This window comes from Hymenobacter saemangeumensis, from assembly GCF_039541835.1.
Taxonomy (GTDB): domain Bacteria; phylum Bacteroidota; class Bacteroidia; order Cytophagales; family Hymenobacteraceae; genus Hymenobacter; species Hymenobacter saemangeumensis.
The window spans coordinates 57,672-159,119 of record NZ_BAABGZ010000020.1; the positions used below are offsets into that span (position 1 = coordinate 57,672).

Consider the following 101,448-nt stretch of genomic DNA (forward strand, 5'->3'; position numbering starts at 1 on the left):
CGGATGAGCTTCTCGAACTCAGCAATGGCCTCGTCGAGGCGACCCACGCAGGCCAGGGCCTCCACGTACCAGAAGGAGCAGATGAGGAAGGTGGTTTCGGGCGTGCCGAAGTCGTCGGGGTGGCGGTAGCGGTAGAACAGGCCTTCGGGTGTCTTCAGCTCCTTTTCCAGGGCCACGAGGTGGGTGCGGGCCAGCTCCGAGTCGGGGTCGAGGTAGCCCATGAGGATGAGCTGCAGGGTGCTGGCGTCAAGGTGGTGCGAGCCGATGGCGTTGGTGTACACGCCGCGCTGCTGGTCGAGGCAGAGCTCGATGCGGCGGCTGGCTTCTTCCACCAGGGCGGCGGCTTCGGCGGCCATGTCGCCGTTGCCGAGGTAGCGGGCCACGCGCTGGGCGGCGTGGCTGCCGGCCCAGTGAAACAGGTAGGTGTAGCAGTGGTACTGGGCAATGTTGCGGAACTCCCAGAGGCCAGCGTCGGGCATGTCCATGGTGTGGCGAATCAGGCGCAGGGCCTCATACACCAGCTTTTCGGGGTTGGGCCGGTCGGGGTCGACGAAGCGCTGGTCGACGTAGAGCGGCATCAGGGCCACCAGCACCTGCCCGTACACGTCGTTCTGGATGTGGGTGTAGGCGTCGTTGCCGATGCGCACGGGCTGGTTGCCGAGGTAGCCCTCGAGGTGGTCGAGCTCCTGCTCAATAAGGTCCGACGAGCCGCTGATGCTGTACAGGGGCTGGTACTTGTCGCGCACCTTGGTGGAGATGTCGGCGATGTAGTGGAAGTAGCGCTCCATCTCCTCGAAGTGGCCGATGTTGTTGAAGGCCGTCAGGATGTAGTAGGTGTCGCGCATCCAGCAGAAGCGGTAGTCCCAGTTGCGGGTGCTGCCGGGCGCTTCGGGCAGGCTGGTGGTGCTGGCCGCGATGATGGCGCCGGTGTCTTCGTACTGGTGAATCTTGAGGGCCAGGGCCGAGCGCACCACCTGCTTCTGGTAGAAGCTGCCGATGCTGGTGCTTTTCACCCACTTGCGCCAATACTCTACGGTGGCGCGCAGAAACTGCTCAGCGGTGCTTTCCAGCGGTGCTTCCAGCGGGGCGCCGTAGGTGAGCACCAGGTACTTGGTTTCGTTCAGGGCAAAGTCTTCGCTGTCGAGGATGTAAGTCAGCGGGATGTTGGTGGTGAGGCGAATTTCCTCGTCGCCGCCCAGAAAGGCAATGTGGTTGGAGCTGCGCCGCCGGTTCAGGGGCTGGCGGCCGTAGTCGCCCACCGGCTCGCACTCCACCCGGATGCGGGGTGCGCCCGCCAGCGGCTCCAGCTTGCGCACCAGCATCAGGGGCTTGTAGTACCGCTCGTACTGCGGGAAGCGCGGGGCGAAGTCCGTCACGCGGTACTGCCCGTCGGCTGTCGTAATCTCGGTACACAGCACGTTGGTGTTTTCCTGGTAGTACTGGTGGGAGTCGAAGGGCCCGGCGGCGGGCAGAATGCTGAAGTCGCCGCCCTTGTTGCGGTCGAGCAAAGAGCCGAATACAAAGCTGCTGTCGAAGCGCGGCCAGCACAGCCAGGCCACGGACGTGTCTTTGCGGATAAGCGCCAGGAAGGCGCAGTTGCCAATCAGGCCGAGGTCGTAGGTGTGTTTGGTCATGAGTCAGGAAGCGGCATTGCGGAGGGCAAGCCCAGCCTTATCCCACGTTCTAGGCGTTCAGAAGGTTACAGCGGACGGGTATCGGCTGCCAAGCCGTGTTCCCCGGCTGGGGCCAGGGCAGACTAAAAAAACAGCCCTGCCAACACCGGACAGGGCGTTGGCAGGGCTGCTGCGCATCGGCTTTGCCTTGGGCAAAACCCGGCTAGTCGTTGTTGCCGGTGCCGCCTTCGTTGGTGAAGTTCTGGTCGTCGCCGGGCTTGGGCTTGGTGCTGCGGGCTACCTCGTTGGTGAGGGCTACGTCTACATCGGCCGTGGCGCCGCCCCCGGCGCTGGCGCCGCTTTCGTCGGCGGTGGTGCCGGCCTGGGTACCAGCCCCGGTCCTGCTACCGCTGCCGGCATCCTCGTCGGTTGAGCTGCCCGCCGCACCGCCGCTGAGGCCTTTGAACGGCCAGCCACCCGTGAGGCCTACCACTGCGCCGGCGGCAAGCGCCGCCAGGCCCACCCCGAGCCAGGCCTTACGGTTTTTCCCTTTGGTTTTCTTTTCGGCCTTACTTTTTGCTGCCTTGTTCTTCATAGCGTCATGGTAATGGTTGAAGAAAAAGGTACGGCAACAGGCAGGGCGGGTTGAGAAACTAACGGGATTTTTTACCAGCTCAACGGTAGCAGGAAGGAGCAGCTGCCGGCCCAAAGCGCTTACTGAGCCGGCAGCACCAGCACGGGCACGGCACTGCGCAGCAGCACTTCGGCCGTCACGCTGCGATGAAACAGCTCACTCCAGAAGCTGCGCGGCCGGGCAATCAGCGCCACCATGTCGAATTTGCCCGAGGCAACACTGTCCAGAATGGCCTCGGCCGGGCTGTCGTGCGTCACCAGGCGGGTATGCACCCGCTGCAGGTCAACGGTAAGGCCGGTGCTGAGCACCGAGTCCAGGGCGCGCTGCTCAGTGCTGTCGTCGGCGGGCACCGGGCTTACGTGCAGCACGGTAAGCTCGGCGCCCAGGTCGGCCAGCAGGTGGCGCACCGCGCCGCTGTGCTCGCCCAGGCTGAAGGCCTCGCCGTCGGCAGCCAGCAGTATGCGGCGCGGCCGGGTGGCGCTGCTCATCGTGTGCGGCACCACCAGCATGGGATGGGGCGCCGTGCGCAGAATGTCGAGCGCCGTGGTTTGCACCAGCTCGTCGGGGGTGGCGGAGTAGTCGGGGCGGCCCAGCACCACCAGGGCGGGGCGGTGGCGGCTCACGGCGTCGGCCACGGCGTAGGCCACGCGGCCGTGCCCCACCTCGGCCACCACCGGCACCGGCAGCTTGCCCGATACGCTGCGCAGGGCCGTGGCAATGGCTTCCTGGCTTAGGTTGCTGAGCGTGCCGGTAAACAGCTCCGGGTCGAGGATGGAGTCGCGGCGCACGTGCAGCAGCACCAGGCGGGCATCGAGTGGGGCGGCCAGGTTGGTGGCATAGTTCAGGGCACAGTGGGAGGCCTGGAAGAAGTCGGTGAGGATAAGCAGCGAGGCGGGCATGACGGTGGCAGGCTAGGGGTGAAAACGATGCAAAACTCCGCGCTGCTCCCGGCTGCCCACCTGCCAAATATTAGCCCAGGGGTATGATTTATATCATGTTTGCGGGTCGGGTATGCATGGAACCTTGCGGCGCAATTCAACCCGTTGTCTTTATGAACGTTATGCTTCGCTTTCTGGCAATGGCGGGGGCTATGCTAGGTTTCCTGAGCTGCCTTGGGGCTGGCTTGCTGGGTCTGAGGGGTTGCGTGCCCATTGCCGGGCAGCAGGTAGCAGTCGATACGCTGGCTCTGCCAGCGGTGCCGTCGGCCCCGGTTGCCCCGGTCTTGGCTCGCTTGGTAAGGCAGCGGCTGGAAGAGCTGGGCAACAGGGCAGAAAGCACAGGGTTGGATGCCTGGCCCCGGGCCGCTCTGCTCGCTTTCTACCGGGATGACTATGCCCCTGTCTGGGGCGAAGCCGGGGGCCTCAATGCCGACGCCCTGGCGGCCCTGGCCCTGCTGGCCCGCGCCCGTGACTACGGGCTGCAGCCCGAGTATTATCGGCTGCTGCGCCTGCAGCAGCTGCGCGACTCCCTGGCCAGTGCCCCACCGGCCCGGCAGGCACTACTACAGGCCGAGCTGGAGCTGGGCCTTAGTGCCGCCGTGCTGCGCTTTATGAGTGACATAAGCCAGAGCCGATTGCGCAGCTATGCCGCTTTCACTGGTGCAGAAGCGCGGGCCCGGGCGCTGCGCCAGGCCCTGAGCCAGCACACTGTGCCGCAAGCCCTGCTGGCCGGGCAGCCCACCCACCGCGCCTACCGGCAGCTGCAGCAGGCCCTGGCCCGGTGGCTGGCCCACCCCGCTTCGGCCGACTCCCTGGCGGGCCGGCAGCGGGGCTTCGAGCAGGCCGCCCTCAACCTGGAGCGCTGGCGCTGGAGCCCCATTGCCGACTCCGAGTACGTGCTGATAAACATTCCAGCCTACGAGCTGCAGGTGGTGGCCCCCGCCGGCATGCAGCGCTTCCACGTCATCGTGGGCAAGCCGGAGTCGCCCACGCCCACGCTGAGCAGCTCCATCACGCACTTCACCCTGGCGCCCGACTGGCACGTGCCGCACTCCATTGCCACGCGCGAGATGCTGCCGCGCCTGAAAAAAGACTCGGGCTACCTGCTGCTCGAAGACCTGCAGCTCTACGACCGCGGCGGGCAGCTGGTCGACCCCTTTCAAGTGAACTGGGCCGCGGTGACGGCGCAAAGCTTCCCCTACACCATTCGCCAGGCGGCGGGCTGCGAAAACGCGCTGGGCAACATCGTGTTTCGGTTTGCCAACCCCTATGGGGTGTACGTGCACGATACGCCCACCCGCCTGTTTTTCAACCAGCCCCGGCGGGCGCTCAGCCACGGCTGTGTGCGCCTGGAAAACCCGCTGCAGCTGGCCGCTTACCTGCTGCGCCGCGGTGGGCAGCCCGTGGAGCTGCCCAGCGACGAAGCGTGCAGCCGCCAGCCCCGCCCCCGCGATGTAAGGCTTCGCCGGCCCATGCCCCTGCACCTGCGCTACGCTACCTGCCTGGGCCAGGGCGGCCAGCTGCGCTTTCTGCCCGACATCTACGGCCTGGATGAGCCCCTGTGGCGCGGCTTGTTTGGAGTGGTCACCGCGCCGCTGAAGTAAATGACGAACGTCAGGATTTAAGGCAATACGCATCAGTGCACCGCCCCAGTGGCAGCGCGAGCTTTGGGGTGAACATCACCTTTTATCGCCGGCTGCGGCCGTGCCCTGCCATGAGCCATTCTCTGTTGGTGCTTGCTGATTTGTCGGAGCCGGCCCGGCAGGCCGCCCGCTATACCGCCGTGCTGGGCGCGGCGTTGCCGGCCCAGCTGGCCCTGCTGCACTGCTACCACAGCCCGCTGCTGTTTCCCGAGCTGGTAACGGTAACGACCCGGGGCAGCATTCGTAGCCAAGTGGAAACGGCGGATGCCCTCCGCGACTTTGCCCAGCAGCTGGCCCTGCCCACTGAAATCAGCGTGTCGGTTAAGCCGGCGGCGGAGGCCGTGCGCGGGGCTATCCGCCGCCACCAGCCCCTGCTGCTGGCCATGGGCCTGAGCCCGGAGCAGGACCTGCTCGACCAGCTGCTGCACAACCAGCTGCTGCCGGTGCTGCGCGCTACTCACTACCCCGTGCTGCTGGTGCCCGCCGCCGGTGCCGCGCCCCGCGCTCCGCGCCGGGTGCTGTGGGCCGTCGATGCCGGGCCTTTCGTGCCCAACGCGGCGGCGCGCCGCCTGGCTCCGCTGCTGGCCAGCTGGGAGGCGGCCCACACCATTACCCACAGCGTAACGGGCCCCGCCTATCCGGCCTCCGTCGGCCAGCTGGCTATGGACCAGCTGCGCCACAGCCGGCTGCTGCCCTTCAGCACGCAATACGAGCTGTACACCCGTCACCACGACGTGGCCGCCAAAGGCATCCTCGAAGCTATGGAGGACGTGCAGCCCGACTTGCTGGTGCTCATTGCCCGCCCGCGCAGCTTCCTGGGCCAGCTGTTTCACCGCAGCGTAACGGCCCAGGTGCTGCGTCACTGCCGCGTGCCGGTGCTGCTGGTGCCGGCCGAAGCACCCGAGCAGCCCGACTGGATGCCCTGCCTGTGTTAGTACAGTTTAGGGTTTCTGGTTTCTGGTTTTCGTTTGAACGACATCAGCCAGCAATCAATAACCGGAAACAAGCAGCAAGCAACAAGAAACTATAAACTGGAAATAAGAAACCTGCCCCATGCCGCTGACCCTGATTGCCCTCGCCGGCTTTTATGCCCCCGACCGGGCCGCCGTGCGCTACGCCGACGCCCTGGCCCAGGCCCTGCATGCCAACCTGGTGCTGCTGCACGTAAACCGCGCCGCGCTGGTCGACCCCTACGAGCTGCTGGATGAAAGCTACCGCCGCGACGAGCTGGTGCTGCAGGCCGATACGGTCAGCGCCCTGCGCCGGGTGGCCGGCAGGCTGCGAACCCCCGCTACCGTGGAGCTAAGCACCGACCTGCTGCCGGCCGTGGCACAGGACCTGGCCGAGCGCTACGGCCCGGCGCTGTTTGTGCTGGGGCAGCCGGCCGAAGAGGCGGCGGCCAGCATCGTGCCGGCCTGCGTGGAGCTGCTGCGGGCCGGGCAGTACCCGCTGCTGCTGGTGCCGGCTGCTGCGCCGGCCGCCGTACCGCAGTGCTTCCTGGTGGCCGCCGATGCCGAGCCATTTGCCCTCTCCAACGAGGCGCAGGCCTGGCGGCCCTTGCTTAGCCGGCTGGGGGCCGAAGTGCTGGTAGCGCATGTATCGGCTGAGGGCGAGGACAGCGCCGCCTGCGCAGCGGCTCTCCGGGCCGTGCAGGCCAGCGGCCTGCTGCAGGGCCTGCCTGCGCCGGAGCTGCGCGGCTACAGCCAGCCCCAGGCCAGCTGCGGCATTCTGGCGGCCGTACAGGAAACCCAGGCCGACGTGCTGATTCTGCTGGCGCGGGAGCGCAGCTACCTCAGCGAGCTGTTTCACCGCAGTGTGACGGCCCAGGTGCTGAAGCACACGCCGGTGCCCGTCCTGCTGCTGCCCGTGGAATAAGGCCAGTGTGCCTGGCGCGGGACTTTCTCACGCCAGATGCGGGTTCTAGTCCTTGCAGCAGTTTTCGGGCCGGTATACGCTTTTAGAGCGGTTTCATCGTCAGTGTACGCAGCATCGTAGCGCGGACTTTTAGTCCGCGAGTTCACCAACTCGGGCGCACTCGCGGGCTAAGAGTCCGCGCTGCCTACAGTAGCCCAAAACGTTGTTAACTCAGTACAGGAAGCTAAAACCTGCTGTAATCATGCTTTGGGTGCACGCCTTCGGGAAATGCTGGAGAGGGGCACACGGGCCCGCCGCTGGCTTACTCCGCTACTACCACCGGCTGCACCTTGCTCAGCAGCAGGGGCACAATGGCCTCGCCTTCGGGCAGGCCCTGCTGCCGCCAGAGCTCCACGCCGCGGCGCACCAGCACAAAGGCGGGCAGCTCGGTAGCCTGAAAGCTGCTTACCACGGCCGGGTGGCTGGCTTCGTCAATCTTGAGCACGCGGATGCTGGCGCCCAGCTGCCGCTGCAGCGCCTTCAGCGCAGCCATGGTGGCAGCCTGGGCGGCGCGGCTGCTGCCCAGGGCCGGGGGCAGCAGCACCAGCAGCACGGCTGCATCGGTGGGCTGAGCAGGAGCAGGGAGGGGCGCGGGCATGGCTACTAGGGCTAGGATGACAGCGTAAAATTACCCCCGCTCCCAAGCAGCCAGCATGATGGCCGTCAGGCCGGGGAATGACATTTATCAGCCTTCCCCCATGCGGCGCATCCACCCTGTCCGGCCGTAACTTTCGGCCACAAATGGCCATCTGCCAGCCAGGGCCAGCCACCAACTTTATGCCAACTACGCCTTCTTCCCGCCTCCTGCTGGAGCTGCTGTACTCCCAGGCCGAGGAGTTTATCGGCCTGTATGATTTAAGCGAGCGGCGGTTCACGCAGGTAAACCCGGCCGGGGTGCAGCTGCTGGGCTATGCCTCCGAAGAGGCGCTGCTGGCCGGCAGTGGCCGCGCCCTGTCGGTGCCGGCCTGGTCTGGCGCCGACTGGCTTGGTCTCTGCGAGCAGGTGCGCCGGGAAGGCCGCCGGGCGGTGGAAGCCCAGGTGCAGCGCCAGGACGGCGGCTCGTTCTGGGGACGCATGGAGCTGACGTACTTCGAGGCCGAGGGCCACCCCAGCCTGCTCCTGCGCCTGAGCGAGCAAAACCGCCTGCAGCAGGCCGAGCGCGAGCTGGCCCACAGCGTGCGCCGCTTCGAGGCCGTGTTTACCAATGCCACCATCGGCATCATCGTGTGCGACCGGCCGGGCACCATCGTGTCGGCCAACCAGCACGCCATGCAGCTGTTCGGCTACCAGCCGCAGGAGCTGATTGGGCAGCGCATTGAAGTGCTGGTGCCCCGCTCCCTGAGCCGCGAGCGCCACGAGAAGCTGCGCGAGTCGTTCAATGCCCAGCCCGCCGTGCGCAACATGGGCCACAACCGCGACCTGCTGGCCCAGCGCCGCGACGGGTCGGAGTTTCCGGTGGAAATCAGCCTGAGTTACTTCCACATCGACGACGAGCTGTACGTGGTGTCCTACATCCTCGACATCACCTTCAAGAAAGAAGCGGAAAGGGAGCTGATTGACCAGCGCCAGCGCGTGGAACGCCTCAACGCAGAGCTGGAGCAGAAAGTGGCCGACCGCACCCACGCCCTGATGAACACCCTGGAGCAGCTGGAGCAGCGCAGCCACGAGCTCACCCAGGCCCTGGCCGCGGAGCAGGAGCTGGGCGAGCTCAAGTCGCGCTTCGTGAGCATGGCCTCCCACGAGTTTCGCACCCCCCTCACGGCCGTGCTCACCTCGGCCACGCTGATTGAGAAGTACCCCGGCGCCGAGCAGCAGGACAAGCGCCTCAAGCACCTGCAGCGCATTCGCGCCTCGGTCAACCACCTCAACGACATCCTGGAGGAATTCCTATCCGTGGGTCGCATCGAGGAAGGCAAAATCGAAGCCCGCCCCAGCAGCCTCGACCTGGGCACCCTGCTCGACGAAACCGTAGCCGACGTGCAGGGCATGCTCAAGGCCGGGCAACGCATCGAGCGGCAGCTGGCCTGCCCCGGCCCGGTGCGCCTCGACCCCTCGCTGCTGCGCAAAATCCTGGTCAACCTGCTCTCCAACGCCATCAAGTACTCGGGCGAAAACGCGGTGGTGCGCGTGCAGGCCGACTGCGCGGGCGGCCGGCTGACGCTGCTGGTGCAGGACCAGGGCGTGGGCATCTCTCGGGAAGACCAGGAGCACCTGTTCGAGCGGTTCTTCCGGGCCCGCAACGTCACCAACGTGCCCGGCACCGGCCTGGGCCTCTACATCATTGCCAAGTACCTGGAGCTGATGGACGGCAGCATTGCCCTGCACAGCGAGCTAAACCAGGGCACCACCGTCACCATTACCATCCCGTATGAAAACCATTCTGCTGATTGAGGACAACGAGCTGATTCGCGAAAACACCGCCGAGATTCTCGAGCTGGCCGGCTACGATGTGCGCACGGCCGAGAACGGCAAGCTCGGCGTGGAGCAGGCCCTGGCCAAAAAGCCGGACCTGGTGGTGTGCGACATCATGATGCCGGTGCTGGACGGCTACGGCGTGCTCCAGATTTTCAACCAGAACCCCCAGCTCGCGGGCGTGCCCTTTATCTTCCTTACGGCCAAAACCGAGCGCGCCGACCTGCGCCGCGGCATGGAGCTGGGCGCCGACGACTACCTCACCAAGCCCTTTGACGAAGCCGAGCTGCTGAGCGCCATTACCGGCCGCTTCAACCGCTTCCGCTCCTTGAGGTCGGACTACGACCTGCAGGCCGAGGGCCTGCACGAGTTTTTCGACGACGCCCGCGCCGTGGGCAACCTGGCCAGCCTCTCGGCCGACCGCAAGGTGTACCAGGTGCGCAAAAAGCAGGACATCTACCTCGAAGGCGACGAGCCCAACCGGGTGTACTTCCTGAAAAGCGGCCGCGTGAAAACCGTGAAAACCACCGACGCCGGCAAGGAGCTGATTACCGGCCTCTACGGCCCCGGCGAGTTTTTTGGCTACCTGCCCCTGCTCGAAAGCACCGCCCACAGCGACTCGGCCGTGGCCGTGGACGACGCCGAGCTGGTGTACATTCCCAAGGACGACTTCACCCAGCTGCTGATGCGCAACCTCGACGTGGGGCAGCAGTTTATTCGCCTGCTGGCCGGCCGCGTAAGCGAGCGGGAAGAGCAGCTGCTGGGCATGGCCTACAGCTCCATCCGCCGCCGCGTGGCCGATACCCTGCTGCGCCTGTACGAGCAGGCCCCGGAAGGCACGATTCAGCTTTCCCGCGAAGACATGGCCGCCATGGTCGGCACCGCCTCCGAATCCCTGATTCGCACCCTCAGCGAGTTCAAGCAGGACGGGCTCATTGAGCTGACGCCGAAAAACATCCGCGTGCTGCAGCCCGAAAAGCTGCGCCGCGCCCACTGGTAACCCGTACCGCAGACTCGGCGAGTCCGCGCGTCTGGACGTTAGCACGCGCGGACTCGCAGAGTCCGCGGTACAGTACCTGCTGCATCTCAGCTGCAAAGCTGAGTTTTGACATGCAGGCCGCCGGGGATACGCCCGTGCTTTGAGCCATCAAATGCATTAATTCCCCTGTTATGTTTCCACCCCTGAAAAGCGGCAGCCTGCTGGGCGGCCAGCACAGCCCTGCCGGCGAGCAGAAAGCCTTAGTGCTGCTCGATAAAAGCGGCCAGAAGGGTATCTACAAAACCTTCCGGGCCGGCGAGGTAATGGTCACCCACACCGCGCCCGTCGATGTGTTCGTGACCGTGCTGGCCGGTCGCCTCACCATCACCCAGGAAGACGTAGCCACCGAAGTAACGGCCGGCGACTACGTCATTATTCCCCAGGGGGCGCCCCACGCGCTGAGCTGCCACGAGGCGGCGCGGATTCTGATTTACCGGTAGCCCTACCCCCGGCCCACGCCGCTTGATGCGCGGAATCCTGCGGGGGAGGGGAGCTTTTTACGGTGGCTACTCATTTTCAGTTAAAAGTTAAAAGGGAAGAGTTAAAAGATAGAACGTCTTTTAACTCTTCCCTTTTATCTCAATCGTCAAGCTCCCCTCCCCCGTAGGGGAGGGGCCGGGGGTGGGGCTAATGCACCTGCAGCGGCCCGCGCTGCCGCAACCGGTACTCGAACATGTTGGCAATGTTGAGGGCCCGCAGCTTGGCTTCCTCGGCTTTGGGGCCGGCGTACAGCTCATCCACGGTGGTCAGAAACAGTTCCAGCCAGCGCTTGAAATGCGTGGCATCGATGGGCAGGGGCAGGTGCTTGGGAAAGGGCCGCCCGTGGTAGCGGGCGCTGCCCAGCAGGATGCTGCTCCAGAAGTCGTACATGATGGGCAGGTGGCTTTCCCAGTTCACCTGGGCGAAGCCGTTGAAGATGGGGGCCAGCAGGGCGTCGTGGTTGACTTTGCCATAGAAGGTGTCGACCATGAGCCGGATGTCGGCTTCGGTGCTGATGTCGGGCAGGGTATCGGGCATGGGGAGGGCAGAAAAGTAGTTGAAGTTATGCCCTCACCTGCGAGAGGCGGGGCAGGGCAAAGCCGGTGCCGGCGTTCCGCAGCATCCAGCGGAACGCCCAGCTGCCGGTGAGCAGCAAGGTCAGCAGCTTCACTACCTCCAGGGCAATGTAGGTAGTGTGCAGGGAGCTGGGTGGAGCGGGGCGGCCGGCCAGCAACGCCAGCGCCCGCACATCCAGGGCCGGCAGCAGCCAGAACGTTTGCAGCAGCAGAATAGCTCCGAGCAGGCACAGGGTAGCCGCCACGTGGCCGGGCACCCGCAGCCGCCAGGCGCTGAGCACGGCTACGGTGGCCAGCACCAGCTCCACCTTGTTCAGGGCCTGAAACACGATGCGCCCAATGCCCAGGCCCAGCGGCACGGTAATATGCGGGGCCGTAAACTTGAGCGGTGCTTCGAGAAAGGAGATGCCGGAAATCAGGCCGGCCCACCCGAACAGGGAGGCCAGCAGCAGGAGCGAGGTGGTAGGGTGAGGGCGCATAGTAGGATGGTATAAACCCCTCCCCAACCCCTCCCCAAAAGGGAGGGGAGCCAGTCACGTTGGTCTGCTTTTTAATTAAAAGAGAAACGGCAAAAGGTAGTTCTGCTTTTAACGCTCCTCACCTTTCAAAAGTCAGGCTCCCCTCCCTTTTGGGGAGGGGCCGGGGGTGGGGTTAGGTGTAGCGCAAAGGTCCGACATCCCCGCCACCTCCTCACCTGCGCTAAATCACCCCGCCGGCCTGACGTTCATCAGCTTTTCCGCCTGGCCCGGGCCGGAGCTTTGTGGCTGCCATCCGCCTACCTGCCCGTGCCTACTCTCCTCGCTCCGCCTGCCCCCGCAACCACGCCCCTCCTTGCCTGCTCGCACTGCGGCGACACCTGCCCCGACGAGCCCATTCGGCTGCCGGCCGAACCGGCGCTGCACTTCTGCTGCCAGGGCTGCAAGGCCGTGTACGAGCTGCTGGCGGCCAGCAACCTCTGCACCTACTACCGCCTCGACGAAAAGCCCGGCCAGAAAGTGAAGGAAGTGGAGCTGCCCGGCCGCTTCGACTACCTCGACTCGGAAGCCGTGCAAGGCCAGCTGCTGGCCTTCCGCTCGCCCACCCTGGCGCGGCTCACCTTCAGCATTCCGCAGATGCACTGCGCGTCCTGCATCTGGCTGCTCGAAAACCTGTTCAAGCTCAACCCGGGCATTAGCTCCTCGCGGGTCAACTTCCTGCGCAGGGAAGTTGCCGTCAGCTACCAGCCGGCCGTCACCAGCCTTAAGGAAGTGGTGAAGCTGCTGGCCGCCGTGGGCTACGAGCCCCGGATTACCCTGGCCGAGCTGGGGGCCCAGCCCCACCACGCCAGCCGCACGCTCTACTACCAGCTTGGGCTGGCCGCCTTCGCCTTCGGCAACGTGATGCTGATGGCCTTCCCCGACTACTTCTCCTTTACCGAGGCGCTACAGCAGGGCTTCGGTCAGTTCTTCGGCTGGCTGAGCATGGCCCTCTCCTTGCCCGTGCTGCTGGTGAGCGCGCGCGGCTTCTACCAGTCGGCCTGGCAGGGGCTGAGGCAGCGCTACATCAACCTCGACTTCCCCATCAGCCTGGGCCTTACGGCCCTGTTCGTGACCAGCGTGTTTGAGGTGGCTACCGGCCGCGGCCCGGGCTACTTCGACTCCTTTACCGGCCTGGTGTTTTTCATGCTCATTGGCAAATGGGTGCAGCAGCGCAGCTACGACGCCCTGCGCTTCGACCGCGACTTTACTTCCTACTTCCCCGTGGCCGTGACGCTGCTTGGCCAGGACGGCGAGAAGTCGATATCCGTAAAGGAGTTGAAAGCCGGCCAGCGCATCCGCGTGCGCAACCAGGAAATCATTCCCGCCGACGCCGTGCTGCTGCGCGGGACGGGGCAGATTGACTACAGCTTCGTATCGGGCGAAAGCGTGCCCGTGCCCAAGGTGGCCGGCGAAATCGTGTACGCCGGCGGCCGGCAGGTAGGGGAGGCGCTGGAGCTGGAAGTGGTGCGCGAAGTGTCGCAGGGCTACCTCACCCAGCTCTGGAACAACCCCGCCTTCCAGAAAGAGGAAAAAGTCAGCCTCGAAACCTACGCCAACAAGGTGGGCCGCTACTTCGTGGCCCTTACGCTGGTGCTGGCTCTGGGCTCCATCCCGTACTGGTACCCCCGCGACCCGCAGATGGCCCTGCGCGCCTTCACCTCGGTGCTGGTCATTGCCTGCCCCTGCGCGCTGTCGCTGGCCACGCCCTTCGCCCTGGGCGCCGCCCTGCGCGTGCAGGGCCGCCGCCAGCTCTACCTCAAGAACGCCGCCGTGGTCGAAACCCTGGGCCGCGCCGATACCATCGTTTTCGACAAAACCGGCACCCTCACGGACGTGAAACGCTCGGAAGTAGAGTACCAGGGCCGCCCGCTTACCGGGCCGGAACGGCAGGCGGTAGCGGCCCTGGTCGCGCAGTCGACCCACCCCCTCAGCCAGCGCCTGGCCACCGAGCTGCAGGCCAGCGCCTGGCCCGTGCAGGGCCTGCGTGAAGTGCCCGGCCAGGGCCTGCGCGGCACGGTAGCCGGCCTCGAGGTGAAAGCAGGCTCAGCCGCCTTCGTGGGCCTGGCCCCGGCAGCTGAGGCTTCGGCTTCTACCACCGACAGCCTGCAGTCGCGCGTCCACATCAGCCTAGCCGGCGAAGTAGCGGGCTGCTACCTCTTCCGCAACGTGTACCGCGACGACCTGCGCTCGGTGCTCAACGGCCTGGGCCGCCGCTACCGCCTAGCCGTGCTCTCCGGCGACAACGACACCGAGCAGGACCGCCTGCGCCAGCTCTTCGGCCCCGAGGCCGAGCTGCGCTTCCGCCAGACGCCTCAGGACAAGCTCGACTACATCGCCGGCCTCCGACAGCAGGGCCGCACCGTCGTCATGGTAGGCGACGGCCTCAACGACGCCGGCGCCTTGCAGCAGGCCGACGCCGGCATAGCTCTCACCGATACCCTCTCGAACTTTTCGCCTGCCTGCGACGCCATCCTCGACGCCGGCAGCTTCGGCCGCCTCAGCACCTTCCTCAACTTCTCGAAAGACTGCCTGCAAGTCGTGCTGGCCACCTTCGTGCTGTCCTTCTGCTACAACGGCATCGGCCTGGGCCTGGCCGTGCAGGGCAGGTTCACGCCCATCGTGTCGGCCATCCTCATGCCCATCAGCTCGCTCAGCGTGATGGTGTTTGCCACGCTGCTGGTGCGCCTGGCGGCGCGGATGAACCGGCTGTAGCCCCACCCCCCGCCCCCTCCCCTGCGGGGGAGGGGGAGCCTGATGCTTCCTTTCGGACTTGCTTTCACCTTAAAGTTGTCTTGCGATGACCATCATCTTCCTCCTCATCGGCATCAGCCTGCTCGTGGCCCTCACCTTCCTGGCTTCCTTTTTCTGGGCCGTACGCTCGGGGCAGTACGAAGACGACTACACGCCCTCGGTGCGCATCCTGTTTGAGGACGAGGCGGAGTAGCCTGGGCATGGAATAGTTTATTTTGGCCTGAAGCAATAGCGTCTGTCAAGATATGGAAGGCTTCACCTGCTCCCGCTGCGGGGAGTTTCACAATGAGATGCCCATGTGCTTCGGGGCTGAGTTTCCGGATTATTATTTCAGCGTTCCGCCGGATGAGCGTGAGCAAAGGGTGGAATTTACCGAAAGCCTATGCGTAGTAGATGAAGCCCATTTCTTCATTCGCGGGCGTATCGAAATTCCGGTTATCGGCAGGGAAGAAATTTTCTGCTGGAATGTCTGGGCTAGTCTGAGCGAGGAGAATTTCTACCGCGTGAATGAGGTATGGAACGACCCGGAAAGAGTGGATGAGCCGGCTTATTTCGGCTGGCTACAAACCCAGCTTCCCGGGTACTCAGATACCCTGAATATCAAGACTTGGGTACATACACAGGAGTTGGGCTCCATACCACTTATCAAGGTGTTCGAAGAAGACCATCAGTTAACCCTGGAGCAACAAAACGGCATTAAATGGCAGCGGGTAATGGAGCTTGTCGAAAGCGCCATGCATGGCTAACTGACGAACGAACCGGGGCAACCGGCACAGGCTCCCCTCCCCCGCAGGGGAGGGGCCGGGGGTGGGGCTGACATCAATCACCCGCCTCACCTGACGTTCGTCATCTTTTCAAAATCGGCCCCGGGGGACCTTTGAAGTAGTAAAATCAACTACTTCTCTGGCTATGCAAGTCGCCACTTTACCCCCGGCCGTCGCGCCTAAGTCGCCCCTGGTTCCCCAGCCACCCGCCCGGGCCGTCGACACGTTTTTCTACGACAACAGGATTGTCCGCGACTTCGGTATTGCCACCGTCGTGTGGGGCATCATCGGCATGCTGGTAGGGGTGCTGGCTGCCTTCCAGCTGGCCAGGCCCGAGGTGAACCTGGGCACGGCCTACACCACCTTCGGCCGCATCCGCCCCCTGCACACCAACGCCGTGATTTTCGCCTTCGTCGGCAACGGCATCTTCATGGGCGTGTACTACTCGCTGCAGCGCCTGTGCAAGACGCGCATGTTCTCGGACGTGCTCAGCAAGCTGCACTTCTGGGGCTGGCAGCTCATCATCGTCTCGGCCGTGGCCACGCTGCCGCTGGGTTTCACCACCAGCAAGGAGTACGCCGAGCTGGAGTGGCCCATCGACATCGCCATCACGCTGGTGTGGGTGGTGTTCGGCTGGAACATGTTCGGCACCATTGCCCGGCGCCGCGAGCGGCACTTGTACGTGGGCATCTGGTTCTACATCGCCACCTTCCTCACCGTGGCCGTGCTGCACATCGTCAACTCGATGGCCATGCCGGTGAGCTTCCTGAAAAGCTACTCTCTGTATGCCGGCGTGCAGGACGCGCTGGTGCAGTGGTGGTACGGCCACAACGCCGTGGCCTTCTTCCTCACCACGCCCTACCTGGGCATGATGTACTACTTCCTGCCCAAGGCCGCCGACCGCCCGGTATACTCCTACCGCCTGTCCATCATTCACTTCTGGTCGCTGATTTTTATCTACATCTGGGCCGGCCCGCACCACCTGCTCTATACTTCCCTGCCCGACTGGGCCCAGAGCCTGGGCGTGGCCTTCTCAGTGATGCTGATTGCGCCGAGCTGGGGCGGCATGATTAACGGCCTGCTCACCCTGCGCGGCGCCTGGGACAAGGTGCGCGAGGAGCCCGTGCTCAAGTTCATGGTGGTGGCCATCACGGCCTACGGCATGGCCACCTTCGAAGGCCCCATGCTTTCACTGAAAAACGTCAACGCCATTGCCCACTTTACCGACTGGATTGTAGCGCACGTGCACGTGGGCGCCCTGGGCTGGAACGGCTTCCTCACCTTCGCCATCCTCTACTGGCTGTGGCCCCGCCTCTACCGCACCGAGCTGTACTCGAAAAAGCTCGCCACCACGCACTTCTGGCTCGGCACCCTGGGCATCCTGTTCTACGCCATTCCCATGTACTGGGCCGGCTTCACCCAGGGCCTGATGTGGAAGCAGTTCAATGCCGAAGGCATGCTGCAGTACCCCAACTTCCTGGAAACCGTGCTCAACCTGGTGCCCATGTACTACCTGCGCGGCATCGGCGGGGTGCTCTACCTGAGCGGCGTGTTTCTGATGATGTACAACCTGGTGAAGACGGCCAAGGCCGGCTCGCTGCTCGCCAACGAGAAAGCCCAGGCCGCGCCCCTGCTGCCCGCCGAGCTGGTGGAAGAGCACCAGGGCGGCCACTGGCACCGCTGGATTGAGCGCCGCCCCGTGCAGCTCAGCATCGGCGCCACCATCGCCATCCTCATCGGCGGCGCCATCGAGATGATTCCCACCTTCCTCATCAAGAGCAACGTGCCCACCATCGCGTCGGTGAAGCCCTATACCTCGCTGGAGCTGCAGGGCCGCGACCTCTACATTAAGGAAGGCTGCTCGAACTGCCACACCCAGATGGTGCGCCCCTTCCGCTCCGAAACCGAGCGCTACGGCGAGTACTCCAAAGCCGGCGAGTTTGTGTACGACCGGCCCTTCCTCTGGGGCAGCAAGCGCACCGGGCCCGACCTGCACCGCCTCGGGGCCAAGTACCCGCACTCCTGGCACTACAACCACATGCTCGACCCCACCAGCATGTCGCCCGGCTCCATCATGCCGCCCTACCCCTGGCTGTTTGAGCAGGACATCGACTACAGCACCCTACCCGAGAAAATCTCGGTGCTGCGCAAGCTGGGCACGCCCTACCCGGCCGGCTACGAGCAGCAGGCCGTGGCCGACGCCAGAAAGCAGGCCGCCGGCATCGTGGCCGAGCTGAAGAAAGAGGAAATCGAGGTGAAGTCCGACCGGGAAATCGTGGCCCTCATCGCCTATCTGCAGCGCCTGGGCACCGACATCAAAGTGAAGCCCGAGCAGGCCGCCGCGGCCGATTAACCCCTCCCCCAGCCCCTCCCCAAAAGGGAGGGGAGCCAGGCGACTCCTTTTATCCCTCCACTATTTAAATCAAAACCCTTCGTCAGGCTCCCCCTCTCTTTTGGGAATGCGCTTCAAGCATTCTTCGGGGGCCGGCCCCGGCGGGGTCCCGTGAGGTTCCCATGTACAAAAACGTCCTTTAGTCGATTGCGGGCATTGAGATATACCCGCTTATCTCCTTCGTCATCTTCTTTCTCTTTTTCCTGGGGCTGCTGGCTTACGTGGCGCTGGCCAATGGCCAGCACATCAAGACCATGAGCCAGCTGCCCCTGCTCAGCGACGAAGAAGCCTTTACCGCCCACCTCGAAACCCAACCCTTATGCTAAGCAAACGCACCCTGCTGATGGCCGCCACCGGCCTGCTCATCGGCTACCTGGCCAAGGCGGAAAGCCCCGCTGCGGCTTCGGCGGATGCTGGCTCCAGCATCCTGTTCTGGCTGCTGACCGGGGCCCTGGGCCTGGTGGGTCTGCTGGTCATTGTCACCGGCGCCTCGGTGGCCTCGGCCACCCGCCACGCCCCGCTGCGGCCGGCCGCCCTAAACCAATCCGAACCCCAAGCCGAGAAAGGGTCCGCCGTATGTTAACCCCCCTGAAAAACCGCCCCTGGCCCCTGGCCTTGGCCGCCCTGCTGCTGAGCGGCAGCGCAGTCATGGCCCAAGAAGCCCCCGCCGCCACCGCCAAAACCGGCGGCTTCGACACGCAGCTGCTGCTTTTCTGGTTCCTGCTCAGCACCCTGGTGCTGGTACTGCTGGTGTTTGTGCTCGTCATCGCCTTGCTGGTGGTGAAGATGAAGCCCCTGCTGCGCAAGGTGTACGAGCTGCCCACGGTGCACAACACCTGGAGCGGGCAGGTGCTGGGCCTGCTCATCGGCGACGCCCGTCTGGTACGCGGCGAGGTGAAAGACGAGCTGCTCGACCACGACTACGACGGCATCCACGAGTTCGACAACGACCTGCCGCCCTGGTGGAAGTACGGCTTCTACCTCACCATCGTGTTTGCCCTGGTGTATGTGGGCTACTACCACGTGCTGCAAAGCGGCCCGCTGCAGGGCGCCGAGTACGAGTACGAGATGGCCCAGGCCGCCCTCATGGTGTCGCCCGATGCCGACGACCCCAACAAGCTCACCACTTACCAGGTGCTCACCACCCCGGCCGACCTGAGCAGCGGCAAAACCCTCTACGCCACCAACTGCGCCCCTTGTCACGGCGGCGCCGCCGAAGGCAAAGTAGGGCCCAACCTCACCGACGAGTACTGGCTGCACGGCGGCGAAGTCAACCACGTGTACAAAACCATCAAGTTCGGCGTGACGAGCAAGGGCATGGTAGCCTGGAAAGGCAAGCTCTCGGGCAAGCAGATTCTGCAGGTAAGCTCCTACATCCTCAGCCTGCAGGGCAGCAAGCCGGCCAACGCCAAGGAGCCTCAGGGCGAGAAAGAGGCGGCTAAGAGTGTGGCCAGCCGCTAGCCTCACCCCCCGACCCCCTCCCCTGCGGGGGAGGGGGAGCCAGATGAAACCTGCTTCCGAACTGGCTCCCCTCCCCCGCAGGGGAGGGGCCGGGGGTGGGGCTGAACGTCCTTAATTCCTTTCCCATGTCCACCACAAAAACCCAGTCACCCGACACTTTCCGCGACTCCATCGCCACGGTCGACGCGGCGGGCCAGCGGGTGTGGCTCTACCCCAAAAAGCCCAGCGGCCGGCTCTACAACTACCGCAAGTGGCTAAGCTATGGCTTCCTGGCGCTGCTGTTTGCCGGCCCCTGGCTGCGGCTCAACGGCCTGCCGCTGCTCATGCTCAACCTGCCGGCGCGGAAGTTCATCATCCTGGGGCAGATTTTCTGGCCCCAGGACTTCTTTATCCTGCTGCTGGCCATGCTCACCTTTCTGGTGTTCATCATCCTGTTCACGGTGGTGTACGGGCGGGTGTTCTGCGGCTGGGTCTGCCCCCAGACCATCTTCCTGGAAATGGTGTTCCGCCGCATCGAGTACTGGCTGGAAGGCGATGCCCCCCAGCAGAAGGCCCTCGACCGCAGCGAGCTGAGCTGGAACAAGCTCTGGCGCAAAACCACTAAGCACGCACTGTTTCTCCTGATTTCATTTGCCATTGCCAACACCTTCCTGGCTTACATCATCGGCACCGATGAGCTGCTGAAGATTGTGACCGACCCGCCGAGAGAGCACCTGGGCGGCTTGGCCTCCATGACCTTATTTACCGGCGTGTTCTACGCCGTGTTTGCGCGCTTCCGCGAGCAGGTATGCACCATTGCCTGCCCCTACGGCCGCCTGCAGGGCGTGCTGCTCGACAAAGACAGCCTGGTGGTGGCCTACGACTACAAGCGCGGCGAGCCCCGGGAGAAGCTACGCAAGAACATGCTGCGCACCGCCGGCGACTGCATAGCCTGCAACCAATGCGTGCAGGTGTGCCCCACGGGCATCGATATCCGCAATGGCGCCCAGCAGATGGAGTGTACCAACTGCACCGCCTGCATCGACGCCTGCAACGCCATCATGAACCTGGTGAGCCTGCCCGAAGGCCTCATCCGCCACGCCTCGGAGAACGGGATTGAGAACGGCACCAGGTTTAAGATAACCGGGCGCACCAAGGCCTTGTCGGGCGTGCTCGTGCTGCTGCTGGCCATTCTCACCGGCCTGCTGGTGTCGCGCTCCAACGTGCAGGCTACGGTGCTGCGCACGCCCGGTCAGCTGTTCCAGAAAACCACGCACGGCACCATCACCAACCTCTACAACATCTCGGTCATCAACAAAACCAACCGGCCCTATCCCATCACGCTGCGCGTGCTGGAGCCCGCCCAGGGCCAGATTTCGCTGGTGGGCAGCCCCGGCCTCCGGCTGCCAGCCCAGGGCATCACCGAGGGCGTGTTCTTTGCCGAGCTGCCCCGCACCGCCCTGCAGCGAACCAACCAGAAAATCCGCATTGGCGTGTTCAGCAACGGCCAGCTGATTGCGGAGACGAACACCAAGTTTCTGGGCCCGGCGCGGTAGTAGGTTAAAAGTTGAGAGTTAAAAGTTGTTCCGGCTTTTAACTCTCCACTTTTAACTTTTAACTCAAGAATACATGGAACAATAGCCCTTATCCCTGCATCATAGCCACCATGTCGGCTCCTCAAAAACCCACCTCCTTCTGGCCTTACGCCATTATCGCCACCTTCGTCCTGTTCGCCGCCTACATCGGCTACATGGTGCAGCAGGCCATGCGCTCCAGCGTCGACCTGGTGAGTGCCGACTACTACCAGCAGGAGCTGCAGCACCAGCAGCGCATGAGTGCCCTGGCCCGCACTGCCGCCCTGCCCGCCCCGGTAGAAGTAAGCCATAAGGCCGAGGCCAAAGAGCTGGCTCTGCAGCTGCCCGTCACGCTGGCTGCTCAGCTAAGCAGCGGCAAGGTGCAGTTCTTCCGACCTTCCGACAAAGCCCTGGACTTCAGCGTGCCCCTGCAGCCCAATGCCCAGGGCCAGCAGCGACTGAGCACCGCCAGGCTTAAAGCCGGCCTCTGGCGCGTGCGCCTCGACTTTGAGGCTGCCGGACAAGCCTATTTTGTGGAAAAGGAAATCAGTGTTTTGAACTGATTTTTGTCATGTTGGCACCGGGGCTTGCCGGCCAAAATTGCAGCCGGATTTAGCTATTAACGCAATGCTCTGGGCTGGTTTTGTTTTTGGGTTGCTGGGCAGCTTTCACTGCGTGGGCATGTGCGGGGCCATTGCCCTGACACTACCTGGGCGGGCAGATGTTGGCGGTGCTTCGCTGCGCTACGTTGCGGGCCGCCTGCTCTACAACCTGGGCCGCGTCACTACCTACGCCGCGCTGGGCGCGGCCGCCGGTCTGCTGGGCCAGGGCCTGCGCCTGGCCGGTCTGCAGCAAAGCCTGTCTATTGCCTCCGGCCTGCTCATCCTGCTGCTGGTGGCCGTGCCCGAGCCCTACTCTGCCCGGCTGGCCGCCGCGCTGGGCCTGAGCCGCCCCCTGGCCTGGGTCAAAAACACCCTGACCCACCTGTTTCAGAAGGAGGGGGGCTGGGCGCTCTATGCCACCGGCGTGCTCAATGGCCTGCTGCCCTGCGGCCTGGTGTACCTGGCCCTGGCCGGGGCCCTGAGTGCCCCCGGCGTGGCCGGCGCCGCACTCTACATGGCCTGCTTCGGCCTGGGCACCCTGCCCCTCATGTTTGCTCTGTCGCTTACCGGGCAGCTGGTGCCGCTGCGCTGGCGCATGCGCATGCGCCAGGCCGTGCCCTACGTGGCCTCAGTACTAGCCCTGCTCTTCATCGTGCGCGGCCTGGGCCTGGGCATTCCCTACCTCAGCCCCCGGCTCAGCGCCGCCACCATGCAGGCCCCCGCCACCCAACCCCGCACTACTCATTCCTGCCATTAGCTAAGTTTCTAGTTTCTGGTTTCTTGTTTCTGGTTGCAGTTCCAGAGCAAAAACCGGGAACCAGCAACCAAAAGCAAGAAACCAGAAACCACCATGCACACCCTCCTCGTTCCCATCGACCACACGCCCGCTGCCGAGCACACCCTGGCGTATGCCAACAAGCTGGCCGTGCGCTGGCCCGCCGAAGTGGTGCTGCTCTACTGCGTACCCGCTGCTACGCCCGGTGAGCTGCAACGGCAGGAGCAGCGCCTGCGCAGCCTGGCCGAGCGCCTGCGCTACCAGCAGCTCACCCGCCAGGACGGCCGCCGCATCCGCTACCGCTACCGCGTGCTGGCCGGCTGCCTGCACGACCACGTGCAGGCCGAAGCTGCCCGCTGCGCCGCCGACCTGGTGGTGATGGGCCTGGAGCACATCGACTGCGGCCGGCAGGAAGCCCCCGGCAACCACGCCGCGGCCATCACCGCGCTGGTGGCCTGCCCCGTGCTGGTGGTACCGCCCGGCCGCCGCTCCCTGCCTTCCCGCCTGGCGTTTTTAGCCGACTTCGGCAGCCTGCACCTCAACACCCTGCCCCGCCTCTCGGCCCTGGAAGGCGCCTTCCCCGCGCCCCTCGACCTGGTGCAGTTCTACGCCCCGGCCGAGCGCAGCCAGCGCCGCCGCCTCAAGCAGGACCTCAACCGGGCGGCCTCCCACCTCAGCTGGAACGGCGTGACGGCCCACCTGCTCGAAGACGATGCGCCGCTGGAGGGCATCAGCGACTTCTGCGCCCGCCAGGGCGTGCAGCTCCTCGTAGTGGCCCCCGGCACCCCGGCCCAGCTGCTGCGCTACTTCGACGCCTGCTACGCCACCACCCGCGCCTACCACACCCAGATTCCGGTGCTGGTGCTGCGCGGCGCCGAAGCCCTGCCCGCCACCGCCTGCTGCGACCGCTGCGCCGAGCGCCTGGCCCAGGAGGAAAAGCAAGCTAAGCTGCCCGACTACCACGCCGTGCGCTGGGCCTGATGTCAGTTGTCAGTTGTTAGTTGTTAGTTGTTAGTTGTTAGTTGTTAGTTGTTAGTTGTTAGTTGTTAGTTGTTAGTTGTTAGTTGTTAGTTGTTAGTTGTTAAGAATAATTATATAGAACAATCTGACAACTGACAACGAACAACTGACAACTAAAACCCCCATCCCGTCATTATCCCCTAATTAATATGATAACCTCCACCCCTCAAGCAGTAGAAACCTTTGCCCGCACCACCGTGGAAGCGTGGATGCGTCAGTTTCAGGACTGGCTGTGCTACCAGCTCGAATCGGCCGATGGCGGCGGTATTCGTTTCCACGAAGACCCCTGGCAGCACGAGGGCGGGGGTGGGGGCCGCACCCGCGTCATTCAAAACGGCAAGGTGCTGGAAAAAGGCGGGGTGGCTTTCTCGGCCGTGTGGGGCCAGATGAGCGAAAAAGCTGCCCAGCAGCTGCTCATGCCCGACGCGCGCTACTTCGCCACCGGCGTGAGCGTGGTGCAGCACCCGCGCAGCCCCCGCGTGCCCATCTCCCACATGAATGTGCGCTACTTCGAAGCCGGCAACGGCGAAGCCTGGTTCGGGGGCGGCCTGGATTTGACGCCCATCTACGTGGACCTTGCCCAGGCCCGCTGGTTTCACGAGCAGATTGACGAGGTGTGCCAGCGCTACGACGCCAGCTACTACCCGCGCTTCAAGGCCTGGGCCGATGAGTACTTCTACCTGCCCCACCGCCAGGAAACCCGCGGCGTGGGCGGCATCTTCTTCGACCGCCTCACCGTGGGCAAAGACGGCTCGTTTGAGGAGCTGTTTGCCTTTGTGCAGGACGTAGGCGAGGTGTACGGCCGCGCCTACAGCACCCTGATGCGCCAAAACCGCGACCTGCCCTTCACCGGGCGCGAAAAGCAGTGGCAGCTGCTGCGTCGCGGCCGCTACGCCGAGTTCAACCTGGCTATCGACCGCGGCACCCGCTTCGGCCTCGAAACCGGCGGCCGCACCGAGTCCATTCTCATGAGCCTGCCGCCCCAGGTGGAGTGGCACTACAACCAGGCCCCCGAGCCGGGCTCGGCCGAAGCCCAAACCCAGCTCTGGCTGCGCAAAGACATCGACTGGCTGGCGGTATAAAGCCTACAGGGGTGGGGGCAAGATTTTCGCCTAAAGCATTTCCCAACTGCTGGCCTCGCCCAGTCACAGAGAGATGGGTTAAGGTGGCGCGCAGGTAGATTGGGCCTGGGCTCTATGCCGCCCGCCGCGCTTCGGCTGCCGTGTACAGGGCTGCCCCGAGCAGGCTCAGGTCTTTGATGATAAAGCCGCCGGCCCCGCCGGGTACCCACAGCCCGTCGACCAGGGCAAACGAGCCGGGCGTGGTAAAAAGGAAGGATAGCGTAACGACAAACGTGAGCACCGCTCCCAGGCTGCCCAGGTAAGACAGACGCGGAGCCAGCGGCCGCAACGCAATAAGCAGGGCAATAAGAATTTCGGCCGTGCCTACCAGGTTGGATACCGCCTGCACACTGAGCACGTCGTACAGCCAGCTGAACAGCGGGCTGTGGGTAAACAGCGGCTGAATGGCCTTGGCCTCGGTAGGCGTAAACTTGAACAGGCCAAACCACAGCACTATCAGCACTAAGCTGTAGCGCAGTACCAGGGTGCCGGCGCGGTCCAGCACCGAGATTGTTTGCTGGCCAGTGGCGGGAGGAGGGCTGGTCGCTGGTCGGGCCAGGAGCACGGAAGTTTTCATCGAAATAGGAGTTGATTTCCCGGCTGGACGGGCCCGGCGCCCACTCCTTACAGCCCTGCCATGGCATCCCCAATTGCTGGAAAGAGTGGCCAACGAAAAACAGCACAGCCCCAGGCTCGCGGAGGAGGCTAGGGCTGTGCTACCTGATTTTAAGCAGATGTCAATAGCTGCCCGGCTACTGCGGGCTTTCCACGCCGCCCAGCGGCAGCGTGGCCACACCCACAATGTAGCGCGAGGCCTGCTCCTGCACCACTACCACGGCCCGCAGGTTCCGGGCTTTCCACTGCGCATCGAGCTGCAGGGGAACGGTAGCCGCGAAGCTGCCATTGGCGGCCACGGTACCCAGCCGGCGCAAGACCCGTACCACGGCGGCATGCCGCAGCAGGCGGCCCCGGTTTTCGCCCCGGCCCACCTGGCTGGCCAGCTCCGTTTCGGTGAGGGCCAGGAGGACTTCGGCCGGCTGGCTGCCCACCGGCTGGTCGTCTACGGTTACTTGTAGAGTACCTTGGGCCGCTTGGGTGAGGCGCACCGAAGCCCGCGGGGCTTGTGCAGCTTGGAGCACGGCTTCCCGCAGGGCCTGCCGGCGGCTGCCCACCAGCTCATACCGGCCGTTCACCACGGCCTGCGGCGTGTAGGAGCCCTCCCCAAAGCGTTGCGCGTATACCCGCTGCCGCTCCGTGAATTCGCTTGAGGAAAACGAGTCTTTCCAGCCCAGCCGATTCCAGTAATCCACGTGCAGGCCCAGGGCCACCACCTCAATGCCAGGCAGGGACTGGCTGGCCGCCAGCTCCCGCAGGGCCTCATCGGCCGCCGGGCAGCTGGAGCAGCCTTCCGAGGTAAAAAGCTCGACTACCACCGGTATTTTCCCGGCACCACGTACGGACTGGGGTAGGGGGAGGCGGGCGCTGCTAAGCGCTGCGGCGCCTACGGTGAGGAAAAAGGCGGCGATAAATGCGAAGGGTTTCATGGGCATGTAGCTCAAGCGGTGAAGAAGCGGGCGGCTGCCAGGGAATACGTTTACAAGGCCTGCGCCTTACATCCGACAGGTGCCTGGTGAAAAAACGCTGAAGGCAGTAAGGAAGTGCCAGGCTGGGCGTCTGTGCTGCTGGTGCTGCCGGCCTGGCAAAGGTGTTTTCGTCCTTGCCTGCGCAAACAGCCCCCACCCGTGCGCAGGCTCAACGGGGCCCAGCATATTGCCTACACTTCGGTAGTCGTGATGGGGCTGGGCTCGGGGCCGACGGGGCTGACCATTATCAAGCTCACCTAGCCAGCCTGGCTTGCGCCGCTGCTGGGGGCAACGAAGCGGCCCGCCTCCTGCACTTTGCCCTCACCATCTTCTTTTCTTCCATGACCGGCCCGCTACAATCTCCTTCTCCCGTGGCCGAAGAAAGGGCCGGGCTGCAAGCCGCAGCCACACGCTCGCGCCCCTCCTTTCTTATCACCGGCGCCCTGGGCCCGGTCGGGCTACGACTGGCAGACCAGTCTCTAGCCCGGCCCTTGCCTTACAGGCTGTTGAATGCGTAAATTGACTAGCTTGCTCCGGCGCAGCCTTACTTCTTGTCTGCTTTCTTGCCTTCGTTGACAATGTCCCCCGCACTTACTGCCCCGCCGCAGCCGCAGCAATGGCTGGCCCGCTACGGCGACGACCTTTACCGCTATGCGCTGGGCCGGGTGTCGGACGCCTCAACGGCCGAGGAACTGGTGCAGGAAACCCTGCTCAGTGCCCTCAATGCCCTGGACTCGTTCCGGGCGCAGGCCTCGGAGCGCACCTGGCTGTTTGTGATTCTCAAGCGCAAGGTTATCGACTACTACCGGCGGCAGGCCCACTCGCCCTTCGTAGCCCTGGACCTCAGCCCGGAGCAGGCGCCCGAAGCCGAGTTCTTCCATCCGCACGATGGCCACTGGCGCGAAGAGCACTACCCCCAGGAATGGGCTGTGGGGGCCGATGAGGGCCGGGGCGACCTGGCCCTGGAGCGGGCTGAGTTTCACCAGATTCTCCAACGCTGCCAGCAGCGGCTCTCGCCCCAGCACCTGGCCGTGTTCGTGCTGCGCTTCGTAGAAGAGCTTCCCGCCGAAGAAATCTGCCAGGAGCTGAGCATCAGCGCGGCCAACTACTGGGTTATCGTGCACCGGGCCAAGCTGCACCTGCGTCGCTGCCTCGAAAAAAACTGGTTTCAGTCCCCCGCCTGATGCATACTCCCTCTCCCTTGCTGAGCTGCCAAAACGCCACCCTGCTCATCGAGCGCCGGGCCGATGAGGCCTTGCCGGTTGCGGCCCGGGCGCAGCTGTGGGCCCACCTGCGCCTGTGCCCCTACTGCCGGCGCTACGACTTTCAATCCCAGTTCCTGGCTCGCAACGCCCGCGCCGCTGCCGAGGCCCGGGCTACGCCGGAAAGCAGCCTGCCCGCCGCCACCCGCGAGCGCCTGGCGCGGCTGCTGGCCGCAAACGTTCCGCATTTGCCCCCGCCACCGCCAGCCGATGAGGGCACGGCCGGCGGGCCCCAGCCCTAACGTAAAGAGGGCTTGATAAGGGGAAGCAGCCTAGCATGCGCCAACGACCCCAAACGGCGCTTCTGCTAGGCCAGCTTGTACGTGAGCACCGGCGGAAAAACCTGGGTGGCTACCCGCTCGGCAATGCTGCTCTGCAGGTAGCGGCTCAGTCCGGTTCGGCCGTGCGTAGGCACTACCACCAGGTCGGCTTCAATCTGCTCCACAAACTCGGGAATGCCGCGGCTGGCGCTGCCGGCATGAATCAGGGCCGGGTGGGCGTTGCGCAGGCGGTGGCGCTGGGCAAAGGCCCGAATGGCATCGGTGGAGGTGTGCAGCTCGGCCACGGCCACGTGCAGCAGGTAGAGCTGGGCGTCGGGAAACAGGGCCTGCACCTGGCGCAGGCCGGGCACGGCGCGGTCGGCCTCGGCCGTGAAGTCGGACGGAAACACGATGCGCCGCACGTTGAGCTCGCCGGCCGCGTGCTTCACCGCCAGCACCGGGCAGCTGGCCAGGCGCACCAGTCGCTCGGTGTGGGAGCCGTAGAAGAAGTGCTCCAGGGCCGTGTGTCCCTGGGCGCCCACCACCACCAGGTCGATACGGCGCGCTTCAATGCTGCTCAGAATGGCCTCGCCGGTGCGGCCAGTTTCCAGCATATCGTGCACGGCCACGCCGGGTGCCAGCTGCGCGGCTTCGCCCACCAGCTTCAGCATGCGCTGCTTGGTGGCCTGCAGCAGCTTAATCATAAACACCTCGGCCATACTGCCGCTGTTGGGCACTTCCCCGCTGCCGACGGGCCCGCCAAAGGTGCTGAACGATGCCGACTCGGGTACTTCGATAACGTGCAGCAGGGTAAGGCTGCCGCCGCTGCGCTGCGCCAGCTGCAGGGCCAGCTTAAAGGCGTGGTGGGCGGCCGGCGAAAAGTCGGTGGGAACAAGGATATTTTTCATGACGATTGAAAAAAGAGGGCTCATCCCCTGCACCCGGTTCGCACCTGCGGCCGCTGCTGGAGATAAGCAAATGTCCGGTGGGCCAGGCAGGCAGCGCATGACGCACATCAGGTCGAAACCTGACTCTTGTCAGGCCACGCTCAGGTGGTGGGCCGCCTCCTTTTCCAGGTCGAACAGCTCGGTGAGCAGGTCTACCAGGGCGCCGGTTTCGCCGCGCCTGCAGGCTGCCTTCAGCTGCAGTACGGGCTGCTTCAGCACCTTTTGCATCAGTGCCTTGGTCACCTCCTCCAGGCGGGCAGCTTCGGCCGGGCTTACTTTGTTCTGATAGCGCTGCAGCTCTTCCTGGCGCAGCTGCTCCAGGGTGCTTTTCAGCTTCTGAATAGTAGGCGACACGGCCATCTCACGGCTCCACTCGCGCAGAGCTGCCATGCTTTCGGCAATGATGGCCCGCACCTGCGGCACGGCGGCCAGGCGGCGCTGCAGGGTAGCGGAGGTCTGACTCCGGATGGCATCAATGGTGTAGAGCAGCACGCCGGGTACGTCCTCCACCTCAGCTTCAATGCTGCGCGGTACCGACAAGTCGACCAGAAACTTGTGGCTAAGGACGCTCAGCCCCGCCATCAGCTGCCCGGTAATGAGCGGGGTAGCGGCGGCCACCGACGACACCACCACATCGGCTGCCTGCAGGCCCAGGGCCAGGTCGGCGAAGTCCAGCACCGGCAGGCCATGCTGCGCCGCTACGGCCTCGGCCCGGCTTCGGGTGCGGTTGCACACTTTTACCTCCGCAAACCGGCTGCTGCCGGCGAAGTACTTGCAGGCATCGCTGCCAATCTCGCCCAGGCCCAGCACCAGCACCCGCGGGCTGGGCAGGTGGGCTGTGAGCCGCTCCACCAGCTCCAGCGTGGCGTATGCAGTAGAAGCCGCCCCCTCGCGGAAGCTGGTTTCCTGCTCCACGCGCTTGTGCGTGTAGAAAATGCTGTGCAGCAGCCGGTGCAGAAAAGGCCCGGCGGCGTCAGCATCTACACTCCATTGATACGCCTGCTTTACCTGCTGGCTGATTTGCTGGTCGCCCACCACCTGGGCATCGAGGCCCATAGCTACTTCAAACAGGTGCTGCACGGCTTCCTCCGAGCGTGTAAAGCAGGTAAAGTAGCTCCCGTACTCGCCTAGCTCCTGCCGGCCTTTCAACGCCGCCAGCTGCTCCAGAATGGCCGTGCTGAAATCGCCGGGCGAGCTGTAGTACACCTCGGTGCGGTTGCAGGTGCTCAGCACCAGCACGTCGCTCAGGCCAAGCTCGCGGCGCAGGGTAAGCAGCAGGGCCTGGCAGGCTCTGGTATCCAGCGCCAGCAGCTCCCGAATAGCCAGGGGAGCCTTTTTGTGGGTCAGACTAATAGCTTTAAAGCACGGAGTATTCATAAGGGCGGGGAAAGACCAGGCCGGCGCATACGGCCGCCATACCGCCACAAAATTCCGCCGCCGTGCGGCCCCCTTTCCTGATGGAGAATATGCTTTTTCCTGATTTTCATCAGTTCAGGAATGCCCGGGCCGCCACTGCCCAGCCGGCAACGCGCGTTTTTTCCTAGCTTCGCCTGTTTTGGAATAGGGCCTATGATGCTTCGCTGTCTTCTGCTGCTGTGGTTTGTGGCTGCCTATGGCCTGCCTGCGGCGTGCGGCCAGGGCGTAGCCCCCCGTCCGCGGGCGCTCAACACCTCCGACGGCCTGGTGAACAACGCCATCACCAGCATTGTGCAGGACCGCCAGGGCTTTCTCTGGCTGGGCACCCAGGACGGCCTGAGCCGCTACGATGGCAGCGTCTTTCGCACGTTCCGGGCCGATGCCCGCCGCCCCGGTACCCTGGTCGGCAACTTCGTGCGGTCTGTGGCCGCCGACCCGGTCCGGGGCGGGCTCTGGATAGGTACGGGCAGCGGCCTCTGCCGCTACGAGCCGCGCACCGAGCAGTTTGCCCCAATTCCTATCGATTACCCGGCGGGTACCAACTACTTTGTTCATGCCGTGCTGGCCGACCCGCAGGGACGCGTGTGGGCGGGTACCGAAGATGGGGTCTTGTGCTACCAGCCCGGCCGCAGCCTGCGCCGGCTGCGCTGCCCGTCACTCCCCAGCGCTGTCCCCAGCTCCCGCACCAATTCCATCCAGGCCCTGGCCCGGGAAAAATCGGGCGTCATGTGGGCCGGCACCGGCGAGGGCTTTCTCTACCGGACAGCTTCCGACGGTGCCGCGCTGGAGCTGGAAGCCCGCTACACCCAGGCCACGGCGGCGGCCGTCACGGCCATTGCCGCCGCGCCGCGGGGAGGGCTCTGGGTTGGCACCATCGCCGGCGGCCTGCGCTACCTGCCCCCGGCTCCGGGGCTGGTGGTAGAGGTGCTGCGGCCCCGCCCCGGGGCACCTGCCGTGCATAGCATCTGCGCCGACCCCACCGGGGCCTGGGTGGGCTCCGCTACCGGCCTGCGCTACTTCCCCCTGCCCGGGGCCCCGCGCCCCCCCACCGGTGAAGTACTGAAGGGAACCGTGCTCTCGCTGTTTGCCGGCCGTGACGGCCAGTTCTGGGTAGGGACCGAGGCCGGCCTGCAAAGCCTGGATATCCGCCCTTCTCCCTTCCGGCTGCCCGTGCCCCTGGCCAGCACCGGCCCGGTGTGGGCCGTGGGCACCCAGAAAGCCAGCCTGTGGCTGGGAACCGAGCTGAACGGCGTGCTGCGCCTTAATCCGGCTACGGGCGCCCTGGACGAACACCTGCTGCACAACCCCACCGATACCAGCAGCCTGGCCGAAAACTTCGTGCGGGCCGTGCTGGCCGACCACGACGGCGGCCTCTGGGTGGGCACCCAGCGCCAGGGACTGGACTACCGCCCTCCCGGGGCCAGCCACTTTCGGCACTTTCGGCACCAGCCCAGCCGCCCGGGCTCCCTGGCCGACAACTCGGTGCGCAGCCTCTACCGCGACCCGGCCGACGGCTCCCTCTGGGTAGGAACGGAAGGTGGCCTGTGCCGCCTGGCAGATGCCCAGGCCGGGCGCTTCCTTACTTACCGCCACGACCCCAAAGTGACGGGCTCGCTGCCCAACTACTACGTGCGCTGTGTGCTGCGCGACCGCAGCGGCCGCCTTTGGGTGGGCACGGGCGGCGGCGGCCTCTGCCGCCTCGACGACCCCGAAACGGGCCGCTTCACGGCTTTCCGCACCGATGAGCAGAACGAGCACAGCCTGCCCAGCAACTTCGTGCGGGCCCTCAGCCTCGATGCCCGGGGCCGGCTATGGGTGGGCACCGAAGGCGGCGGCATCTGCCGGCTCGACAACCCGCGCACCGGCCGCTTCACCACCGTGGGTGAGGCGCAGGGCCTGCCCAGCGATGTGGTGTATGGCTTGCAGGCCGACTCGGCCAGCCGCACGCTCTGGGCCAGTACCAACCGCGGCCTGGTACGGCTCGACCCCGAAACCGGGCGCTTCACCACCTTCGACCTGCGCGACGGGGTGCCCATGGACGACTACAATGCCGGCGCCGCCGGCCGTGGGCCCGACGGCCGCCTGTACTTTGGCGGGCCCGGCGGGTTGGTGGGCTTTCAGCCCGCTGGCCTGGCGCTGCCGTCTGCGCCGCGCGTGCTGCTCACCGGCCTGCGCCGCCTCAACCGTCCGGTATCCCTGCCCGACACCGCCCTGAGCCAGCGCCGCCTGCTGCGCATTGGGCCCGAAGACTACGTTTTCTCCTTGGAGTTTACGGCCCTCGACCTGCGCCGGGCCGGGCGCTACCCGTTGCTGTACCAGCTCGAAGGCTTCGACCCCGACTGGCTGGCGGCCGGCCCGCACCGCGAGGCCACTTATACCAACCTCGACCCGGGCCATTATACCTTCCGGGTGCGGGGGGCCGATGCGCCGGAAAAAAGCGGGGTAGCCCTTCGCCTGGTGGTAGAGCCGGCCTGGTACGCTACCTGGTGGTTCCGGCTGCTGGCAGTGGCGGCCGTGGTGGGGGCCGGCTGGCTGGCGTACCGCCTGCGCGTGCAGCAGCTGCTTACCCTGGAGCGGGTGCGCCACCGCATTGCCCGCGACCTGCACGACGACATGGGCTCCACTCTCAGCAGCATCTCCATCCTGAGCCAGCTGGCCCGTAACCACCAGAAAAACGAGCGCCCGGCGCAGGCAGCCACGCTGCTCGAGCAAATCGGCGATTCTTCCCGCCGCATGCTCGACTCCATGGACGACATCGTGTGGGCCATCAACCCGGCCCACGACGGCCTGGCGGGCGTAACGGCCCGCATGCGGGCGTTTGCCTCGGAAGTGCTGGAGGCCCGCGGCGTGGAGCTGCGCTTCACTTCCTCGCCCAACATTGCCGGGCTGCGCCTGCCCATGGAAGCCCGGCGCGAGTTTTTTCTCATCTTTAAGGAAGCCGTGAACAACCTGGCCAAGTACGCCCAGGCCGGGCACGCTACCATTGAGGTAAGCTATGCCCACCGCTGCCTGCAGCTGCTGGTGCAGGACGACGGCGTGGGCTTCGACCAAAAGGCGCCGGCCCGCGGCGGGGGCAACGGCCTGACCAACATGCGCAGCCGGGCCGAAGCCCTGCGCGGGCAGCTCAGCATCGATACCGCCCCGGGCCAGGGCACGACGCTGCGTCTGCGCGTGCCCATGTGAGAGTTGTGCTTTTTCTGGTTCAGGCCCGATTCAATGGGCGGCTAACATCATTATGTGGTTTTAGCTGGGGGCTGACAATCTTACCTTTGTACAGATAAAACCCGACCTATGCCTGCTCCCACCCGCCTTGTCATTTATGAAGATAATCCCGACCTGCGGGAAAGCTTAAGCCAGCTGCTGACCGACGCCCCTGGCCTGGAGCTGGTGGGCGCCTTCGGCAACTGCACCCAGGCCGAAGACGACATACGCCGCCTCAGCCCCGACGTGGTGCTGATGGACATCGACATGCCGGGCTGCTCGGGCATCGATGGCCTGCGTAGCGTGAAAGCCGCCTCCCCGCAAACCAATGTGGTGATGCTGACCGTGTTTGAAGACAACGACCGGGTGTTCGAAGCCATCTGCGCCGGCGCCGATGGCTACATGCTGAAGAAGACCCCGCCGGCCCGGCTGCTGGAGGCCATTGGCGAGGTGCGCGCCGGCGGCGCCCCCATGACGCCCGCCGTAGCCCGGCAGGTGCTGCGCCTCTTTCCCAAGCCCACGACGTCGGCCTTCCGGCCGGCTCCCAAAGTCAGCTCCGAGTCGCCGGCCCACCTCAGCGCCCGCGAGCAGGAAGTACTCACCCTGCTGGTGGAAGGCTACAGCTACAAGATGATTGCCGCCGACCGCAACATCAGCATCGACACGGTGCGCTCCCACATCAAGAAAATATACGAGAAGCTGCACGTGCGCTCCATGACCGAAGCCGTGAGCAAAGCCTTGCGTGAAGGCCTGACCAAACCCAGCTAGGCCGACTCGCCGCTTCCCACGTACTGACCGGGCCAGCTACAATCTCCGACGCCACCCTCTGCCAGCAGCACCCGCTGCCGCGGAGGGTGGCGTCGGGCATTTATTCCAAGTACCCAAAGGGCAAAAAAGAGGGCATGATAGTATTAGTTCATGAAAAATTTAAATGAGTATTTATTTTATAAATTACTGTTAATCTGTTGTTTATTGTGTAGGTTTTGCCATTGTATTATCACATAAAGATGTGAGCTCACATTATCATGTGATGTGCAATACTTGGGGGTACGCTTTGGCTAATCATAATTTTACATCGAAAATTAATAAAAGCACCAGCGACAGCGCGTGCGGCTCCACCCTCCCTTTTTCTGCAATCCTGCTCCTTTCCGCTATGAAAACCCTCTTCTTCCGCCGCCTGCTCATAAGTGCTTTCCCTATTGCCAGCCTGCTACAGGCCGCCCCGGCCACGGCCCAGCTGTCAGCCAACCCGCTGCTGGAGCTGTTCCCCGCCACTTACGTTCCTGGCTCCGACAGCTCAGTGGCGGGCCTGGCCCTGCTCGACCTGCGGGCCCGCCGCCTTGCCCCCGATGCGGTGGGCGTGGTGCTGTACTGGACCACCAGCAGCGAGCCCAACGACGCCGGCATTGTTATCGAGCGCCGCGACGAAGGCGATGCTGCTTTCCACCGGGTGGCCGTGGTGCCGGGGCATTCCGGCACGCTGCCCTACAGCTACAGCTTCGTGGATGCTTACAACGCCAGCGCCACGCCCAGCACCTACCGCTTGCGCCGGCTGGCCGACGGCACCCTGCCCAGCCTGGTTTCCCAGCCGCAAACCGTACCCGGTGCCAAATCCGGCCCAGCCAACCTCGACGAGCAGCCGCCCTTGCTGGTGGGTATGGCCAAGTAAGCAGCCCTTAGAATACTAACCCTCACCCTCACCTTCTCTTTTTCTCTCCCGCCTTTTTTCTGCAATCCACCCACCCGCGCTTTCTATTGTTTTCGCCTCTTTTCTGCAAGAAAAAAGCCCCCGCAACTGCAATTGCGGGGGCTTTTGTTTTTCGGCACCAAAGCCATTCCACTTATATGCGTCGCCAAAGCACTGGGGGTGGAGCTGCTACCTACCTGGGTTTGCGAAACAGGTAGCGAATAGCCGCACTGTTGGTAATGGGATACACTTGTACCAGCTCCCAGCCCGCAACCGATAGGTCGCTGAGCTGCTGGTTGATGACCATGGAGTTGCGCTGCAGCTTGGCCAGGTTTTTACTGACGGACATCCCGCCCAGGTCTTCCAGCTGCACTTCCGTCTTGCCGTTGAAAGCCGGCGAGAAGAAAATTTTGGCCACCGCGTCCGATGACGACTCGAAGCTGGTCATCGTCAGAAAGTCATAGGCCTGGGGCCTAGCTGCCTGCGCCTGCGTTGGCAGGTCCTGAAACCAGAGGAGCACGGCTAGCCATAGCGTGAAGGGGTATCTCATAGAAACGAGCATAGCGTACAGCGGTAAAATGAAGAGCAGAAATCAGCCAGCAAAAGTAGCGGGGTAGCAAAAGCCCAGCCCGGACAGGCTATGCCCTTGCTACCCGGCACCATCGCGCAGCACTAGTCCCGCTTGGTTTTTAGCATCTGCTTCAGCGCAGCCAGCTCGTCGCGCAGCTTGGCGGCAGTCAGGAAGTCTAGGTCCTTGGCGGCGCCTTCCATCTGCTTTTCGGTGGTCTTGATAAGCTTTTCCAGCTCGGGCCGGCTCATCATGGCCACCACCGGCTCGGCAGCCAGGGCCAGCACGCCGCCGTCGGCATCGGGCCCTACGTAAGCCTGGGGCTCCACGGTGCGGTAGTCGGCCAGGTCGGTCTGCCCCATAATTTCGGCGTGGCTCTTGCGCACCGTGCGCGGCGTGATGCCGTGCAGCTCGTTGTAGGCCAGCTGGGTGGCCCGGCGGCGGTTCGTCTCATCAATGGCGCGCTGCATGGAGCCCGTGATGCGGTCGGCGTACATAATTACCTTGCCCTTGTCGTTCCGGGCGGCGCGGCCCATGGTTTGAATCAGGCTGCGCTGGTCGCGCAGGAAGCCTTCCTTGTCGGCATCGAGAATGGCCACCAGGCTTACCTCGGGCAGGTCGAGGCCCTCGCGCAGCAGGTTCACGCCAATCAGCACGTCGATTTCGCCCAGGCGCAGCTTGCGCAGGATTTCCACCCGGTCCAGGGTCTTCACGTCGGAGTGCACGTACTCCACTTTAATGCCCAGGCGGTCCATGTACTTGCTCAGCTCCTCGGCCATGCGCTTGGTGAGGGTGGTCACCAGCACCCGGTCGCCCTGCTTCACCCGCTCGTCTACCTCGTCCAGCAGGTCGTCAATCTGGTTCACGCTGGGGCGAATATCAATCTCCGGGTCCAGCAGGCCGGTGGGGCGGATAATCTGCTCCACCACCACGCCGCCGGCCTGCTCCAGCTCGTAGTCGGCCGGCGTGGCGCTCACGTACACGGCCTGCCGGAACATGCTCTCAAACTCGTTGAAGGTCAGCGGCCGGTTGTCCAGCGCCGAAGGCAGGCGGAAGCCATATTCAATCAAGGCGGTTTTGCGGCTGCGGTCGCCCCCCCACATGGCCCGAATCTGGGGCATGGTGGCGTGGCTTTCGTCCACCACCAGCAGGTAGTCGTCGGGGAAGTAGTCGAGCAGGCAGAACGGCCGCGAGCCGGGCGTGCGCCCATCAAAGTAGCGCGAGTAGTTCTCAATACCCGAGCAGTAGCCCAGCTCCCGTATCATTTCCAGGTCGAACTCAGTGCGCTCCATGATGCGCTTGGCTTCGGCGTCGCGCCCCTCCTTCTCGAAGTAGGCGTGCTGCTGCATCATGTCGAACTGAATTTCCTTGATGGCCTGCTGCAGCGTGTCCTTGCCCGTCACGAACAGGTTGGCCGGGTACAGCGTGGCCGACTTCTCCTCGCTCAGCTTCTTGCCGCTGACGGGGTCAATCTTCTGCACGCTCTCAATCTCATCCCCAAAAAAGTAGATGCGGTAGGCGTAGTCGGCGTAGGCCGGAAACACGTCCACCGTGTCGCCCTTCACCCGGAAGGTGCCGCGCGAAAACTCCACTTCCGTGCGCGAGTACAGAATCTGCACAAACTGGTAAAGCAGGTTGTTGCGCGAGTACTTCAGCCCCGGCGCCAGGTAAATCACGTTCTTGCCAAACTCCTCGGGGTTGCCGATGCCGTAGATGCACGACACCGAGGCCACCACAATCACGTCGCGCCGCCCACTCAGCAGGGTGGAGGTGGTGTGCAGGCGCAGCTTCTCAATCTCCTGGTTGATGGCCAGGTCTTTCTCGATGAAAACGTCGGTGCTGGCGATGTAGGCTTCCGGCTGGTAGTAGTCGTAGTAGCTGATGTAGTACTCGACGGCGTTGTTCGGGAAAAAGGACTTGAACTCGCCGTAGAGCTGGGCCGCCAGCGTCTTGTTGTGGCACAGCACCAGGGCCGGCTTGCCGGTTTCGGCAATAACGTTAGCCATGGTGAAGGTTTTGCCGGTGCCCGTGGCACCCAGCAGCACCTGGGCCGGCTCGCCATTGTTCACGCCTTCAACGAGCTTGGCAATGGCCGAGGGCTGGTCGCCGGTCGGCTTGAATTCAGAGGTCAGTTGGTACTCCATGCAAGGGGAAAGATAGGCCGAAAAGGTCAGCCTAGCTTAACTATTGCTAATGGATTTGGGTTTCCTGATTTCGGAATCAAGCGGCGGAATTTACTCCGCGGCGCGAAGGCAGGCCAACACCAGCCTGCCCTGCTACTTCGGGCTGCGGCCAAACTCTACGCCCGCTTCTACCCCCACGCTGTAGGGCCGGCTCTGCTCGAGCAGGCCTTGGGCGGGGTGGGCATTTAGCGAAAGCACCCCCAGCTCGGCTATGGGGCCCAGCGAGAACGTCCAGCTGCCTTCGGGCGAGCGGTACTGGGCACCGGCGGCGCCGCGCACGTTGGCCATTACCCGGCGGTAAGGCGTGCCGGCCGAGGTAATGGAGTAGGAGCGCGACGCCTCCGGAATACCATCGACGGTGCTGCGTACGCCCAGCAGCGCGCTCACTACTGCGCCTACGCGGCCGTAGCCACTCCAGCCGCGCTTCACCGGGTCGGCGTAGCGCACTTCCACCGGAATGCCGGCGGTACGGTAGCGGAAATCAGTGGTGCGCATGGCGCCTTTCGTGTCGGGGCCAAAGTCGGGTACCTGCTCGCCCACAAAAGCCATCGACGACGACGACTTGGCGTAGCTCTGGCTAAGCTCGGCTCCGGTGCTCAGGGCCCAGCGGCCACCGAGGCGGTTGGTGGCCCGAACTGCCAGGCGGTGGCTGGCGCCCGGGCATAGGTTCTGCAGGTGCTCAGCAGCTGCTTCTTCGCTCAGGGCAGCCGAGTTGGCTCCCAGTGCCGGGTTGTAGTCGAACTCAGCATCAATACCGGCCCGCGAGAAATTGGTGTTGGGGTTGAAGGTGCCAGCCGTGTAGGTAGCCGCAAAATTCCACTTGCGGGCCGGCGGCACCACGGGCGGCGTATCATCAGCTGGTACTGCAATGGTGGCAAAAGCTGCCGGCAGGGAAGTGGCCTCGGCATTGGGTAGCGACGGGGCCCGGCCCGCCAGCAAATCAATCGGTCCGAGGGCCTGCCCCGCTGAGCTTGCGCCGCTTACAAAGCCGGTGGTAGCAGCAAAGCCGGTGGGTGCGGCTGCCGACCCTTTGGCCGTGGTGCCGGCCGCGCCAAAAGCCAGCATGCTGCCCTGAGCGGCCTGCGGCTGGCCCAGCCCGATGCTGCGGACGGCCCGAGCAGCGCTCGCTGCAGCGCTCGCTGCAGCGCTGGTTTCAGCTGCAGCGCCGCTAACAGGGCTGGAAAAAGCCACGGAGCCGGGCGCTGAGGTACCGTTATAAGTTGCTCTAACGGGTTTGCCAGCAGAGCTGCCGGCATCAGCCTGATAGGTGCTTGCAGTGGAAGCCGTCGACGAGCTGCTACCCGCCTGGCGTGCTGCCGTCGGGCGGGCCGGCGTACCGATACCGCCATAAGCAGCCATGCCTGGCTGCTGACGAGCCGCAGCACTTGCGGCTGCAGTCAACTCCTGGCGGCCAGGAGAGGCGGCCTGCTGGGTATAAGCTGCGTGGTCGCTGCTCTCGGCAGCAGCGCCCCCGGCTGCCAGGCTCCCCCGGCTGCCCGTGGCCGAATACTGGCCCGGCACGGTGCCGGGCCGGGCAGCGGAAGCGGGCGCCAGCTCGGCCCGACGGCTCTGGGCCGTTGCCAGGCGGTTGCCGTTGCGCACGGCATCGCGCATGGCCAGCCAGCCTGTGCCGGTGAGCGTAGCCAGCAGCAGGCTGGCCGCGGCCACCCAGCGCATGGCGTTGAGCCGGCGGCGGTACTGTTCGTTTTGCTGCTGCAGCAGGGAGTTGTCAATCTGTTCCCACAGCATGGGGCGCGGGGGAACGGCCGCTTCGGCCATATGATGGCGGAATAGCTCTTCCAGGCTGCCGGTTGGCTTATCAGTAGAAGTAGGGTCGATAGGATTAACTGACATGACGACGCGGAGCATTCAGGCGCTCCAATTTAGTTTGTAAGATGACCCGGGCCCGCGAGTACTGCGACTTGCTCGTGCCTTCGGTAATACCCAGCAGCTCGCCGATTTCCTTGTGCGTATAGCCCTCGATGGCGTAGAGGTTGAACACCATGCGGTAGCGCGGCGCCAGCTCCTGCACCATTTCCAGCAGCTCGTGGAAGTTGTAGTTGCTGAGGGTAAACTCCTCGCCGGCGAGGGTTTCGGGGTATTCGCCCTCGCTCACCGCCACCAGCGGGGCATTGCGGCGGTGTTGCCGCAGGGCGGCATTAATCATAATGCGGCGAATCCAGAACTCCAGCGGGCACTCGCGGCGGAAGCTGGCCAGGGTACGGAATACCGTCAGAAAGCCTTCCTGCAGCACGTCTTCGGCCTCAAACGTGGTTTGGGCGTAGCGCAGGCACACGGCCATCATCTTGGCAGCATGCTTTTCATACAGCTGCTTCTGGGCCAGCTGCTCCCCACGCAGGCAGCCGTCAATAATCTGCGCCTCGCTGGGTGCCGCGCCCACCGAGCGGCTGGCAGTCAGGCGGGGAGCGTCGGGCTCTACTGCCGCCATTTTTGCAGGCCGGAGCGCTGGCCAGGCAGCCCCGCTCATTGGGCGCACCAGCCCGGCCGGCTGGTTGGTTGGATACCGCCGGCTGGGGCGGTGCTGGTAGAAGCCAATGTCATGTTCCGGGGCATAAGGTGCAAATAGAGCCGGGGCTGGTGCCCGTAGTCAAACAGGCTGCGTTAAATGGAGGCAGGTGACGGCGAAATGGTTGCAACCCGCCGGAAGGGTTTATTTGCAACGATAGAGATAACAAAGGCTGGGTAAAATAAGAGGCTCATCCAAAGTTAGTTAAAATAGTTTTTAAGTGCCGGCGCAACCAGGGTGGTTTTTGCGATGTACCTACACTAATCTGCTGGTCGTGTTGCCGCGTTGCGTGCAGGGCTCCCGGTTTCCTGTCATCTATTTCCTTACCTGTATGAAAACCCTCGTTCTTTTTTATTCCACTTATGGCCACGTATGGAAAATGGCCGAAGCTGTAGCCGAAGGCGCCCGCCAGGTAGAAGGCAACGAAGTAGTGGTGAAGCGCGTGCGCGAGACCCTGCCCCCCGAGCTGCTCGACCAGATTCATGCCACGCAGGCGCAGCAGGCTTTCGCCCATATTCCCGTTGCTACTCCCGAGGAGCTGGCCGAGTACGACGCCCTGCTTATTGGGGTGCCCACGCGATACGGCAACGTAGCCAGCCAGATGCAGGCCTTCCTCGACGGCACCGGTGGCCTCTGGGCCAAAGGTGCCCTCATTGGCAAAGCGGCCGGTGCTTTCACCAGCACGGCTACCCAGCACGGCGGCCAGGAAACCACCCTGCGCAGCCTGCACACCGAATTCCTGCACCACGGGCTGGTAGTAGTGGGCCTGCCCTATTCCTTCCAGGGGCAGACTATCATTTCCGAGGTAAGTGGTGCTTCACCCTATGGCGCCTCCACCATTGCCGGCGGCCAGGGCGAGCGGCAGCCCAGCCAGAACGAGCTGGAAGGAGCGCGCTTCCAGGGCCGCCACGTGTCGGAAATTGCCAAGAAGCTGTGCGGCAAGTAAGTCAGCAAGCGCAGGGCTAGGGCGGATTCTAGGTTTGTGCGCTGCGTTGAAAGCTATTTGCTAAAGAATTATAAAGCCATGCTGAGCGAAGGCTAAGCATGGCTTTATAATGTCTTATGAACAGGGTATTATACAGTTGTAGGCGCCCTGGAAAATGCTGTGCTTGTGTGCTGTCTTGTCGGTGACTGTTCCGGGCAGCTGGGGCCTGCTGCTTACTCATTCCAGATTTTCCAGGCTTCCTCGGCCTGCAGACACAGCATTTCAAAGCCGTTCTTTATCTGGGCCCCGGCCTCCCGGCCTTTGGCCAGAAACAGGGTTTCGGCGGGGTTATACACCAGGTCGTAGAGGTGATGCCGGGGGGTGAGGGCGTGGTAGGGGAGGTGGGGGCACTCGTCAATCTTGGGAAAGGTGCCCAGCGGGGTGGCATTGATGATGAGCGGGTGCGCCTCAATCAGCTCCGGGGTCAGGTCTTCGTAAGTAAGCCAGGAGTCCAGCGGGTTGCGTGTGACAAACCAGTAGGGAATTTCCAGCTCACGCAGCGCTACTTCCACCGATTTGGCGGCCCCGCCGTGGCCCAGAATCAGGGCCCGGGTAGCGGGGCCGGCGGTAGGGAAAAAAGCGCGCAGCGAGTCCCGAAAGCCGATGTAGTCCGTGTTGTGCCCGATAAGCCGCCCGTCGGGCAGGCGCCGGATAACATTTACGGCCCCCACCCGGCCGGCCGAGGGCGCCAGCTCGTCGAGGTAAGGCAACACAACTTCCTTGTACGGCACGGTTACGTTCAGCCCGGCCAGGTCGGGATGCGCCGCCAGTAAGCCCGGGAGCTCCCGGATATTCTCCAGCTCAAAAAGGTCGTACTGATGGTCGGGCAAGCTCAGGTTATAGAACTTCTGCGTAAAGTACGTTTGCGAGAAGGAGTGCCTGAGCGAGCGGCCGATAAGTCCGAACTGACGCATAAAAGAAGGGTTAGCGGGTAATGTGCCCCGGGTAGGACAAAAAAACGCCCCAACTGTTTAGAGTCGGGGCGTTTGGTGATGAACAAGCAGGCTGGGCTTACAGCGGGCCAGCGGGCAGGTCTTCCTTGCTGTCGGCGGGCTTTCCTCCAAGCTTTTCCTTCAGAAACTGCACCAGGGGCGGCAGCACCGACACGAGGATAATAGCATAAATCACGATGGTGAAGTTTTTCTGCACCCATTCGATGTTGCCGAAGAAGTAGCCGGCCAGCGTAAGGGAAATTACCCAGAAAGCAGCGCCAAAGATGCTATAAGAAGCAAAGTAGCGGTAAGTCATGGTGCCCACGCCGGCCACAAAGGGGGCGAAGGTGCGCACGATGGGGACAAAGCGGGCCATGATGATGGTTTTGCCGCCGTGCTTGGCATAAAAAGCCTGGGTCTGGTCGAGGTACTTGCGTTTCAGAAACCGGAAGTCTTCCCGGAACACCCGGGGCCCGAGAAAGTCGCCCACCATGTAGTTCACATTATCGCCGATGAAAGCGGCGGCAATGAGCAGCGGCATCACCACCCACACATTCAGCAGCGGGTCGCCGGTGGTTGTGTTGGGCTGGGCCGCCAGCGTGCCGGCCACAAAGAGCAGGGAGTCGCCCGGCAAAAAGGGAAAGACAATAACCCCGGTTTCGGTAAAGACGATGAGAAACAGGATAAGGTAAGTCCAGGTACCGTAGTCCTGTACCACGCCCACGAGCGTTTTATCGAGGTGTAAAACGAGGTCGAAAAAGTGCTTGATTAATTCCATACGGCGCCATTGTGAGCTACAAAGAAAACCCCTGGCGGGCGAAGTAGCCGGGTGCGGCCTGCCTGGCTTCCTGGAACACGCAACGGTAAGGCCTGCTCCAGGCGGTAGCCAATGCTCCCGGCACTCGTTCCCGACAGCCGCTTTGCTCTGGCCAGGAACGGGCGGGTGGGCAAGCCACAGATTTTATAGGTCTCCAGACGGCCCCAAGGCGCCGGCAAGCGCGACGCTACAAGATAGGAAAACTGCCATAAAGAGGCACTCCTGTGCAAAAACAATAAAAAAGCAAATGCAGCGGCAAACCAGCCGCTGAGCCTAACCTAGCTTACGAATTTGACGTTGCAAGCCAAAACGCTACACATATTATGATAGTCTATCAGGGAGGCGACTGGTGGAAGGCACTCTGGCATTTCCATACCTCCGAAGTAATTCGTCTATTACTAAAACGCGTGGCCCTGGTGGGCCTCTATGGGCTTGTTGTGGCCATCAGCAGCGTAAACTTTCACGCCCTGGATGTTCGCATTGGCCGCGAGTACCTGTCCATTCTGGGTATCCTGCTCAGCTTGCTGCTGGTGTTTCGCACCAACACAGCCTACGACCGGTACTACGAAGGCCGCCGGGTATGGGGGCAGCTCGTGTCGCACTGCCGCGGGCTGGCTATGGAAATCAATGCGCTGCTGCCTAAAGAAGCCCATTCCAGCCGCCGCTATTTTGCCGCGCTAATCTCCAACTTCCCGCTGGCCCTGCAAGGCAACCTGCGCAACAACATCCGCTACGAGAAGCTGGAGGCCACGCCCGATATCATGGAGCGCCTGCGGGCGGCCGAGAACGTGCCCAGCACCATCATCGCCGTGCTGATGGAAAGCATGGAGCAGCTGCGTAAAGTGGAAATCTTCGACCCCATGCACCTGGTCAACATCAAGCACCATTACCTGGCCATGATGTCGGTGAACGGTACTTGTGAGCGGATTAAGGCCACTCCCATCCCGTATTCCTACAGCTTTTTCATCAAGTGCTACATCACCATTTTCATTCTGATAATGCCGTTGGTGCTGGTGGAGTCCTGCGGCTACTGGATGGTGCCCGTGACCATGATTGGGGCCTACGCCATGCTGGGGCTGGAAATGATTGGCAACGAAATCGAGAACCCCTTTGGGTACGACAGCAACGACCTGCCCATCACCCAGCTGTCGAATAAAATTCGGGTTAGCGTGCACGACCTGCTGGGCGTAGAGCTGCCTGCCGAGAAAAAAGCCCTGGCCACCGTGCCCTACAGCGTGGTACACTAGCAGCAGTGCTGCCTTCTGCTACACCAAGCGCCGGCCCGGCAACGGGCCGGCGCTTTCTTATTAAAGGGCGATACCAACGCCCTGATAGGGAAGAAGGCGGAGTAGATAAATATCAGCGAAAAAGTGGCCCTGCGCCGTCACTTTGCTGTTTGGCATACGTAAAGAGTACCAGCAGCGCGGTGCCGGGGAAGGAAAGGGATGGAAGCGTAGGGCACGGGCTGGGTAGCCTCAGGTGGGGCTGCGTTTAGAGTCCAATAAAAAGTTTCATTTTGCGGGTAAAAATAAATTTTTCTGAGAAAAATATGCACTATTATCAAGATTCGGGCTTTTTGCACTTGTAATTAATCCTGGTAAAGAAAAAAAATTAGCCGAATTGTACCAATTTAAAAACAACTCCCGTATAGCTCCATGTCGGCACCGACCAAGCAATGCGGTGCCCTTTCACTCAACCTTCGACTCATAATAAAATGTCTACTTCTTTTACTTCCGCACCTACTCTGCCAAGCCGCACGCTGCGCTTACTGGCAACCCTGCTGACCCTGGTTATTGGTTTCAGCTTTACTTCGGCCCAGGCCCAGAACAGCGGCCTGTTCGACAACTACGTTTCCATCAACGGTACTTTTTACAAGACCAATGCTGGCAACCCGCCCGCCAGTGCCTACGCTCCCCTGCAGGGCGCCTCGCTGGGTAGCTTCGACCGTAACTCGGGAGTGCTGCGGCTGAATGGCGGCCGGGTTAATTCCTTCGAGCGCAACGGCGACGTTGTAAATGCTGCCAACATCTTCTACCGTGTGTATGAAACCGGCACCTCGCCGGCCGGCCGTGGCTTCCAGCGCCTCTCGCTGCCCCTGACCAATATCTACTACGACCCGGTCAACATGACCAACAACAAGGAGTTTCAGTCTTTCAACTACACCACCAACCTGGTTAGCCTCACGCAGGACCCCGGCACCTACACCCTGGAAATCTACCTGCAGGCTAATGCTAGTTTCAGCAACGGCGGCGGCAGCGGCTCCTTCGTTCTGAACGACAGCAACGGCGGCGCCAACTACACGGCTACGTTCACGGTAACCGGCACTCCCCAAATCACGACGACCTGGACCGGTGCTATCAACGACAACTGGTTTGACCCGGCCAACTGGAGCAACGGTGTGCCTTCGCCCACGAACGACGCTGTAGTTCCCGACTTCGGCCCTGGCTTCAACATCTACCCCAACATCTACAGCGGCAGCCGGGTTGTAAACTCGCAGGGGGTCTTCCAGTATGACAACACCAACTCGGGCCCTGCTGAATGCCGCACCCTACTGCTGCAAGGCACTTCGCAAGCCGCGCGCTCTATCTGCCGCCTGGTTACGGGTACGCTGCGGGTAAATGGTGACTTCTACAACATTCAGGACAGCTTCATCCAGCGTGAGAATACCCTGATTGTATTCTCTGGTGGCAACACCACCATCAGCGGCGGCTCGCAGTTTGTTCGAATGGAGATTGATGGTGTTCCTGGCAGCACCAAAACGCTGACCGGTAACGTGACCATCGGGGTTGAGCTGCTCTTCACCTCCAGCAACCTGACCACGGACATCAACAACCCCACTACTTCTTATGTGGAACTGGCCAACCGTACCATCTTCAACGCCAACAACGGCGCTCAGATTAACGGTGAAACCGACCAGCACTACCTCCGCGGCTTTATCCGCACTACCCGCAACGGGGTACAGGCCAACGAAGGCGAGTACCGCACGTTTGGTAACATGGGCATGTCGCTCGAATTCGTTGGTAACAATAACCCCGGCGACATCCTGGTAACCCGCAACACTACCGAGAGCTACAACCCCCTCAACGACCGTTTCTCTATCCGCCGCATCTTCGGTGTTCGCCCCAGCGACGCGCAGACTAACACCGGTGGCCTGCAGGCTAACCTGATTTTCCGCTACCTCGACAGCGAAACCCAGAACCTGGGCCCCAACGGCGAGTTCATCCCCGAGCAGAACCTTTTCCTCTACGTATCGACCAACTCGGGTAACAGCTTCGGCCAGCTGGGCCGCGATGCCCTCGACACCAACACCAATGAGCTGACCAAGTTCGGGGTTCGCACCTTCGCTACCTTCACCCTCGGCGACCGCGCCAACCCGCTGCCCGTATCGCTCACTGCTTTCGATGCCCGCCGCACCGGGGCTGATGCTACCATCACCTGGGATACCGCCCTCGAAAAGAACAGCCGTGGCTTCGACGTACAGGTATCGACCAATGGCCGTGACTTCCGCACCCTGGGCTTCGTAGCCAGCGCTACCCCGAACAGCGAGCGTCCCCAGAGCTACCGCTACGTCGACACCACCCCCGACAAAGCCGGCATCCGCTACTACCGTCTGCGCCAGCTGGACCTGGATGGCAAAGAAACCTTCTTTGCTCCCCGCAGCGTGAACTTCGCCGGCAAGGCTAAGTCGGACGCCAAGCTGGCCGCCTACCCCAACCCCTTCCTTGGCGACCTGAGCCTGACAATGGATGTGGCCACAGCCGGCGCCGGCCAGCTCCGCCTCATGGACATCACCGGCCGCGTAATCAGCACCCAGGCAGTAACCCTGGTAGCTGGTACCAACGAAGTGAAGCTTGACAACCTCGGCGGTCTGAAGTCGGGCATGTACGTAGCCCGCCTCACCACCCCCACGGGCGAAGAGACCTCGGTGAAAGTACAGAAAATGTAACCTCCCTTCCTTTCCACACGAAAAAAGCCGGTCTCCGCAAGGAGGCCGGCTTTTTTTTAGGTGTTAGGGCGTAGGTATTAGGTATTAGTATCGTTCAACGGTCCCCAAGACCTAATACCTAATACCTAATACCTAAGCCCTAACAATCGAAGCCCTGATTACCCCCGCGGCATGCTGGTGCCGGGCTTGCCAGTCTTGGCAGCCGGGTGGAACATGGGGTCCACGGCGTCCATGTCGAGGAAGTGCGAGAAGGTGTCGCCCCGCAGGCCCAGGCGAATGGTTTCGAGGCTTACCACTTCATTGGGGGCAATATTGCCCAGGTTTACATTGCAGCCCAGCAGTTTGATAAACCATACTTGCTGCGCCTTCTGCGGGGCTTCCCAGAGAATTTTCTCAAAGGGAATCTTGGTGAGGATTTCTTCCACCAGGCCCGAGCGCACTTCGCCGGTGCTGCGGAACAGACCTACGTTGCCGCCCTCCCGGGCTTCGCCGATTACCTTGATGGCCCCGGCTTCCAGCTCGGTTTCCATCTGGGAAATCCACTTGTAGGGGGGGATGATTTTTTCGGCATCCTTGGAGCCTACTTCGCTTAGCACCTGTACCGACTTGCTTAGCTCCCGAATGAACTCGCACTTGCGCTCATGAGCCAGGTCGATGCTGCCATCCGATACCTCGGCGTGCTCCATGCCATAGGTGTCGAGCAGGCGGCGGTAGTCGTCGAACTGGTTTCGGATGATAAAAGCCTCGAACAAGGTGCCCCCAAAGTACACCGGCACGCCGGCCGCACGGTAAATCTCCAGCTTGCGCTTCAGGTTGGGCACCACATAGGAGGTTGCCCAGCCCAGCTTCACAATGTCGGCGTATTCGCCGCCGACTTCCAGAAAGTCTTCCACTTCCCGCAGGCTCATGCCTTTGTCCATCACCATGGTGTAGCCTTGCTCACGCGGCTTCTGGGTGCGTTCGGGAAGTTGGGAAAGAGAATAGTTCATTTGCTTAATGTGCTGATTATTGGATGTGCTGATGTACAGATGACCGAGCCGGCTGGCGGAAGTAGACGCTGGCGACCGGTTAAAGCTTTAAAAAAAGCAGCCGCCCACGCGGACGCGGGCGGCTACAAAAGTAGGTCAGGGCTCGTAAGGTTGCCGATACAGAAGCGCCACCAGTGCCCCTGCTTCGAAGTCAACCTATCAGCACATCAGAAAATCCGCACATCATTTTACTTTCGGAACTGGTCGATGAGGCGCTTCAGCGCCGGCTGGTCGCGCAGCTCCGGGAAGTAGTCGAACAGCAGCGAATGCTGCTCGTAGTTGAGGCTGAGGGCCAGCTCCAGGGTTTGATAGGCCTCTTTCAGGCGCCCATCGGCCAGGAGGTAGGCGCAGAGCATGTAGTGGAAATGGGCTTCCAGCGGGTGCAGGTTCACGGCGTGGCGCAGCAGGTCTACGGCCTCGCTGTAGTGGCCCTGCTCGTAGAGAATGGCGCTCCAGCTCACCCAGCCCTGCACGTCGTCGGGCGCTACCTCGGTCGCTTTCTCGTAGGCTTCGAGCGCGCTTACCACGTTGCCTACATGGTTTTCTGCCGCACCCAGCGCCGACCAGTACTCGCCGCTCTCCCCGTAGAGCTCCACGGCCTTGCGGAAGAAGTGAATCGACTCAAACCAGCGGCCCTGCTCCTGCAGCAGCACGCCCTGCCCAAACCAGGCCTCGTCCATCTCCGGGTTGATTTCCAGGGCGCGCTGGTAGTATTTGCGGGCCGGCTCCCACTCCCGCAGCTTCTCGTAGCACTCGCCGATGTTGCACAGTGCCTCGTCGGTGGGCTCGCCCGGCGGGAAGCTCAGCTCAAACTCGGCAATGGCCTTGCGGTACTGCTCCTGGCACACAAAAGTGTCGGCCAGCCAGTGGTGAGCGTCGTAAAAGTCAGGCCGAATCACCACAGCGTAATCGAAAGCTTCCGCCGCTTTGGTCCACATTTCCCGGCGATAGAAGTACTGGCCCAGGTTATACCAGGCAGTAGGGGAGTAGGGGTCGTCGTCGGTGAAGCGCTTGAAGAACTCCTCGTGCTCTTCCAGGCGGCCGGTTACATCCAGGCAGTGCAAGAGCTCCTGCACGCCGGTTTCGTTGTCGGGGTTAAGGCGCAGGCTTTGCTTGTAGTGCTTGGCGGCACTCTTAAACTTCTGCCAGCTCTGGTAAGCCAGGCCCAGGTTGAAGTGGATATCCTCGCGTTCGGGCTCCTGCTCCAGCCCCGCCCGGAAAAACGCCACGGCCTGCTCGAACTCGCCGCGCTGGGTGCTGATGATGCCCCGCGTAACAGCTACGTCGGCGTTGGTCGGGTCGAGCTCGGCTACCTGGTTTATCTGGCGCTCGGCTTCGGAGTAGTCGCCGCGCATGGCCATTACCTGGGCGCGGTCAATCAATAGCTCGGTCGAGAAAGGGTACTGGCTCAGGGCCGCCTCGCAGGCCTGCAGGGCTTTGTCAAACTGGGCATTGGTAACGTAGTGGTCGATGATATTCTCAAAGTCCTCCAAGTCAAAAAATACAGGCTCCTGCTGGGCCAGCATGCGCTCGAAGCGGCGCACGGTGTCCAACACAGCCCGGTGATTCTCAAAGTTCTCGTTCATGCGCATAAATCACGGATTCTTCGGATTTCTAGCGGAGTAGCCGGAGCGCTTGACAAAGCCGGTTTTAGCCCGTCAAAGCCGCCTATTTCGTGATTTCCTGGGTACTGGTATTCCGTCTGCTTTCTTGTTTCAATACTACTAACAATCCACCACGAATTCCGTGCAATTCGTGAAATATTCCTTGCGGGTAGAATATGCTAAGATACGACTGCTGGGCTTGCGCTGGTTGTGTTATTTGCCAGCTCAGTGGCACACCAGGCAATGGTTTCGGCTAAGGGGCGGAAGCCCAGCCCCGTGGCCCGCTGCACCTTGTCGCTGGCATACACCACCGGGCGGCGCCCGGCCCGGGCAGTGTCCTTGGTAATAAGGGGGCGGGCCCCGGTAAGTACGGCCCGGGCATGTTCCAAACGCCAGATTAGCTCGGCCGTCCAGTCGGGCACCGCCACGGTTGGGGGCCGCCGCCCCATGGCCGCCGCCGCTTGCTGAAAGAACGCGGCCAATGGCAAGGCTTGTGCATTCAGAATGTACCGCTCGCCGCTTAGGGCGGGCTGGGCCAGGGCCAGGTGCAGGAGCTGGGCCACTACGTCGCGCACGTCCACGAAGTTGACCAGGCCGCGGGTGTAGAAGCGGTGCTGCTGGTAGGCGTAGCGCAGCAGCCGCGTGCTGCTGCGGCTCCAGTCGCCGGGACCCAACACCACGGACGGGTTCACAATCACCGCCGACAGCCCTTCGGCAATGCCGCGCCATACTTCCAGCTCGCCCAGGTATTTGGACGTGGCATAAGCGGGGTGGGAGGCCCCCAGGTCCCAGGTGGCGGCTTCCGTTACAATCCTGGGCGCATTGCCCTGGCCATCGGCGGGCTGCCCGGCAGGTGAGGGGCTGCCCAGGGCCGCTACCGACGATACATAAGCCAGCCGGATGCCCGGTCGCTCGAGGCAGGCGTCGACCACTGCCGCAGTGCCGAGCACATTCACGGACAGCAGCAGCTCTTCGTCCTGCGGGGCGTACGATACCAAGCCTGCGCAGTGGAATACGTGCGTAACGTCGGGGGTAAGCGAAGCCCGCAGCAGGTCGGTATCAAGCAGGTCGCCACTTACCCACTCTATGCCGGCTGGCATGCCGGCTGGTACAGCACTCCGGTGCAAGGCCCGCACAGACAGCCCCCGAGCCCGCAGCTCACGCAAGAGGTAAGAGCCAATGAGGCCTGTGCCACCAGTAACGAATATCATGCAGGCAATTAGGGACTTGGGGTCTTAGGTGTTTAAAGGAATTAGGGGCTTAAAAACAAAAAAACTAAGACCCCAAGTCCCCAAGACCCTTACAACTCTTTGTTTAACAACGGTAGCCGCAGCAGCTTTTCCATATATGGCCGTACCATGGTCTTGCGCAGCAGCGTCTCGGTATGGCGTAAGTGGTGCGTGTCGGTGCCGACAAAGTCAACCAGGCCGCCATCAATCAGCATTTCGGCCACCTTCTGGGCGGCCGGAGAGTAGTAACCGGCCAGTGAGTTCAGGTTGAGCTGCATCAGCACCCCGTATTCGCCCCGCAGCTTTTCAATTTCAGCAAAGCGCCCGTAGAGGTAAGTGTAGCGCTCGGGGTGGGCCAGCACCGGGCGGTAGCCCTGCGCTTTCAGCTCAAACACAATTTCGCGCAGGTTCAGCGGCTCATTCATGTAAGACGTCTCAAACAGCAGGTAGCGCTTGTCGCCCCCGAAGGTGAGCATCTCCGTGCCGTCGGCCAGCTTGCGGCCCAGGAACTCGTCGAGGTAATACTCAGCGGCACAGGCCAGCTCCATATCCGTAATTCCTGCTGCCAGGGTGGCCTCCTGCAGCTGGGCCAGGGCCGCACGAACTCCCTCCGGCGTGTTCTTGTAGAAGTCGCCCATGATGTGGGGCGTCATCACCAGCTTGCGGAATCCGATGTCGCGCAGCGCCCGCAGCAGGTCCAGGGAGTGGGCCACGGTTTCGGCTCCATCATCGAGGCCGGGCAACAGGTGCGAGTGCATGTCGGCGCCCAGCACTGCCAGGGAGTCGATGGTGGCTGCGCTGGAGGACGTAGCCCCCTTGCCAAAAAGCTTTTGCCAGAGCGAAGCCATACTGCCGCGAAAGCCGATTAATTAAAGAAGCGCTTGACTTTCTCGCCAAATGTAAGCTCGCGGGCAATGGGCTCTTCGTAGTAGCCCTGCCCGTAAGAGCCATAGCCATAGCCGTAGCCGTAACCATAGCCGTAGCCATAGCCATAGCCACTGGTAGCCTGCGCATCGTTGAGGATGGTGCACATTCGTGTAAACTGATTGCTGCGCATCAAGCGGTTCATGTTCTTGATAAAGGCCTTGCGGGAGTAGCCGGCCCGCACGATATAGATGGGAATATCGGCCTTGCGCATCACCAGAATGCCGTCGGTAACCAGGCCCACGGGCGGTGTATCAATCAGAATCACGTCGTAAAGCTTGTACAGCTCCTGAATCATCATATCAAACTTTGCGCTCAGAATAAGCTCCGACGGGTTGGGAGGAGTAGGCCCGGCCGAGATAAACTGCAGGGCATCGATGGAGGTCTGCTGAATGCATTCTTCTATGCTATGCCGGTCAATCAGAATCGTGCTCACGCCCTTAATGTTCTCGGTGCCAAAGGCCAGGTTTACCTTGGGCTTGCGCATGTCGAGGTCAAGAATAATTACGCGCTGCCCCGACAAGGCAATAATGCCGCCCAGGTTAACCGTAACGAAGGTTTTTCCCTCGCCTGAGATGGTCGACGTCACCGATATAAGCCGCTTTTTCTTGGCTGAGCTTATAAAGTCCAGGTTGGTTCGGATGGAGCGGATAGACTCAGAGATGGCCGACTTGGGGTTTTTGTCCACTACCAGGCGCGACACGTCCATCTTTTCCTTGTCATAGGTAGGAATAACACCCAGCACCGATGCATTCCCATTCCGCTCCACTTCCCGGATATTGGTTACGGTGTTGTGCATGAAGTAGCGCACTGCAATCAAGCCCAGGCCCATCAGAATGCCGCCGGCCAGGCCTACTGCATACACAATGAGCTTTACCGGATAGATAGGGGAGGTGGGGTTAGATGCCGGCGACAGAATCTGGAAGTCAGGCGTGGTACCAGCCTTGGAAATGTTAAACTCCGTTTTCTTATCCAGCAGCATCAGGTACGTCTTCTCAAACAGGTCGAGCGGGCGCTGCAGGCGGGTCAGCTCCATGTCCTTTTGCGGCAGGCTTTGCAGCTCCGCATTCAGTCGCTCGCGCTGGTTGTCGAGTAGGGCCAGCTGGTTACGCAGCACCTTCTGATTCTGAGCCACCATTCGTTTGAGGTTGCTCTTGCTGTAGGCTAAGGCCGCCTCTACTTGCTTAACAGCCTCCGTAGTGCCTTTGTAGGAACGCGACAAGCGCCGCAGGTTCCACTGCTGGCTATTCACATCATTCAGCAGCTGTACCAGCTGCTGGTCTTCAATGCCCGACAGGGCCGGGTTGCTCTGCTCAACCGTTTCCTCATCTGACCGGGTCATCTGCCCGGAGTTTATCATTCGCGCCACATCCTCCAGCGTATTGAGCTTCTGCTCCAGCTTCAGGCGCTCTTCCTGCTGCCGCTCCAGCTTATTTGTAATAGTCCCAACATCCGACTTAACATCAAACGTTTTGCTTTGCTGCACAAAACGCTGCAGGTTGTTTTCGGCTATTGCCAGGTTGCGGCGGTTTTCCTCCAGCTGCTGGTCCAGGAACTGCAGCGTCTGGGCTGTGGCCTCCTGCTTGCGGGCCAGCTTTTCCTGCAGGTAAACGGTATCAATCTTATTTACAATCTTTTGCGCCTTCTCCGGGTTGTAGTCCTGAAAAGAGATTTGAATGGTATTCGCCTCGGGGTTCACAATTTCAACCGTAAGGTTGCGGTCGAGATACCCATTTACAGAGCTCTCGTCCTGAATAGTGAAGTGGTAGTTCTTGTCCAAGGCATCCTCGGTTAAAGGACCGGTGGGGGATAGTTTCAGGGTAATGCCCGGCAGCACGATGGGCTCGTTTATATTGTATTCACCGCCCAGATTTCGCCCTTGTCCCACGAAAGCCAGCTTAAAGCGTGTCGGGGAAGTAAAGTTGATATTGAACTTGCGGTTATACAGCGCATGGTCTTTAATGGAGTAGTCGACCTTGAAAGGCGAGGTGCCATACATCTCGGTTTCCAGCACCGTGCCCTGCACGTAGTAGTTAACGTCCAGCGCCAGGGAATCCTTCAGGCGGCGGTAGATAATGCCGGACTTAATAAGCTCCACTTCACCAGCCAGCTTGCCGGAGCGTCCTTTTTCGACTGCTGCCGGCGCCAGCCGGTCCAGTCCCAGGTTGTTGGCTTCGGTGCGCTCGTCAATTTTAAGCAGGGAGGCCGATTTATATACAGGCTTGGTGTAGCGCAGGTAGAGCCACGAAGCTGAGATACCTAGAATGATGAGCAGCAGCATCCACAGCATGCTCCGACGAGCTACAAGAAGTAGGGTCGCAACATCAAGCGACGCTGAGTCGTTGTCGTCCTCATCAGCCGTAGTAATGCTGACAGGAGGAGAGGGTTCGGTTGTACCACCTCCCGAGGCTTTACGAATGAGCTCTTCCAGCTCCATGTTTTCACTTATAGCCATTGCAATGTATGCGTCAGCCGCAGCTGAATTGAATATATGGGAGAGCTAGCGCAGCGCTAACGGAGAAAGATGGTAATGAAAATAGTAGAAGCGTTTAGTAGTAAAGCAGCGGCGCTCAATACCGGGCCTGCATCTGCTAAGCCGTCCAGCAGCGGCCGGCGTATCGGCTCAATATAAACTATATCATTAGGCTCCATTTGCAAGTTGCCTTTACGCATGCCTTCCAACGTGGTTAAGTCAATCTCTTGAACCTGAGGATTTTTCAAATCGCCGCGAATAATACGGATATTCGACAGGCGTCCGCCGAAGCGATACAGGCCATTTCCTCCGGTACTTCCTCCGTCAGTACCACCGGCTAAGGCCAACACCTCCAGTAAGTTCATGTTGTCGTTGGTCAGGGGCACTACTTTGCCGCCTGGAGCGCCCAGCACAACAACGCGGTTGTTTACTACCCGCGTTGTTACAAAAGGCTCGCGGTAGTACTCGTTGTAGGCTATCTTAAGTGTGCTGTCGGCCTGCAGCAGGCTTAAGCCGCTTACCTTAATGCGGTTTACCATGGGAAGCATAACGGTGCCGTCTGCTTGCACCAGAAACGCGCTGTTGGTGCCCTGAGCGTTGGCTGCGCCAGCAGTTTGTACCGACGAGGCCCCTGCCGCGCCCCGTGCCGATGGCCCGATGGCCCCGGCCGGGGAGCCAAAGCGCAGCTCACCGTTGGGGTCGAGAATTCGCTCGCCTTTGTTGGTATACACTCTCACCTCCAGGTAGTCGTTTGGCTGAATGACATAATTGCGGGCAGCGCGGTTCACAGCAGTGCGCAATTTGGTCGTGTCCAAACGGTTGCCCTCGCTGTCGGTCAGCCGGAACATGGTGCGCTGATTGTAGTAGCGGGTCGAGGCGCAGGAAGAAAACAGCAGCACTACGGGCAAGCACAGCAGGCACAGTCGCAGCAAGCGACGAGGAAAGGTAGTCGGCATGAAGGCCAAAAAGTACGTAATCAAGCAAATGAACGCAGGAGAAAATCAACCCGTATGGCCGTATTTCTCCCAATAAAGCCTCAAAAGTACGCCTTTTGGCGTGCCCATTCAAAACGGCCCCGTTTTACGCTAGGTCATAATCAAGGTTTTCAAGCGGCAAAAGCGTACTTTCGCGGACCCAAAACCTGCCTCTGCCGGTTATAGGGACTGCTTGCTGTCATTATCTTAAATCCCACCCATTTTTCTTGTCCATGGAAGCTGTAGCGACCGAAAATCAAACCATGATTGCGCAAATGGTGCGCGACTTTGGAGCCCAACACATCAAGCCCAACATGATGAAGTGGGACGAAAGCCAGGAGTTTCCCATTCACATCTTCCACCAGCTCGGCGAGCTGGGCCTGATGGGTGTGCTGGTGCCCCAGGAGTACGGCGGTTCCGGCTTCGGCTACATGGAGTACGTGACGGCTATTGCCGAGCTGGCCAAGATTGACGGCAGCATCGGCCTAAGCATGGCGGCGCACAACTCGCTCTGCACCGGCCACATCCTGCAGCACGCTTCCGAAGAGCAGAAGCACAAATACCTGCCCAAGCTGGCCAGCGGCGAGTGGATTGGCGCCTGGGGCCTCACCGAGCCCAACACCGGCTCCGATGCCGGCAACATGCGCACCACGGCCGTGCTCGACGGCGACCACTACGTGCTGAACGGCGCCAAGAACTTCATCACTCACGGCAAGTCCGGCCACGTAGCCGTGGTGATTGCCCGCACCGGCGAAGTGGGCGATTCCCGCGGCATGACGGCTTTCATCATCGAGCGCGGCACGCCGGGCTTCGCCGCCGGCCGCAAGGAGGACAAGCTGGGCATGCGGGCCTCCGAAACCACGGAGCTGATTTTCACCGACTGCCGCGTGCCCAAGGAAAACGTAATTGGCCAGGTAGGCGACGGCTTCGTGCAGGCCCTGAAGGTGCTCGACGGCGGCCGCATCAGCATTGCCGCCCTCAGCCTCGGCATCGCCCAGGGCGCCTATGAGGCGGCCCTGCAGTACTCCAAGGAGCGCCAGCAGTTCAACCAGCCCATCAGCAATTTCCAGGGCATCAGCTTCAAGCTGGCCGATATGGCTACCGAGATTGAAGCCGCCAGCCAGCTCACTTACCGCGCCGCCTCCATGAAGGACGCCGGCCTGAACGTGAACCTCGAGTCGGCCATGGCCAAGCTCTACGCTTCGGAAGTGTGTGTGCGGGCCGCCAATGAGGGCGTGCAAATCTTTGGCGGCTACGGCTACACCAAGGACTACCCCGCTGAGAAGTACTACCGCGACTCCAAGCTCTGCACCATTGGCGAGGGCACCAGCGAGATTCAGAAGCTGGTAATTGCCCGGGCCCTGCTGAAGTAGTATCGCTGATTACCGCTGATTTAATAGATGCCGCTGATTTTACGAATTGGCGGCATCTTTTTTAGCCGGCCAGCTTCTGGCCACTAGCTCGTTTTGCAGGGCATCGCCTAGCGCAGGCAGCGAGAAAGTGTAACGCTACCAGAAAAAAAATCAGCGTCATCAGCATAATCAATGAAAATCAGTGATTATCTTTGCGGCCCGATTTACTCGGCTCCTCTGTAGAAAATCTCCTCACTCCTCGATATGATTATCGTTCAAATCAAAGACAACGAATCGGTTGACCGCGCTCTGAAGCGCTTCAAAAAGAAGTTTGAGCGCACCGGCGTTCTGAAAGAGCTGCGTCGTCGCACGTTCTTCCAGAAGCCCAGCGTAACTCAGCGCAAAATGAAGCAGAAGGCTGTTTACAAGCTGGCTACCTACGGCCAGCCGAACGAATAGTCGGCTTCACAGCCTGATTTGTAAGGTTGAAAAACCGGCTGGCCTGCTCCTTTCAGCAAGCCGGCCGGTTTTTTCGCGTCCATACTTTTTGGTGGAAATAAAAAAAACGCTACTTTGGATGCCCGGCCGGACGGTCGGGCATTTTTTGTTGCTGGTATGGAGGCCTTTTTCGATTTTCTGCGATTTGAGCGGCGCTACAGTCCGCACACCGTTATATCGTACCAAACCGACCTGGGGCAATTTTCCGCTTACCTGAAGTCGGCTCACGACCTGGCGGAACCAGCCCAGGCCACCCACCACCTTATCCGGGGCTGGGTGGTGGAGCTGATGGAGCAGGAGCTGGACCCGCGCACCGTAAACCGCAAGGTGGCCTGCCTGCGCTCCTACTATAAGTTTCTGCTGCGGAACGGGCAGATTGCCAGCAACCCCATGCTGCGCATCAAGGCCCCTAAAATGGCCAAGAAGCTGCCCGAGTTTGTGGCCGAGGATGCCCTCAATGGCCTGCTCAACAACTTTGCGTTCACGGAAGACTTTGCCGGGCGGCGCGACCAGCTGGTGCTGGAGCTGCTTTATGGCACGGGAATCCGCTTGTCGGAGCTTATCGGCATCATGCCCGACGACCTCAGCCTGCCCGGCCGCACGGTGCGCGTAACGGGCAAGGGCAACAAGCAGCGCATTGTGCCGCTCAATCCTTCGCTGCTGCTGGTGCTGGAGCGCTACCTGGCCTGCCGGGCCCGGGAGTTTGGGCCGGTAGCCGGCCCGCTGCTACTCACCGATAAGGGCGAGCCCATGTACGAGAAGTTTGTGTACCGCACGGTGAAGCACTACCTGGGCCAGATTACCACCTCGGCCGCCCAGCAGCACCCGCATGCCCTGCGCCACGCCTTTGCCACCCACCTGCTGGGCAAGGGCGCCGACCTGAACTCCATTAAGGAGCTGCTGGGCCATGCCAGCCTGGCGGCCACGCAAGTGTACACGCACTTATCCGTGGAGCGCCTTAAATCCGTATTCGACCAGGCTCATCCGAGAGCTTGACAAGTTACCAGTGAGCAATGAGCAGCAACCGATAAATGGAGAGGCAAACACCTCACAGGTTCCGGTCGGCAACTGTCCGTTTCCCGCTGATTTTTATCCATCCACTTTCTTACCAACCCATCCACACATGAAAGTACAGATGCATTCGGTGCACTTCGACGCCGACAAGAAGCTGCTTGATTTCATTCAGCAACGCCTGAATAAGCTGGAAACCTTTTATAGTAAAGTGACCGAGGGCGAGGTTATCCTGCGCCTCAACAACAAAGACGGCATTGAGAACAAGACCGTGGAGATAAAGCTGCTGGTACCCGGCAGCACCTTGTTCAGCCAGGAAGACGCCGCCTCGTTCGAAGCCGCTGCCGACGCCGCCGCCGACAGCCTACGGCGTCAGATCACCCGGTATAAAGAAAAGACCCTCAGCCACTAAGATTTTGACTGATGGCACATGGCTGTTGGCTAATGGCTTTCGGTTAACGTAATAAATCTAAAACGCCCCGCCTGAGACATCAGGTGGGGCGTTTTCTTTATCAGGCAGCTATCAGCCATCAGCTAAAAGCCATGAGCCAAATAACCTACAAGCCAAACTCGGCAATAATCTGGGGCACGTAGTCGAGCTTTTCCCAGGTGAAGGTCTCGAAGGTTTTTACTTCGCCGTCGTTCATGGTTACCTGCACGGTGCCGGGCTGGCGGCCCATGTGGCCGTAGGCGGCCGTTTGGGCGAAGATGGGGTTCTGCAGGCCCAGGCGCTGCACAATGGCGTAGGGGCGCAGGTCGAACAGCTTGTTTACTTTCTCGGCAATCTGCCCGTCGGTGAGGGGCTGGCCGTTGCTGCCCACGGCCTTGGTGGTGCCGTAGGTGGTTACGAACACGCCCACGGGCTGGGCCACGCCAATGGCGTAGGCTACCTGCACCAGCGCCTGCTCGGCCACGCCGGCCGCTACCAGGTTCTTGGCAATGTGGCGGGCCGCGTAGGCTGCCGAGCGGTCGACCTTGGACGAGTCCTTGCCCGAGAAGGCACCGCCGCCGTGGGCGCCCTTGCCGCCGTAGGTGTCGACGATGATTTTGCGGCCGGTCAGGCCGGAGTCGCCGTGGGGGCCGCCGATGACGAACTTACCGGTGGGATTGATGTGGTAGGTAATCTGGTCGGTGAAGAGCTTTTGCACTTCCTCGCCCAGGCCGGCTACTACGCGGGGAATGAGAATGGTTTTGATGTCGGCCTTAATCCGGTCGAGCATCACCTGCTCCTTGGCGTCGAACTCGTCGTGCTGGGTGCTCACCACGATGGTATCGATGGCCTCGGGGCGGTGGTCGTCGGAGTAGCGGATGGTAACCTGGCTTTTGGCGTCGGGGCGCAGGTAGGTCATCTCCCGGCCTTCTTTGCGGATGGCCGACAGCTCGCGCAGCAGGCGGTGCGACAAGTCCAGGGCCAGGGGCATGTAGTTGGCCGTTTCGTGGCTGGCGTAGCCGAACATCATGCCCTGGTCGCCGGCGCCCTGCTCCTCGGCATTCTGGCGCTCCACGCCCTGGTTGATGTCGGGCGACTGCTCGTGCAGACGGTTCATCACCTCGCAGGTTTCGGCGTTGAACAGGTACTCGGGCTTGTTGTAGCCGATGCGGCGAATGGTGGCACGCACGATGGGCTCGGCATCGACGCGGGCCGAAGACTTGATTTCACCGGCAACGAGGGCGAAGTCAGTCGTGACGAGGGTTTCGCAGGCTACTTTGGAGCTGGGGTCCTGGCGCAGGTACTCGTCGAGGATAGCGTCTGAAATCTGGTCGGCAACTTTATCAGGATGGCCTTCCGAAACCGATTCGGAGGTGAACAGATACGGCATTGAATGCGGAAAAGGGCGAAATACAAAAAACGCAAACCGCCCGCCTGGCCGAAGCCGGCGGGCGGGCGCAGCACAAAACTACGGAAATCAGGCAAAAGCCCGGCAATGCGAAGCATGCCGAACTCAAGAAAGCCCGAATAAGGCGGCATTAAGCCACATAATATCAAATGATAACAGCTTAGAGCGGAAAACCCGGGCTCCGCTGCCGTGGCCGGCCGGAGCGCCGGCATAAAACCTGCCGGGCGCAGACGAGCTGCCTGCCGCGGCCAACCGCTGTTGCAGGCCCTGCGTAAACGAGCCACCGAGGGATATTTTCCATCTCAACTATTATCAATGAAACTATTTATTCAACGCATTACCCGTCAGCTTTTCCTGCTGGCGGGTCTGGGAGCTTTGACTTTGCCTGCCCAGGCCCAGCAAGCACCTTCCCCCTACCAGACCAGCTTTAAAAAAGACGGCCTTATTACCCTGGGGCTGGCCGGCGTCAATACGGCGGGCCTGCTGCTGATACGCGGCAAAACCGGCCTCAGCGAGGCGGAAGTGCTGGCCATCCGCAAAGAGGACGTTAACGGGTTCGACCGGTTTTCGGCCGGCTGGTACGACGAAGATGCCCGTACCGTGAGCGACTACATCTTTGCCGGGTCGCTGGTGGGTACCCCTATTTTTCTGGCACTGAATAAAGGCACCCGGGCGCGGTATGGGCAGCTGGCCGGATTGTACGTGCAGACGGTGGCCTCCACCGGGGCCATTTTCACCATGGCCGCAGGTACAGTGTACCGGCAGCGCCCCCTCACCTACAGCAGCGAGGCCTCCATCACCGAGCGGCGCCGGCAGAACGCGACCAACTCGTTTTTTGCAGGCCATACCGCCACTACGGCCGCCGCAACCTTCTTCGCGGCTAAGGTTTACAACGACTTCTACCCCGACTCCCGGGCCCGCCCGGTGGTGTGGGCCACGGCCGCCGCTATTCCCGCCGCCGTGGGCTACTACCGCCTCAAGGCCGGCAAGCACTTTCTGTCCGACAACCTGCTGGGCTATGCCGTGGGGGCAGCATCGGGCATCCTGGTGCCGCATTTCCACAAAACCAACCGGGGTGGTACGTCACTGGTGCCTATTCAGGGCTTCACACCCAATGGCTACAGCTATGGTGGTCTGCAGCTAACCCATCAGCTATAGCCACCTTTGGAACGAGTTAAAAGTTGAGAGTTAAAAGTTGAAAACGGTTGTGCTTTTTAACTTCTAACTCTCAGCTTTTAACTTATACATCAGCTTTCATCCGCACTCAGGTCGGCTTTCTCGCACACCAGCACCATGAGCCGGCCGCGAAGGTCGGTGGTGGCAAAGAGGTAGACGTGGCCGCCCTCGCGGATGCCGGTGCGGCGGCGGAAGTCGGCCACTGAATCGGGAAAGTTGCGGGTGGTAACGTGGGCGCGGGCTTCGGGGCCCAGGTGGGCCTTGAGGGCGGCGCCATCGGCTTTCTCCACGGCCAGCACCCGGAAGATGCGGCCGGGGAAGTCGGGGCGCAGCGTGTCGGAGGTGTAGAGGTGGCTGTGCTGGTGCAGCTTCAGCAGCTCGAAGGCCGTGCCGATGCTGCGGAAGGCCCCGGCTTTGAGCACGGCCGCGTTGGGCTCGTAGAGAAACTGCTGGGGCTCGGCGTAGCGCGGGGTAGCGCGGGCCTCGCGGGCCCGGTTGAGGCGAAACTCGTGCTGGCTGCCGTCGCGGCGCAGGTTGATGGCGTAGCGCTCGGGGTCTACCGCTGCTTCCTGGCCCAGCTCGTACAGCACCTCCTTGCACTCGTTGTCGACGGCCAGCACCCAGAGGCGGCGCACGTGGCCCAACTCCAGGATGGCCTGCTCAATGTCGAGCATAGGCGAAGTCTTGAGCAGCACCTTATCAGCCTTGTGCAGCAGCAAGGGCAGCATCTTGATTACGTCGGGCTCGCAGTCCTGGAAGCGGAAGGTTTTGCGGGCGGCCGTGTCGCGCCGGGCCGGGTCGAGGTACAGCCAGTCGAAGTGCCCGGGCTCGGCTTTGAGGAAAGCCAGGGCGTCGGCGTGGTGCACGGTCACGTTGGCAATACCCAACTGCTCGAGGTTGTACTTCACTACGGCTGATAGCCGGGCGTCGCGCTCTACATAGTCGACCCGGGCTACGCGCTGCGCGAAGGCGGCTGTGTCGGCCCCGAAGCCGCCGGTGAGGTCGGCCAGGCGCTGCCCGCTTACCAGCGAAGCTTTAAACTCGGCGGTGCGCGTGGAGGAGGCCTGCTCTACGGAAAGGGCCGGTGGGAAAATCAGGTCGGGGTTGTCGGCCCACTCGGGCAGCTTGGTGCGGGCCTTCTGGCGGGCCTGAATCTGGCGCACCAGCTCGGGCACGGGCAGGCCGGGGTGGCGGCGGGCCTGCAGGGCCAGGTGGGCGGGGTCGTCGTGCAAGTGGGCCGCCACGTAACGCCGGGCTGCCTCGGGCAAAGGAAAGTCCATGAACCAGCCTATACGGAAAAACGATGCATTTAGCGCAAATTCCAGCGCAGGGCCAGCAAGGGCTGCCCGGTGGCGGTGCTGCCGAAGCCCACGGCACTGGGTTGCAGGCGGTGCCAGAGTGCTCCCTGGCCTTTGCCGGCGTTGTACGACTGCACAGCCCGCTGCAGGTGCTCGTTGGTGCTGCGGTTGATGAAGACCGTGCTAATCAGGCTGGCGGCAAACACCCCAGCCGCCACCTTCTGAGCATCGCCGAAGTACTGCGGAAACTTGCCGGCGGCAAACACCTGCTGCCCATAGACCGCCACGGCGCCTACGGCCAGAATGCGGTTGGCCAGAAAAAGAGTTTTCTGGCGCTTGTAGTCGCCGAGGTGGTTTAGTGCGTCCTGATTGCCGGCCAGGTAAGGACGCAGCTTCTGCCCGAAAAAACCGGCATTCTGGTAGTTGTCGCCGGTCACGCCGGGCGGCAGAAAGTAGAAGTTGTGCTGGTGCCCGTTGTGCCCCCGCTGGGCATCTTCCGCCGACAAGCGGATGGTGGCCGGGGCCTGCTGCGCAGCCGCGCTTCCGCCCAGGCTAAGGAAAAACAAAAGAGCCGCGGCCTTACGCGTGAGCGGCTGGAAATAATAGGACATCCCACAAAGATAAAGCCCCCGCATCAGCAGCTAAAGGACTGTTATCAAAACATAACTCAGCGGCGAGGCTAACCATAGGCGGGCAACCTTCGTTCAGAATGCGGAGGCATGAGTCAGGCCTTCGTAATCAACTTCCTTTCCATCCTTCTTATGAGCTTATCCGCTTTTTTCCGGCACTCGCTGCTACTTGCCGTGCCGGCTGTACTCGCCTTTAGTGGCTGCTCCAAAAAAGACGAGCCGGCTCCCACGCCTGTGCCCGACCAGGGACGCATCATGTTTGTTAATGCCGCACCCAACGTGAACGTTGCGGCTAAAATGCAGGTCGATGAAGTCGAAAAAGCTTCGCTTACCTATGGGCAAACAACCAACTATCAGACCCTCAATGCCGGCGCGCGTACGCTGAAGGTGGTGGGCGGCACCACAACGCTGGTGACCCAGATGGCTACCATTGAAAAAGATAAGAGCTACTCGTTTTTCGTGTACAACCCGGGCACATCCAACGCCTCGGCGGGTTTGCTGGTGAACGACGACCTGACTGCGCCGGCAACCACACCCGCCCCCGCTAAGGCCAAAGTTCGCCTGGTACACCTGGGGCAGGGATTGGGAACAGTGAACGGGCAAGGCACGGCCGTACCCATTAACCTGAGCGAAGCCCAGACCGTGGGCTATGCCGACCGCATTCCCAACGTGGCGTTTGGTTCGGCTTCCAGCTTCCTGGAAATCAACGCGGGAACGTTCAACCTGGCAATTACCACCGGCGCAGCGCCTACCAACACGTTTCAGTTTAACGTAGGCGACGGCTCGGGCTCGGGTATGGGTACCAAGAACTACGAAGCGGGAAAAATCTACACCATTCTGGTGCGCGGGGCCGAAAGCAACCTCGACAACAGCTTAAAGCCCAAAGCCTACGTGTTGACCCACAATTAAGGCTGGCTTTCCGGAAGCAGCAAGCCCGGGCCAACAGGCCCGGGCTTTTTTGTGCCTGCCCGCGAACAAATTGAGTATCTTTGGGGTTGAAACACGACACAATTAATTAAATCCCATCATGGTGGAAACCACGACGAAAACCTACGTTCCGTACAAAGTAAAGGACATGAGCCTGGCCGAGTGGGGCCGCAAGGAAATCCGTCTCGCCGAGGCCGAGATGCCCGGCCTGATGAGCCTGCGCGCCGAGTACGGCCCGAGCAAGCCGCTGGCGGGCGCTCGCATTGCCGGCTGCCTGCACATGACCATCCAGACCGCCGTGCTCATCGAGACGCTGATTGAGCTGGGCGCCGAGGTGACGTGGTCGTCGTGCAACATCTTCTCGACCCAGGACCACGCCGCCGCGGCCATTGCCGCCGCTGGCATCCCCGTGTATGCCTGGAAAGGCATGAACGAGGAGGAGTTTAACTGGTGCATCGAGCAAACCATCTGGTTTGGCGAGGAGCGCCAGCCCCTGAACATGATTCTCGACGACGGCGGCGACCTCACCAACATGGTGCTCGACCAGTTCCCCGAGCTGGCCGCCGGCATCAAAGGTGTATCGGAAGAAACCACCACCGGCGTGCTGCGCCTCTACGAGCGGGTGAAGCAGGGCACGCTGCCCTTCCCCGCCATCAACGTTAACGACTCGGTAACGAAGTCGAAGTTCGACAATAAGTATGGCTGCAAAGAGTCGGCGGTGGATGCTATTCGCCGGGCTACCGACGTGATGATGGCTGGTAAAGTTGCGGTAGTAGCCGGCTACGGCGACGTAGGAAAAGGCACTGCCGCCTCGCTGCGCGGCGCCGGCGCCCGCGTTATCGTAACCGAGATTGACCCCATCTGCGCCCTGCAGGCGGCCATGGACGGCTACGAGGTGAAGCGCATGGAAAATGCCATTCCGCGTGCCGACATCGTCATCACCACCACCGGCAACTGCGACATCGTGCGCGAAGAGCATTTCCGCGCCCTGCGCGACAAAGCCATTGTCTGCAACATCGGCCACTTCGACGATGAAATCGACATGGCCTGGCTAAACAAAAACTACGGGCACACCAAGGACACGGTGAAGCCCCAGGTTGACCTGTACAACATCGACGGCAAAGAGGTAATCATCCTCGCTGAAGGCCGCCTCGTGAACCTGGGCTGCGCCACCGGCCACCCCTCGTTCGTGATGTCGAACTCGTTCACCAACCAGACCCTGGCCCAGCTGGAGCTGTGGATGAACGCCGACAAGTACGAAAACCAGGTGTACACCTTGCCCAAGCACCTCGACGAGAAGGTGGCCCGCCTGCACCTCGCCAAAATCGGCGTGGAGCTCGACGAGCTGTCGCCCAAGCAGGCCGACTACATCAAAGTGCCGGTGGAAGGTCCGTTCAAGTCGGACCTGTACCGCTACTAGGAGCACGGATTAGCGCGGATTTTAGCGGATTTCACGGATTTTGTGCACGGCGCGAACGTGAAAGCGTAAGCTTCCTAAAAAAGGCCACCTGATTGGGTGGCCTTTTTTTGTGGGGCTGGCTGCAGTCTATGAGTAGCCATGACTGCGGGCTGATGGCAAAGCAAACTACCGTTTCGGCTGTGCGGGGCGAGAGGGGGCTTTGAGGGGCGGCTTCACTTTGGCAGGTAGCTGGAATTGCTTTACGTACTGGTTTTTCGGGAATCGCCGTAGGGTTTCAGCGTAGTAGAACCGGTACAGTTCACGGTCATTGAGGTGGTAGAAGCTTTCCGTCAGGTAGCTGAGTAGCTCCTCGAACAAAGGGGTATGCTCGTATTCTTGCGGATTGGCAGCGGCCATAAACTGCGCCATGTTGCGAATGGCGGCGGGCCAATTGCCCAAGTCCAGGTGGAGGGTTGCCATCTTCCAGTAGGCGTCTGCAAACCAGGCGTCGACCGTCAGCACGGAGTCGGCTGCCGGTCCGGCCTGGTTGAGCTGCGTCATCAATCGCGCGTAGAGTGGATAAGCGCGTTCCCTGTCCCCGGCCCGGTACAGGGAACGCGCCAGCTGGTACACCACAAAGGGGTTGTTGGGCTCGGTGCGGGCAGCTTCTTTCAGGAGGTTGACGGCCTCGGAATACTGGCCCGCGTCGTAGGCCTCCTCCGAAGCAATGATTCTCATGCCGAACCGTACCGAGCGCACCAGGGGCTTACTCTGTTCATAGCCGATAATCTGGCCGGCCGCCACGGCATTGCCCACCCGTAGCGTAGTGTCAAAATCAACGTGTACTACGTTGAACGTGTTGTACCCCGGGGGGACCACTTTGTAGTCGCCGTAGCGCTGGTAGCGCGTCTGAGCCAGACCGTTCCCCGCTAACAACAGGTTGCTTAACAGAACCAGCAGGGAAAAATAATGGCACATAACAGAACGGAGCAGGCGACGCATAATATTACTACAACTCTGCCTACTTGGGTTAAACCTCAGCCAGCGCTGCCCGCACGGCCGGAGCCACCTCTGTGCCCAGCAACTCCACGGAGCGCAGCACGCTCTCGTGGGAAATACCCTCAATAACCAGCTGGGCCAGAAAGCGGGTGTTTTTGAACAGCTTTTTATGGTACAGCAGCTTGTCGATAATATCCTGGGGGCTGCCCACCAGCAGCGGGCCCTGGGGGCCGCAGAGGTAATCGAAGTGGCGGCGGTCCATGGGCGACCAGCCCCGCTCGCGGCCGACGCGGTTCATGAGCTGGGAGTAGGGCGGGAAAAACTCGTCGCGGGCCAGCTGGGCGGTTTCGGCCAGGTGGAGGTGGCAGTTGATGGCCAATTGCAGCCCGGCTACGTTGTGGCCAGCGCTTTGGGCGGCCTCGCGGTATAGCTCCGTGAATGGTACATACTGGGCCGGCGCGCCACCCAGGATGGCAATGGTAAGCGGCAGCCCCAGCTTGCCGGCCCGCACCACCGAGGCCGGCGTGCCGCCCACACCAATCCAGATGGGCAGCTTTTCCTGTAGCGGCCGTGGGTACACACCCTTTTCGCTGAAGGAAGGCCGGTGCTTGCCCTGCCAGCTCAGCACCTCGCTTTCGTTTATTTTAAGCAGCAGCTGCAGCTTTTCCGCGAACAGGGCGTCGTAGTCCTGCAGGTCGTGGCCGAAGAGCGGGAACGACTCGATAAAGGAGCCGCGCCCGGCCAGAATCTCGGCCCGGCCGCCGGAAATCAAATCCACGGTGGCGAAGTTCTGGAAGGTGCGCACCGGGTCGGCGGAGCTGAGCACGGTGACGGCGCTGGACAGGCGGATGTTCTTCGTAACAGCGGCCACGGCGGCCAGAATGACCTCGGGGGCGGAGATGATGAAGTCGGGGCGGTGGTGCTCGCCGAGGGCTAGCACGTCGAGGCCGGTTTCATCGGCCAGCCGGGCCAGGGCCAGCAGCTCCTGCATGCGCTGGGCCGCGGCCTGGTCGTGGCCGGCTACGTGGGCGGGCGCTACTTCACCGAATGAGCTGATTCCGATTTGCATGGGAAACGGGTTAAAAAATTAAAGGCGGGAAACCTGACCGGAGTTAAATAGTTTTTTGCCCGGTGCAACCGCCTGCTTTGGCCTGCTCCATTCTCCGTTCTTGTTCTATACTGCCCAAGTAGCTTTGTTGATGCGCAAAATCTATTTCCTAAGCCTGCTGGCCACCGCTGGCCCTGCACTTGCCCAAGCTCCGCCAGCGCCAGCCGGCAGCCTGGCCCCGCTTACCGTCGAGAAAATCATGCGCGACCCGGCGCAGTGGCTGGGCACCTCGCCCTCGAACGTGTACTGGGGTGAAGATGGGCGCCGGATTTTCTTCAGCTGGAACCCCAGCAGGGAGCGGCGCGACTCGCTGTACCAGGTGGCGCCCACGGGCACGGCAGTCCCGCAAAAGGTAAGCCTGCCGGAGCAGCGCCGGCTGCCGGCCAGCGGCGGGGAATATGACGAAGCCTACACCCGCAAGGTGTATGAGCGCGACGGCGACATTTACCTGGTAGACTTGAAAAGCGGGAAAATCCGGCGCGTGACCAATACCAGTGAGCGGGAAACCAGCCCGGCGTTTGCCCTGCAGGATAAGCTGGTGAGCTACGTGCGCGCCCAGAACCTGTATACCTGGGACCCCGCCACCGGCGAAACCACCCAGCGCACCGACTTCCGCAAAGGCAGCAAGCCACCCGGCCCCGTGCCCACCGACAAGGCCGAGCGCTACCTGCGGGCCCAGCAGCTGGCCCTGTTCGACGTGGTGCGGCTGCGGGAGCAAGACCGGCAGGCGCGGGAGCGGCAGCAGAAAGCCCTGGCCCGGCTGCAGCCCAAAGGCATTTACCTGGGCACCCAGGCCGTAACCAACCTGCAGCTGAGCCCCGACGGCCGCTACGTAACCTACACGCTGCTGCAGGAGCCGGCCACGACCAAGGTGGCGCTGGTGCCCAGCTTCGTCACGGTCTCCGGCTTTACTGAGGACATATCAACCCGCACCAAGGTGGGCGCAAGCCAGACGGCCTACGAGCTTGGTATCTACGATATTGCCCGCGACACCACCTTCGTGCTGGGCTACAAGGAGCTGAAGGGCCTCGACGAGCTGCCGGCTTACCGCAAGGAGTATCAGCTGCCCGCCAAAGCTCCCATGCCAGCCGACTCGGCCAAGGCATCGGCTGATAAAAAGACGAAGCCCGCCACCGGGCAGCGCCGCGTGCAGCCCTTTGGCCCGTACTGGTCGACCGACGGGCAGCGGGCCTTCCTGGTGATGCGCGCGGCTGATAACAAGGACCGCTGGATTGTAGCTCTGGACCCGGCCACCCAGAAAATCAGCCTGCTCGACCGGCAGCACGACGACGCCTGGATTAGCGGGCCAGGCATCGGCAACGGGCCGGGCAACGTGGGCTGGCTGCCTGATAATCGCCGGGTGTGGTTTCAGAGCGAGGAAACCGGCTACAGCCACCTCTACACCGTGGACGTGACCAACGGCCAGAAACAGGCGCTGACCAGCGGCAAGTTCGAGATTCAGCGGGCCCAGCTCAGCCGCGACCGCAAGACCTGGTACATCTCGGCCAACGCCACCCACCCCGGTGAGCAGCACTTCTACCACCTGCCCCTGAACGGCGGCGCCCTCCGGCAAATCACCACCCGGCCCGGCGCGCACGAAGTGGAAGTGTCGCCCGACGGCCGCACGCTGGCTGTGCGCTACAGCTACGCCAACAAGCCCTGGGAGCTGTACGTGATGGACAACAAGCCCGGCGCCAAGATGCGGCAGCTGACCCACAGCACCACCCCCGAGTTTGAAAGCTACCCCTGGCGCGAACCCGAAATCATTACCATCAAGGCCCGCGACGGGGCCGACGTATACGCCCGCCTCTACCGCCCGGCTGCTGCCGCGGCGCAGGGCCCCGCAGTGGTGTTCGTTCACGGCGCGGGCTACCTGCAAAATGCCCACAAGTGGTGGAGCTCCTACTTCCGCGAGTACATGTTCCACAACCTGCTGGTGGATAAAGGCTACACCGTGCTCGACATCGACTACCGCGGCTCGGCCGGCTACGGGCGCGAGGTGCGCACGGGCATCTACCGCTACATGGGCGGCAAGGACCTCACCGACCAGGTCGACGGCGCCAAAATGTTGACCGAGAAGTACGGCGTCAGTCCGCAGCGCATTGGCATCTACGGCGGCTCCTACGGCGGCTTTATCACGCTCATGGCCATGTTCACGCAGCCCGAGGTGTTCCGGGCCGGGGCCGCGCTCCGCTCCGTGACCGACTGGGCCCACTACAACCACGGCTATACCGACAACATCCTCAATGAGCCCTACAACGACTCCATTGCCTACGCCCGCTCGTCGCCCATCAACTTCGCCAGCGGCCTGAAAGGAGCCCTGCTCATGTGCCACGGCATGGTGGATACCAACGTGCACTTCCAGGACATCGTGCGCCTTTCCCAGCGCCTCATCGAGCTGAAAAAAGAAAACTGGGAGCTGGCCGTGTATCCCGTAGAAGACCACGCCTTCGTGGAGCCTTCTTCCTGGACGGATGAATACAAGCGCATTCTGAAACTGTTTGAGACCAACCTGCAGCCGCCGGCGGGGGGGAGGGGCTCCGGGGGGCAGTGATTATCTATCCGGCGCCGAAAACCTCACCCCTGGCCCTCTCTCCAAAAGAGAGGGGGAGCCTGTTTCGACGGCTCTTTTTAGTTAGTTAAAAGTTAAAAGTGAAGAGTTAAAAGGTTGTTCTGCCTTTTAACTCTTCACTTTTAACTTTTAACTCGGCATCCGCTCCCCTCTCCACCGGAGACGGGCCGGGGGTGAGGTGACGAGGCCAGCCTACTTCACCACCGGCGTCACGCCCATATTAGCGAAGCAGAAGCTCCACACGTCGGCCCATTCCTCAATCTGCAGCTTGGTGCTTTTGCCGGCGCCGTGGCCGGCGTTCACGTCGATGCGAATGAGCTGGGGGCGGGGGCCGGTGTTGGCGGCCTGCAGGGCAGCGGCGAACTTGAAGGAGTGGGCCGGCACCACCCGGTCGTCGTGGTCGGCTGTGGTTATCATGGTGGCCGGGTAGGCGGCGGGGCGCAGGTTGTGCAGGGGTGAGAACTTATACAGGTTTTCAAACTGCTCCTGGTTGTCGGAGGTGCCGTACTCGGGGGCCCAGTTCCAGCCGATGGTGAAGGCGTGGTAGCGTAGCATGTCGAGTACGCCCACGGCGGGCAGGGCCACCTGGCAGAGGTCGGGGCGCTGCGTCATGGTGGCGCCCACGAGCAGACCGCCGTTGGAGCCGCCGGCAATGGCCAGGTGCCCGGCGTCGGTGTAGTTGTGCGTTTTCAGGTATTCGGCGGCGGCGATGAAGTCGTCGAACACGTTCTGCTTGTGGGGCGTCATGCCGGCTTTGTGCCAGGCCTCGCCGTACTCGCCGCCCCCGCGCAGGTTGGGCACGGCCAGGATGCCGCCGCTTTCCAGCCACAGCATGCGCGCCACCGAGAAGCCTGGCGTCAGGCTCACGTTGAAGCCGCCGTAGGCGTAGAGGTAGGTGGGGTTTTTGCCGTCCAGCTTCAGCCCTTTTTTGTGGACAATGAACATCGGCACTTTCGTGCCGTCCTTGGACTTATAGAACACCTGCGTGGTTTCGTAGTCGGCCGGGTTTACATCCACTTTCGGGGCCCTAAACACCGTGCTGGTGTTGGTGCCGATGTCGTACTTGTAGATGGTGGTGGGGTAGGTGAACGACGTAAACGCATAGTACGTAGCCTTGTCGGCGCGGCGCCCGCCGAAGCCGCTGGCCGTACCAATGGCGGGCAGGCTCACGTCGTGCAGAAACTTGCCCTGCTCGGTGTACACCTTCACCTGGGAGCTGGCGTCGTGCAGGTAGTTGGCAATGAGGTGGCCGCCCACCTGGCTGATGCCTTCGAGCTTGTTGGCGGTTTCGGGCAGCACTTCGGTCCAGTTGGCTTCCTGCGGCTTTTTCGGGTCAATGCGGACCAAGCGATAGTTGGGTGCTTTGTAGTTGGTGTACACCAGCACGGCGTCGCCCACGCTGCCAATCACGCTGTTGTCGTGCTCGTAGGAGCTTACCAGGGTGGTCCACTTGCCGGCCTGTTTGGCGTCGCGCAGGTCGCGCACCAGCAGGCGGTTGCCGTCCGACTTGCCATCGGTGAGGTAGAGGCTCAGGAACCGCTCATCTTCGGTGGCCGCGGCAATGCGGAAGCCCAGGGCCATTTTGGGGTCTTCGTATACCAGCTTATCGGCGCTCTGGGGCGTGTTCAGCTGGTGGTAGTACACCTTGTGGTACTCGTTTTTGCCAGCCAGGCTGTTCTCGCCGGCTTTGGGTGTGTCGTAGCGGCTGTAGTAGAAGCCGTTCTTCACCCAGGAAAGACCGGAAACCTTCACCCAGCTCAGCTCCTCGGGCAAGTCCTGGCCGGTTTTCAAATCCAGAATTTTCACCCGCTGCCAGTCGGAGCCGCCCCCGCTCAGGGAGTAAGCCAGGTAGCGGTGGTCGGCGCTGAACTCCAGGGCGGCCAGGGCGGTGGTGCCCTCAGCCGAAAAGGTGTTGGGGTCGAGCAGCACCTGGGCTTCGGCTTTCCCCCGTTGAATGTACACCACGGGCTGGTTCTGCAGGCCGTCGTTGCGGCTGTACACCAGGGCCTCGCCCACCTGTTCGGGTATGCCGTACCGCTCGTAGTTCCACATGGTGGTGAGCCGCTGCCGGATTTTGTCGCGGAAGGGAATCTGGCTCAGGTAGCCAAAGCTGACTTCGTTCTGGGCCGTCACCCACTGCTTGGTTTCGGGCGAGTCCAGCTCTTCGAGCCAGCGGTAAGGGTCGGGCACCCGGGTGCCGAAGTAGGTGTCGACGTGGTCGGATTGACGGGAAGCAGGGTAGTTCACGGGCAGGGGAAGTAAGGCGGCTGCCGGCACGGGGCGGCTGGGCGCTTCGTTTTCGGCGGTAGTAATCTCCGTTACGGCAGCTTTGGCCGGCAGGGTATTGCGGGGCGGCGACGACGTGGCCCGGCAGGCCGCAATGGCCAAAAGAAGCGCAGGAAGCAGCTGGGCGTTTTTCATAGCAGCGGTAACGCGGAATTTCATTCCGCGCACTGGAACAGATTCGTCAGCAAAACTCAACTTCGCATTACACCTATTCGGGCAGGTTACTGCTGCCTTCTTCCCCTTGTTCCTTCACCGCCGCGGCCACCAGCTCGGGCAGCTGGGCCCGCAGCCAGCGCAGCTCCTCGTCCATGCGCTGGCTTACGAGGCGCTCTACTTCCAGGCGCTGGGCGGGGGTAAGGTGGTCGGGTAGGGGAGCGGGCGTCGCAGGCCGGTCTTCGCTGGCAGCCAATACCAGGGCCTCGGCGCGCTTCACGCGGGCGGCAGAGTCGGTAATGGCGGCGTTGGCCTGCTCGGCGGCGGTTTTGGCGGCGGCCGCGGCGTGGGTGGCCGTCAGGGTTTCGCGGCGCTGCTGCCGGCGCCACTGCCCCAGCGTCACGCGCAGCATCACGTACAGCACCAGGCTGAGAATGCCCAGAATCAGGGCCAGGGGCGCGGCAAAGCGGTTGAGCAGGCTCTCGGTGGTTTCTGGATTCTGGTTGCGGGCTGCTGGTTGAGCGGCGTCCCTGGCAGCGGCGGCCTGGGCTTCGGCTGCTTCGGCGGGCCCGGGGGCAGCAAAGCCGGTGCCGGCCGTGGTATCGGGCGCTTCGGGCGTCATGGCTGCGGCTACGTCGCCCAGTGGGGTGCCGCTCACAGCGTAGTCGGTGAGGGCCTTTTGCAGGGCAGCCAGCCGCTGCAGGCGGGCCGGGTCGCGGCGCCGGGCCGGTGAGCTTTGCAGCTTCTTAATGATGGCCTGTGTCAGGGCCTGCAAGCGGGCCGGGTTGTCTTTCTTGCCCTGGTAGATGTTGCTTTTCTCCTCAATGGGCGCGTACAGCAGGCTATACACCCGCAGGCTATCGGGCCGGATGCTGGCCGCGAGGGCCGACAAATCCGCGCCGCTGCACTGCACCGTGCTTTTGAGGTTAGGCCGGCCCGCGTCGTCGTACACGAAGCGCACCGTGGCGCACCAGATTTGCACCTTGGACTCTTCCAGCGAAGGCTGGCCCAGGGGCGTCTGGGCAGTGGTAGCGGGGCCGGACAGGAGCAGGACGCAAGCCAGCACCCCGGCCAGCAGAAATCGAAAATTCATGGGCAGCGCAATTTTAGCCGGAAAGTACGCCAGGAAGTGCGTAGTGCAGAATTCCGCGGTTGTGCTTTGTCGGCTAAGCAGTGCAGCAGATAGAGCACCCAGCCCCTGTCATTGCTTAGCTGTAGTCAATCTCCGTATTATCCCCAATATTCAGCGAGTGGTTCATGCCCCGGAACGAGGCATCCGAGCCCACGATACAGTCGTGCATCACGGCCGAGCGCAGCTCGGAGTAGGAGCCGATGATGGAGTCGCTGAGAATGGTGTTCTGGATAATGGTTTTGTCGCCGATGGCTACGTTGGGGCCGATGATGGAGTGAGAGATGCGGCAGCCGCGCCCAATGCTTACGGGCGGAATAATCACCGCGTCCGGAAACTCGGGGTACTCGCGGCGGTCCAGAAACTCGGGTTGGTTGAGCAGGCGGGCGTTGGCTTCGAGCAGCGACTCCTTGCGGCCGCAGTCAAACCAGTTGTCGACGGGGCAGGTGGTCATGGCCTCGCCTTCCTCGATGAGGCGCATCAGCGCGTCGGTGAGCTGAAACTCGTCGTGGGTGCGCTGCTCGGTGGCCATGAGCCACTCCAGGGCCTGGGCCAGCTTCTCGGGGAAAGCCAGCTTGTACAAGCCCACCATGGCGTAGTTCGACTTAGGAATCTTGGGCTTCTCCACCACCTTGCTCACCCGTCCGTGCTGGGTTTCGACGATGCCGAACAGGGTGGGGTTCTTCACCTCCTTCACGGCCAGCACCGAGCCGGGCGTATTCAGCAGCTCGGCCAGGTCTACGTCCACGATGGTGTCGCCGAGCATGATGAGCACGCCCTCGGGGTCGTGGCGAAACTGTTCGCGGGCCAGCCACAGGGCGTGGCCCAGCCCCTCGCGGGGCTCCTGCAGCACGAAGGTGGCCTGCAGGTCGGGGTACTGTTTGCGCACGTAGTCCACGATTTTGTCGCCCAGGTAGCCCACAATAAACACGAAGTCGGTGAGCCCGGCGGCGCGCATGCGGTCGATGATGTGGCCCAGGATGGTGTTGCCAGCCACCGGCACCAGGCTTTTGGGCTGGGTGTGGGTGTGCGGGCGGAGGCGCGACCCGATGCCGGCCACAGGAATAACAGCTTTCACTTCTTACGCTTCGCTTAATGAGGAATGAAGAATGAGAAGGACGAATAATCCTGCTCCATCCTTCGGTCTGCTAATTACGGCTTTTTAGGCTTCTCACAACTGACGAGGCGCATCTGCGTACCTTTCGCCGGGTGCGCAGCCTAACCGCTTACCCTGGATAAGGTTGGGCTCCCGTTCCTGATTCTTCATTCCCATTTTCCACATTCACCCAATGAAACGCCTTCTCTTTTACTTCGCCTGCCTGCTGCTGCTGCTCACCCAGTCGTCCTGCGGCTACAACGGCATGGTCGAGCGCGACCAGAAAGTTAAACAGTCCTGGGGCATGGTGCAGAGCCAGTATCAGCGCCGCGCCGACCTCATTCCCAACCTGGTGCGCACCGTGCAAGGTGCTGCCAAGCAGGAGCAGACCACCCTCACCAGCGTAATGGAAGCCCGGGCCAAAGCCACCAGCGTGCAGCTCTCGGCCGACCAGCTCACGCCCGAAAACCTGCAGCGCTTCCAGCAGGCCCAGAGCCAGCTGTCGGCAGGGCTGGGCCGCCTGCTGGCCGTGTCGGAAAATTACCCCGAGCTGAAAACCAACGCCAACTTCCAGGAGCTGCAGGCTCAGCTCGAAGGCACCGAAAACCGCATTACCGTGGCCCGCGACAACTTCAACGCTTCGGTGAACGACTACAACACCTTTACCCGGCGCTTCCCCAACAACCTGTTTGCCGGCATGTTCGGCTTCCAGCCCAAAGGCTACTTCGAAGCCGAAGCCGGCTCCAACAAGGCCCCCACGGTACAGTTTTAGTTGAGTTATGAGTTATGAGTTATGAATTATAAGGTCCGGCAGGGCAGCGCCTTGCTCCTTGTAGTTCATAACTCATCGAATGAGAATGGTCTGAGCCATAACTCATAACTCATAACTCATAATTCATAACTCGCATGACTTCCCCCCTTACTCCCGCCCAGGACGCCGCGCTGGTGGCGGCCATTCAGCAGGCCGAGGTTACCACTTCGGGTGAAATCCGGGTGCACCTGGAGGATACCTGCCCCACGCCCGAGCCCCTGGACCGCGCCGCCCAGGTGTTTGCCGAGCTTGGCATGCACAAAACGGCCCAGCGCAACGGCGTGTTGTTTTACCTGGCCTGGCAGAGCCGGCAGTTTGCCGTGATTGGCGATGCGGCCATCAATGCCGCCGTGCCCGACGACTTCTGGGAAGCCACCAAGGAGGCGGTGCTGGCCCAGTTCCGGCGCGAGAACTACGTGGCCGGCCTGGAAAAAGGCATTAAGCTGGTGGGCGAGCAGCTGCAGCGCTACTTCCCCTACGACAAGGCCACCGACCAGAACGAGCTCGACGACGCCATTTCTTTTGGCACCCCAACGCCACCGGTAAGCCCATGAGTACGCACGTGCTAATGTTCGGCCCCGCGCAGCCAGGTGCCCCGTCCCGACACCTTTCTCCTGCCTGGCGCAGCGTGCTCCTGCTGCTGCTCTGGCTGCCAGCGCTGCTGGCCCAGGGCCAGAACGTGCCGCCACGTCCCAGCCCGCCGCGCCTGGTAAACGACCTGGCCGGCCTGATGCAGGCGGGGGAGGCCGATGCGCTGGAGCGCAAGCTGGTGGCGTATAACGACAGCACATCCTCACAAATCGCCGTGGTGACGGTGCCCAGCATGGGCGGCGACGAAATTGCCAGCTACGCCCAGCGCCTTTACCAAAGCTGGGGCATTGGGCAGGCCGGCAAGAACAACGGCATCCTGGTGCTGGTGGCCAAAGAGGAGCGCACGGCCCGTATTCAAACCGGCTACGGCCTGGAAGGAGCCGTGCCCGACGCCATTGCCAAGCGCATCATCAGCAATACGCTGGTGCCGGCTTTCCAGCAGGGGCAGTACTACGGGGGCCTGGACCGCGCCACCGACCAGCTCATTGCCCTGGCCAAAGGCGAGTACAAGGTAGACCCCAAAGATGTAGTAGGTGGCCGCAGCCGCGCCAGCCGCGACAGCAGCGGCTCGGGCTGGACGTTCTGGCTCATTATTGGCGTGCTGGTGCTGTTCTTCATTCTGCGCAACCGGGGTGGGGGCGGCGGCGGACGCCGCAACCGGGGCTTTGGCGGCGGCTTTATGCCGCCCATCATCTTCGGCGACTTCGCCGGCGGCCGCGGCACCTTCGGTGGCGGGGGCGGCTTCGGTGGCGGATTTGGTGGGGGCGGTGGTGGCTTCGGCGGCTTTGGCGGCGGCAGCAGCGGCGGTGGCGGCGCCAGCGGCAACTGGTAGGCCATACTCCGTAACAAGGAATAACCCCGGGGCATAGCACCGGGGTTTTTTCTGCCTTATCCGGTGGCAAGCAGGGAGAAGCAGAATCGGCATGCCTGAGTCCGCCCACTGGAAAGGCGGTTAGCTATTAACATTGTTGTAACACTGTGCCCGCTGACGGGCAGGCCTATAAAGTGCCTGCCCAATATGCCCGCATTATCTTGTTGATGAATCAAGTCAGATTACTTGTTGTCTTGCTGCTCCTGTTGGCTACCCGGGCCTATGGACAGGCGGCCGACTCTGTCGCAGCCGCACCAAAGAAATGGTTTGAGACCTTTGCCATCAGGGGCTATGTGCAGGCACGCTACAACCGCCTGCTCGAAACCAACCCCGACCTGGCCTGCGAGCAGTGCGACCGGTCCTGGGGACGGGACGGGGGCGTGTCGCTGCGCCGGGTGCGCATCATCTTGTTTGGTCAGCTGCATGAGCGGCTTTACTTCTACATTCAGCCCGACTTTGCCAGTACAGTAAACGGCAGTGCTTCACTGCATGTGGGCCAGCTGCGCGATGCGTATTTCGATGTGGGGCTCGATAAAGCCAGCACCTTCCGGGTGCGCCTGGGGCAGAGCAAGATTCCCTACGGCTTCGAAAACATGCAGTCGAGCCAGAACCGCCTGCCCCTGGACCGTAACGATGCTTTGAATAGTGCCTTATCCAATGAGCGTGACCTGGGGGCCTTTTTGTACTGGGCACCGCTGCGCGTGCGCAAACGCTTTTCTTATCTGGTCAGAGAAGGCCTGAAAGGCTCCGGTGACTATGGCGTGCTGGGCGTGGGTGTATTTAATGGGCAGACGGCCAACCGCCCCGAGCTTAACAACCAGCAGCACGTAGTGGCGCGCTTCAGCTACCCGCTGGTGCTGGGCAGGCAGATTATCGAGCCCGGCGTGCAGGCTTACTCCGGCAACTACGTCATGGCCACCGACCAGCTTAGCACCGGCGTAAAGCACAGCCCCGACCGCAGCTACCTCGACCAGCGCGCCGCGGCCACCTTTGTGCTGTACCCTCAGCCTTTCGGCATTCAGACCGAGTACAACATCGGCCGCGGGCCGGAGTTTAACCCCCGCACCAACACCATAGAAACCCAGCGCCTGCACGGCGGCTACGTGCTGCTCAACTACCGCCTGCGCTTCGGCCCGCAGCAGCTCTACCCCTTTCTGCGCGTCCACTACTACGAAGGCGGCAAAAAGCACGAGCGCGACGCCCGCAGCTACTCCGTACGCGAGGCCGAGCTGGGCGCCGAGTGGCAGCCCTTCACCGCCTTCGAGCTGGTGGCCATGTACACCTTGACGTCGCGCCGCTTCGAGGACTTTCAAAAGCCCGACAACCAGCAGCAGGGCGGGCTGCTGCGGCTGCAGGCGCAGCTTAACTTTTAGGGGTGATTTTGGTGAATTAGGTGAGGAGGTGTTAAGGTGAGGTGGTGATGGGGTGAGAAGGTGCAAAGGAAAGAAGAACGTCATGCTGAGCGGAGCCGAAGGCGAAGTCGAAGCATCTTTACCACGAGAGTAAACCCTTTTGATTGAAATTACTGCTGCGGGCAAGATGATTCGACTCCGCTGCGCTCCGCTCAGCATGACGTTCTTTTTTACCTCCTCACCTCCTCACCTCCTCACCTCCTCACCTCCTCACCTCCTCACCAAACTCATTTCCCAAACTGCCGCAGCTGGTAGGTGAAGCTGAGCAGGAAGTACTGGCGCAGCACCTGGCTGCGCACGTCTTCCACGTACACGTCGGTGGCGTTGCGGGTCACGCTGCGGTTCTGGTTGAGCAGGTCGTAGGCCTGCAGCTTGATTTCACCCTGCTTGTTGGCAAACAGCTGGTAGGCCAGGGCGGCATTCCAGAGCAGTACGCGCTGGTTGTAGCCGGCGGCGCGGCCGGTGTTGTTGGTGTACCATGCGTCGGTGGTGAGCACCCAGCGGCCGGGCAGCTGAACCAGGGCGTCGGCCGTGACCGTCTGGGTGAAGTAGGCCGTGTTCTGGGCGGGCAGCAGGGAGTAGCGCGCGTTTTCGTAGGTGAGGTTGGCGCTCAGGCCCAGCTCCAGGTGCTCGTTGTAGCTGGAGTTGGCGCTCAGGGTCTGGCCCAGGCTCCAGGTGCGGGCCTCGTTTTGCTGCTCATTCACGAAGCTCAGGGCCCGGGTATAGTTGCCGTTGGTGCTGGCGTTGAGGTTGAGCTTGCGGGCTGCGAAGCGCTGGCCCAGGCTCAGAAAGCCGGTGAGGCTGTGGTAGCCGTCGGCATTGGTGGGGCGCACGGTCTGCACGCCGCTGGGGCTGAAGGTGGTGCTGGACGTGATGCGGTTCTGCACCTGGCTGCCCAGCAGCAGGGCAAACAGGCTGCGGTTGGTGGCGGCGTTGAACTGGCTGTAGGTCACGTTAAGCTGGTGGGCATATTCAGGCCGCAGCTCGGGGTTGCCGAGGCGAATGCTGAACGGGTTGGAGTTGTCGGGCACGGGCTGCAGCTGGCTGCCGCTGGGCGCGTTGAGGCGGGTGCGGTAGTTGAGGCGCAGCTGCCGGCTGCCGGCCCCGGTGTAGCTGAAGCTGGCCGTGGGCAGCAGGGCCTGGAAGCGGCGGCTTAGGCCTTCGTCGGTGCTCTGGTTTTCTGCCCGCAGCTGCGCCTGCTGGGCGTCGAGGCCCAGGGAGTAGGAGTAGCGCAGGCGGCGCGTTTGCAGGGTGAGGCCGCCGCGCTGGGATTGGTAGCGGCTGCCAAAGTCGTTGCTAAGTGCCAGGTTAGGCTGGTCATAGCGGCCAGAAGCTTCGTTGAAGTCGGCCGCCGTGCGGGTGGCCACATTGCGCGTGTCGGTGAGGGCGGCGTGTACCTCCAGCTTCTTGCGCAGCGACAGCGGCTCGGTGTAGGAGAAGTTGAGCACGTGGGTCTGTGCCGGCGTGAGCTGGTCGAAGCGCTGGTTGAGCACCTGCGCAGGGAGGGGCGAGCCGTCGCGGTCGAAGAAGGTGTTGCGGCCCTGGTTGAGCGCCTCGCCGCGCTGGTCGGTCAGGCTGGAGCTGAGGTTGGTGGAGAAGGTGCGCCCTTCGCGGCGAAACTTGCGCATGAGCAGCAGGTTGCCGCCCCCGCGGTAGCTGCTGGCATCGGCCTCGTAGCGGTTGCTGCCCTGGTTGAGCAGCCGGCTGCCGGCGGCGGTTTGCTGGCTGGTTTCCAGCCGCTGCCCGCTGGCCTGGGTGCTCAGGTAAGGCGTGAAGCGCAGGCTGGTGAGCGAGTCCAGCTTGTAGTCGAGGCGGAAGTTGAAGCGCAGGCTGCTGCTGCGGGTGCGGTCGTAGCTGTGGCGGTCGGTTACCGGAGCCGCTTCGGCCAAGCCGCTGAGGTTCTGGCGGCGCAGCTGCTCGTCGGTAGTGACCCGGGCCCGGGTACCCAGCAGGCTGCCGGCCACTTCGGCCCGCTTGCCCCAGGCGTCGCGGTAGTTGAAGCCGGCCGAGGCCGACTCCGTAATGCTGGCCGCCGTGGGGCTGGCAACGCCGCCCAGGTTGCGGCGCTGCCCGCCCGGCGTCACCAGCACCGGTGTGCTGCCACCCTGGCCGCCGCGGCCTTCGGGGCCGCCCAGCCCGGCGCCGTCGCCAGTAGGCGTAGGGTCGTCGCCAAAGCCCTGCTGGTTTACGTTGTCGGCCTGGCCGAGCAAAGAAATCTGGCGGCCGTTATTAAAGCGGTTGAGGCCCAGGCGGGCCTGGTAGCGGCCATCGGTGCCGGCGCCCACGCTTTCGGTGCCGAAGTAGCCCTTGCGCTTGTCGCGTCGCGTCACCAGGTTGATGGTGCGCGACCGGTCGCCGTTGTCCATACCCGAAAACGCGGCCTGGTCGCTCTGCTGGTCGTAGAGCTGCACGTTGTCGATGATGTTAGCCGGCAGGTTGCGGGTGGCCATGCGCGGGTCGTCACCAAAAAACGGCTTGCCATCCACCAGCACGCGGCTCACGTCCTGGCCCTGGGCCCGGATGCTGCCGTCGCGGGCCACCTCCACGCCGGGCAGCTTTTTCAGCAGGGCCTCTACGTTGGCGTTGGGCTGGGTTTTGAAGGCCCGGGCGTTGAAGGCCAGCGTGTCGCCGTTGATGCTGACCGGGGCGCGCTCGTGGGTCACCACCACTTCACCCAGCTGCCTGGATTCCGGCCGGGGCCGGTACACGGGCATCTCCACGCTGGGCTGGGCGGCAGTCAGCTCCACGGGGTGCTGCTCGGGGCGGTAGCCCAGGGCATTTATCAGCAGCAGGTACTTGCCCGGGCGCAGGCCGCGCAGGTTGTAGCGCCCGTCGCCATCGGTGATGGAAAAGGTGACATAGCTGGAATCCTTGGCCGCGAGCAGGGAAACCGAGATTTCGCGCAGCGGCTTGCCCGAGGCTGAGTCGAGCACGGTGCCGCGCACCTGACCGGTCGATTGAGCCTGAGCCGCGCAGGCCCCGCCCAGTAGCAGCCCAAACAGGAAAAGAAGGAAAAGACGGTCCATGGTGCTGGGCGTATTTTTTGCAGAAAGAGAAGGTGAGAAAAGCCAGCCCCACCCCCCGACCCCTCGCCGCTTGATGCGCGGAATCCTGCGGGGGAGGGGGAGCCATGGTGGCGTCGTATGGGTGAGGTTAATGCAGGATGGTTAGTGAGTGGATGCTGTTCTAAACCCGGAACACAGCTCCGTCTGGCTCCCCTCCCCCGCAGGGGAGGGGCCGGGGGTGGGGCTACGGCCGCCCGCGCAGCGGCCCGTCTTCCATCATGCGCTGCCGCATGTCGGCCAGGGTTTTTTCGCGCAGGTCCTTCAGCTCCTCGGGGCTTACTTTTTTGGCTTCGCCACTGGGTCGCACTTCGGCTTCGGGCACCGCCTGCAGGTTGACCTTGGTGGCGCGGTACTGCTCCCGGTCGCTTTCCAGGGCCAGCACCACGCCTTTGTCGGGCGTCAGCTCCTTCACGGGGGAATAGGTAAAGGGCAGGTCGGTGGTCACCCACAGCGTGTAGGGCATTTTCTTGTGCGTGGCCGTGGCTTTGCGGCAGGTGTAGCCGGCAATTTTCTTGGTTTGCGTGCCCAGCTGCCAGCCGGCGGGGGCGGCAGGCAGGGGCGAGTCGGCCCGGTAGGTAGTGGTGGCGGCCGTCTGCTGGTCTTTCACCGTGAATACCGTGCTGCTGCTGCGCTCACCCAGGTTCAGGTACACGGCCTCGCTGAAGGGGCGGGCAATGCGCGTCACTTCCGGGGCCGAGTTGGGGCCGTTCATCACGGTGCGCATCATGGGCGCCTCCACTTCCTCTTTGGCGTAGCTGCCGGCGAAGCTCAGCGTGAGCTGCGAGTTGCGGGAGTCGGGCAGGTCGGTGGGGTAGTCGGGGCTGCCGGGCTTTACTTCCTGGCCATTCATGACAATGCGCATCTGGCCCGGCTCGATGCGCTGGGCTACTTCATACTGAATGCGGCCGGAGGTCTGGGCCCGGGCCTGAGTGGCCAGCAGCAGGCTGCCGAGCAGGAAAAAAAGGTGCTTTTTCATGGGGTTGTGGTGGTTTGTTTCGACGATACAAAGCACGGAAGCCCGCATGTAAAGCACTGTTATTGTGTGTTAAATAGTGTTAAGGGCGAAAAATGGCATCTTACGGCGCGTAATTTTGAAGTGCCCGGCGCAGTCCCGTCCTGCACCAAAGCCAGCCTGTTCATCTTTCCACCTCCGCCCAAACCATGAAACGCCGCATTCGCTCTATCTTCTGGCTCATGGTGGTGTGCATGGTGGGCATCAACGGCTTCCAGGCCTACTGGCTCTACAACACCTACCAGATTACGGTGGAGCAGTTTGGCCGCAACGCCCGCGAGACGCTCTCCAGCGTGGTGCAGGGCTACCAGCTGGACCTGGCCCGGCAGTTCGTCGACAAAGACCCGGGGGCCAAAGACCACCTGGTGGTGTTCCAGAACATCAACGACGAAGGCCAGCTCGACCGGGTGGTGGTGCGCTCCAAAGGGCAAAAATCCGAGGCTGCCCACGGCCAGGCCGGCCAGCCCCAGGCAGAAAAGCCCCAGGTGCGCCTCATGATAGTGGAGCAGGACAAAAACGAGCGGGCCGCGTTCCAGATTCGGCGGGGACGCCGGGCGGCCGATACCCTGGCGCGCAAGCTGTCGAAGCTGCTGATTAACAACTGGGGCAATGGCCGGCAGATAAGCCTGCCCAGCCTGACGTCCAACTACCGCAAGGCCTTGCGGCTGCGCGGCATCGAAGCCCGGTTGCGGCTCGACACGCTCAGCATTCCCCTGCGGCAGGAAGGCCGGCCCGCAGCTGCTATGCGCAGCTTCCCGCAGCGGGCCGGGTTCGACCTGCGCACGCCGCCGGTGCTGCTCAACCCCTTCCGCGAGCTGTACGTGCAGGCGTCCTTCGAAGCGCCCACCTTCTACATCCTGCGGCAGATGAGCAGCCTGCTCATTGGCTCGCTGCTGCTGCTGGCCCTCACCACGGGCTGCTTCCTGCTCATGCTCGACACCATTCTCAAGCAGCGCAAGCTCTCGGAGGTGAAGAACGACTTCATCAACAACATGACCCACGAGCTGAAGACGCCCCTGGCCACGGTGTCGGCCGCCGTGGAGGCCCTGCAGGACTTCGGCGCCCTGAAAGACCCGCGCAAGACGGATTCCTACCTCACCATTGCCCGCCAGGAGCTGCGCCGCCTGTCCGACCTGGTCGAAAAGGTACTCAACATCGCCGTGGAGGAGCGGCACGACCGCGCCCTGCAGCTGTGCACCGAAAACGTGCGTCCCGCCGAGCTGGTAGCCGAGCTGGTGAGCCGCCACCAGCTGCAGGCCCCCAAGCCCGTGCGCTTCGAAGTCGACATCCCCGCCCAGGACACCGTGCGCCTCGACCCGCTGCACGTATCCGGCGTCATCAACAACCTTATCGACAACGCCATCAAATATTCGCGCGAGCAGGTCACCATTGCCATCCGCGGCCGCCGCGAGGGCGACGGCTGGCTGCTGTCCGTCAGCGACGACGGCCTGGGCATTCCCCGCAGCTACCAGGACGCCATCTTCGACCAGTTCTTCCGCGTGCCCACCGGCAACCTGCACCCCGTCAAAGGCTTCGGCCTGGGCCTCTACTACGTGCGCCAGGTAATTGAGCGCCACGGCGGCCGCGTAAGCGTGCGCAGCGAGCCTAATAGAGGCAGCGCGTTTTCGCTGTGGCTGCCAGACTAACCCCACCCCAACCCTCTCTTCTTAATGCGGAGAATCCTCCGGGAGAGGAGCTTTGATTTACTAACACTAAAGGCCTCAATCGTCTGGCTCCCCCTCCCCCGCAGGGGAGGGGGCCGGGGGGTGGGGCTACACCAGAACAATGCCCGACATCCTCCTCCTCGAAGACGAAACCGCCCTGGGCCACATCGTACAGGACAGCCTCGAAACCCGGGGCTTCACCGTGCGCTACGCCGCCGATGGCGAGCAGGGCCTGCGCCTGTTCCGCGAAAGCTGCCCCGACATTGTGGTAACCGACGTGATGATGCCCGTGCGCGACGGCTTCGACCTGGCCGCGCAAATCCGGCGTGAGAATTCCGCGGTGCCTATTCTATTCCTCACGGCCCGCTCCCAGCCGGCCGACGTGGTGCGGGGCTTCGAGCTGGGCGGCAACGACTACCTCAAAAAGCCCTTCAGTATGGACGAGCTGATTGTGCGCATCAAGGCCCTGCTAAACCGGCTGCCGGCTCCGCCGCCCGTGCCGGCCGGCCCCCTGGCCATCGGCCGCTACCACTTCGACCACCCCCACCAGCGCCTGCGCCTGGCCGATGGCAGCGAGGAAACCACGCTCACCCACCGCGAAGCCGAGCTGCTCAAGCGCCTGCACGACGAGCGCAACCAGGTGCTGCCCCGCAGCACCGTGCTGCGCGAGCTCTGGGGCGACGACAGCTTCTTCAACGGCCGCAGCCTCGACGTCTTCATCACCCGCCTGCGCCGCTACCTCCGCCACGACCCCCAGGTGCAGATTGTGAACGTGCGCGGTATTGGGTACAAGCTGATGGTGTAGTATGATGGGGGAGGGGCATCTACGACAAGGGCTGTGCTTGTGCCGCTTCGTCTTAGGGGTATCTTTGAAACCCTTCCCTCCGGCTGGTAAGCGCGGAATAAGGACCTCACCTTTTTCTGCCACCCCATGGATAAAAAGTTACTCACCGAAACCGACATCCGCACCAAGTTTATTACGCCGGCACTGCTGGCGGCCGGCTGGGAGCAACGGCAGCTGCGGGAGGAAGTACAGCTTACCAACGGCCGGGTACGGGTGCGCAGCAACAACATGCACGCCCGCGACCAAAAAACCATTTTGCGGGCCGACTATGTGCTCTACCACCAGCCCAACGTGCCCCTGGCCGTGGTGGAAGCCAAGGACAACAAGCACCCATTGGGCAGCGGCATGCAGCAGGCCCTGGAATATGCCGCCCTGCTCGATGTGCCCTTTGCCTACTCCTCTAATGGGGATGGCTTCGTGGAGCACGACCGCACCCAGTCCCACGGCGTGCTGGAACGCGAAATAACGCTTGCTGAATTTCCCTCGCCCCAGGAGCTGTGGGCCCGTTACTGCCGCCACAAGGGCCTGGAGCAGCCCGAGCAAGCCCGCGTCATCAGCCAGCCCTTCCACCAGGATGCCAGCGACCGGGAGCCCCGCTACTACCAGGCCGTGGCCATCAACCGGGCGGTGGAAGCTGTGGCAAAGGGTGAAAAACGCCTGATGCTGGTAATGGCAACTGGCACGGGCAAAACCTACACCGCTTTTCAGATTATTCACCGACTATGGAAGGCCGGGGCTAAAAAGCGCATCCTGTTCCTGGCCGACCGCAACGTGCTGCTCGAACAGCCTTACCGCAAGGACTTCGCTCCCTTCGGCGACCACATGACTTGGGTGAAAAGCCACCACGTTGATAAGTCCTACGAAATCTACCTGGCCCTCTACCAGGGCCTCACCAGCACCAACCCCGCCGCCCAGGCCTACCGCGCCTTCAGCCCCACCTTCTTCGACCTGATTGTGGTGGACGAGTGCCATCGGGGCAGCGCCAAGATAGATTCGGCCTGGCGGGCTATTCTCGACTACTTCCCCTCGGCCACCCACCTGGGCCTGACGGCCACCCCGCGCAACGACGCCGAGCATTCCAACGCGGACTATTTCGGGCCGGCCCTCTACACCTACTCGCTCAAGCAGGGCATTGCCGATGGCTTCCTGGCGCCCTACAAGGTGGTGCGCGTGCAGCTGGACCGCGACGAGGGCTGGCGGCCCGAACAAGGCAAGACCGACGCGCAGGGCCAGCTGGTGCCCGACCGCGAATACAACCGCACCGACTACGTCGCGGCCTTGGTGCTAGGCCAGCGCACCGAGGCGGTGGCCCGCCGCGTCACTGAGTTTCTGAAGGCCCTGGGCGACCGCCACGCCAAAACCATTGTGTTTTGCCGCGACCGGGAACACGCCGGCCGCATGCGCTCGGCCCTCGTAAACCTCAACAAGGGCATGGTGCAGGAGCACCCGCACTACATCAAGCAGCTCACCGGTGAGCAGCCCGAGGTAGAAAGCTGGGTGGAGAAATTCACCGACCCCAAGACCACCTACCCGGTTATTGCCACCACCTCGCAGCTGCTCACCACGGGCGTCGATACCAAAACGGTAAAGGTGATTGTGCTCGATACCAATATCAAGTCGCTTACCCAATTTAAGCAGATTATCGGGCGGGGCACGCGAATCGATGAAAACCACGGCAAGTCCTTCTTTACCATTCTCGATTTCCGGCACGCCACCCAGCTCTTTGCCGACCCGGGCTTTGATGGGGAGCCGGAAGCAGAAACCGAGGTGCTGCCCGGCGAGGAGTTTCCTACCGACACCGGCACCAATGGCGCTGATAATGGTGATGAGCGCCCGGGCCAGCAGCCCGGCCGCCAACCGACCGACGACGGCAACGAGGAAACCGGCTCCCCGACGGCCAAAGTGTACGTGAACGACGTGAGCGTGGAAATTCTGCGTGAGCGCAAGATGTACTACACCCCCGAGGGCAAGCTCATCACCGAGTCGCTGGAAGACTACACCCGCCAGCGCCTGCGCGGCCAGTTCGCCGAGCTTTCCGAATTCATCGCCCGCTGGCGCGGCACCGACAGCCCCCGTGCGCTGCTCGACGAGCTGGAACAGCACGGCCTGCTGCTCGACGAGCTACGCGAGGAAGTGAACCGCCCCGACCTCGACCTCTTCGACCTGCTTTGCCACGTGGCCTACGACGCCCCGCCCCGCACCCGCCGCGAACGCGCCGAGCAGGTGCGCCGCCGCGACTACTTCACCCGCTTCGGTGCCGAGGCCCGCGAAGTGCTGGGCCTGCTGCTCGACAAATACACCCGCGACGGCCCCGACGAGCTGGAGCCGGGCAAGGTGCTGGAACTGGCTCCCTTTGATGCCCTCGACAGCCCCGCTCGCCTGGTGCGCCGTTTCGGCGGGCCGGCCCAGTTCCGGCAGGCCCTGCGCGAGCTGCGCGACGGCCTTTACCAGGAAGCGGGGTAACCGAAGTGGTGCCACGAATTCCGCGCAGCGGTTCGTGGTACCATTAATAGCAGAACGATACCCCGAAAGCTCGTTCTGCGAATTAGTGGTACCACGAAGCCCTTCGGGCAATTCGTGGTACCACGCCGTTCCAACATGTACGGTATTCCTAAAAACTGAAAAATACCGTACGGCTCACCGCAAATTATTGTACGGTATTTCTCCAAAAATCAAAATACCGTACACCCTCCGCCTACCTTTGCCGCTTATCTCATCCCCTATGGCATCTCTTTCCTCCACTATCAAGTCCATCCAGAACATCATGCGCCAGGACGATGGCGTGGATGGCGACGCCCAACGCATCTCGCAGCTGGTGTGGCTGCTGTTTCTGAAAATACTGGACGACAAGGAGCAGGACGACGAGGCGCAGGACGAAACCTATACCTCGCCCATCCCGGAGGCGCTGCGCTGGCGCAACTGGGCCGCCAACGACGAGGGCCTGACGGGTGTAGCCCTGCTCAACTTCATCAACAACGAGCTTTTTCCGACCCTGAAGGAGCTGCAGCCCAGCGGGCCGGCCGACCGCGCCCACCTGGTGCGCAACATCTTCACGGACTCCTTCAACTACATGAAAAGCGGCACCCTGCTGCGCCAGGTGGTGAATGCCCTGCAAAAGGGCATCGACTATACCTCCCGGCAGGAGCGCCACCTGTTCAACGACATCTACGAGCAGATTCTGCGCGACCTGCAGAGCGCCGGCAACGCCGGGGAGTTTTACACGCCCCGCGCCGTGACCCAGCTCGTAACCGAGCTGGTGGCGCCCCGCTACGACGGGGGCCGCCTCACCCTGGACCCGGCCTGCGGAACCGCCGGCTTTTTGGTGAATGCCCTCGAATACATGCGCCAGCAGCGGCCCCTGGCCACCGCCACCCAGCGTCACGACTGGCAGCACAGCGTGCGCGGCTACGAGAAAAAGCCCCTGCCTCACTCCCTGGCCACCACCAACCTGTTGCTGCACGGCGTGGAGGTGCCCCAGGCCGTGCAGCACGCCAACACCCTGAAAATTTGGGAAGACCTGCCCCTGGCCGACTACATCCTCACCAACCCACCTTTTGGGGGGCTGGAGGAAAGCGCCGTGGCCAACGGCTTCCCCATTGAGGTGCGCACCACCGAAACGGCCGACTTGTTTCTCTACCTCATCGTGCAGAAGCTGAAGCCGGGCGGCGAAGCTGGCGTGGTGCTGCCCGACGGCTCCCTCTTTGGCGAAAGCGGCGTGAAGCTGAGGGTGAAAGAGCACCTGCTGCGCGAGTGCCAGCTGCATACCATCGTGCGTCTGCCCAATGGCGTGTTTGCCCCCTATACTGGCATCCGCACCAACCTGCTGTTCTTCAAAAAAGGCAGTCCCACCACCGAAATCTGGTACTACGAGCACCCCTACCCGGCCGGGGTAAAGAGCTACTCCAAAACCAAGCCCGTCCGCATCGAGGAGTTCGACGCCCTGAAAAAGTGGTGGACCGCCCGCTACGAAAACGAAAACGCCTGGAAGGTGTCCATCGACGACATCAAGGCGCGGGGGTATAACCTGGATATTAAGAACCCGAGCGGAGCGGAAGAAGCGGAAGAATTTACCCTGGCGCAAACGGTAGCCGAATTCGAGCAGTCGTATCAGCGGCTGGGACAGCTATTCGACGCATTCAAAAAGGAGGCTGTTTCGAATGAGTAAAGTACGTATCGGCGACTTGATACAGCGCCGTAAAGAGCTTATCAAGGTAGAAGATGCTGTAACCTACAAGCAGGTTACCATTCGCATCAAACACAAGGGCGTGGTGCTACGCGGAACCCAGCAAGGGGCTACCATCGGCACCAAAAGCCAGTATGTAGCCCATCAGAACCAATTTATTCTTTCGTGCATCGATGCCCGTAACGGGGCTTTTGGCATCGTCCCGCCGGAGTTGGAAGGCGCTATCATCACCAATGATTTCTGGTGCTTCGACATCAACGAGGAGCGGGTGTTGCGGGAGTTTTTCTATACCCTCATTCAGGCCCCGGCCTTCGATGAGGCTTGTAAGAAAGCCAGCATCGGCACCACCAACCGGCAGCGCATCAATGAGGGCTTTTTTCTCAACTACGAGCTGGAAATTCCGCCGTTGGAAGAGCAAGCCAGCGCCGTTACCCGGATAGTAGCGGCCCGGCAGCACCTCAGCGGCATTGAAGCGGAGTTCAACCACCAAGCTACCCTGCTCACCCGTATGCGCCAGGCCATCCTGCGCGAGGCGGTGCAGGGCCGCTTGCTGCCCCAGGATGCCCACGACGAACCCGCCACCGAACTGCTGGCCCGCATCCGCGCCGAAAAGCAGCGCATGGTAAAGGAAAAGAAGCTGCGCCCCGAAAAGCCCCTGCCGCTGCTTACCGAAGCTGATGTGCCTTATGCGCTACCGCAAGGGTGGGTATGGTGCCGGCTGGGAACCTTATTGCTTACATTACAAACAGGCCCCTTCGGCAGCGCATTACATAAACATGATTATGTAACCGGTGGAACACCCGTTATCAATCCTGCGAATATCAAAGAAGGATTGATTCACCCTTCTATTAATGTTACTGTCAATAAAGGAACCCTTGAACGGCTATCAGGTTACTTGCTGAAAACAGGGGATATGGTCATGGGAAGACGAGGAGAGATGGGAAGATGTGCCTTGGTAACAGAGAAGGAAACCAATTGGCTTTGTGGGACAGGTAGTCTGATACTTCGGTTTTCCACAATCCCTTATTTAAACTACTTGGCTTTATGCTTTAAAACATCATTAATCAAGGAGTCTTTAGGGTTAGCATCGGTAGGTACCACAATGCAGAATCTCAATCAAAAAGCCTTATACAATATACCTTTCCCCCTCCCCCCCCTGGCCGAGCAGCGGCGCATCGTGGCCAAGGTAGCCGAGCTGCTGGCCCACTGCAAGGAGCTGGAGGCCGAGCTAAGCCGGGCGCAGGCTGCCGCCACGGCCTTGCACGCGGCGGCCCTGCGCGAGGCCTTTGCCCCGGTGCCGGCGGTGGCCGGCTAAAGAAGTGGCGCCGCTTTGCGGCTGTGCTATTGTCCCTGCAAAAAAGCCCCGTGGCCAGCTGGCCACGGGGCTTTTTTATTCCGGTGTTGCGGCACCCGGCGCTAAGCCGGCAGCGTGGCGCGATGCGTCACGATGCCCGCCCGGGCCGCGTTCAGGATGGCCACCTGCCCGTCTATCTGCTCGGCGTCGAGCTCGGCCAGGAAGCGCGTCACGCCCGAGGCCTGGCGGTTGCGCTTGCTGAGGGCGGTGCGGCGCACCAGCAGGGCGGCGCGCTCGTCGGTGGTGGTTTCGCGCAGCTCGTCGTCGATGCCGGGAGCGGCCAGCACGGCGTCGGCCACCGCGATTTTGGCGTTCACGCTGGCCAGTTGGGCGGCGGTGCTGGTTTGGGTGCGGCTGGCGCGGTCGTCGGCCAGCTCGCCCACGGCGTCGCGGGTGGTGTAGGTTTTGAGCTCGAAGTCTACTTCGGCAATGGCCGTGTCGCAGAGAGAGCGGTCGGTAAGGAGGCTGTAGCTGGGCATGCGTAATTGGTAGGGGTAAATGGTTGAAGGATGGCCCAAGCTACGGGCAGCCTCCCGGCACTGCCAAATGGCCCATGCGCTGAAAATAGTTGTTAAGCATCGGCAATCCTACCTAATTCAAGGTAGTCAATTAGTCGAAATCTTGCTTCCTGAATCAGTTATCAGCCGAGGTTAAGGCTGGGCATACCAAGCCGGGCCCGCCGGCTGCTATTCCCCGGCCAGGGCGGCCAGCTCGGCCTGCAGTCCAGCCAGGCGGGCCTGCAGCAGGCGCTGGCGCGTGGCCACCGTGGGTGGCAGCGGGCGGGCCCGGCGCCCTAGCCAGTCGCGAAGCCAGGCCGCCCGCTCGGCTGCTTCGGCGGTGGGTACAGAGGGCGCAGCCACGGCCTGCTGCAGCACCGGCAGCGCCTGGGCCCAGTGCCGGGCCACGCGGGCCTGCGTGGCCAGCGCGGCCAGCTCCTGCCCGATGCGGGCGGCCTGCTGCTGGCACACGCGGCGCCGGAAGTCCAGCTCAGCAGCATCAGGCGGGAGCTGGCTGGGGTTCTCCCCGGCGGCATCCGAGGCTTCTTCCGGGCCCGCGGCGGCCGGCAGCTGGCTGGTCAGAGGCAGCAGGGCAGCCAGCAGGGCCGAGGTAAGTGCCCGGCGGCCGGCCTCCACCGCGTTTACCAGCTCGGGGCTTACCCCCAGGTACAGGGCCAGCTCGGCTTGCGTAAGGCCAAACCAGGCCCGAATGCGGGCCAGCAGGTGGGTAGAGGGGGCGGCACGACGCGGCATGTACGGTTTTTCTGAATTTTAGAAAATACCGTACAAGGTTACATTGCTTTTTGTACAGTATTTTTCAAATCTAAGAAAAACCGTACATCGAAAAGCTGGGTGGTATTGAACTGGAGCTCCACGTGGGTCTAGCGTGGACTCTGCGAGTCCGCGCGTGCGAACGTTCATCCGCGCGGACTCGCAGAGTCCACGCTACAACTCCACTGACTCCGGAACCGCTCTAATGGTCGTGCTGCACGCCTGCGGGTATGGCCACCGGCAGGCGGTTTTCCACGGGTGGCACGGGGCAGGAGTAGCGGGCGCTGTAGGCGCAGGAAGGGTTATACGCCTGGTTGAAATCGAGCTGCATGGTGGTAGCACCTTTCGGCGGAAGGCGCAGGTCGATGTAGCGGCCCCCGCCGTAGCTGCCGTGCCCGTTGCTGAGGTCGGTGAAGGGCAAGAACAGGTAGTCTTCCAGACCGGGCCGCTTGAGCAGGTCCTGGCTTTGGTAGATGCTCAGCTGTAGCGCCTGGCCCTGCAGGGTAAAGTGCAGCACGCCAAACTTCCGGTACATCGGGCGTCGCTCGGTGCTGGTTTGCATGGCAAAGGGCAGCGAGACCGAGTCGGGTACAAAGCGCGCCTCCACGTAGTGCGCATAGCTGATGGGGTAGAAGGGCAGGCTCTGCAGCTTCTTTCGCTCAGCGTCGGACAGGGGCGACTCCTTGGGGTCTTTGAACTCCTTGTTCAGCCTGGCCTGGAACTCCAGCACGCTTTGGGCGTGGGCGGCCGGCGCCAGGTGAGCTCCGGCTGGTGCCTGGGCCAGGGCCGGGCCAGAGATGAGGAGAAGAGCAACAAGTGGTTTCATGGAGTAAAGCTAGCGTGCGTAGCTGCCCGGAAAGAGCAGCAGGTAACAACGGCGGGCAGCGAGAAGTCAGGGATACCGCCTTCACCCCAACCTTTTACGCATGGTCTCAGTACCAATAACTAGCTGGCCTGGCCAAGCAAGCCTACTCTTTCACTTTCCTTTCCAAGCACCATGACTTCCCTCCGTCCATCCCTGTTTTTATTGCTGGGTCTGCTCACGCTCACCCTCACCAGCTGCGATGCCATTGGCAGCATCTTCAAGGCCGGCGCTTATACCGGCATTATCGCCGTCGTGATTATCCTGCTGCTGGTATTCTGGCTGCTGAATAAAATCCGCCGCCGGTAATTAGTAAGCCAAGCTTCATACAAAAAGGGCGTCCCCACGATAGGGACGCCCTTTTTTGATGCCTGAACCGGAAGCCTAGGCCTCGGAGCCCTCCGGTACTTTGTCGCCGCGCTTGGGCATGGTGCCGATAATATGGTCCCAGAGGGTGCTTGACACGCCGAAGGCAATTTCGTCCTGCTTGTAGTGGTGCTGGGCGTGGTGCGTCCACCACACTTTCAGGAAATTTTTGGGCGGGGCGTAGGCATGAATGGCGTAGTGTACAAACAGGTACATGGCGTAGCCGAAGGTGAAGCCCGACAGAATGCCGAAAGCCCAGGTGCCGAAGACCAGGCGGAAGATGAAGAACAGCAGCGAAGCCACAAACACCGTGACGATGGGCGGCATGGCCAGGCGGGTTTTGTCCTTGGGGTATTCGTGGTGCACGCCGTGCATGGTGTACTGAAACTTGGCCCGCCCGGGCGTAGTGGCCGGAATATGGTACAGGTAGCGGTGCACCGCGTACTCCACGTAGGTAAAGCCCAATAAGCCCAGCAGGAACAGGCCCAGCGCCGACAAGCCCGACATAAAGCCGTGCGTGAGCCCATAGTACAGGCTCAGCGTAGCCGTGAGCAGGAAAATGGAAACTGGCAGGGCGATGTGCGTGTGCGAGAGGCGCTCCAGCACGGGGTTTTTAAACAGCTGGGCCGAGCCTTTGTGCTTGGGCCGCACGGGCGGCGTGGCAGGCGTCTGGGGAGCAGGAGAGACTGTATTCATAGACAGAAGCAAAAGGCAGAGGAGGCTGCAAAATTACGCGGCAGCCGCTACACGGGTTGGCAGCTAGGCTGTAAAGCCCGTGGCTACCAGCTGCGCAGCCACTTCGCTCACGCTGCTGGCAGTGCCAGGGTAGCGCAGCCGGGCTTGCTTATAAAACCCCTGGCGGGCGGCCAGGGTTTCGTTGAGCCAGCTTTCTACGTTGCCGGCCGTGGCCAGCAGGGGGCGCCTGGCACCCTCCGCGGCTTGCAGCCGGGCAGCCAGCACCGGCACCGGCACATCCAGCCAGAGCGTGAAGCTGCCCTCGTTCAGCACCGCCATGTTGCCGTGAAAGCAGGGAGTGCCGCCGCCCGTGGCCAGCAGCAGGGGCTGGGGCTGAGCCAGCACCGTGCGCAGTACGGCAGCCTCCAGCTGCCGGAAGGCCGCTTCGCCCTCACCGGCAAAAATCTGCGGAATGCTCCGGCCGGCCTGCGCTTCAATCTCGGCGTCGAGGTCGAGGAAAGGGAGGCCGAAGTGCGCGGCCAGCTGCCGGCCCAGGGTAGTTTTGCCCGAGCCGGGCAGGCCGATGAGGGATAGTTTCAATTGCAGTTATTCAGTTAGCAATGAGCAATGAGCAAAAAAACGTGTCATGGCGAGCGCAGCAAAGCGGAGCGCGGCCATCCTTCCTCTAGTACTCAGTCGGCTTGAGGTGTGACCCATAAAAAGCAGTACTCAAAAAGTTGTCATCACCTCAGGCTATGTGCTGCGAGAGGACGGATTGCCGCGTTCCGCTGCGCTTCACTCGCAATGACACGTCTTTTCTGCTAACTGCTAACTGCTACCCAATCTTCACCCTGGGGTCCAGCGCGGCGTAGAGCATGTCTACGGCAATGTTTATCAGCACAAACAGGGCGGCCACGAAGATGGTGGCGCCCATGACCACCGGGAAATCTAGGTTTTCCACGGCCCGCAGCGTTACCGTGCCCAGGCCTTTCCAGTTGAAGATGTACTCGATGAAGAAGGCCCCGGCCATGAGCGAGGCCAGCCAGCCCGATACAGCCGTCACCACCGGGTTCAGGGCGTTGCGCAGGGCGTGGCGCAGCACCGTGGCCGGCCGGCTCAGCCCCTTGGCCCGGGCCGTGCGGATGTAGTCCTGGCTCATCACGTCGAGCATGCTGGAGCGCGTAAGCTGGGTGATAACAGCCAGCGGCCGGATGCCCAGGGCCACGGCCGGCAGCAGCAGGTTGCGCAGCACCAGCTGCGTCTCGCCGCTGAAGGGGTTGGTTTCGTAGAGCTGCCCGGTCAAGCTCAGGCCGGTCCAGTGGCTCCAGTAGAAGCCAAACGTGGCCGCGATGGCAATGGCCGCCACAAACGAGGGCACCGAAATGCCCAGCACCGAGGTGCTCACCAGGGCGCGGTCCAGCCACGACTGCGGGCGCAGGGCGGCCAGCACGCCCAGGGCCACACCCACGGTGCTGGCCAGCAGCATGGCCGCCAGCGCCAGCCACATGGTGCCGGGAAAGTAGTCGAGCAGGATGCGCAGCACGTCCTTGTTGCTTTGGAAGGAGCGCCGCAGGTAAGGCGTTTTCAGCACCAGGGCCTGCTCGCCCAGCGGCAGCAGCGTAACACCGCCGTAGCGGGCCCGCCCGGCCGAGTCGCGGGCGTGCACGCCCAGCGGCGACACGTCGTTGAGGTAGCCCAGCAGCCGCGTGGGCAGGGGCTTGTCCAGGCCTAAATCAGCAGTGATGGCGGCTTTGGTGGCCAGGTCGGAGCGCTGCCCCGCCAGCAACGCCGCCGGGTCGCCGGGCAGCACGTTAAAAAGCAGAAACACCGTGCAGGCCACGCCCACCAGCACCAGCAGGCCCTGACCCAGGCGACGGAAGAGAAAGGCGAGCATGGCTGATGTGCTGATTAATTGATGTGCTAATGTGTTGCTTCTTGATGAGCTAACTTTTCTTTCTGGCAGGGCTCAAAGTGCGATGTGCCGATGCGCTAACTTGGCATTAGCACATCAGCACATCAATTAATCAGCACATCAAAGCTTTTCCTCCACCTTCCCGATGCTGGGAATGTCGTGGTAGTGGTACTTGCCTTTCACCACGCCGTCTTTCAGGATGATAAAGCCGGGGTTGGAGCGAATCATGGACTTGAGCACGGTGGCGTCGGCGAAGTAGTAGGGCACGGCGAAGTTGGAGGTGTGGCGGAACACGTCGAACTCGGCCGGGCTGCTGCTGGTGATGATAAGCGACTCAATGCCGCGCTTCGACTTCTCGGCGTCGGCAAACAGCTTGTTGATGAGGGATATCCGGTCGCGGTCGGCCTTGTCGGTGTTCATCACCACGAGGATGAGCTTGTTGCCTTTGAGAATTTCCTGGGTGTAGTCGCCCTCGTCGTTCCACACGCGGAAGTCGGTGATGACGGGCTTGGACTTCTCGGGGTTCATCACCTGCATGCTCTTGTACACCCAGGTAGAATCGGTGGGGTACTCGCTGAAAATCTTGGTTTCGCCGTTGCGCTCCATGGTGTACTGGTACACGGCGGCCTCCTGGGGCTTCATCAGCTTGCCGATGTCGTTGCCTACTTTGTAAGGCAGAAAGTCGATGTAGGGCAGGTGGCCCAGGGCGCGCACCCCGATGCCGATGGCAATGGCCGCAGCAAAAGTCATGGTCATGATGCCCATGGTGCCCTGCACCAGGGCGCGGCGCAGGAAGCGCTGGTTGATGAACACCACCGTCCAGAGCAGCAGCAGGAACATGTCCTTAAAGAAGGACGTCCAGGGCGTGAGCTTGATGAAGTCGCCGAAGCAGCCGCAGTCGGTTACCTTATTGAACGCCGCCGAGTAGAAGGTGAGGAAGGCGAAAAATACCAGCAGGCCCAGCAGCACCCACAGCGTTTTGCGCAGGTGCCAGCGCAGCAGCAGGGCCACGCCCAGAATCACCTCCAGCGAGCTGATAAGGATGGCGAAGGTGCGGGCCGCCTTTTTCAGAAACAGGAAAAACCAGGCCAGCGGCGGCAGGTCCAGGGCAAACACCTCGAAGTACTCTTCCAGCTTCAGGCCCGTGCCCACGGGGTCGTTCAGCTTGATAAGGCCGGAGAAGATAAACACCGCGCCCAGCAGAAACCAGCACACCTTGGTAAGGTGGCGCAGGGGCGACGTAGCGTTGGAGGTAACGGGAGCGTCTAGAAGTGCCATTCGGTAAAGAAACGAAGCGGAGAAAGGATGCCCCGCGCAAACGGCCGGGGCACTTGTAAAGTTTGTACAAAAGTCGGCAGCAGCCGATAGAACGAAAAGCTCCCCTCCTTACCAAGGAGGGGACGTTGCGCCGTAAGGCGCAGCTGGGGTGGTTGAGTCGTCCGCGCCGCTGGGGCGATAATCGTTCGGGTTTCGTTCAACGACGTCCACCACCCCCGTTTCAGCCTTCAGCTGAAACATCCCCTCCTTGGTAAGGAGGGGAGTTTTTCGTTCTACTCCCCGCGTAGAATCAAGGCAAACACGGCGTAGTTGAGCATGTCGCGGTAGCTGCCTTCCACGCCTTCGCTCACGGTGGCCTGGCCGCCGATGTTTTCGAGCTGCTTCACGCGGTGCAGCTTCATCAGAATCAGGTCGGTGATGCTTTCCACGCGCATCTGCCGCCAGGCCTCGCCGTAGTCGTGGTTTTTGGCCAGCAGCAGGCGGCGGTTTTCGGCGGCCTCGTGGTCGTAGGCGGCGGCTACGGCCTCGGGCGTCATGTCCAGGGGCGTGCCAGCGGGCAGGTGCAGCTGCATCAGGGCAATCAGGCAGTAGTTGATGATGGCCACGAACTCGCCGTTCACGTCGTCGGCCACCAGCTGCACGCCGGCTTCCTGAATGGTGCGGATGCGGTTGGCCTTGATGAAAATCTGGTCCGTCACCGACGGCAGGCGCAGAATGCGCCAGGCTGTGCCGTAGTCGTGGGTTTTGGCCAGAAACAGCTGGCGGCAGCTGGCCAGGATGGCATCGTATTGCTCGGGAGTGGAGGACATAGGGGGCTGTAGCGCGAACTTTGTCGTTCGCGTCATCGAACGACCATCGTTCTGGAACGCGAACGACAAAGTTCGCGCTACTGTGCCACATTCCCTGTTTCCCGCTCCCACCACGCTGCACTCCCCCCACGGGCGGCTGCTCGACCTGCGCACGCCGCAGGTGATGGGCATTCTTAACCTCACGCCCGACTCCTTTTTCGCCGGCAGCCGCGTGGCCTCCGAAAAAGACCTGCTGACCCGGGCCGAGCACATGCTGCTGGCCGGCGCCACCGTGCTCGACCTGGGCGCCTACAGCACCCGGCCGGGAGCCCACGACATCAGCCCCGCCGAGGAGGAAAGCCGCCTGCTGCCGGCGCTGGCACTGGTGCGGCGGGAGTTTCCCCAGGCCTTTCTGTCGGTTGATACGTTTCGGGCCCCCATTGCCGGGGCGGCCGTGGCGGCCGGCGCCGACCTGGTCAACGACGTAGGTGGGGGCACGCTCGATGCCGAAATGTTTGCCACCGTGGCCCGCCTGCGCGTGCCCTACGTGCTGATGCACCTGCGCGGCACGCCCCAGACCATGACCACCCTCACCGACTATGGCGGCGACGTAGTGCTGGCCCTGCTGCGGTATTTTCGCGACAGCCTGACGGCCCTGCGCCAGGCCGGCGCCACCCAGGTGGTGCTCGACCCCGGCTTTGGCTTCGCCAAAACTGCCGCCCAGAGCCACGAGCTGCTGCGGCGCCTGCCCGAGCTGGCCCTGTTGGGCCGGCCCGTGCTGGCGGGCATCTCGCGCAAGCGTCTGGTATACCAGCCCCTGGGCCTGAGCGCCGAGCAGGCCCTGAACGGTACCACGGCCCTGCACATGTTGGCTTTGCAGGGCGGCGCCCGCCTGCTGCGCGTGCACGATGTAGCCGAAGCCCAACAGGTGGTTCGGCTGTTTTTGAATATCTTCCCCCGGGGCAATGGGTGAATGGCTGAATGAGCGAATGGCTGAATGAGTGCTATGGCTTGTTGGGCTACATTCGCCAGTCAGGCTGATTATTCGGCTGCCGGAATGAACTTGCGGCTGTGAAAGCGGAATGACATTCACCCATCCACCCATTGGCTAACCATTCACCCATTCACTCATTCATCCATTCACCCATTGTACATGTCCGGCCCTTTCCCCATCAATTTCCTGCGCTTTGGCTGGATTGACGCGGCCGACGTGCTGTTGGTGACGGTGCTGCTCTACCAGCTCTACAAGCTGCTGCGCGGCTCGGTGGCCCTGAACGTGGCCCTGGGGCTGATTTCCCTCTACCTGCTCTACCTGGTGGTGAAGGCGACGGGAATGGAGCTGCTCACCAAGATTCTGGGGCAGTTTATGAGCGTGGGCGTGCTGGCCAGCATCATCCTGTTTCAGCAGGAAATCCGCCGCTTTCTGCTAAACGTGGGCAAGGCCACGGCCCTGGAGCGCATGCGCGGCTGGAGCTGGCGCCGCCCCAGCGAGGAGGCGCCAGTAGCCGTGGGGCCCTTCGTGGAAGCCGCCAAAAGCCTGTCAAACAAGCTCACCGGCGCCCTCATCTGCTTTAGCCAAGTGTCGGACCTAAGCACCTTCGCCGACTCCGGAGACAGGCTCGATGCCGAAGTCAGCAAGCGGCTGCTGCTAAGTATTTTCAACAAAACCAGCCCCCTGCACGACGGCGCCGTGATTATAACCGGCGGCCGCATCCGGGCGGCGCGCTGCATTCTGCCCGTAAGCGAAAACCCCGACGTGCCCGCGGCCCTGGGCCTGCGCCACCGCGCCGCCATCGGCCTAAGCGAAATCACCGACGCCGTGGTGCTGGTGGTGAGCGAAGAAACCGGCGCCATGAGCCTGGTACGCCACGGCGTAGTATACCGCAACCTGCCCACCGCCGAGCTGCGCGCCCGCCTGAACGAATGGCTGCTGAGCGGCCTAGCTACCGGTTCTGCCCGCATGGCCGACCAGCCTTCCGCTATTTAACGGGGCGCTTGGAATGGTGGAGCTGGGTGGGCTTCGTATGGGGGTTCTACCGTTAAAATGAACATAGTGCCCGCTTAGGCATTAAGCTATGCCCAAGCGGAATATTTGCAATGGTCTGACATCGGATTATTCTGGACGTAGGACTCCCTGGGGCTGCTCACGCGGCCCTTTTTTGCTTAGAACCAGGACTAATTGGAAGATTGCCGGTGTTTGTAGGTGCCCTCATTCCAGACAGGGATATTGAGGAAAAGCATAGTACTCACATAGACCGAAAGACAAAGGCCATTTTAAGGCCGTAACGAAGGGTTTACATTAAAAGGAGCTGAAATTAATGTTTACTTGGCTGCTTAGGGTAGTTTTGAGGCCAATAAGACCTGTTAGCCTTATTTTTTTTGATTTTTAATGTCAGCCCAGCCACTGTACCTCATCAATCCTAACCGGGATGTGCCTTGGAATGCCTTACCGGAGCTGCCCATTGCCCAGGAGCTGTGGCGCACAGCTGATGTGCTGGAACAACTCGGTCAAGCCCGCGAAGCCCTTGGTCGACTACACGGACGCAGCGTAGCCATTCCCAACCAGGGGCTACTGGTTAATTCCATCAGTCTGCAGGAAGCCAAGGCCTCCAGCGCCATTGAGAACATCTTCACCACCGACGATGAGCTATACCGCGCCTTTAGCGAAACTACGGCGGAGCAGGTGGAAGGGCCAGCTAAGGAAGTGCTGCGCTACCGGGAAGCGCTGTGGAGCGGCTACGCTTACCTAAAAGGGGAGGTGGGCTTTACCCGGGACTACTTTGTGCGCATGTTCCAGGAGATTAAACAGGTCGAGGAAGGCATTCGTCCCCCGTTTTCGCCCACCATTATCCGCCAAGGCGGCAGCGGCTTCAACGCCGGGAAGGCCATCTACACCCCGCCCCGGGGCGCGGGCATCCTGGAAGCGAAACTGGACAACCTGCTGGCATTTGTCAACGACGACCAAGCCTACCTGCTGCATCCGCTGCTGAAAATGGCCATCGGGCATTTCCAGTTCGAAGCCATTCACCCCTTCCGGGACGGCAATGGGCGCACCGGCCGTATTTTCAACATTCACTACCTGGTGCACAAGGGACTGCTGGACTACCCGATTCTGTATTTGAGCCGCTACATCGTCGAGCATAAGGAAGCGTATTATGGGGCACTAGCCGGTGTCTCGCAGCGCGGCGACTGGCAAAGCTGGCTGTTGTATATGCTCAAAGCCGTGGAAGTGACCGCCAACCTGACCTTTGATAAGATTAACCGTATCCTGGCGTCCCGCGATGCGATTCTGGAAGTAGTAGCGGCCCAGAAGAGCTTACGCCGCCCCGACCAACTGGTGCAAAAAATCTTTACCCAGCCCATAACCCGCGTGAAGCACCTGACTGTGGACCGGACTTATGCCGAGAACACGGCCCGGGATTACCTCAACAAACTGGTGGAACTGCAGGTGCTGCAAAAGCAGACCATAGGTGGTAATCACTACTACATTAACCGCGAGCTGTACAGCATCCTGGAGGATTAACACTTGAGGGGATTTCAGCATGTCCACCGCTTCAACGAACGGGTAGCGCCTGTTTTTGCTGTGGCCGTTTCACTTGCATCCACCGGCCCGTACCTCGGTTGTAGTACTTGATGCTCTGCTGGTTGGCCGAATAAACCGGGCAGCACACGTTGCCGGCGGCCACCTGCTTGCTCCCGTTTCTGCTGGGGGAGAGTTCGATGATTTTGGTGTTGTTTGGCCGGAGGTACCCGTCGCTGTGCACAGCGAACACCACGTGGCCATCATCCGCGTACCGGGCCGAGTCAGCCATGTGCTCGTTGCCGATGCACGTACTCGGCCGAAACACGGGCACAAAGGGAAGGCGCTCGCCAACATGCCGGGCAACGTACACGCTCCCGCACTCGGTGAAGGCCAGCAGGTACGCACGCCAAAAAACCAGGGTCGCGCGGACGTATTCTCGCTTCTCCCGGCGAATGGTGTCGATGGTGGCGCTGCGCTGGTCAAAACGAATCAGAACGTAGCCCGATTTCTTTACTGGAGTCTGGGGTGGCAAAGGGTTCGCAGCCGATTGTGCGTGACCTGACTGAGGAGCGCAGAGGAGGCCAGCGACGCACCAACGAACTATTACCCCAAGGCAGAGCATAAAGACCAGATAAGTGAGGAGCCAAAGTAATTATAATAATCCCTCGTGGCTGTTGCAGAACTCGGCTTAAATTGTTCTATTGCTGAGTAGCCACTTGGCAAGCGCCCGAGTTGGCGCTTCGGTGC

At 62.1% G+C, this 101,448-nt stretch carries 87 protein-coding genes (1 of these 87 cut by a window edge); 46 read left to right on the forward strand and 41 right to left on the reverse strand.

All coding sequences use genetic code 11. The features are described from left to right. The 3 genes from ABD919_RS10255 to ABD919_RS10265 form a co-directional block, all read right to left on the reverse strand. Nucleotides 1–1,634: the 5' portion of a glycoside hydrolase family 15 protein gene (locus ABD919_RS10255; protein WP_345235907.1), read on the reverse strand. The gene continues 151 nt to the left of window position 1, outside the view; 1,634 of the gene's 1,785 nt are visible here — the first part of the coding sequence; it begins with the start codon at nucleotides 1,632–1,634; its stop codon lies beyond the left edge, outside the window. Nucleotides 1,635–1,836: 202 nt separating this feature from the next. After that, complete coding sequence (locus ABD919_RS10260) at nucleotides 1,837–2,208, reverse strand: hypothetical protein (RefSeq protein ID WP_345235908.1); 372 nt, start codon at nucleotides 2,206–2,208, stop codon at nucleotides 1,837–1,839. Between the two features lie 119 nt (nucleotides 2,209–2,327). Next, nucleotides 2,328–3,146 (reverse strand): universal stress protein, encoded by an 819-nt coding sequence (locus tag ABD919_RS10265; RefSeq protein ID WP_345235909.1) that lies wholly within the window; start codon nucleotides 3,144–3,146, stop codon nucleotides 2,328–2,330. A 152-nt stretch (nucleotides 3,147–3,298) separates the two neighbouring features. Here ABD919_RS10265 and ABD919_RS10270 point away from each other — a divergent pair, with 152 nt between their 5' ends. The 3 genes from ABD919_RS10270 (at nucleotide 3,299) to ABD919_RS10280 (ending at nucleotide 6,703) form a co-directional block, all read left to right on the forward strand. After that, complete coding sequence (locus tag ABD919_RS10270) at nucleotides 3,299–4,789, forward strand: L,D-transpeptidase family protein (RefSeq protein WP_345235910.1); 1,491 nt, start codon at nucleotides 3,299–3,301, stop codon at nucleotides 4,787–4,789. 110 nt (nucleotides 4,790–4,899) lie between these two features. Next, complete coding sequence (locus ABD919_RS10275) at nucleotides 4,900–5,763, forward strand: universal stress protein (RefSeq protein ID WP_345235911.1); 864 nt, start codon at nucleotides 4,900–4,902, stop codon at nucleotides 5,761–5,763. 118 nt (nucleotides 5,764–5,881) lie between these two features. Further along, on the forward strand, nucleotides 5,882–6,703 hold the full coding sequence (locus ABD919_RS10280) for a universal stress protein (RefSeq protein WP_345235912.1): 822 nt from the start codon (nucleotides 5,882–5,884) through the stop codon (nucleotides 6,701–6,703). A gap of 301 nt (nucleotides 6,704–7,004) precedes the next feature. On the opposite strand, the gene ABD919_RS10285 is transcribed toward ABD919_RS10280, so the two are convergent. Further along, complete coding sequence (locus ABD919_RS10285) at nucleotides 7,005–7,340, reverse strand: thioredoxin (protein ID WP_345235913.1); 336 nt, start codon at nucleotides 7,338–7,340, stop codon at nucleotides 7,005–7,007. 179 nt (nucleotides 7,341–7,519) lie between these two features. Between ABD919_RS10285 and ABD919_RS10290 the strand changes: the two genes are divergently transcribed. From ABD919_RS10290 to ABD919_RS10300, 3 genes are all read left to right on the forward strand, one after another. Then, nucleotides 7,520–9,133: a sensor histidine kinase gene (locus tag ABD919_RS10290; protein ID WP_345235914.1), complete on the forward strand. Its 1,614-nt coding sequence runs from the start codon at nucleotides 7,520–7,522 to the stop codon at nucleotides 9,131–9,133. Continuing rightward, a complete protein-coding gene (locus ABD919_RS10295) occupies nucleotides 9,111–10,154 on the forward strand; it encodes a response regulator (protein ID WP_345235915.1) in 1,044 nt (347 codons plus the stop codon). Before ABD919_RS10290 ends, ABD919_RS10295 begins: the two co-directional genes overlap by 23 nt. Before the next feature lie 170 nt (nucleotides 10,155–10,324). After that, nucleotides 10,325–10,633, forward strand: a complete 309-nt coding sequence (locus ABD919_RS10300) for a cupin domain-containing protein (protein ID WP_345235916.1) — start codon at nucleotides 10,325–10,327, stop codon at nucleotides 10,631–10,633. A gap of 187 nt (nucleotides 10,634–10,820) precedes the next feature. Here ABD919_RS10300 and ABD919_RS10305 read toward each other — a convergent pair whose 3' ends face one another. Together ABD919_RS10305 and ABD919_RS10310 are read right to left on the reverse strand one after the other, a co-directional pair. After that, nucleotides 10,821–11,210, reverse strand: a complete 390-nt coding sequence (locus ABD919_RS10305) for a group III truncated hemoglobin (RefSeq protein WP_345235917.1) — start codon at nucleotides 11,208–11,210, stop codon at nucleotides 10,821–10,823. A gap of 25 nt (nucleotides 11,211–11,235) precedes the next feature. After that, nucleotides 11,236–11,727, reverse strand: coding sequence for a hypothetical protein (locus ABD919_RS10310; protein WP_345235918.1), 492 nt, complete (start codon nucleotides 11,725–11,727; stop codon nucleotides 11,236–11,238). A 306-nt stretch (nucleotides 11,728–12,033) separates the two neighbouring features. Here ABD919_RS10310 and ABD919_RS10315 point away from each other — a divergent pair, with 306 nt between their 5' ends. From ABD919_RS10315 to hemF, 11 genes are all read left to right on the forward strand, one after another. Then, the gene (locus tag ABD919_RS10315) at nucleotides 12,034–14,478 is read left to right on the forward strand and encodes a heavy metal translocating P-type ATPase (protein WP_345235919.1); all 2,445 of its coding nucleotides are present in this window, start codon (nucleotides 12,034–12,036) and stop codon (nucleotides 14,476–14,478) included. An 85-nt stretch (nucleotides 14,479–14,563) separates the two neighbouring features. Next, nucleotides 14,564–14,710: a cbb3-type cytochrome oxidase assembly protein CcoS gene (ccoS, locus tag ABD919_RS10320; RefSeq protein WP_345235920.1), complete on the forward strand. Its 147-nt coding sequence runs from the start codon at nucleotides 14,564–14,566 to the stop codon at nucleotides 14,708–14,710. Between the two features lie 52 nt (nucleotides 14,711–14,762). After that, entirely contained in the window at nucleotides 14,763–15,263 is a 501-nt protein-coding gene (locus ABD919_RS10325; protein ID WP_345235921.1) for a DUF2199 domain-containing protein, read from the forward strand. A gap of 163 nt (nucleotides 15,264–15,426) precedes the next feature. Next, a complete protein-coding gene (gene ccoN / locus ABD919_RS10330) occupies nucleotides 15,427–17,634 on the forward strand; it encodes a cytochrome-c oxidase, cbb3-type subunit I (RefSeq protein ID WP_345235922.1) in 2,208 nt (735 codons plus the stop codon). A gap of 358 nt (nucleotides 17,635–17,992) precedes the next feature. Continuing rightward, the gene (locus ABD919_RS10335; RefSeq protein WP_345235923.1) at nucleotides 17,993–18,256 is read left to right on the forward strand and encodes a hypothetical protein; all 264 of its coding nucleotides are present in this window, start codon (nucleotides 17,993–17,995) and stop codon (nucleotides 18,254–18,256) included. Continuing rightward, nucleotides 18,250–19,134: a cbb3-type cytochrome c oxidase N-terminal domain-containing protein gene (locus ABD919_RS10340; RefSeq protein WP_345235924.1), complete on the forward strand. Its 885-nt coding sequence runs from the start codon at nucleotides 18,250–18,252 to the stop codon at nucleotides 19,132–19,134. Before ABD919_RS10335 ends, ABD919_RS10340 begins: the two co-directional genes overlap by 7 nt. A gap of 125 nt (nucleotides 19,135–19,259) precedes the next feature. Next, nucleotides 19,260–20,669 (forward strand): cytochrome c oxidase accessory protein CcoG, encoded by a 1,410-nt coding sequence (gene ccoG / locus ABD919_RS10345; protein WP_345235925.1) that lies wholly within the window; start codon nucleotides 19,260–19,262, stop codon nucleotides 20,667–20,669. Nucleotides 20,670–20,779: 110 nt separating this feature from the next. Then, a complete protein-coding gene (locus ABD919_RS10350; protein WP_345235926.1) occupies nucleotides 20,780–21,250 on the forward strand; it encodes a FixH family protein in 471 nt (156 codons plus the stop codon). Nucleotides 21,251–21,314: 64 nt separating this feature from the next. Continuing rightward, a complete protein-coding gene (locus tag ABD919_RS10355) occupies nucleotides 21,315–22,046 on the forward strand; it encodes a sulfite exporter TauE/SafE family protein (protein WP_345235927.1) in 732 nt (243 codons plus the stop codon). A gap of 93 nt (nucleotides 22,047–22,139) precedes the next feature. Next, the gene (locus ABD919_RS10360; protein WP_345235928.1) at nucleotides 22,140–23,045 is read left to right on the forward strand and encodes a universal stress protein; all 906 of its coding nucleotides are present in this window, start codon (nucleotides 22,140–22,142) and stop codon (nucleotides 23,043–23,045) included. A 188-nt stretch (nucleotides 23,046–23,233) separates the two neighbouring features. Then, nucleotides 23,234–24,166, forward strand: coding sequence for an oxygen-dependent coproporphyrinogen oxidase (gene hemF, locus ABD919_RS10365; RefSeq protein ID WP_345235929.1), 933 nt, complete (start codon nucleotides 23,234–23,236; stop codon nucleotides 24,164–24,166). A gap of 112 nt (nucleotides 24,167–24,278) precedes the next feature. Here the strand turns inward: hemF and ABD919_RS10370 are convergent, their stop codons facing one another. Beyond that, nucleotides 24,279–24,782: a YkgB family protein gene (locus ABD919_RS10370; RefSeq protein WP_345235930.1), complete on the reverse strand. Its 504-nt coding sequence runs from the start codon at nucleotides 24,780–24,782 to the stop codon at nucleotides 24,279–24,281. 175 nt (nucleotides 24,783–24,957) lie between these two features. After that, nucleotides 24,958–25,749: a DUF1223 domain-containing protein gene (locus tag ABD919_RS10375; RefSeq protein ID WP_345235931.1), complete on the reverse strand. Its 792-nt coding sequence runs from the start codon at nucleotides 25,747–25,749 to the stop codon at nucleotides 24,958–24,960. A 617-nt stretch (nucleotides 25,750–26,366) separates the two neighbouring features. On the opposite strand from ABD919_RS10375, the gene ABD919_RS10380 reads away from it, so the two are divergent. Together ABD919_RS10380 and ABD919_RS10385 are read left to right on the forward strand one after the other, a co-directional pair. After that, the gene (locus ABD919_RS10380; protein WP_345235932.1) at nucleotides 26,367–26,972 is read left to right on the forward strand and encodes a sigma-70 family RNA polymerase sigma factor; all 606 of its coding nucleotides are present in this window, start codon (nucleotides 26,367–26,369) and stop codon (nucleotides 26,970–26,972) included. Continuing rightward, nucleotides 26,972–27,292 (forward strand): anti-sigma factor family protein, encoded by a 321-nt coding sequence (locus tag ABD919_RS10385; protein ID WP_345235933.1) that lies wholly within the window; start codon nucleotides 26,972–26,974, stop codon nucleotides 27,290–27,292. Before ABD919_RS10380 ends, ABD919_RS10385 begins: the two co-directional genes overlap by 1 nt. A gap of 65 nt (nucleotides 27,293–27,357) precedes the next feature. Here ABD919_RS10385 and ABD919_RS10390 read toward each other — a convergent pair whose 3' ends face one another. After that, a complete protein-coding gene (locus ABD919_RS10390) occupies nucleotides 27,358–28,218 on the reverse strand; it encodes a universal stress protein (protein WP_345235934.1) in 861 nt (286 codons plus the stop codon). 129 nt (nucleotides 28,219–28,347) lie between these two features. Next, nucleotides 28,348–29,634, reverse strand: coding sequence for a glutamyl-tRNA reductase (gene hemA, locus ABD919_RS10395; RefSeq protein WP_345235935.1), 1,287 nt, complete (start codon nucleotides 29,632–29,634; stop codon nucleotides 28,348–28,350). A gap of 195 nt (nucleotides 29,635–29,829) precedes the next feature. Between hemA and ABD919_RS10400 the strand changes: the two genes are divergently transcribed. The 3 genes from ABD919_RS10400 (at nucleotide 29,830) to ABD919_RS10410 (ending at nucleotide 34,543) form a co-directional block, all read left to right on the forward strand. Beyond that, nucleotides 29,830–32,856 (forward strand): sensor histidine kinase, encoded by a 3,027-nt coding sequence (locus tag ABD919_RS10400; RefSeq protein WP_345235936.1) that lies wholly within the window; start codon nucleotides 29,830–29,832, stop codon nucleotides 32,854–32,856. A gap of 108 nt (nucleotides 32,857–32,964) precedes the next feature. Further along, a complete protein-coding gene (locus tag ABD919_RS10405) occupies nucleotides 32,965–33,642 on the forward strand; it encodes a response regulator (protein ID WP_345235937.1) in 678 nt (225 codons plus the stop codon). Nucleotides 33,643–34,027: 385 nt separating this feature from the next. After that, the gene (locus tag ABD919_RS10410; protein WP_345235938.1) at nucleotides 34,028–34,543 is read left to right on the forward strand and encodes a hypothetical protein; all 516 of its coding nucleotides are present in this window, start codon (nucleotides 34,028–34,030) and stop codon (nucleotides 34,541–34,543) included. A gap of 211 nt (nucleotides 34,544–34,754) precedes the next feature. On the opposite strand, the gene ABD919_RS10415 is transcribed toward ABD919_RS10410, so the two are convergent. The 4 genes from ABD919_RS10415 to ABD919_RS10430 form a co-directional block, all read right to left on the reverse strand. After that, nucleotides 34,755–35,111 carry a hypothetical protein gene (locus ABD919_RS10415; RefSeq protein WP_345235939.1) on the reverse strand — a complete coding sequence of 119 codons (357 nt, stop codon included), beginning with the start codon at nucleotides 35,109–35,111 and terminating at the stop codon, nucleotides 34,755–34,757. Between the two features lie 122 nt (nucleotides 35,112–35,233). Then, on the reverse strand, nucleotides 35,234–37,273 hold the full coding sequence (gene uvrB, locus ABD919_RS10420) for an excinuclease ABC subunit UvrB (protein ID WP_345235940.1): 2,040 nt from the start codon (nucleotides 37,271–37,273) through the stop codon (nucleotides 35,234–35,236). Nucleotides 37,274–37,405: 132 nt separating this feature from the next. After that, entirely contained in the window at nucleotides 37,406–39,166 is a 1,761-nt protein-coding gene (locus ABD919_RS10425; RefSeq protein ID WP_345235941.1) for a porin family protein, read from the reverse strand. Further along, entirely contained in the window at nucleotides 39,156–39,761 is a 606-nt protein-coding gene (locus ABD919_RS10430; RefSeq protein WP_345235942.1) for an RNA polymerase sigma factor, read from the reverse strand. Before ABD919_RS10430 ends, ABD919_RS10425 begins: the two co-directional genes overlap by 11 nt. A 409-nt stretch (nucleotides 39,762–40,170) precedes the next feature. On the opposite strand from ABD919_RS10430, the gene wrbA reads away from it, so the two are divergent. After that, the gene (gene wrbA / locus ABD919_RS10435) at nucleotides 40,171–40,785 is read left to right on the forward strand and encodes an NAD(P)H:quinone oxidoreductase (protein ID WP_345235943.1); all 615 of its coding nucleotides are present in this window, start codon (nucleotides 40,171–40,173) and stop codon (nucleotides 40,783–40,785) included. A gap of 212 nt (nucleotides 40,786–40,997) precedes the next feature. Here the strand turns inward: wrbA and ABD919_RS10440 are convergent, their stop codons facing one another. Beyond that, nucleotides 40,998–41,738 carry a shikimate dehydrogenase family protein gene (locus tag ABD919_RS10440; RefSeq protein ID WP_345235944.1) on the reverse strand — a complete coding sequence of 247 codons (741 nt, stop codon included), beginning with the start codon at nucleotides 41,736–41,738 and terminating at the stop codon, nucleotides 40,998–41,000. 97 nt (nucleotides 41,739–41,835) lie between these two features. Next, on the reverse strand, nucleotides 41,836–42,534 hold the full coding sequence (locus ABD919_RS10445; RefSeq protein ID WP_345235945.1) for a DedA family protein: 699 nt from the start codon (nucleotides 42,532–42,534) through the stop codon (nucleotides 41,836–41,838). 362 nt (nucleotides 42,535–42,896) lie between these two features. On the opposite strand from ABD919_RS10445, the gene ABD919_RS10450 reads away from it, so the two are divergent. Together ABD919_RS10450 and ABD919_RS10455 are read left to right on the forward strand one after the other, a co-directional pair. Then, complete coding sequence (locus ABD919_RS10450) at nucleotides 42,897–43,820, forward strand: bestrophin family protein (protein WP_345235946.1); 924 nt, start codon at nucleotides 42,897–42,899, stop codon at nucleotides 43,818–43,820. 467 nt (nucleotides 43,821–44,287) lie between these two features. Next, complete coding sequence (locus ABD919_RS10455; RefSeq protein WP_345235947.1) at nucleotides 44,288–46,519, forward strand: T9SS type A sorting domain-containing protein; 2,232 nt, start codon at nucleotides 44,288–44,290, stop codon at nucleotides 46,517–46,519. 158 nt (nucleotides 46,520–46,677) lie between these two features. Here the strand turns inward: ABD919_RS10455 and ABD919_RS10460 are convergent, their stop codons facing one another. From ABD919_RS10460 to ABD919_RS10485, 6 genes are all read right to left on the reverse strand, one after another. Then, nucleotides 46,678–47,508 (reverse strand): phosphosulfolactate synthase, encoded by an 831-nt coding sequence (locus tag ABD919_RS10460; protein ID WP_345235948.1) that lies wholly within the window; start codon nucleotides 47,506–47,508, stop codon nucleotides 46,678–46,680. A 227-nt stretch (nucleotides 47,509–47,735) separates the two neighbouring features. After that, nucleotides 47,736–49,133, reverse strand: coding sequence for a tetratricopeptide repeat protein (locus ABD919_RS10465; RefSeq protein WP_345235949.1), 1,398 nt, complete (start codon nucleotides 49,131–49,133; stop codon nucleotides 47,736–47,738). A gap of 197 nt (nucleotides 49,134–49,330) precedes the next feature. After that, nucleotides 49,331–50,362 carry an NAD-dependent epimerase/dehydratase family protein gene (locus tag ABD919_RS10470; protein ID WP_345235950.1) on the reverse strand — a complete coding sequence of 344 codons (1,032 nt, stop codon included), beginning with the start codon at nucleotides 50,360–50,362 and terminating at the stop codon, nucleotides 49,331–49,333. Nucleotides 50,363–50,451: 89 nt separating this feature from the next. Next, the gene (locus ABD919_RS10475) at nucleotides 50,452–51,228 is read right to left on the reverse strand and encodes a tyrosine-protein phosphatase (protein ID WP_345235951.1); all 777 of its coding nucleotides are present in this window, start codon (nucleotides 51,226–51,228) and stop codon (nucleotides 50,452–50,454) included. Between the two features lie 17 nt (nucleotides 51,229–51,245). Next, on the reverse strand, nucleotides 51,246–53,759 hold the full coding sequence (locus tag ABD919_RS10480; protein WP_345235952.1) for a GumC family protein: 2,514 nt from the start codon (nucleotides 53,757–53,759) through the stop codon (nucleotides 51,246–51,248). A gap of 56 nt (nucleotides 53,760–53,815) precedes the next feature. Further along, nucleotides 53,816–54,757 (reverse strand): polysaccharide biosynthesis/export family protein, encoded by a 942-nt coding sequence (locus ABD919_RS10485; protein WP_345235953.1) that lies wholly within the window; start codon nucleotides 54,755–54,757, stop codon nucleotides 53,816–53,818. 227 nt (nucleotides 54,758–54,984) lie between these two features. Here ABD919_RS10485 and ABD919_RS10490 point away from each other — a divergent pair, with 227 nt between their 5' ends. The 4 genes from ABD919_RS10490 (at nucleotide 54,985) to hpf (ending at nucleotide 58,024) form a co-directional block, all read left to right on the forward strand. Continuing rightward, complete coding sequence (locus ABD919_RS10490; protein WP_345235954.1) at nucleotides 54,985–56,124, forward strand: acyl-CoA dehydrogenase family protein; 1,140 nt, start codon at nucleotides 54,985–54,987, stop codon at nucleotides 56,122–56,124. A 243-nt stretch (nucleotides 56,125–56,367) separates the two neighbouring features. After that, nucleotides 56,368–56,562 carry a 30S ribosomal protein S21 gene (gene rpsU / locus ABD919_RS10495; protein ID WP_345235955.1) on the forward strand — a complete coding sequence of 65 codons (195 nt, stop codon included), beginning with the start codon at nucleotides 56,368–56,370 and terminating at the stop codon, nucleotides 56,560–56,562. 156 nt (nucleotides 56,563–56,718) lie between these two features. After that, complete coding sequence (locus ABD919_RS10500; protein ID WP_345235956.1) at nucleotides 56,719–57,597, forward strand: tyrosine-type recombinase/integrase; 879 nt, start codon at nucleotides 56,719–56,721, stop codon at nucleotides 57,595–57,597. 127 nt (nucleotides 57,598–57,724) lie between these two features. After that, complete coding sequence (gene hpf / locus ABD919_RS10505) at nucleotides 57,725–58,024, forward strand: ribosome hibernation-promoting factor, HPF/YfiA family (RefSeq protein WP_345235957.1); 300 nt, start codon at nucleotides 57,725–57,727, stop codon at nucleotides 58,022–58,024. A gap of 145 nt (nucleotides 58,025–58,169) precedes the next feature. Here hpf and metK read toward each other — a convergent pair whose 3' ends face one another. Beyond that, entirely contained in the window at nucleotides 58,170–59,432 is a 1,263-nt protein-coding gene (gene metK, locus ABD919_RS10510; RefSeq protein WP_345235958.1) for a methionine adenosyltransferase, read from the reverse strand. 333 nt (nucleotides 59,433–59,765) lie between these two features. On the opposite strand from metK, the gene ABD919_RS10515 reads away from it, so the two are divergent. Continuing rightward, the gene (locus ABD919_RS10515) at nucleotides 59,766–60,608 is read left to right on the forward strand and encodes a phosphatase PAP2 family protein (protein ID WP_345235959.1); all 843 of its coding nucleotides are present in this window, start codon (nucleotides 59,766–59,768) and stop codon (nucleotides 60,606–60,608) included. Between the two features lie 89 nt (nucleotides 60,609–60,697). On the opposite strand, the gene ABD919_RS10520 is transcribed toward ABD919_RS10515, so the two are convergent. Beyond that, nucleotides 60,698–61,906 (reverse strand): class I SAM-dependent methyltransferase, encoded by a 1,209-nt coding sequence (locus ABD919_RS10520; protein ID WP_345235960.1) that lies wholly within the window; start codon nucleotides 61,904–61,906, stop codon nucleotides 60,698–60,700. Nucleotides 61,907–61,935: 29 nt separating this feature from the next. Beyond that, nucleotides 61,936–62,535 (reverse strand): hypothetical protein, encoded by a 600-nt coding sequence (locus tag ABD919_RS10525; RefSeq protein ID WP_345235961.1) that lies wholly within the window; start codon nucleotides 62,533–62,535, stop codon nucleotides 61,936–61,938. 150 nt (nucleotides 62,536–62,685) lie between these two features. On the opposite strand from ABD919_RS10525, the gene ABD919_RS10530 reads away from it, so the two are divergent. Continuing rightward, complete coding sequence (locus tag ABD919_RS10530) at nucleotides 62,686–63,462, forward strand: DUF4397 domain-containing protein (RefSeq protein ID WP_345235962.1); 777 nt, start codon at nucleotides 62,686–62,688, stop codon at nucleotides 63,460–63,462. A 118-nt stretch (nucleotides 63,463–63,580) separates the two neighbouring features. After that, nucleotides 63,581–64,900: an adenosylhomocysteinase gene (gene ahcY, locus ABD919_RS10535; protein ID WP_345235963.1), complete on the forward strand. Its 1,320-nt coding sequence runs from the start codon at nucleotides 63,581–63,583 to the stop codon at nucleotides 64,898–64,900. A gap of 165 nt (nucleotides 64,901–65,065) precedes the next feature. On the opposite strand, the gene ABD919_RS10540 is transcribed toward ahcY, so the two are convergent. Together ABD919_RS10540 and ABD919_RS10545 are read right to left on the reverse strand one after the other, a co-directional pair. Beyond that, the gene (locus tag ABD919_RS10540; RefSeq protein WP_345235964.1) at nucleotides 65,066–65,857 is read right to left on the reverse strand and encodes a tetratricopeptide repeat protein; all 792 of its coding nucleotides are present in this window, start codon (nucleotides 65,855–65,857) and stop codon (nucleotides 65,066–65,068) included. A gap of 52 nt (nucleotides 65,858–65,909) precedes the next feature. Then, nucleotides 65,910–66,947: an LLM class flavin-dependent oxidoreductase gene (locus tag ABD919_RS10545; protein ID WP_345235965.1), complete on the reverse strand. Its 1,038-nt coding sequence runs from the start codon at nucleotides 66,945–66,947 to the stop codon at nucleotides 65,910–65,912. A 130-nt stretch (nucleotides 66,948–67,077) separates the two neighbouring features. Here ABD919_RS10545 and ABD919_RS10550 point away from each other — a divergent pair, with 130 nt between their 5' ends. Continuing rightward, nucleotides 67,078–69,540 carry a S9 family peptidase gene (locus ABD919_RS10550; RefSeq protein ID WP_345235966.1) on the forward strand — a complete coding sequence of 821 codons (2,463 nt, stop codon included), beginning with the start codon at nucleotides 67,078–67,080 and terminating at the stop codon, nucleotides 69,538–69,540. A 210-nt stretch (nucleotides 69,541–69,750) separates the two neighbouring features. On the opposite strand, the gene ABD919_RS10555 is transcribed toward ABD919_RS10550, so the two are convergent. The 3 genes from ABD919_RS10555 to ABD919_RS10565 form a co-directional block, all read right to left on the reverse strand. Beyond that, the gene (locus tag ABD919_RS10555; protein ID WP_345235967.1) at nucleotides 69,751–71,979 is read right to left on the reverse strand and encodes a prolyl oligopeptidase family serine peptidase; all 2,229 of its coding nucleotides are present in this window, start codon (nucleotides 71,977–71,979) and stop codon (nucleotides 69,751–69,753) included. 73 nt (nucleotides 71,980–72,052) lie between these two features. Beyond that, nucleotides 72,053–73,090 carry a hypothetical protein gene (locus ABD919_RS10560; RefSeq protein WP_345235968.1) on the reverse strand — a complete coding sequence of 346 codons (1,038 nt, stop codon included), beginning with the start codon at nucleotides 73,088–73,090 and terminating at the stop codon, nucleotides 72,053–72,055. Between the two features lie 115 nt (nucleotides 73,091–73,205). After that, entirely contained in the window at nucleotides 73,206–74,204 is a 999-nt protein-coding gene (locus ABD919_RS10565; protein ID WP_345235969.1) for a sugar phosphate nucleotidyltransferase, read from the reverse strand. Nucleotides 74,205–74,415: 211 nt separating this feature from the next. Here ABD919_RS10565 and ABD919_RS10570 point away from each other — a divergent pair, with 211 nt between their 5' ends. From ABD919_RS10570 to ABD919_RS10585, 4 genes are all read left to right on the forward strand, one after another. Beyond that, complete coding sequence (locus ABD919_RS10570) at nucleotides 74,416–74,994, forward strand: LemA family protein (RefSeq protein ID WP_345235970.1); 579 nt, start codon at nucleotides 74,416–74,418, stop codon at nucleotides 74,992–74,994. Between the two features lie 134 nt (nucleotides 74,995–75,128). Then, nucleotides 75,129–75,587, forward strand: coding sequence for a TPM domain-containing protein (locus ABD919_RS10575; RefSeq protein ID WP_345235971.1), 459 nt, complete (start codon nucleotides 75,129–75,131; stop codon nucleotides 75,585–75,587). Next, entirely contained in the window at nucleotides 75,584–76,456 is an 873-nt protein-coding gene (locus ABD919_RS10580) for a TPM domain-containing protein (RefSeq protein ID WP_345235972.1), read from the forward strand. The genes ABD919_RS10575 and ABD919_RS10580 overlap by 4 nt, the downstream gene beginning before the upstream one ends. A 233-nt stretch (nucleotides 76,457–76,689) precedes the next feature. Then, nucleotides 76,690–77,868, forward strand: a complete 1,179-nt coding sequence (locus tag ABD919_RS10585) for a porin (protein WP_345235973.1) — start codon at nucleotides 76,690–76,692, stop codon at nucleotides 77,866–77,868. 266 nt (nucleotides 77,869–78,134) lie between these two features. On the opposite strand, the gene ABD919_RS10590 is transcribed toward ABD919_RS10585, so the two are convergent. Beyond that, a complete protein-coding gene (locus tag ABD919_RS10590) occupies nucleotides 78,135–80,933 on the reverse strand; it encodes an outer membrane beta-barrel protein (RefSeq protein WP_345235974.1) in 2,799 nt (932 codons plus the stop codon). A gap of 223 nt (nucleotides 80,934–81,156) precedes the next feature. After that, a complete protein-coding gene (locus tag ABD919_RS10595; protein WP_345235975.1) occupies nucleotides 81,157–81,948 on the reverse strand; it encodes a GLPGLI family protein in 792 nt (263 codons plus the stop codon). A gap of 185 nt (nucleotides 81,949–82,133) precedes the next feature. On the opposite strand from ABD919_RS10595, the gene ABD919_RS10600 reads away from it, so the two are divergent. The 5 genes from ABD919_RS10600 (at nucleotide 82,134) to ABD919_RS10620 (ending at nucleotide 89,990) form a co-directional block, all read left to right on the forward strand. After that, entirely contained in the window at nucleotides 82,134–83,630 is a 1,497-nt protein-coding gene (locus tag ABD919_RS10600) for a sensor histidine kinase (protein WP_345235976.1), read from the forward strand. Nucleotides 83,631–83,769: 139 nt separating this feature from the next. Beyond that, nucleotides 83,770–84,453, forward strand: coding sequence for a response regulator transcription factor (locus tag ABD919_RS10605; protein ID WP_345235977.1), 684 nt, complete (start codon nucleotides 83,770–83,772; stop codon nucleotides 84,451–84,453). 126 nt (nucleotides 84,454–84,579) lie between these two features. Beyond that, entirely contained in the window at nucleotides 84,580–86,955 is a 2,376-nt protein-coding gene (hsdR, locus tag ABD919_RS10610) for an EcoAI/FtnUII family type I restriction enzme subunit R (RefSeq protein WP_345235978.1), read from the forward strand. A gap of 259 nt (nucleotides 86,956–87,214) precedes the next feature. Then, nucleotides 87,215–88,657 carry a type I restriction-modification system subunit M gene (locus ABD919_RS10615; RefSeq protein ID WP_345235979.1) on the forward strand — a complete coding sequence of 481 codons (1,443 nt, stop codon included), beginning with the start codon at nucleotides 87,215–87,217 and terminating at the stop codon, nucleotides 88,655–88,657. Continuing rightward, the gene (locus tag ABD919_RS10620) at nucleotides 88,650–89,990 is read left to right on the forward strand and encodes a restriction endonuclease subunit S (protein WP_345235980.1); all 1,341 of its coding nucleotides are present in this window, start codon (nucleotides 88,650–88,652) and stop codon (nucleotides 89,988–89,990) included. The genes ABD919_RS10615 and ABD919_RS10620 overlap by 8 nt, the downstream gene beginning before the upstream one ends. A 101-nt stretch (nucleotides 89,991–90,091) precedes the next feature. Here the strand turns inward: ABD919_RS10620 and ABD919_RS10625 are convergent, their stop codons facing one another. The 3 genes from ABD919_RS10625 to ABD919_RS10635 all read right to left on the reverse strand — a co-directional run bounded on the left by ABD919_RS10625 (nucleotide 90,092) and on the right by ABD919_RS10635 (nucleotide 92,123). Then, complete coding sequence (locus tag ABD919_RS10625; RefSeq protein WP_345235981.1) at nucleotides 90,092–90,508, reverse strand: hypothetical protein; 417 nt, start codon at nucleotides 90,506–90,508, stop codon at nucleotides 90,092–90,094. A 207-nt stretch (nucleotides 90,509–90,715) separates the two neighbouring features. After that, nucleotides 90,716–91,279 carry a helix-turn-helix transcriptional regulator gene (locus ABD919_RS10630; RefSeq protein ID WP_345235982.1) on the reverse strand — a complete coding sequence of 188 codons (564 nt, stop codon included), beginning with the start codon at nucleotides 91,277–91,279 and terminating at the stop codon, nucleotides 90,716–90,718. Between the two features lie 220 nt (nucleotides 91,280–91,499). Then, on the reverse strand, nucleotides 91,500–92,123 hold the full coding sequence (locus ABD919_RS10635; RefSeq protein ID WP_345235983.1) for a DUF1684 domain-containing protein: 624 nt from the start codon (nucleotides 92,121–92,123) through the stop codon (nucleotides 91,500–91,502). Nucleotides 92,124–92,294: 171 nt separating this feature from the next. Here ABD919_RS10635 and ABD919_RS10640 point away from each other — a divergent pair, with 171 nt between their 5' ends. Beyond that, nucleotides 92,295–92,468 (forward strand): hypothetical protein, encoded by a 174-nt coding sequence (locus ABD919_RS10640; protein WP_345235984.1) that lies wholly within the window; start codon nucleotides 92,295–92,297, stop codon nucleotides 92,466–92,468. A gap of 75 nt (nucleotides 92,469–92,543) precedes the next feature. On the opposite strand, the gene ABD919_RS10645 is transcribed toward ABD919_RS10640, so the two are convergent. The 5 genes from ABD919_RS10645 to ABD919_RS10665 all read right to left on the reverse strand — a co-directional run bounded on the left by ABD919_RS10645 (nucleotide 92,544) and on the right by ABD919_RS10665 (nucleotide 97,199). Then, nucleotides 92,544–93,221, reverse strand: a complete 678-nt coding sequence (locus ABD919_RS10645) for a sterol desaturase family protein (RefSeq protein WP_345235985.1) — start codon at nucleotides 93,219–93,221, stop codon at nucleotides 92,544–92,546. 63 nt (nucleotides 93,222–93,284) lie between these two features. Further along, nucleotides 93,285–93,800: a shikimate kinase gene (locus ABD919_RS10650; protein WP_345235986.1), complete on the reverse strand. Its 516-nt coding sequence runs from the start codon at nucleotides 93,798–93,800 to the stop codon at nucleotides 93,285–93,287. A gap of 235 nt (nucleotides 93,801–94,035) precedes the next feature. After that, a complete protein-coding gene (locus tag ABD919_RS10655) occupies nucleotides 94,036–95,094 on the reverse strand; it encodes an ABC transporter permease (protein ID WP_345235987.1) in 1,059 nt (352 codons plus the stop codon). A gap of 138 nt (nucleotides 95,095–95,232) precedes the next feature. After that, entirely contained in the window at nucleotides 95,233–96,390 is a 1,158-nt protein-coding gene (locus ABD919_RS10660) for a BT_3928 family protein (RefSeq protein WP_345235988.1), read from the reverse strand. A 272-nt stretch (nucleotides 96,391–96,662) separates the two neighbouring features. Then, nucleotides 96,663–97,199 (reverse strand): DUF1599 domain-containing protein, encoded by a 537-nt coding sequence (locus tag ABD919_RS10665; RefSeq protein WP_345235989.1) that lies wholly within the window; start codon nucleotides 97,197–97,199, stop codon nucleotides 96,663–96,665. Between the two features lie 82 nt (nucleotides 97,200–97,281). Here ABD919_RS10665 and folP point away from each other — a divergent pair, with 82 nt between their 5' ends. The 3 genes from folP to ABD919_RS10680 all read left to right on the forward strand — a co-directional run bounded on the left by folP (nucleotide 97,282) and on the right by ABD919_RS10680 (nucleotide 100,701). Further along, nucleotides 97,282–98,151, forward strand: a complete 870-nt coding sequence (gene folP, locus ABD919_RS10670) for a dihydropteroate synthase (RefSeq protein ID WP_345235990.1) — start codon at nucleotides 97,282–97,284, stop codon at nucleotides 98,149–98,151. Nucleotides 98,152–98,331: 180 nt separating this feature from the next. After that, entirely contained in the window at nucleotides 98,332–99,165 is an 834-nt protein-coding gene (cdaA, locus tag ABD919_RS10675; protein WP_345235991.1) for a diadenylate cyclase CdaA, read from the forward strand. A 402-nt stretch (nucleotides 99,166–99,567) separates the two neighbouring features. Continuing rightward, entirely contained in the window at nucleotides 99,568–100,701 is a 1,134-nt protein-coding gene (locus ABD919_RS10680; protein ID WP_345235992.1) for a Fic family protein, read from the forward strand. A gap of 31 nt (nucleotides 100,702–100,732) precedes the next feature. Here ABD919_RS10680 and ABD919_RS10685 read toward each other — a convergent pair whose 3' ends face one another. Continuing rightward, nucleotides 100,733–101,233 carry a hypothetical protein gene (locus tag ABD919_RS10685; protein ID WP_345235993.1) on the reverse strand — a complete coding sequence of 167 codons (501 nt, stop codon included), beginning with the start codon at nucleotides 101,231–101,233 and terminating at the stop codon, nucleotides 100,733–100,735. Nucleotides 101,234–101,448: the final 215 nt, after the last annotated feature.

Coding starts and splice junctions, on each gene's coding strand:
- ABD919_RS10260 (WP_345235908.1), bottom strand. CDS start 2,208: ATGAAGAACAAGGCAGCAAAAAGTAAGGCCGAAAAGAAAACCAAAGGG.
- ABD919_RS10265 (WP_345235909.1), bottom strand. CDS start 3,146: ATGCCCGCCTCGCTGCTTATCCTCACCGACTTCTTCCAGGCCTCCCAC.
- ABD919_RS10270 (WP_345235910.1), top strand. CDS start 3,299: ATGAACGTTATGCTTCGCTTTCTGGCAATGGCGGGGGCTATGCTAGGT.
- ABD919_RS10275 (WP_345235911.1), top strand. CDS start 4,900: ATGAGCCATTCTCTGTTGGTGCTTGCTGATTTGTCGGAGCCGGCCCGG.
- ABD919_RS10280 (WP_345235912.1), top strand. CDS start 5,882: ATGCCGCTGACCCTGATTGCCCTCGCCGGCTTTTATGCCCCCGACCGG.
- ABD919_RS10285 (WP_345235913.1), bottom strand. CDS start 7,340: ATGCCCGCGCCCCTCCCTGCTCCTGCTCAGCCCACCGATGCAGCCGTG.
- ABD919_RS10290 (WP_345235914.1), top strand. CDS start 7,520: ATGCCAACTACGCCTTCTTCCCGCCTCCTGCTGGAGCTGCTGTACTCC.
- ABD919_RS10295 (WP_345235915.1), top strand. CDS start 9,111: ATGAAAACCATTCTGCTGATTGAGGACAACGAGCTGATTCGCGAAAAC.
- ABD919_RS10300 (WP_345235916.1), top strand. CDS start 10,325: ATGTTTCCACCCCTGAAAAGCGGCAGCCTGCTGGGCGGCCAGCACAGC.
- ABD919_RS10305 (WP_345235917.1), bottom strand. CDS start 11,210: ATGCCCGATACCCTGCCCGACATCAGCACCGAAGCCGACATCCGGCTC.
- ABD919_RS10310 (WP_345235918.1), bottom strand. CDS start 11,727: ATGCGCCCTCACCCTACCACCTCGCTCCTGCTGCTGGCCTCCCTGTTC.
- ccoS (WP_345235920.1), top strand. CDS start 14,564: ATGACCATCATCTTCCTCCTCATCGGCATCAGCCTGCTCGTGGCCCTC.
- ABD919_RS10325 (WP_345235921.1), top strand. CDS start 14,763: ATGGAAGGCTTCACCTGCTCCCGCTGCGGGGAGTTTCACAATGAGATG.
- ccoN (WP_345235922.1), top strand. CDS start 15,427: ATGCAAGTCGCCACTTTACCCCCGGCCGTCGCGCCTAAGTCGCCCCTG.
- ABD919_RS10335 (WP_345235923.1), top strand. CDS start 17,993: ATGCTAAGCAAACGCACCCTGCTGATGGCCGCCACCGGCCTGCTCATC.
- ABD919_RS10340 (WP_345235924.1), top strand. CDS start 18,250: ATGTTAACCCCCCTGAAAAACCGCCCCTGGCCCCTGGCCTTGGCCGCC.
- ccoG (WP_345235925.1), top strand. CDS start 19,260: ATGTCCACCACAAAAACCCAGTCACCCGACACTTTCCGCGACTCCATC.
- ABD919_RS10350 (WP_345235926.1), top strand. CDS start 20,780: ATGTCGGCTCCTCAAAAACCCACCTCCTTCTGGCCTTACGCCATTATC.
- ABD919_RS10355 (WP_345235927.1), top strand. CDS start 21,315: ATGCTCTGGGCTGGTTTTGTTTTTGGGTTGCTGGGCAGCTTTCACTGC.
- ABD919_RS10360 (WP_345235928.1), top strand. CDS start 22,140: ATGCACACCCTCCTCGTTCCCATCGACCACACGCCCGCTGCCGAGCAC.
- hemF (WP_345235929.1), top strand. CDS start 23,234: ATGATAACCTCCACCCCTCAAGCAGTAGAAACCTTTGCCCGCACCACC.
- ABD919_RS10370 (WP_345235930.1), bottom strand. CDS start 24,782: ATGAAAACTTCCGTGCTCCTGGCCCGACCAGCGACCAGCCCTCCTCCC.
- ABD919_RS10375 (WP_345235931.1), bottom strand. CDS start 25,749: ATGAAACCCTTCGCATTTATCGCCGCCTTTTTCCTCACCGTAGGCGCC.
- ABD919_RS10380 (WP_345235932.1), top strand. CDS start 26,367: ATGTCCCCCGCACTTACTGCCCCGCCGCAGCCGCAGCAATGGCTGGCC.
- ABD919_RS10385 (WP_345235933.1), top strand. CDS start 26,972: ATGCATACTCCCTCTCCCTTGCTGAGCTGCCAAAACGCCACCCTGCTC.
- ABD919_RS10390 (WP_345235934.1), bottom strand. CDS start 28,218: ATGAAAAATATCCTTGTTCCCACCGACTTTTCGCCGGCCGCCCACCAC.
- hemA (WP_345235935.1), bottom strand. CDS start 29,634: ATGAATACTCCGTGCTTTAAAGCTATTAGTCTGACCCACAAAAAGGCT.
- ABD919_RS10400 (WP_345235936.1), top strand. CDS start 29,830: ATGCTTCGCTGTCTTCTGCTGCTGTGGTTTGTGGCTGCCTATGGCCTG.
- ABD919_RS10405 (WP_345235937.1), top strand. CDS start 32,965: ATGCCTGCTCCCACCCGCCTTGTCATTTATGAAGATAATCCCGACCTG.
- ABD919_RS10410 (WP_345235938.1), top strand. CDS start 34,028: ATGAAAACCCTCTTCTTCCGCCGCCTGCTCATAAGTGCTTTCCCTATT.
- ABD919_RS10415 (WP_345235939.1), bottom strand. CDS start 35,111: ATGAGATACCCCTTCACGCTATGGCTAGCCGTGCTCCTCTGGTTTCAG.
- uvrB (WP_345235940.1), bottom strand. CDS start 37,273: ATGGAGTACCAACTGACCTCTGAATTCAAGCCGACCGGCGACCAGCCC.
- ABD919_RS10425 (WP_345235941.1), bottom strand. CDS start 39,166: ATGTCAGTTAATCCTATCGACCCTACTTCTACTGATAAGCCAACCGGC.
- ABD919_RS10430 (WP_345235942.1), bottom strand. CDS start 39,761: ATGGCGGCAGTAGAGCCCGACGCTCCCCGCCTGACTGCCAGCCGCTCG.
- wrbA (WP_345235943.1), top strand. CDS start 40,171: ATGAAAACCCTCGTTCTTTTTTATTCCACTTATGGCCACGTATGGAAA.
- ABD919_RS10440 (WP_345235944.1), bottom strand. CDS start 41,738: ATGCGTCAGTTCGGACTTATCGGCCGCTCGCTCAGGCACTCCTTCTCG.
- ABD919_RS10445 (WP_345235945.1), bottom strand. CDS start 42,534: ATGGAATTAATCAAGCACTTTTTCGACCTCGTTTTACACCTCGATAAA.
- ABD919_RS10450 (WP_345235946.1), top strand. CDS start 42,897: ATGATAGTCTATCAGGGAGGCGACTGGTGGAAGGCACTCTGGCATTTC.
- ABD919_RS10455 (WP_345235947.1), top strand. CDS start 44,288: ATGTCTACTTCTTTTACTTCCGCACCTACTCTGCCAAGCCGCACGCTG.
- ABD919_RS10460 (WP_345235948.1), bottom strand. CDS start 47,508: ATGAACTATTCTCTTTCCCAACTTCCCGAACGCACCCAGAAGCCGCGT.
- ABD919_RS10465 (WP_345235949.1), bottom strand. CDS start 49,133: ATGAACGAGAACTTTGAGAATCACCGGGCTGTGTTGGACACCGTGCGC.
- ABD919_RS10470 (WP_345235950.1), bottom strand. CDS start 50,362: ATGATATTCGTTACTGGTGGCACAGGCCTCATTGGCTCTTACCTCTTG.
- ABD919_RS10475 (WP_345235951.1), bottom strand. CDS start 51,228: ATGGCTTCGCTCTGGCAAAAGCTTTTTGGCAAGGGGGCTACGTCCTCC.
- ABD919_RS10480 (WP_345235952.1), bottom strand. CDS start 53,759: ATGGCTATAAGTGAAAACATGGAGCTGGAAGAGCTCATTCGTAAAGCC.
- ABD919_RS10490 (WP_345235954.1), top strand. CDS start 54,985: ATGGAAGCTGTAGCGACCGAAAATCAAACCATGATTGCGCAAATGGTG.
- rpsU (WP_345235955.1), top strand. CDS start 56,368: ATGATTATCGTTCAAATCAAAGACAACGAATCGGTTGACCGCGCTCTG.
- ABD919_RS10500 (WP_345235956.1), top strand. CDS start 56,719: ATGGAGGCCTTTTTCGATTTTCTGCGATTTGAGCGGCGCTACAGTCCG.
- hpf (WP_345235957.1), top strand. CDS start 57,725: ATGAAAGTACAGATGCATTCGGTGCACTTCGACGCCGACAAGAAGCTG.
- metK (WP_345235958.1), bottom strand. CDS start 59,432: ATGCCGTATCTGTTCACCTCCGAATCGGTTTCGGAAGGCCATCCTGAT.
- ABD919_RS10515 (WP_345235959.1), top strand. CDS start 59,766: ATGAAACTATTTATTCAACGCATTACCCGTCAGCTTTTCCTGCTGGCG.
- ABD919_RS10520 (WP_345235960.1), bottom strand. CDS start 61,906: ATGGACTTTCCTTTGCCCGAGGCAGCCCGGCGTTACGTGGCGGCCCAC.
- ABD919_RS10525 (WP_345235961.1), bottom strand. CDS start 62,535: ATGTCCTATTATTTCCAGCCGCTCACGCGTAAGGCCGCGGCTCTTTTG.
- ABD919_RS10530 (WP_345235962.1), top strand. CDS start 62,686: ATGAGCTTATCCGCTTTTTTCCGGCACTCGCTGCTACTTGCCGTGCCG.
- ahcY (WP_345235963.1), top strand. CDS start 63,581: ATGGTGGAAACCACGACGAAAACCTACGTTCCGTACAAAGTAAAGGAC.
- ABD919_RS10540 (WP_345235964.1), bottom strand. CDS start 65,857: ATGTGCCATTATTTTTCCCTGCTGGTTCTGTTAAGCAACCTGTTGTTA.
- ABD919_RS10545 (WP_345235965.1), bottom strand. CDS start 66,947: ATGCAAATCGGAATCAGCTCATTCGGTGAAGTAGCGCCCGCCCACGTA.
- ABD919_RS10550 (WP_345235966.1), top strand. CDS start 67,078: ATGCGCAAAATCTATTTCCTAAGCCTGCTGGCCACCGCTGGCCCTGCA.
- ABD919_RS10555 (WP_345235967.1), bottom strand. CDS start 71,979: ATGAAAAACGCCCAGCTGCTTCCTGCGCTTCTTTTGGCCATTGCGGCC.
- ABD919_RS10560 (WP_345235968.1), bottom strand. CDS start 73,090: ATGAATTTTCGATTTCTGCTGGCCGGGGTGCTGGCTTGCGTCCTGCTC.
- ABD919_RS10570 (WP_345235970.1), top strand. CDS start 74,416: ATGAAACGCCTTCTCTTTTACTTCGCCTGCCTGCTGCTGCTGCTCACC.
- ABD919_RS10575 (WP_345235971.1), top strand. CDS start 75,129: ATGACTTCCCCCCTTACTCCCGCCCAGGACGCCGCGCTGGTGGCGGCC.
- ABD919_RS10580 (WP_345235972.1), top strand. CDS start 75,584: ATGAGTACGCACGTGCTAATGTTCGGCCCCGCGCAGCCAGGTGCCCCG.
- ABD919_RS10590 (WP_345235974.1), bottom strand. CDS start 80,933: ATGGACCGTCTTTTCCTTCTTTTCCTGTTTGGGCTGCTACTGGGCGGG.
- ABD919_RS10595 (WP_345235975.1), bottom strand. CDS start 81,948: ATGAAAAAGCACCTTTTTTTCCTGCTCGGCAGCCTGCTGCTGGCCACT.
- ABD919_RS10600 (WP_345235976.1), top strand. CDS start 82,134: ATGAAACGCCGCATTCGCTCTATCTTCTGGCTCATGGTGGTGTGCATG.
- ABD919_RS10605 (WP_345235977.1), top strand. CDS start 83,770: ATGCCCGACATCCTCCTCCTCGAAGACGAAACCGCCCTGGGCCACATC.
- hsdR (WP_345235978.1), top strand. CDS start 84,580: ATGGATAAAAAGTTACTCACCGAAACCGACATCCGCACCAAGTTTATT.
- ABD919_RS10615 (WP_345235979.1), top strand. CDS start 87,215: ATGGCATCTCTTTCCTCCACTATCAAGTCCATCCAGAACATCATGCGC.
- ABD919_RS10620 (WP_345235980.1), top strand. CDS start 88,650: ATGAGTAAAGTACGTATCGGCGACTTGATACAGCGCCGTAAAGAGCTT.
- ABD919_RS10625 (WP_345235981.1), bottom strand. CDS start 90,508: ATGCCCAGCTACAGCCTCCTTACCGACCGCTCTCTCTGCGACACGGCC.
- ABD919_RS10630 (WP_345235982.1), bottom strand. CDS start 91,279: ATGCCGCGTCGTGCCGCCCCCTCTACCCACCTGCTGGCCCGCATTCGG.
- ABD919_RS10635 (WP_345235983.1), bottom strand. CDS start 92,123: ATGAAACCACTTGTTGCTCTTCTCCTCATCTCTGGCCCGGCCCTGGCC.
- ABD919_RS10640 (WP_345235984.1), top strand. CDS start 92,295: ATGACTTCCCTCCGTCCATCCCTGTTTTTATTGCTGGGTCTGCTCACG.
- ABD919_RS10645 (WP_345235985.1), bottom strand. CDS start 93,221: ATGAATACAGTCTCTCCTGCTCCCCAGACGCCTGCCACGCCGCCCGTG.
- ABD919_RS10655 (WP_345235987.1), bottom strand. CDS start 95,094: ATGCTCGCCTTTCTCTTCCGTCGCCTGGGTCAGGGCCTGCTGGTGCTG.
- ABD919_RS10660 (WP_345235988.1), bottom strand. CDS start 96,390: ATGGCACTTCTAGACGCTCCCGTTACCTCCAACGCTACGTCGCCCCTG.
- ABD919_RS10665 (WP_345235989.1), bottom strand. CDS start 97,199: ATGTCCTCCACTCCCGAGCAATACGATGCCATCCTGGCCAGCTGCCGC.
- cdaA (WP_345235991.1), top strand. CDS start 98,332: ATGTCCGGCCCTTTCCCCATCAATTTCCTGCGCTTTGGCTGGATTGAC.
- ABD919_RS10680 (WP_345235992.1), top strand. CDS start 99,568: ATGTCAGCCCAGCCACTGTACCTCATCAATCCTAACCGGGATGTGCCT.